Origin of the sequence: Micromonospora sp. NPDC049102 (assembly GCF_043197485.1) — a bacterium.
Classification (GTDB): domain Bacteria; phylum Actinomycetota; class Actinomycetes; order Mycobacteriales; family Micromonosporaceae; genus Micromonospora.
This window is the reverse complement of sequence record NZ_JBICTE010000014.1, coordinates 1-115,343: the sequence shown is the minus strand read 5'-3', so window position 1 is coordinate 115,343 and position 115,343 is coordinate 1. Positions and strand designations below refer to the sequence as shown.

Annotated in this window: 103 protein-coding genes, 3 tRNA genes and 4 pseudogenes (1 of these 110 running past the window's edge); 71 read left to right on the top strand and 39 right to left on the bottom strand. The window is 71.9% G+C overall.

Annotated elements, in window-relative coordinates; all coding sequences use genetic code 11:
- The 3 genes from gatA to ACGFH9_RS16450 form a co-directional block, all read left to right on the top strand.
- Positions 1-293, top strand: partial view of an Asp-tRNA(Asn)/Glu-tRNA(Gln) amidotransferase subunit GatA gene (gatA, locus tag ACGFH9_RS16460; RefSeq protein ID WP_393219653.1) — the 3' end only. It extends 1,183 nt beyond the left edge of the window; only the last 293 of its 1,476 coding nucleotides appear in the window; the start codon falls outside the window, past its left edge; it ends in the stop codon at positions 291-293.
- Positions 294-306: 13 nt separating this feature from the next.
- On the top strand, positions 307-1,806 hold the full coding sequence (gene gatB, locus ACGFH9_RS16455; RefSeq protein WP_393219650.1) for an Asp-tRNA(Asn)/Glu-tRNA(Gln) amidotransferase subunit GatB: 1,500 nt from the start codon (positions 307-309) through the stop codon (positions 1,804-1,806).
- 134 nt (positions 1,807-1,940) lie between these two features.
- A complete protein-coding gene (locus tag ACGFH9_RS16450; protein ID WP_393219647.1) occupies positions 1,941-2,906 on the top strand; it encodes a hypothetical protein in 966 nt (321 codons plus the stop codon).
- 40 nt (positions 2,907-2,946) lie between these two features.
- Here the strand turns inward: ACGFH9_RS16450 and ACGFH9_RS16445 are convergent, their stop codons facing one another.
- The 3 genes from ACGFH9_RS16445 to ACGFH9_RS16435 all read right to left on the bottom strand — a co-directional run bounded on the left by ACGFH9_RS16445 (position 2,947) and on the right by ACGFH9_RS16435 (position 7,617).
- Positions 2,947-4,518, bottom strand: coding sequence for a metallophosphoesterase (locus ACGFH9_RS16445; protein WP_393219644.1), 1,572 nt, complete (start codon positions 4,516-4,518; stop codon positions 2,947-2,949).
- A 61-nt stretch (positions 4,519-4,579) separates the two neighbouring features.
- The gene (locus ACGFH9_RS16440) at positions 4,580-5,752 is read right to left on the bottom strand and encodes a PQQ-dependent sugar dehydrogenase (protein ID WP_393219642.1); all 1,173 of its coding nucleotides are present in this window, start codon (positions 5,750-5,752) and stop codon (positions 4,580-4,582) included.
- A gap of 47 nt (positions 5,753-5,799) precedes the next feature.
- A complete protein-coding gene (locus tag ACGFH9_RS16435) occupies positions 5,800-7,617 on the bottom strand; it encodes a SpoIIE family protein phosphatase (protein WP_393219639.1) in 1,818 nt (605 codons plus the stop codon).
- Positions 7,618-7,801: 184 nt separating this feature from the next.
- On the opposite strand from ACGFH9_RS16435, the pseudogene ACGFH9_RS16430 reads away from it, so the two are divergent.
- A pseudogene (locus ACGFH9_RS16430) lies at positions 7,802-8,727 on the top strand (2-hydroxyacid dehydrogenase).
- A gap of 39 nt (positions 8,728-8,766) precedes the next feature.
- Here ACGFH9_RS16430 and ACGFH9_RS16425 read toward each other — a convergent pair.
- Positions 8,767-9,159, bottom strand: coding sequence for a PH domain-containing protein (locus ACGFH9_RS16425; protein ID WP_393219637.1), 393 nt, complete (start codon positions 9,157-9,159; stop codon positions 8,767-8,769).
- Between the two features lie 232 nt (positions 9,160-9,391).
- Here ACGFH9_RS16425 and ACGFH9_RS16420 point away from each other — a divergent pair, with 232 nt between their 5' ends.
- Positions 9,392-11,785 (top strand): EAL domain-containing protein, encoded by a 2,394-nt coding sequence (locus ACGFH9_RS16420; protein WP_393219635.1) that lies wholly within the window; start codon positions 9,392-9,394, stop codon positions 11,783-11,785.
- A gap of 9 nt (positions 11,786-11,794) precedes the next feature.
- On the opposite strand, the gene ACGFH9_RS16415 is transcribed toward ACGFH9_RS16420, so the two are convergent.
- Positions 11,795-12,814 (bottom strand): LacI family DNA-binding transcriptional regulator, encoded by a 1,020-nt coding sequence (locus ACGFH9_RS16415; protein ID WP_393219632.1) that lies wholly within the window; start codon positions 12,812-12,814, stop codon positions 11,795-11,797.
- A 123-nt stretch (positions 12,815-12,937) separates the two neighbouring features.
- On the opposite strand from ACGFH9_RS16415, the gene ACGFH9_RS16410 reads away from it, so the two are divergent.
- Together ACGFH9_RS16410 and ACGFH9_RS16405 are read left to right on the top strand one after the other, a co-directional pair.
- Positions 12,938-15,382, top strand: coding sequence for a glycoside hydrolase family 2 protein (locus tag ACGFH9_RS16410; RefSeq protein ID WP_393219630.1), 2,445 nt, complete (start codon positions 12,938-12,940; stop codon positions 15,380-15,382).
- Positions 15,383-15,718: 336 nt separating this feature from the next.
- Complete coding sequence (locus tag ACGFH9_RS16405) at positions 15,719-16,528, top strand: DUF4352 domain-containing protein (RefSeq protein WP_393219628.1); 810 nt, start codon at positions 15,719-15,721, stop codon at positions 16,526-16,528.
- Positions 16,529-16,759: 231 nt separating this feature from the next.
- Here the strand turns inward: ACGFH9_RS16405 and ACGFH9_RS16400 are convergent, their stop codons facing one another.
- From ACGFH9_RS16400 to ACGFH9_RS16390, 3 genes are all read right to left on the bottom strand, one after another.
- A complete protein-coding gene (locus tag ACGFH9_RS16400) occupies positions 16,760-16,945 on the bottom strand; it encodes a hypothetical protein (protein WP_393219625.1) in 186 nt (61 codons plus the stop codon).
- 86 nt (positions 16,946-17,031) lie between these two features.
- Positions 17,032-17,226 carry a DUF397 domain-containing protein gene (locus ACGFH9_RS16395; RefSeq protein ID WP_393219622.1) on the bottom strand — a complete coding sequence of 65 codons (195 nt, stop codon included), beginning with the start codon at positions 17,224-17,226 and terminating at the stop codon, positions 17,032-17,034.
- On the bottom strand, positions 17,219-18,103 hold the full coding sequence (locus tag ACGFH9_RS16390) for a helix-turn-helix domain-containing protein (protein WP_393219619.1): 885 nt from the start codon (positions 18,101-18,103) through the stop codon (positions 17,219-17,221). Before ACGFH9_RS16390 ends, ACGFH9_RS16395 begins: the two co-directional genes overlap by 8 nt.
- 238 nt (positions 18,104-18,341) lie before the next feature.
- On the opposite strand from ACGFH9_RS16390, the gene ACGFH9_RS16385 reads away from it, so the two are divergent.
- The gene (locus ACGFH9_RS16385) at positions 18,342-18,593 is read left to right on the top strand and encodes a hypothetical protein (RefSeq protein ID WP_393219617.1); all 252 of its coding nucleotides are present in this window, start codon (positions 18,342-18,344) and stop codon (positions 18,591-18,593) included.
- Positions 18,590-20,617 carry a hypothetical protein gene (locus ACGFH9_RS16380; protein ID WP_393219614.1) on the top strand — a complete coding sequence of 676 codons (2,028 nt, stop codon included), beginning with the start codon at positions 18,590-18,592 and terminating at the stop codon, positions 20,615-20,617. The genes ACGFH9_RS16385 and ACGFH9_RS16380 overlap by 4 nt, the downstream gene beginning before the upstream one ends.
- 104 nt (positions 20,618-20,721) lie before the next feature.
- On the opposite strand, the gene ilvD is transcribed toward ACGFH9_RS16380, so the two are convergent.
- Entirely contained in the window at positions 20,722-22,569 is a 1,848-nt protein-coding gene (gene ilvD, locus ACGFH9_RS16375; RefSeq protein WP_393219612.1) for a dihydroxy-acid dehydratase, read from the bottom strand.
- Between the two features lie 129 nt (positions 22,570-22,698).
- Here ilvD and ACGFH9_RS16370 point away from each other — a divergent pair, with 129 nt between their 5' ends.
- From ACGFH9_RS16370 to serA, 5 genes are all read left to right on the top strand, one after another.
- A complete protein-coding gene (locus ACGFH9_RS16370) occupies positions 22,699-25,053 on the top strand; it encodes a putative bifunctional diguanylate cyclase/phosphodiesterase (protein ID WP_393219720.1) in 2,355 nt (784 codons plus the stop codon).
- Between the two features lie 188 nt (positions 25,054-25,241).
- A complete protein-coding gene (locus ACGFH9_RS16365) occupies positions 25,242-27,116 on the top strand; it encodes an acetolactate synthase large subunit (RefSeq protein ID WP_393219609.1) in 1,875 nt (624 codons plus the stop codon).
- Positions 27,117-27,118: 2 nt separating this feature from the next.
- Entirely contained in the window at positions 27,119-27,634 is a 516-nt protein-coding gene (gene ilvN / locus ACGFH9_RS16360; RefSeq protein ID WP_393219608.1) for an acetolactate synthase small subunit, read from the top strand.
- Between the two features lie 56 nt (positions 27,635-27,690).
- Positions 27,691-28,704 carry a ketol-acid reductoisomerase gene (gene ilvC / locus ACGFH9_RS16355; protein WP_355232956.1) on the top strand — a complete coding sequence of 338 codons (1,014 nt, stop codon included), beginning with the start codon at positions 27,691-27,693 and terminating at the stop codon, positions 28,702-28,704.
- A gap of 439 nt (positions 28,705-29,143) precedes the next feature.
- Positions 29,144-30,742, top strand: coding sequence for a phosphoglycerate dehydrogenase (serA, locus tag ACGFH9_RS16350; RefSeq protein ID WP_355232957.1), 1,599 nt, complete (start codon positions 29,144-29,146; stop codon positions 30,740-30,742).
- Between the two features lie 108 nt (positions 30,743-30,850).
- On the opposite strand, the gene ACGFH9_RS16345 is transcribed toward serA, so the two are convergent.
- On the bottom strand, positions 30,851-31,207 hold the full coding sequence (locus tag ACGFH9_RS16345) for a hypothetical protein (protein WP_393219605.1): 357 nt from the start codon (positions 31,205-31,207) through the stop codon (positions 30,851-30,853).
- 370 nt (positions 31,208-31,577) lie between these two features.
- On the opposite strand from ACGFH9_RS16345, the gene ACGFH9_RS16340 reads away from it, so the two are divergent.
- The gene (locus ACGFH9_RS16340; RefSeq protein WP_393219602.1) at positions 31,578-32,603 is read left to right on the top strand and encodes a hypothetical protein; all 1,026 of its coding nucleotides are present in this window, start codon (positions 31,578-31,580) and stop codon (positions 32,601-32,603) included.
- Positions 32,604-32,610: 7 nt separating this feature from the next.
- On the opposite strand, the gene ACGFH9_RS16335 is transcribed toward ACGFH9_RS16340, so the two are convergent.
- The gene (locus ACGFH9_RS16335; protein WP_393219600.1) at positions 32,611-33,453 is read right to left on the bottom strand and encodes an FAD:protein FMN transferase; all 843 of its coding nucleotides are present in this window, start codon (positions 33,451-33,453) and stop codon (positions 32,611-32,613) included.
- A 224-nt stretch (positions 33,454-33,677) separates the two neighbouring features.
- Between ACGFH9_RS16335 and ACGFH9_RS16330 the strand changes: the two genes are divergently transcribed.
- Together ACGFH9_RS16330 and ACGFH9_RS16325 are read left to right on the top strand one after the other, a co-directional pair.
- Positions 33,678-34,709 carry a 3-isopropylmalate dehydrogenase gene (locus ACGFH9_RS16330; protein WP_393219597.1) on the top strand — a complete coding sequence of 344 codons (1,032 nt, stop codon included), beginning with the start codon at positions 33,678-33,680 and terminating at the stop codon, positions 34,707-34,709.
- Between the two features lie 163 nt (positions 34,710-34,872).
- Positions 34,873-35,970, top strand: a complete 1,098-nt coding sequence (locus ACGFH9_RS16325) for a branched-chain amino acid aminotransferase (RefSeq protein WP_393219594.1) — start codon at positions 34,873-34,875, stop codon at positions 35,968-35,970.
- 46 nt (positions 35,971-36,016) lie between these two features.
- Here the strand turns inward: ACGFH9_RS16325 and ACGFH9_RS16320 are convergent.
- The 3 genes and pseudogenes from ACGFH9_RS16320 to ACGFH9_RS16310 form a co-directional block, all read right to left on the bottom strand.
- Positions 36,017-36,762, bottom strand: a pseudogene (locus tag ACGFH9_RS16320) (tyrosine-protein phosphatase).
- 56 nt (positions 36,763-36,818) lie between these two features.
- Complete coding sequence (locus ACGFH9_RS16315; RefSeq protein ID WP_393219591.1) at positions 36,819-37,277, bottom strand: PRC-barrel domain containing protein; 459 nt, start codon at positions 37,275-37,277, stop codon at positions 36,819-36,821.
- 120 nt (positions 37,278-37,397) lie between these two features.
- Complete coding sequence (locus ACGFH9_RS16310) at positions 37,398-37,928, bottom strand: carboxymuconolactone decarboxylase family protein (protein WP_393219589.1); 531 nt, start codon at positions 37,926-37,928, stop codon at positions 37,398-37,400.
- A gap of 291 nt (positions 37,929-38,219) precedes the next feature.
- Between ACGFH9_RS16310 and cimA the strand changes: the two genes are divergently transcribed.
- On the top strand, positions 38,220-39,803 hold the full coding sequence (cimA, locus tag ACGFH9_RS16305; protein WP_393219586.1) for a citramalate synthase: 1,584 nt from the start codon (positions 38,220-38,222) through the stop codon (positions 39,801-39,803).
- Between the two features lie 91 nt (positions 39,804-39,894).
- Here the strand turns inward: cimA and ACGFH9_RS16300 are convergent, their stop codons facing one another.
- On the bottom strand, positions 39,895-40,890 hold the full coding sequence (locus tag ACGFH9_RS16300) for an endonuclease/exonuclease/phosphatase family protein (RefSeq protein WP_393219583.1): 996 nt from the start codon (positions 40,888-40,890) through the stop codon (positions 39,895-39,897).
- Between the two features lie 294 nt (positions 40,891-41,184).
- On the opposite strand from ACGFH9_RS16300, the gene ACGFH9_RS16295 reads away from it, so the two are divergent.
- The 9 genes and pseudogenes from ACGFH9_RS16295 (at position 41,185) to ACGFH9_RS16255 (ending at position 47,129) form a co-directional block, all read left to right on the top strand.
- The gene (locus tag ACGFH9_RS16295; RefSeq protein ID WP_393219580.1) at positions 41,185-41,697 is read left to right on the top strand and encodes a hypothetical protein; all 513 of its coding nucleotides are present in this window, start codon (positions 41,185-41,187) and stop codon (positions 41,695-41,697) included.
- A gap of 279 nt (positions 41,698-41,976) precedes the next feature.
- Complete coding sequence (locus ACGFH9_RS16290; protein ID WP_393219578.1) at positions 41,977-43,026, top strand: AAA family ATPase; 1,050 nt, start codon at positions 41,977-41,979, stop codon at positions 43,024-43,026.
- The gene (locus ACGFH9_RS16285; protein WP_393219576.1) at positions 43,023-44,054 is read left to right on the top strand and encodes a DUF58 domain-containing protein; all 1,032 of its coding nucleotides are present in this window, start codon (positions 43,023-43,025) and stop codon (positions 44,052-44,054) included. The genes ACGFH9_RS16290 and ACGFH9_RS16285 overlap by 4 nt, the downstream gene beginning before the upstream one ends.
- On the top strand, positions 44,051-45,010 hold the full coding sequence (locus ACGFH9_RS16280) for a VWA domain-containing protein (RefSeq protein ID WP_393219573.1): 960 nt from the start codon (positions 44,051-44,053) through the stop codon (positions 45,008-45,010). The genes ACGFH9_RS16285 and ACGFH9_RS16280 overlap by 4 nt, the downstream gene beginning before the upstream one ends.
- A gap of 32 nt (positions 45,011-45,042) precedes the next feature.
- Complete coding sequence (locus tag ACGFH9_RS16275) at positions 45,043-45,903, top strand: S1C family serine protease (protein ID WP_393219570.1); 861 nt, start codon at positions 45,043-45,045, stop codon at positions 45,901-45,903.
- 98 nt (positions 45,904-46,001) lie between these two features.
- A complete protein-coding gene (locus ACGFH9_RS16270) occupies positions 46,002-46,298 on the top strand; it encodes a hypothetical protein (RefSeq protein ID WP_393219567.1) in 297 nt (98 codons plus the stop codon).
- Between the two features lie 34 nt (positions 46,299-46,332).
- Positions 46,333-46,758 carry an alternative ribosome rescue aminoacyl-tRNA hydrolase ArfB gene (gene arfB, locus ACGFH9_RS16265; RefSeq protein WP_354858732.1) on the top strand — a complete coding sequence of 142 codons (426 nt, stop codon included), beginning with the start codon at positions 46,333-46,335 and terminating at the stop codon, positions 46,756-46,758.
- A 66-nt stretch (positions 46,759-46,824) separates the two neighbouring features.
- A pseudogene (locus ACGFH9_RS16260) lies at positions 46,825-46,941 on the top strand (XRE family transcriptional regulator); the annotation flags it as partial.
- Entirely contained in the window at positions 46,932-47,129 is a 198-nt protein-coding gene (locus ACGFH9_RS16255; protein WP_393219564.1) for a DUF397 domain-containing protein, read from the top strand. The pseudogene ACGFH9_RS16260 and the gene ACGFH9_RS16255, both read left to right, overlap by 10 nt.
- A 130-nt stretch (positions 47,130-47,259) precedes the next feature.
- Here the strand turns inward: ACGFH9_RS16255 and ACGFH9_RS16250 are convergent, their stop codons facing one another.
- Positions 47,260-48,123, bottom strand: coding sequence for a 3-methyladenine DNA glycosylase (locus tag ACGFH9_RS16250; RefSeq protein WP_393219561.1), 864 nt, complete (start codon positions 48,121-48,123; stop codon positions 47,260-47,262).
- 34 nt (positions 48,124-48,157) lie between these two features.
- Positions 48,158-49,648 carry a hypothetical protein gene (locus ACGFH9_RS16245; RefSeq protein ID WP_393219559.1) on the bottom strand — a complete coding sequence of 497 codons (1,491 nt, stop codon included), beginning with the start codon at positions 49,646-49,648 and terminating at the stop codon, positions 48,158-48,160.
- A 175-nt stretch (positions 49,649-49,823) separates the two neighbouring features.
- On the opposite strand from ACGFH9_RS16245, the gene ACGFH9_RS16240 reads away from it, so the two are divergent.
- The 4 genes from ACGFH9_RS16240 (at position 49,824) to ACGFH9_RS16225 (ending at position 51,365) form a co-directional block, all read left to right on the top strand.
- On the top strand, positions 49,824-50,627 hold the full coding sequence (locus ACGFH9_RS16240) for a fumarylacetoacetate hydrolase family protein (RefSeq protein WP_234591312.1): 804 nt from the start codon (positions 49,824-49,826) through the stop codon (positions 50,625-50,627).
- Positions 50,628-50,735: 108 nt separating this feature from the next.
- A tRNA-Gln gene (locus ACGFH9_RS16235) sits at positions 50,736-50,807 on the top strand.
- A gap of 136 nt (positions 50,808-50,943) precedes the next feature.
- Positions 50,944-51,016: transfer RNA gene (locus tag ACGFH9_RS16230), tRNA-Glu, on the top strand.
- A gap of 276 nt (positions 51,017-51,292) precedes the next feature.
- Positions 51,293-51,365: transfer RNA gene (locus ACGFH9_RS16225), tRNA-Glu, on the top strand.
- 205 nt (positions 51,366-51,570) lie between these two features.
- Here the strand turns inward: ACGFH9_RS16225 and ACGFH9_RS16220 are convergent.
- Positions 51,571-52,257: an IclR family transcriptional regulator gene (locus ACGFH9_RS16220; protein ID WP_091671614.1), complete on the bottom strand. Its 687-nt coding sequence runs from the start codon at positions 52,255-52,257 to the stop codon at positions 51,571-51,573.
- A 49-nt stretch (positions 52,258-52,306) separates the two neighbouring features.
- Between ACGFH9_RS16220 and leuC the strand changes: the two genes are divergently transcribed.
- The 4 genes from leuC (at position 52,307) to ACGFH9_RS16200 (ending at position 56,792) form a co-directional block, all read left to right on the top strand.
- Positions 52,307-53,752, top strand: a complete 1,446-nt coding sequence (gene leuC, locus ACGFH9_RS16215; RefSeq protein ID WP_355232980.1) for a 3-isopropylmalate dehydratase large subunit — start codon at positions 52,307-52,309, stop codon at positions 53,750-53,752.
- A 14-nt stretch (positions 53,753-53,766) separates the two neighbouring features.
- Positions 53,767-54,354 carry a 3-isopropylmalate dehydratase small subunit gene (leuD, locus tag ACGFH9_RS16210; protein ID WP_393219555.1) on the top strand — a complete coding sequence of 196 codons (588 nt, stop codon included), beginning with the start codon at positions 53,767-53,769 and terminating at the stop codon, positions 54,352-54,354.
- Positions 54,355-54,526: 172 nt separating this feature from the next.
- Complete coding sequence (locus ACGFH9_RS16205) at positions 54,527-55,201, top strand: HU family DNA-binding protein (RefSeq protein WP_393219553.1); 675 nt, start codon at positions 54,527-54,529, stop codon at positions 55,199-55,201.
- A 112-nt stretch (positions 55,202-55,313) separates the two neighbouring features.
- The gene (locus ACGFH9_RS16200) at positions 55,314-56,792 is read left to right on the top strand and encodes an endonuclease/exonuclease/phosphatase family protein (RefSeq protein WP_393219550.1); all 1,479 of its coding nucleotides are present in this window, start codon (positions 55,314-55,316) and stop codon (positions 56,790-56,792) included.
- Positions 56,793-56,883: 91 nt separating this feature from the next.
- On the opposite strand, the gene ACGFH9_RS16195 is transcribed toward ACGFH9_RS16200, so the two are convergent.
- The 5 genes from ACGFH9_RS16195 to cofC all read right to left on the bottom strand — a co-directional run bounded on the left by ACGFH9_RS16195 (position 56,884) and on the right by cofC (position 62,612).
- On the bottom strand, positions 56,884-57,762 hold the full coding sequence (locus ACGFH9_RS16195) for an NUDIX domain-containing protein (RefSeq protein WP_393219548.1): 879 nt from the start codon (positions 57,760-57,762) through the stop codon (positions 56,884-56,886).
- Positions 57,750-59,270, bottom strand: coding sequence for a CHAD domain-containing protein (locus tag ACGFH9_RS16190; RefSeq protein ID WP_393219545.1), 1,521 nt, complete (start codon positions 59,268-59,270; stop codon positions 57,750-57,752). The genes ACGFH9_RS16195 and ACGFH9_RS16190 overlap by 13 nt, the downstream gene beginning before the upstream one ends.
- A gap of 24 nt (positions 59,271-59,294) precedes the next feature.
- Positions 59,295-61,640, bottom strand: a complete 2,346-nt coding sequence (locus ACGFH9_RS16185) for an RNA degradosome polyphosphate kinase (RefSeq protein ID WP_393219542.1) — start codon at positions 61,638-61,640, stop codon at positions 59,295-59,297.
- A gap of 54 nt (positions 61,641-61,694) precedes the next feature.
- Positions 61,695-61,892: a cold-shock protein gene (locus tag ACGFH9_RS16180; protein WP_355232987.1), complete on the bottom strand. Its 198-nt coding sequence runs from the start codon at positions 61,890-61,892 to the stop codon at positions 61,695-61,697.
- A gap of 72 nt (positions 61,893-61,964) precedes the next feature.
- Complete coding sequence (cofC, locus tag ACGFH9_RS16175; protein ID WP_393219540.1) at positions 61,965-62,612, bottom strand: 2-phospho-L-lactate guanylyltransferase; 648 nt, start codon at positions 62,610-62,612, stop codon at positions 61,965-61,967.
- A gap of 128 nt (positions 62,613-62,740) precedes the next feature.
- Here cofC and ACGFH9_RS16170 point away from each other — a divergent pair, with 128 nt between their 5' ends.
- The 5 genes from ACGFH9_RS16170 to ACGFH9_RS16150 all read left to right on the top strand — a co-directional run bounded on the left by ACGFH9_RS16170 (position 62,741) and on the right by ACGFH9_RS16150 (position 67,747).
- Complete coding sequence (locus ACGFH9_RS16170) at positions 62,741-63,475, top strand: lysophospholipid acyltransferase family protein (protein WP_393219538.1); 735 nt, start codon at positions 62,741-62,743, stop codon at positions 63,473-63,475.
- The gene (locus tag ACGFH9_RS16165; protein ID WP_393219535.1) at positions 63,472-64,479 is read left to right on the top strand and encodes an NAD(P)H-dependent glycerol-3-phosphate dehydrogenase; all 1,008 of its coding nucleotides are present in this window, start codon (positions 63,472-63,474) and stop codon (positions 64,477-64,479) included. The genes ACGFH9_RS16170 and ACGFH9_RS16165 overlap by 4 nt, the downstream gene beginning before the upstream one ends.
- 7 nt (positions 64,480-64,486) lie before the next feature.
- The gene (locus tag ACGFH9_RS16160; RefSeq protein WP_393219532.1) at positions 64,487-65,605 is read left to right on the top strand and encodes a cystathionine gamma-lyase; all 1,119 of its coding nucleotides are present in this window, start codon (positions 64,487-64,489) and stop codon (positions 65,603-65,605) included.
- 15 nt (positions 65,606-65,620) lie between these two features.
- Positions 65,621-66,391, top strand: coding sequence for a putative protein N(5)-glutamine methyltransferase (locus tag ACGFH9_RS16155; RefSeq protein WP_393219529.1), 771 nt, complete (start codon positions 65,621-65,623; stop codon positions 66,389-66,391).
- A 306-nt stretch (positions 66,392-66,697) separates the two neighbouring features.
- Entirely contained in the window at positions 66,698-67,747 is a 1,050-nt protein-coding gene (locus ACGFH9_RS16150) for an ROK family protein (protein ID WP_393219526.1), read from the top strand.
- A gap of 104 nt (positions 67,748-67,851) precedes the next feature.
- On the opposite strand, the gene ACGFH9_RS16145 is transcribed toward ACGFH9_RS16150, so the two are convergent.
- Entirely contained in the window at positions 67,852-68,052 is a 201-nt protein-coding gene (locus tag ACGFH9_RS16145; RefSeq protein ID WP_355232994.1) for a DUF397 domain-containing protein, read from the bottom strand.
- Between the two features lie 5 nt (positions 68,053-68,057).
- On the bottom strand, positions 68,058-68,903 hold the full coding sequence (locus ACGFH9_RS16140; RefSeq protein ID WP_393219523.1) for a helix-turn-helix domain-containing protein: 846 nt from the start codon (positions 68,901-68,903) through the stop codon (positions 68,058-68,060).
- A gap of 274 nt (positions 68,904-69,177) precedes the next feature.
- Here ACGFH9_RS16140 and ACGFH9_RS16135 point away from each other — a divergent pair, with 274 nt between their 5' ends.
- Together ACGFH9_RS16135 and ACGFH9_RS16130 are read left to right on the top strand one after the other, a co-directional pair.
- Complete coding sequence (locus ACGFH9_RS16135; RefSeq protein WP_088946586.1) at positions 69,178-69,396, top strand: hypothetical protein; 219 nt, start codon at positions 69,178-69,180, stop codon at positions 69,394-69,396.
- 173 nt (positions 69,397-69,569) lie between these two features.
- Positions 69,570-70,670: a D-alanine--D-alanine ligase family protein gene (locus ACGFH9_RS16130; protein WP_393219521.1), complete on the top strand. Its 1,101-nt coding sequence runs from the start codon at positions 69,570-69,572 to the stop codon at positions 70,668-70,670.
- A 49-nt stretch (positions 70,671-70,719) separates the two neighbouring features.
- Here ACGFH9_RS16130 and ACGFH9_RS16125 read toward each other — a convergent pair whose 3' ends face one another.
- Positions 70,720-71,415, bottom strand: a complete 696-nt coding sequence (locus ACGFH9_RS16125; RefSeq protein WP_393219518.1) for a DUF3515 family protein — start codon at positions 71,413-71,415, stop codon at positions 70,720-70,722.
- Positions 71,416-71,649, bottom strand: a complete 234-nt coding sequence (locus ACGFH9_RS16120; RefSeq protein ID WP_393219516.1) for an Lrp/AsnC ligand binding domain-containing protein — start codon at positions 71,647-71,649, stop codon at positions 71,416-71,418.
- 153 nt (positions 71,650-71,802) lie between these two features.
- On the opposite strand from ACGFH9_RS16120, the gene ACGFH9_RS16115 reads away from it, so the two are divergent.
- Entirely contained in the window at positions 71,803-72,735 is a 933-nt protein-coding gene (locus ACGFH9_RS16115; RefSeq protein WP_393219717.1) for a thiamine-phosphate kinase, read from the top strand.
- A 29-nt stretch (positions 72,736-72,764) separates the two neighbouring features.
- Positions 72,765-73,226 (top strand): GNAT family N-acetyltransferase, encoded by a 462-nt coding sequence (locus ACGFH9_RS16110; protein ID WP_393219513.1) that lies wholly within the window; start codon positions 72,765-72,767, stop codon positions 73,224-73,226.
- A 58-nt stretch (positions 73,227-73,284) separates the two neighbouring features.
- On the opposite strand, the gene ACGFH9_RS16105 is transcribed toward ACGFH9_RS16110, so the two are convergent.
- Positions 73,285-73,536, bottom strand: coding sequence for a hypothetical protein (locus ACGFH9_RS16105; RefSeq protein ID WP_393219511.1), 252 nt, complete (start codon positions 73,534-73,536; stop codon positions 73,285-73,287).
- Between the two features lie 552 nt (positions 73,537-74,088).
- Positions 74,089-74,280, bottom strand: coding sequence for a 50S ribosomal protein L28 (rpmB, locus tag ACGFH9_RS16100; RefSeq protein WP_091671657.1), 192 nt, complete (start codon positions 74,278-74,280; stop codon positions 74,089-74,091).
- Positions 74,281-74,526: 246 nt separating this feature from the next.
- Here rpmB and ACGFH9_RS16095 point away from each other — a divergent pair, with 246 nt between their 5' ends.
- The 4 genes from ACGFH9_RS16095 to ACGFH9_RS16080 all read left to right on the top strand — a co-directional run bounded on the left by ACGFH9_RS16095 (position 74,527) and on the right by ACGFH9_RS16080 (position 79,937).
- Positions 74,527-76,140 (top strand): DAK2 domain-containing protein, encoded by a 1,614-nt coding sequence (locus ACGFH9_RS16095; RefSeq protein WP_393219508.1) that lies wholly within the window; start codon positions 74,527-74,529, stop codon positions 76,138-76,140.
- The gene (gene recG / locus ACGFH9_RS16090) at positions 76,137-78,335 is read left to right on the top strand and encodes an ATP-dependent DNA helicase RecG (RefSeq protein WP_393219505.1); all 2,199 of its coding nucleotides are present in this window, start codon (positions 76,137-76,139) and stop codon (positions 78,333-78,335) included. Before ACGFH9_RS16095 ends, recG begins: the two co-directional genes overlap by 4 nt.
- A 77-nt stretch (positions 78,336-78,412) precedes the next feature.
- Positions 78,413-79,357, top strand: coding sequence for a TIGR03619 family F420-dependent LLM class oxidoreductase (locus ACGFH9_RS16085; RefSeq protein ID WP_393219503.1), 945 nt, complete (start codon positions 78,413-78,415; stop codon positions 79,355-79,357).
- A gap of 160 nt (positions 79,358-79,517) precedes the next feature.
- Complete coding sequence (locus ACGFH9_RS16080; protein WP_393219500.1) at positions 79,518-79,937, top strand: hypothetical protein; 420 nt, start codon at positions 79,518-79,520, stop codon at positions 79,935-79,937.
- 294 nt (positions 79,938-80,231) lie between these two features.
- Here ACGFH9_RS16080 and ACGFH9_RS16075 read toward each other — a convergent pair whose 3' ends face one another.
- On the bottom strand, positions 80,232-80,507 hold the full coding sequence (locus tag ACGFH9_RS16075) for a BTAD domain-containing putative transcriptional regulator (RefSeq protein WP_393219714.1): 276 nt from the start codon (positions 80,505-80,507) through the stop codon (positions 80,232-80,234).
- On the opposite strand from ACGFH9_RS16075, the gene ACGFH9_RS16070 reads away from it, so the two are divergent.
- A complete protein-coding gene (locus ACGFH9_RS16070) occupies positions 80,436-80,579 on the top strand; it encodes a hypothetical protein (RefSeq protein WP_393219497.1) in 144 nt (47 codons plus the stop codon). The genes ACGFH9_RS16075 and ACGFH9_RS16070 overlap by 72 nt on opposite strands.
- A 369-nt stretch (positions 80,580-80,948) precedes the next feature.
- Here the strand turns inward: ACGFH9_RS16070 and ACGFH9_RS16065 are convergent, their stop codons facing one another.
- Positions 80,949-82,472, bottom strand: coding sequence for a cell wall anchor protein (locus tag ACGFH9_RS16065; protein ID WP_393219495.1), 1,524 nt, complete (start codon positions 82,470-82,472; stop codon positions 80,949-80,951).
- A 305-nt stretch (positions 82,473-82,777) separates the two neighbouring features.
- Here ACGFH9_RS16065 and rsmD point away from each other — a divergent pair, with 305 nt between their 5' ends.
- The 9 genes from rsmD (at position 82,778) to ACGFH9_RS16020 (ending at position 90,708) form a co-directional block, all read left to right on the top strand.
- The gene (rsmD, locus tag ACGFH9_RS16060) at positions 82,778-83,341 is read left to right on the top strand and encodes a 16S rRNA (guanine(966)-N(2))-methyltransferase RsmD (RefSeq protein ID WP_393219492.1); all 564 of its coding nucleotides are present in this window, start codon (positions 82,778-82,780) and stop codon (positions 83,339-83,341) included.
- A complete protein-coding gene (gene coaD, locus ACGFH9_RS16055; RefSeq protein ID WP_393219489.1) occupies positions 83,338-83,820 on the top strand; it encodes a pantetheine-phosphate adenylyltransferase in 483 nt (160 codons plus the stop codon). The genes rsmD and coaD overlap by 4 nt, the downstream gene beginning before the upstream one ends.
- A 266-nt stretch (positions 83,821-84,086) precedes the next feature.
- Entirely contained in the window at positions 84,087-84,584 is a 498-nt protein-coding gene (locus tag ACGFH9_RS16050) for a hypothetical protein (RefSeq protein ID WP_234590503.1), read from the top strand.
- A gap of 110 nt (positions 84,585-84,694) precedes the next feature.
- Complete coding sequence (locus ACGFH9_RS16045; protein WP_393219486.1) at positions 84,695-85,258, top strand: YceD family protein; 564 nt, start codon at positions 84,695-84,697, stop codon at positions 85,256-85,258.
- 5 nt (positions 85,259-85,263) lie between these two features.
- Positions 85,264-85,437, top strand: coding sequence for a 50S ribosomal protein L32 (rpmF, locus tag ACGFH9_RS16040; RefSeq protein ID WP_030335284.1), 174 nt, complete (start codon positions 85,264-85,266; stop codon positions 85,435-85,437).
- 114 nt (positions 85,438-85,551) lie between these two features.
- Positions 85,552-86,538, top strand: coding sequence for a phosphate acyltransferase PlsX (locus tag ACGFH9_RS16035; RefSeq protein WP_393219483.1), 987 nt, complete (start codon positions 85,552-85,554; stop codon positions 86,536-86,538).
- Positions 86,535-87,416, top strand: coding sequence for a ribonuclease III (rnc, locus tag ACGFH9_RS16030; protein WP_393219480.1), 882 nt, complete (start codon positions 86,535-86,537; stop codon positions 87,414-87,416). The genes ACGFH9_RS16035 and rnc overlap by 4 nt, the downstream gene beginning before the upstream one ends.
- Positions 87,409-88,266, top strand: a complete 858-nt coding sequence (gene mutM, locus ACGFH9_RS16025; protein ID WP_393219477.1) for a bifunctional DNA-formamidopyrimidine glycosylase/DNA-(apurinic or apyrimidinic site) lyase — start codon at positions 87,409-87,411, stop codon at positions 88,264-88,266. The genes rnc and mutM overlap by 8 nt, the downstream gene beginning before the upstream one ends.
- Before the next feature lie 222 nt (positions 88,267-88,488).
- The gene (locus ACGFH9_RS16020; protein WP_393219474.1) at positions 88,489-90,708 is read left to right on the top strand and encodes an MMPL family transporter; all 2,220 of its coding nucleotides are present in this window, start codon (positions 88,489-88,491) and stop codon (positions 90,706-90,708) included.
- A gap of 90 nt (positions 90,709-90,798) precedes the next feature.
- Here the strand turns inward: ACGFH9_RS16020 and ACGFH9_RS16015 are convergent, their stop codons facing one another.
- Positions 90,799-91,641 carry an endo alpha-1,4 polygalactosaminidase gene (locus ACGFH9_RS16015; RefSeq protein ID WP_393219471.1) on the bottom strand — a complete coding sequence of 281 codons (843 nt, stop codon included), beginning with the start codon at positions 91,639-91,641 and terminating at the stop codon, positions 90,799-90,801.
- 110 nt (positions 91,642-91,751) lie between these two features.
- Positions 91,752-92,867 (bottom strand): CAP domain-containing protein, encoded by a 1,116-nt coding sequence (locus ACGFH9_RS16010; RefSeq protein WP_393219468.1) that lies wholly within the window; start codon positions 92,865-92,867, stop codon positions 91,752-91,754.
- A 372-nt stretch (positions 92,868-93,239) separates the two neighbouring features.
- Between ACGFH9_RS16010 and ACGFH9_RS16005 the strand changes: the two genes are divergently transcribed.
- The 3 genes from ACGFH9_RS16005 (at position 93,240) to ACGFH9_RS15995 (ending at position 98,042) form a co-directional block, all read left to right on the top strand.
- Entirely contained in the window at positions 93,240-93,434 is a 195-nt protein-coding gene (locus tag ACGFH9_RS16005) for a hypothetical protein (RefSeq protein ID WP_030487463.1), read from the top strand.
- 373 nt (positions 93,435-93,807) lie between these two features.
- Complete coding sequence (gene smc, locus ACGFH9_RS16000; RefSeq protein ID WP_393219465.1) at positions 93,808-97,422, top strand: chromosome segregation protein SMC; 3,615 nt, start codon at positions 93,808-93,810, stop codon at positions 97,420-97,422.
- The gene (locus ACGFH9_RS15995; RefSeq protein ID WP_393219463.1) at positions 97,422-98,042 is read left to right on the top strand and encodes an HAD family hydrolase; all 621 of its coding nucleotides are present in this window, start codon (positions 97,422-97,424) and stop codon (positions 98,040-98,042) included. The genes smc and ACGFH9_RS15995 overlap by 1 nt, the downstream gene beginning before the upstream one ends.
- Positions 98,043-98,049: 7 nt before the next feature.
- Here ACGFH9_RS15995 and ACGFH9_RS15990 read toward each other — a convergent pair.
- The 5 genes and pseudogenes from ACGFH9_RS15990 to ACGFH9_RS15970 form a co-directional block, all read right to left on the bottom strand.
- A pseudogene (locus ACGFH9_RS15990) lies at positions 98,050-98,328 on the bottom strand (DUF664 domain-containing protein); the annotation flags it as partial.
- A gap of 13 nt (positions 98,329-98,341) precedes the next feature.
- Positions 98,342-98,836: a universal stress protein gene (locus ACGFH9_RS15985; RefSeq protein WP_355233016.1), complete on the bottom strand. Its 495-nt coding sequence runs from the start codon at positions 98,834-98,836 to the stop codon at positions 98,342-98,344.
- 9 nt (positions 98,837-98,845) lie between these two features.
- Positions 98,846-100,456, bottom strand: coding sequence for an MDR family MFS transporter (locus ACGFH9_RS15980; protein ID WP_393219460.1), 1,611 nt, complete (start codon positions 100,454-100,456; stop codon positions 98,846-98,848).
- Positions 100,457-100,538: 82 nt separating this feature from the next.
- Positions 100,539-100,979 (bottom strand): MarR family winged helix-turn-helix transcriptional regulator, encoded by a 441-nt coding sequence (locus ACGFH9_RS15975; RefSeq protein ID WP_393219457.1) that lies wholly within the window; start codon positions 100,977-100,979, stop codon positions 100,539-100,541.
- Positions 100,980-101,005: 26 nt separating this feature from the next.
- Positions 101,006-102,718 carry an alkaline phosphatase D family protein gene (locus ACGFH9_RS15970; protein ID WP_393219454.1) on the bottom strand — a complete coding sequence of 571 codons (1,713 nt, stop codon included), beginning with the start codon at positions 102,716-102,718 and terminating at the stop codon, positions 101,006-101,008.
- Positions 102,719-102,801: 83 nt separating this feature from the next.
- Here ACGFH9_RS15970 and ftsY point away from each other — a divergent pair, with 83 nt between their 5' ends.
- The 10 genes from ftsY (at position 102,802) to ACGFH9_RS15920 (ending at position 114,673) form a co-directional block, all read left to right on the top strand.
- Entirely contained in the window at positions 102,802-103,983 is a 1,182-nt protein-coding gene (ftsY, locus tag ACGFH9_RS15965) for a signal recognition particle-docking protein FtsY (RefSeq protein WP_355233020.1), read from the top strand.
- 6 nt (positions 103,984-103,989) lie between these two features.
- Positions 103,990-104,853, top strand: a complete 864-nt coding sequence (locus ACGFH9_RS15960; protein ID WP_393219451.1) for a phosphotransferase — start codon at positions 103,990-103,992, stop codon at positions 104,851-104,853.
- A gap of 275 nt (positions 104,854-105,128) precedes the next feature.
- Positions 105,129-106,535 (top strand): ammonium transporter, encoded by a 1,407-nt coding sequence (locus ACGFH9_RS15955; protein WP_393219448.1) that lies wholly within the window; start codon positions 105,129-105,131, stop codon positions 106,533-106,535.
- Positions 106,536-106,560: 25 nt separating this feature from the next.
- Positions 106,561-106,899 (top strand): P-II family nitrogen regulator, encoded by a 339-nt coding sequence (locus ACGFH9_RS15950; protein WP_007456507.1) that lies wholly within the window; start codon positions 106,561-106,563, stop codon positions 106,897-106,899.
- Between the two features lie 16 nt (positions 106,900-106,915).
- Positions 106,916-109,192 carry a [protein-PII] uridylyltransferase gene (locus ACGFH9_RS15945; protein WP_393219445.1) on the top strand — a complete coding sequence of 759 codons (2,277 nt, stop codon included), beginning with the start codon at positions 106,916-106,918 and terminating at the stop codon, positions 109,190-109,192.
- A gap of 247 nt (positions 109,193-109,439) precedes the next feature.
- Positions 109,440-110,612: a sensor histidine kinase gene (locus ACGFH9_RS15940; protein WP_393219442.1), complete on the top strand. Its 1,173-nt coding sequence runs from the start codon at positions 109,440-109,442 to the stop codon at positions 110,610-110,612.
- Positions 110,609-111,265: a response regulator gene (locus ACGFH9_RS15935; RefSeq protein WP_393219440.1), complete on the top strand. Its 657-nt coding sequence runs from the start codon at positions 110,609-110,611 to the stop codon at positions 111,263-111,265. The genes ACGFH9_RS15940 and ACGFH9_RS15935 overlap by 4 nt, the downstream gene beginning before the upstream one ends.
- Positions 111,266-111,374: 109 nt before the next feature.
- A complete protein-coding gene (gene ffh, locus ACGFH9_RS15930; protein ID WP_393219437.1) occupies positions 111,375-112,928 on the top strand; it encodes a signal recognition particle protein in 1,554 nt (517 codons plus the stop codon).
- A gap of 68 nt (positions 112,929-112,996) precedes the next feature.
- Positions 112,997-113,575, top strand: a complete 579-nt coding sequence (locus ACGFH9_RS15925) for a Uma2 family endonuclease (protein WP_393219435.1) — start codon at positions 112,997-112,999, stop codon at positions 113,573-113,575.
- A gap of 18 nt (positions 113,576-113,593) precedes the next feature.
- A complete protein-coding gene (locus ACGFH9_RS15920) occupies positions 113,594-114,673 on the top strand; it encodes an amidohydrolase family protein (RefSeq protein ID WP_393219432.1) in 1,080 nt (359 codons plus the stop codon).
- 287 nt (positions 114,674-114,960) lie between these two features.
- Here the strand turns inward: ACGFH9_RS15920 and ACGFH9_RS15915 are convergent, their stop codons facing one another.
- Positions 114,961-115,266 (bottom strand): hypothetical protein, encoded by a 306-nt coding sequence (locus ACGFH9_RS15915; protein WP_393219430.1) that lies wholly within the window; start codon positions 115,264-115,266, stop codon positions 114,961-114,963.
- Positions 115,267-115,343 lie beyond the last annotated feature (77 nt).

The window sequence follows — 115,343 nt, the reverse complement described above, 5'->3', positions numbered from 1 at the left end:
ACTTCACGGCCGCGTTCGAGCGGGTCGACGCGCTGATCTCGCCGACCACCCCGTTCACGGCCTTCCCGATCGGCGCCCGCACCGCCGACCCGTACCAGATGTACCTGGCCGACCTGTTCACCATTCCGACCAACCTGTACGGCGGGCCGGGCATCTCGGTGCCCTGCGGTCTCTCCGAGGGGCTGCCCGTGGGCCTGCAGGTGATGGCCCCGACGATGGCCGACGACCGGATGTACCGGGTCGCTGCCGCGTTGGAGTCCGCGGTCGGCACGTTCACCCCACCGGCACTGTGAGGCAGGAGCCCAGATGACGACGACGCTGCCCGCGTACGACGAGGTCGTCGCGCGCTACGAACCGGTGATCGGCCTGGAGACCCACGTCGAGCTGGGCACGAACACCAAGATGTGGTGCGGCTGCCCGACCGACTTCGGTGGCGAGCCGAACACCCGGGTCTGCCCGGTGTGCCTGGGCCTGCCCGGTTCGCTGCCGGTGGCCAACAAGGCCGCCATCGAGGCGATCATCCGGATCGGCCTGGCGTTGAACTGCTCGATCGCCGAGTGGTGCCGGTTCGCCCGGAAGAACTACTTCTACCCGGACATGCCGAAGAACTTCCAGATCAGCCAGTACGACGAGCCGATCTGCGTCGACGGCTACCTGGACGTCGAGGTCAACGGCGAGACGGTGCGGATCGAGATCGAGCGGGTGCACCTGGAGGAGGACACCGGCAAGACTCTGCACGTCGGCGGTGCCACCGGGCGGATCCACGGCGCGACGGAGTCGCTCGTTGACTACAACCGGGCCGGTATCCCGCTGGTCGAGATCGTCACCAAGCCGGTCGTGGGCACCGGGGCGCTCGCCCCGGACGTGGCCCGGGCGTACGTCGCGGAGCTGCGTGACGTGATCCGTACCCTCGGCGTCTCGGACGTGCGGATGGAGGAGGGTTCGCTGCGCTGCGACGTGAACACCTCACTCAACCTGCCGGGGCAGGAGTGGGGCACGCGTACCGAGACCAAGAACGTCAACTCGCTGCGGTCGGTGGAGCGGGCGGTCCGCTCGGAGATGCTGCGGCAGGCGGCGGTGCTCGACGCGGGCGGCCGGATCACCCAGGAGACCCGGCACTTCCACGAGGACAGCGGCGACACCACGTCGGGCCGCTCGAAGGAGACGGCCACCGACTACCGGTACTTCCCGGAGCCGGACCTGGTCCCGGTCGCCCCGGACCCAGCCTGGGTCGCCGAGCTGAAGGCCGCCCTGCCGGAGCTGCCCCGGGTGCACCGGCGTCGGCTCCAGCAGCAGTGGGGCCTGTCCGACCTGGACATGCAGTCGGTGCTCAACGCCGGAGCGGTCGAGTTGATCGAGGCCACCGTGGCAGCCGGCACCACCCCGGCCGCGGCCCGCAAATGGTGGCTGGGCGAGTTGTCCCGCCGGGCCAACGAGACCGGCGTGGAGCTGGCCGACATCGGTGCCACTCCGGCGCAGGTCGCCGAGTTGCAGGGCCTGGTCGACGCCGGCAAGCTCAACGACAAGCTGGCCCGTGCGGTGCTGGAGGGCGTGGTCGACGGTGAGGGCTCACCCACCGAGATCATGACCAGCCGGGGCCTGGAGGTCGTCTCGGACACCGGTGCGCTCACCACCGCGGTGGACGAGGCCATCGCCGCCAACCCGGGCATCGCCGACAAGATCCGCAGCGGCAAGGTCGCGGCGGCCGGCGCGCTGGTCGGCGCGGTGATGAAGTCGACCCGTGGTCAGGCCGACGCCGCAGCCGTCCGTACGCTCATCCTGGAGCGCCTGGGCGTCCAGGGCTGACCAATCGCGGTGTGAACGGGCTGGCGCGGTGTGTGCCAGCCCGTTCGCCGTGTTCACCACACTGGGGTACGCCGAACCCGATCCTCACCAACCCACCCCGGCCACAAGTGGTGCCGCCCGGGCGTGGTGTCGAGGTGGATGCGTCGGGGCGGGTCTACTGGCTCGGCGAGCGAGCATCGGTGGCGATGAGGGCGGAGGTGCTCGCCGCGGTGACCGGCTTCGGTGGAGAGGTAATCTTCCTGGGCGCCCGCCCGGGTCGCGCGCCCAACGACCATGTCCTGGCAGAGGTGCGATGCCTGGCACTACACCTGGCCCTGGGGCAACGGCCCCGCGTCGTAGTCACCCCCGCGAACATCGAGGGCACACTCACCGAACTGTCCGAAGCTTTCAACGTCAGCATCGTTCACCCGGTCATCCCGAAGCGCTCACCCGGCGAGGTCTCGCTCGGCCAGACGTGGACGGCGAGGCTCGGCACCGACCTCGCCCTGGGCGCCACCCTCACCGCGGCAGGCCTCAGCCACGCCGCGCGTCAGACAAGGCCTTACACCACCACCGTGGCCCCGGCCCTGCGCCACCTCCTCCTCGCACCCGACCGCGACACCACCCTCACCATCCTGCACACCCACCGCGAAGAGCTCACCGACTCATCGGCCCGCACAGACCTCGACAAAATCGTGGAGCTCGTCCAGGGGGACTCCTGGTTCACCCGCTTCAAACCCCTCTTGGGCGACCTCGGCACACCCGATGCCGCTCCCATCGTCCTGGACTACCAGAGAGAGCTCGACCCCGCCACCCGCAATTTCCACCTCATCACCGACCACGCCCGCTCCATCGACCCCGCCACCGAACTGCGTGTCGACCTCATCGAACAATCCGGCTATCCCGCCGCCGGCGCCGGCATTGCCCTACACGCGGTCGACCTTCTCCTCGACAAGGGAATAGACACCGCGAAGGCCTACGTCCACGAACACTCCCGCCAGCTACGCAACGATCAAAAAATCGACTGGGTCAACGCCATAGCAAAACTCGCCGTACACACCGAACGTTCCGAAAAACGCACGGAACTGCAGGAACTCGCCATCGTAGTCATGGACTGCTAAAACGCAGCCACCTCAGGGCAGACGCTGCCCCGACCCGCGCTCAGCGGGTCGGGGCCGGGGTGAGCGAGGCGCGCGTACCGGCGTTCGGGTCCTGCACGATGTGGCGTTCGAGGTTGACCTGGGCCTGGCCGGTGCCGCCGACGGTGATGTCGTCGTACGCCTGGAGCATCTTCTGCTGGTCGAAGTAGAGCACTGTCATCGACAGCGGGGTCGGCTTCTCACCCTCCAGACCGCGCAGCCCGGCCCCGCCGGTGGAGCCCTCCACGAACAGGGCGGTGGACTGCTGGCCGGGTGCCTGCGGCAGCTTGGAGACCTGCCGGGCGTGCGTGTGCCCGGCCAGCACCAGCGGGCACGTGCCGGCGAGTGGCCCGGCCGACGCCGGGTCGTGCACGAGGGCGATGTTGACCGGCCGTGGCGAGCTGCGGACCGTCGCGGCGAGCTGGTTGCCGGCCCCGATCACCTGGTCGGCAACCTCCCGGGTCAGCCCGCTGCCGGCCGGTGAGGTGTTCTTGTCCGGAGTGAAGCGCGGGTCGCCGATGCCGGCGATGGTCAGCCCGGCGACCGTGGTCGTCGAGTTGTTGAGCACGATCGCGTTCGGCTGGCGCGCCACCGCGGCGCCGGTCTTACCCGAGTCGTGGTTGCCCCGGATGAACACGTACGGCTTCTTGAGCAGGCTGATCGAGCCGACGAACGACGCCTCGGGCTCACTGCCCCAGTCGGTGATGTCGCCGGTGTCGATGACCACGTCGATGCCGAACTGCTCCACCACCGTGCGGATCAGTTGCCAGCCTGTCGGGTTGAGGTGCATGTCGGAGACGTGCAGGACGCGCGTGGTGCCCGGCGCCGGTTCCAACACCGGCAACGCCGACACCGTCGTGTAGAGCTGGCTGACGTTGCCGACGATGCGTTGCAGCTGTTCGGCGTACTTGGTGTAGTCGTTGGCGATGCGGCGGGCGTCACCGACGATCGCCGGCGCGTTGACGAGCAGACCCTCGTAGCGCGGTTCTTCGATCGCCTGAGGGCGCAGGGTCGCGGCGGCAGTGCCAAGGCTTCCGGCGGTGACCAGCAGCGCCAAACCGCCCGCCCACGCCGTACGCCGCACGTTCCGGAAGATCAACGCGGCCAGGATCAGGGTGACCAGCACCGCCGAGGCGAGGGTACGCAGTCCGAGCCGCATCACCCCGGAGCGGACGTCCTCCACGGCGCTCTGGCTGGCCCGACTGATACTCGCCGGATCGTCGAGCAGCGCTTCGGTGCGGCCCTGGTCCAGCGCGCCAAGTCGTACGGTGAGGTGCGTCGGCCCGCTGTGGCTGTCGATCAGCAGCGCGCCGAGCGGCGGTACGTCGATTGTCGTCCCGCCGTCGCTGGCCGGGGAGAGGGTGAGGTTGGCCCGGAACGGCCCGACGTCGGTGTTCACCCGACCGCCGGCCAGCACTCCGAGCACCGCCCCGGCCAGGGCCACCGCCAGCACGGCGAGGACCACGCCGGTGCGCCGTACCGGCCCGCCCGGGCGGCCGATCCGACGGGCCGCTGGGCGCGACGGTTCGCCGCCGGTCACCGGGTCGTCCCGGTCCTCGGCGTCGTCGTGCCGCTCGTCGCGTTGCCCGTCCATGCTGAGATTCTGACCTGCCCGTGAAGGGATCTTGGCAAACCTGGGCGGAAGGTGACGCAGCTCAGCTGCGACCGCCGTCGCCACCGGCGAAGACCACCCGCAGAAGGCGATCGTCGTCGGCCGCCGGGTCACCCCGCCCGTCGTGGTTGGAGGTGCTCACCCACAGTGAGCCGTCGGGTGCGGCGGCCACGGCGCGCAACCGCCCGTACCGGTTGGTCAGCAGCTCGCTGGGCTGCCCGAGCAGCGTCCCGGTGTCGGTCAGCTCCATCACCCAGAGCCGCTTGCCACGCAGGCAGCCGGTGACCAGCAGCCGGTCCGTCGCGGCCAGGCCGGAGCAGGACGCGTCGGACGTCGCCCACTGTGTGATCGGGTCGGTGTAGCGCTTGTCGCCGGTCCGCCCCTCGACCTCCGGCCAGCCGTAGTTGCCGCCCTTGGTGATCTGGTTGATCTCGTCCCAGGTGTTCTGGCCGAACTCGACGGCGTACATGCGCTTGGCCGCGTCCCAGGCGAAGCCCTGAACGTTGCGGTGGCCGAACGACCACACGGGCGAGCCGGGGAACGGGTTGCCCGGCGCGGGTTTGCCATCGGTGGTGATCCGCAGGATCTTGCCGCCGAGACTTTTCGTGTCCTGCGCGTTGGGCCGCTCGCCCGCGTCACCCGTGCTGACGTAGAGCTGACCGTCCGGCCCGAAGCCCAACCCGCCGCCGTTGTGCACGTTCGCCTTCGGGATGCCGGTGAGGATCGGGGTGGGCTGCCCGCCGAGTTGCAGGCGGGCGACCCGGTTGTCCTGCTCGGCCGTGTAGTAGACGAAGACCGTCCGGTCCTGGGCGTAGCCGGGGGAGACGGCGACGCCGAGCAGGCCGCCCTCGCCCGCCGCCGCCACGTCGCTGATCGTCTGCACCGCCCGGACGCGCAGCCCGTCCGGGCCGGACTCGGGGCCCACCTGGAGAATCCGGCCGCTGTCCCGTTCGGTGACCAGCGCGCCGCCGTCGGGCAGGAACGCGATGGCCCACGGCACCCGCAGCCCCTTGGCCAGCACGGTCGTCACCGCCTGCTGGCCTGCACCGCCGGGGTTCGCCGACGCCGACGGCGTCGGCAGGTTGGGCGGCTCGCCCGCCGGGTCGGGTTCCGGCTCGCCGAAACTGCAACCGGAGGCGAGCAGCAGCACCGCGCAGGACACCGCGAGGACCGCCCGCAGGCGGTGGATGCGAGGGTACGGGGGACGGGCTCTCACCGGGCCCAGCGTAGCCCGACGGATGGCCCTGCCGGGGTGCTCCGCTCTCAGCGGGCCCGGACCGCCAGCAGCGCCGTGTCGTCCTCACGGTGGTGGATCGAGGCGAGCAGCAGGTCGCAGAGCTCGTCCAGGGGCACCGTCTCGGTGCGGGTCAACCGACCCACCAGCTCGGCGAGGCCGTCGTCGATGGACCGGTCCCGGCGTTCGATCAGCCCGTCGGTGTAGAGCAGCAGGGTGTCTCTGGGAGCGAGGCTCGTCGAGTGGCTGGTCCGCGGGGTGGGCCGGGCCAGGCCGAGCAGCGGTTCCGGCGTCGCTTCGAGCACGTCCACCGAGCCGTCGGCGCGGACCACCAGGGCCGGCGGGTGGCCGGCGTTGCACCACGTCACCTCGTGGACTCCGAAGCGCGCCGGGTTGATCCGTACCAGTGTGGCGGTGGCAGCGATGGGCAGCCGCAGGCCGCGGATCGCGCCGTCCAGGTGGCTCATCAACGCCCCGACCTGGTCCGGCCGGCCGAACGCGTTGCCGCGCACCAAGTTGCGGAGCTGACCCATGGTCGCGGCGGCCTCGATGTCGTGCCCGGCCACGTCCCCGATCGCCACGATCACGTCGCCGTCGGGCTGCACGAAGGCGTCGTACCAGTCGCCGCCGACCTCGACCCGGTCGGCCGCCGGCTGGTAGCGGGCCGCCAGTTCCAGCTCCGTCACGATCGGCAGCCGCGGCAGCATGCTGTGTTGCAGGACCTCGGCGACGTGCCGCTGCTCCCCGTACATCGAGCTGTTGCCGATGGCCTGCCCCGCCCGGCGGCCGATGTCCACGGCGGTGAGCAGGTCGCGGTCGTCGAACTGCTGCCGACCGGGACCGTTGACCAGGGTGATCGCGCCCAGCACGGTGCCTCCGACGGCCCGCACCGGCACGCTGAGGTACGAGGCGATGCCCAGCCGATCGGCGATCCCCGGTAGCTCCGGGTCCGTGGTGCCCCGGGCCACGTCGGCCGGTGACGCCACCTCACCGAGCCGGGGCTGGCCCGTGCGCAGCACCGTGCGGATGATCGACTCCTGGCTCAGGCCGGTGCGCAGCAGGTCGGCGAAGCGGTCGATGTCCGGCATCCGGGCCTGGTCGCGGTGCACCGCGACGACCTCGCGGGGTTGGCCCGTCGGCCCGACGAGGGTGAGCAGGCACCAGTCGGCGAGCAGCGGCACCATGGCGGCGGCGAGTCGGCGCAGGGATGTCCCCACGTCCAGCGTGCCGGCGAGCGTCTCGCTCACGCCAGCCAGCAGCTCCAGTCGTTCGTGAGCGCGGACGACCCGACGACGCGCCTCCTGCGCCCCGTCCAGCGCGATCCGTAGGCGCAGCTCCGACGAGCAGGCGGCGGCCAGGTCGGACAGCGTCCGCACCTGCCCGGCGGTCCACGCCCGGGGCTTGTTGTCGATGGCGCACAACGAGCCGAGCACCCGGCCGGAGAGGTCGGTCAACGGCATCCCGGCGTACGCGACGACGCCGAGGTCGTCGATGGCGAGATTGTCCCGTACACGGGGGTAGAGGCGGGCGTCCGGCAGCACCATCGGCACCTCGATGTCCACCACGTGCTGGCAGAACGAGTGGCTAAACGGGGTCTGCCGCCTCTGCGACCACGGCTCGGGCAGCCCCACCGCGCCCGGAAAGAACTGCCGGTCGGCGGAGACCAGCGAGACCAGTGCGACCGGCACCTCCAGCAGGTCGCTGACCAGGCGGGCGAACCGGTCGAACGCCTCGTCAGGTGTGGCGTCCAGACCCGTGTCGGCGAGGGCACGTAGCCGCGCCGCGTCGCCGAGCACTCCGGGTGGGGTGTTCGAGGGTCGCGTGCTGGCGGGGGAGCCGTCCGTCATCGAGCACCTGTCTGCCGGGGTGGAGGACAACCGGCCCTCCAACACTCGGTTATACCTCCTCATGGCCGGAACCGAACACTTGTGCGTCGCGTCGCGCCCACCCCAGCGCCAGTTCGGTCCTCCGTGGCGCCGGTTCCCGCCGTGCCCGCGCCGGCCGTCTCGCCGGCGGCTATCGTCGGCGGACGTGAAGGTATGGATTCCGCACCCGGCCGGCCTGGACCTCGTCGGCGAGCTGCCCCCGGGCGTGACGGTGGAGGTCGCCGAGCACGCCGATCGTCTGCCTTCCCCGTGTCCGACGTTCGTTTCTGGGTGCCGCCGTTCCTGAGCGGTTCGGACGCGACCGCGCTCCTGCGCGAGCTACCCGACCTGGCGGTGGTGCAGCTGCTCTCCGCCGGGGCGGACGCCTGGGTCGGCCGTGTCCCCGAGGGAGTCACGCTCTGCGATGCCCGGGGTGTGCACGACCCGTCCACGGCCGAGTGGGTGGTCACCGCGATCCTGGCGCAGCTACGGGCGTTTCCCGCCTTTGCCCGGGCGCAGGCACAGCGGCAGTGGGCGTACGACGGCAACGCGCCGACCGACGAGCTGACCGGCAAGCGGGTTCTGATCGTCGGGGCCGGGTCCATCGGCGCGGCGGTGCGTGACCGGCTAGCGCCGTTCGGGGTGAGCTTCACCCTGGTCGCCCGCACCGCCCGACCGGAGCAGTCGGTGCACGCCGTCGAGGAGCTGCCGCAGCTGCTGCCCGACGCCGACGTGGTGGTGGTGCTGGTGCCGCTCACCGACCAGACCCGCGGCCTGATCGACAAGGACTTCCTGGCCGCGATGCCCGACGGTGCGCTGTTGGTCAACGCGGCCCGGGGCCCGGTGGCCCGTACCGAGGCGCTCGTCGCCGAACTGGCCACCGGCCGGATCTCGGCCGCGCTGGACGTCACCGATCCGGAGCCGCTACCTGCCGAATCTCCCCTGTGGACGATGCCGAACGTGCTGCTCACCCCGCACGTGGCGGGATCGGTGCGAGGGCTGCTGCCGCGCGCGTACCGGTTGGTCGGCGAGCAGGTGCGACGATTCGCCGCCGGTGAACCACTCGTCAACACGGTGGTCGACGGCTACTGAGCCGTCGGGGCGGCGCCGGGGTCGGCGAGCGTTCCCGGCTTACGCGCCGGGTGTCTCGGCGGCCTCGTCCGGCAGATTCTGGCCGGTGGCCGAGACCAGTCGGGGCAGGTCGGTGCCGCGTACCGCCGGCAGGACGAGCTGCTGGCCGTCGTCGAGTCGGGCGACGGCCCGCCCGCGCGCGTCGGTGGCCAACTCGGCGACCCGGTCCCAGCCGATCCGGCGTTGCCCGAACAGCGCCCGCAGGCGCAGCTCCCGGGAGTCGGCGTCGGTGCCGGCCCGCCAGGCCCACACCCCGACGCCGAGCGGGACGAGCAACACCGGCAGCAGGTACGCCCGGGCGTTCGCCAGTGGCAGGGCGCCGATGAACGCGATGACCGCGGCGGCCAGGATGGCTTGGTTGAAACGGAAGCGGACCGTGTCGGGCGTACTCACCCTGCGATGATCCCACCCCTGGTCGGCAGGGGTCGCGGCGGGCGGTGCCACGGGGCCCGTACGTCGTACAGTGGCACAGGTCACTGCTTCGTGCCGATGACCGACGCGTAACAAATTGGGTCGTCGGTCGTTCTCCAGTTTTGGGCAGTGGACTCGCAACCTCCGCCGTCCCACCGCTCAGCACCGCAGCACCGCCCGCACCGCCCCGTGCCCCCTCACGAAGGCGACCGCCGTGCTCCTCGCGTACCCGTTCCGTTTTCTCGTCCCCCGCCGGGCGGTCCCGGAGGCCGCCGTGGCGACGGCCGTGGCGCTGCTCGTCCTCGCCGGCGCCGCCGCTGTGGTCCCGACCCCGGTGGTGATCGCGTTGGCCGGTGGCGCGGGCGCCACCCTCGCCGGCGTCCGACTCTCCCGGCTGGCCGTGCACCGACCCGCCGCCCCGCCGCCGGCCGACTCCTCGTGGCGGGTGTCGGCGATCCTGCTCGACGCCGCCGTGGTGGCGGCCGGCTGGGTCGCGGCCGTGTGGCCGCTGGTCGACACCCGGCATCGCGCGGTCGCGCTGCTCGGCTCGCTCATCGTCGTGGTCCTGTCCGTGGCCGGGCTGCGTGGGCTCCCGGCACGGACGCCCGCGCCGGCCCGACTACGGGGGTTGGTCGACGCGGCCGGCCCGACTGTCGGTCTGACCCTCGCCGGTTGGTTGCTCCTGCCCACCGCCACCCTCCCCGCGCCGGCCCGGCTGGTCGCGGCGCTGGTGCTGGCGGGCCTGGGCAACGCCGCGCTCAGCGCCTTCACCGGCCGCCGGCGGCGCTCGGGTGACGCGATCTGCCGGGGAGGCGTCCTGCTCACCCTGGTGGGGCTGGTGTTGTTGACGATCCTGCCGTCCGCGTCGACGGGTCGTGCGCCGCTTCTCGCGGTGCCGCCCCTGGTCCTCGGGATGCTGCTGACCGCCCTCGGCGCGACGTCAGCGGTGGCGACGTCCAGCGTCACGCCACCGACCGGTACCCCCGCCACGACCTGGCCGCGGGCGGTTCTCCCGGCGTCGGTGCTGCTGCTCGCGGCGGGCCTGCACCTGGGTTCCGGTCGTACTCCGGACCGGACGAGTCTGCTGGTCGCCCTCGCGGCGGTGCCACCGCTGGTCCTGCGAGAGCTGCTGCGCGGTGGCGCGGGCGCTCCCGAGCGGCACGCCGCACACCGCAGAGCCGCCGACCACCCGATCCGCCACCGGGAGCCGCAACCGCACCGGCCGGCCGCGACGCCGGAGTCCTGGGCTCCCGCGACCACCTCGTCCGGCGCCGACGGCGTCTGGCGCGCCGATGCGAGCGGCGCCGGCGCGACGTGGCCCGACACGGGTGTCGCCTGGTCGCCGGCACACCGTCAATCCGGCGCGACCGGCGACGGGCCGGGAGATCGGGCAGCCCTGCTCGCCGCCCTCGCCGCGATCGGTGACGTGCCCGCGCCAGCCGGTGCGCTGTTGCTGGTGGAGTTGCACGGCACCGAAGGGCTGGGCCCGGTGGCCCGCGAGGACGCTCTCGCCGAGGCGGTTCTGCGGGCCCGGGCGGTCGTCGCGCCGGGCGACCTGGTGACCGGCTGCATGGGTGCCGGCTTCGCGGTGGTCACCGGCGCAGGGCCCGTGGTGGCGTACGCGTTGGGCACCCGACTGCTGGCCACGCTCACCGTGCCGTACCAGCTGGCCGGGTCGGTGCTGCGCGTGCAGGCGAGCATCGGGCTGGCCGAGGTGAGTGGCGCTGGTCCGGCCGACGTGCTCCGGCAGGCCGAGCTGGCGCGGCGGCGGGCGGTGCAGCTGGGCCGGGACCGGGTCGAGTGGTACGACGCGTTCCTGGAGGAGCAGTTGGTCCGCCGGCTCGACCTGGAGCGTGAGCTGCCGGGCGCGGTCGCCCGGGGCGAGTTGGACCTGGTCTACCAGCCGGTGCTCGACCTGACCGACCGGCAGCCGGTGGGTGCCGAGGCGCTGCTGCGCTGGCGCAGCCCGGTGCTCGGCACGGTGCTCCCGGCTGAGCTGCTGCCGGTCGCCGAGGACCTGGATCTGGTCGGCGAGTTGGAGTGGTGGGTGCTGGACCGGGCCTGCCGGCAGCTGGCCGCCTGGGTGGCGGGCTCCCGGGAGCTGTGGATGGCCGTCAACGTGACCACCCGGGAGTTGACCACCCCCGACTTCGTGCAGCGCGCCGCGGCGGTCCTGGCCGCGTACGGGGTGCCACCGGAGCGACTGGTGGTGGAGGTGGCCGAGCCGAGGGTCGCCGCCGACCTGTCGACGGTGGTGGCCCGGCTGGCGGGTCTGCGGTCGCTGGGCGTACGCACCGCGTTGGACGACTTCCGGGCCGAACACGCCTCGTTGGCCCAGTTGCGCCGGCTGCCGATCGACCTGCTCAAGGTGGGTCCGGAGCTGGTGGGGGCGCGGCCGGCCGGGCAGCCGCCGCTGATCGACGTGGTGGTCAACGTCGGCGAGCGGTTGGGTGTGGAGATCGTCGCCGAGGAGTTGGAGTCAGCGACCCAGGTCGAGGGGGCACAGCGGGCCGGCTGCCGTTACGGGCAGGGCTTCGCGCTGTCCCGGCCGGCGACCGCCGAGCGCGTCGAGGCGTACTTCGAGGAGTTCCCCTCCGCATACCACTGATGAACCGGTTCACCTGTGCCGTGGCGGTGCGGTGCTGCCGCGCGGGGTCAACTGCGGGGTCTCGTCCCGCACCCGCGTCGCCGGCTCGCCCGCGATGACGCCCAGCAGGTGGCGGGCCGCGTGCGCGCCGTACGCCGAGATGTCCCGCCCGAGCGCCGTCAGCGGCGGGTGCACCAGCCGGCAGAGAGGCGAGTCGTCCCAGGCCACGATGGACAGGTCAGCCGGCACGGTCAGGCCCATCTCCTGCGCGACCGAGAGCCCGGCGATGGCCATCACGTCGTTGTCGTAGATGACAGCGGTCGGCCGGGGAGTGGCGCTGAGCAGCCGTCGGGTGGCGCGTCCGCCCTCCTCCCCGGTGTAGTCGGAGAAGACGGTGACCGCCTCGGCCAAATCGAGACGCCGGCACACCGCGTCGAACGCGTCGGTACGGATCTCGGTGTGCCGCAGGTCGGGCAGGCCGCCGACCCGGGCGATCCGGCGGTGCCCGAGCGCGACGAGGTACTCCACCGCCTCGGTCAGCGCCGCCGCGTCGTCCGACCAGAGGCTGGCCAGGTCCCCGGTGCCGCCCGGCCCGCCGATGACCACGGCCGGAAGGCGAAGCTGTTCCAGGGCGGGGATGCGCGCATCGTCGGTGCGCAGGTCGCAGACGAGGACCCCGTCCACCCGGCGCTCACCCCACCAGCGCCGGTAGACGGCGATCTCGGCGTCGTGATCGGCCACCACCTGCAACGTCAGCGCGTACGAGCGGGCCGACAGTTCGGCCTCCACACCACTGATCAGCGCCATGAAGAACGGCTCGATGCCCAGCGTCCGCGCGGGCCGGCACAGGGCCAGGCCGACCGCCTCGGCGGTGGCGGCGGACAGTGCCCGCGCCGCGCTGCTCGGACTGAACCCGATCTCGGTGGCGATGGCGAGAATGCGTTGCCGGGTGACCTCGGAGACGCCGGGCTGCCCGTTCAACGCGTACGACACGGCGCCCTTGGACACCCCCGCGCGTCGGGCGACGTCCGCGATGGTCGGCCGCTTCACCGGCGTGCTCCTCTGCCGCTGAGGGGATCGTCAACCGATCGTTGACACCCCGGGGGTCGGATCGTACGGTGGCTGAGCTTATCCGGTTCAGCTAACGTCTCGATCACGAAGGTGCGGTGAATCGTGAGCCGACAGTCCCTGCACGACGGCTGGACGCTGCGGGCGACATCCGGGGCGGACGTGCCCGCGGAGATCGCCGACCGGACCGTGCCGGCGACCGTGCCCGGGTGTGTCCACACCGACCTGCTCGACGCCGGGCTGATCCCCGACCCGTACCTCGACGACAACGAACTGTCCCTGACCTGGATCGGGCGCGCCGACTGGACGTACCGGACGACCTTCCGACCGCCCGCCGGCGATCACGACCGCATCGACCTGGTCTGCGCCGGCCTGGACACCGTCGCCACCGTCAGCGTCAACGGCGTCGAGGTCGGCCGCACCGAGAACATGCACCGTGGGCACCGGTTCGACGTCCGTTCACTGCTGCGCGACGGCGACAACGAGCTGACAGTGGCGTTCGACTCCGTGTACCGCTACGCCGAGGCGCAACGGGACCGACTCGGCGACCGACCCAACGCGTACCCGGAGCCCTTCCAGTTCGTCCGCAAGATGGCCTGCAACTTCGGCTGGGACTGGGGGCCGACGCTGGTCACCGCCGGCATCTGGCAGGACATCGGCCTGCATGCGTGGTCGACCGCCCGACTGGCCACCGTCCGCCCGCTGGTCACTGTCGCCGGCCGGGACGGCCGGGTCGAGCTGCACGTCGAGGTCGAGCGCGCCGTGGACGTCCCGCTGACCGTCCGCGCCGCCGTCGCCGACACCCAGGCCGAGGTGGTCGTTCCGGCCGGGCAGCGCACGGCCGTGCTGACCCTCGCCGTCCGCGAGCCCACGCTCTGGTGGCCCAAGGGGTACGGCGAGCAGGCCCGCCACCTGCTGGAGGTGACCCTGCACGCGCCGGACGGCGACACACTGGACGCCTGGTCCCGACGGATCGGCTTCCGTTCCGTCCGGCTGGACACCACCCCCGACGAGCACGGCACGCCGTTCGCGCTCTCAATCAACGACGTGCCGGTCTTCGTCCGGGGCGTCAACTGGATCCCCGACGACGCGTTCCCCACCCGGATCACCCGCGAGCGGCTCGCCGAGCGGTTCGACCAGGCCGCCGACGCCAACGTCAACCTGCTGCGCGTCTGGGGTGGCGGCCGGTACGAGTCGGAGGACTTCTACGACCTCGCCGACGAACGCGGCCTGCTCGTCCAACAGGACTTCCTCTTCGCCTGCGCGGCGTACCCCGAGGAGGAGCCGTTCGGCACCGAGGTCGCCGCCGAGGCCACCGAGCAGGTCACCCGCCTGACGCCGCACCCGTCGCTGGTGCTCTGGACCGGCAACAACGAGAACATCTGGGGCTGGCACGACTGGGACTGGCGGGAAGCCCTCGACGGCCGCACCTGGGGGCGCGGCTACTACCTCGACGTCCTGCCCCGCATCGTCGGCGAGTTGGACCCGACCCGCCCGTACTGGCCGGGCAGCCCCTGGTCGGGCACCGAGACGATCCACCCCAACGACCCGGCGCACGGCACCACCCACATCTGGGACGTGTGGAACACCGACGACTACACGAAATACCGGGAGTACGTGCCGCGCTTCGTGGCCGAGTTCGGCTACCAGGGTCCGCCCACGTACGCGACGCTGCGGCGGGCGCTCAGCGACGAACCGCTCGCGCCCGACTCGCCGGGCATGGCCCACCACCAGAAGGCCGTCGGCGGTGACGCCAAGCTCCAGCGGGGCCTGGACGCCCATTTGCCCGCCCCCGCCGACTTCGACGACTGGCACTACCTGACACAACTCAACCAGGCGCGGGCCATCCAGCTCGGGGTGGAGCACTTCCGCTCCCACCGCGACGTCTGCGCCGGCACGATCGTCTGGCAGCTCAACGACTGCTGGCCGGTCACCTCCTGGTCGGCCGTTGACGGCGACGGCCGCCGCAAACCCCTGTGGTACGCGCTACGCCACGCGTACGCCGACCGGCTGCTGACCGTGCAGCCCCGCGACGGTGGGCTGGCTCTTGTCGCGGTGAACGAGACCGGCGAGCCGTGGCGCGCGCCGGCCACGGTCACCCGGGTCACGCTCACCGGGGAGCCGAGGGCGAAGACCTCGGTGGACCTCGACGTCCCGGCGTACTCCTCGGTGACGCTGGCGCTGCCGGCGGAGCTGGCACGGCCGGACGAGAGCCGCCGTGAGCTGCTGGTCGCCGAGGCCGGCGGCACGGCGGAGCGTGCGCTGTGGTTCTTCGCCGAGGACCGGGACGTCGACTGGCCGGCGGCGGCGTGGGACGCGACGGTCGAGCCGGTCGACGGCGGTCAGCGGGTCCGGGTGACGGCCCGAACGGTGCTGCGCGACCCGACCCTCTTTCCGGATCGGCTGGATGCGTCGGCCACAGTGGACGCGGCGCTGGTCACATTGCTGCCGGGCGAGTCGACGACGTTCACCGTACGGTCCGCAGCTCCGCTGGATCCGGCGTCCCTGACCGCCCGCCCGGTGTTTCGCGCCGTCAACGACCTTGCCTGACCTGAACCCCAGCCTCACGTTCCCGCCGATCTTGCGGTTTCTGTCGTCGACATGGGTGAAATACCCCTTGTGTCGGCACTGAAAGTGCAAGATCGCGGGGATAGAGGTGTCGGGTGACGCATATCTGACAGGGCGCGCTGGTGTGGGTTTCTTGGATGGGTACGGATTGTCTGAACGTGTGATGTTCGACTCGTCGGACTAGGTGTTTTCCGGGCTGCCTTGTTGACCGGGTCCGCCCGGGCGGAGGACTTCTCGGCGCGGCCTTTTGTGGCAGCGTGCGAAGCACTTCTTCGCCGTGGGTGAACGCGCTCACAACGACTTGGGAGACATTATTCGATGACCACCCCAAACGAACCCACCCAGCACCAGCCGGCGAGCGGACCGCTGCCGGTTGCACCAGGCATGTTTCCGCAGGTGCCTGACGGCCAGTTCACGCCGCCGTCGGCCGGCCAATTTCAGCCGCCGCCTGTGCCAAAGAGGCGGGCCTCGTGGCTGCTGCCAACCTTCATCGGTGTCGGCGCCTTCGTGTTGCTGTGCTGTGGCGGTGCCTTTGCGCTGAGCCTTACCGCCGACGACAAAAAGACGGATACCGCAGCCATCAGCACGGACGCGTCCGCTGGAGCGGGCGGTGCCATCGTCGCGAGTGCGCCGGCTGCGCCCGAAAGTGTGGCGGCACCGTCGACGGCTGCGGTACCCAAGCCGGCTACCACGACTGCGGCTCCGAAGCCCTCGGAGCCGAAAGGGCCGGGTATTGGAGAAAAGGTGCGTGGCGGCGACTTCGAGTTCACCGTCAAGAGTGTGAAATGCGGGATTTCCCAGGTTGGCAACGAGTTCCTCAACACCAAGGCGCAGGGTACGTTCTGTCGGGTCAGCGTAACCGTCAAGAACGTCACCAAGAAGGCGCACCCGTTCCATGCGGATGGCAGTATTTCGGCCAAGGACGGCAGTGGCCGTGAGTACGAGGTCGACGGGGAGGCCGGGATATACGGCAACGATGACGGACAGGGATTCCTTGACGAGATCAATCCGGGGAACTCGGTTACGGCGAACGTCTACTTCGACGTTCCGAAGGGTACGAAGCTGAAGACGATCACGCTTGATGCCGGTCTGCTCACCCTCGCTGAGGATGCCGTCGTCACCCTGTGACCGATACCCGCATTGCTGGCCCTCGGGGCCGAGAATGGTGACCGTCCAGGGACGGATGGCCCGGGGGAGGTGCTGGTTTGACGGACGGCCCACGCTCTGCGGCGCGCCGAGGGCCGGCGGGGCCTGTTCGGGTAGTGGAGGTGCACCGCCCGGCAGTGGCGGGCCGGGAGCCGGTCATCCAACGGGTCATGGCACTGCGCAGTTGAGCGACGACCTCGCCGAGGCTTCCACTCATCCGATGGCGGTCAGGTAGGCAGCAGCGTGTTTCTTGGCGGCCGCGATGCGTTCGTGCAGGGTGGCGAGCGCCAGTGCGGACGCGTCGGCGAGCTTGGCACTGGCCTTCTCGACGCTCATCCGGGCTTTGTCGAGTGCCTGATCACCCTTGCGGATGGTCACCTTTGCGTCGCCGATGGTCACTGTCGCACGTCAGCGAACCCTGGCATGGAGCGCAGCCTCGAAGGTGGGTGGGTGTCCGGGCGACTCCCGCGACACCCACCGAAGCCTCAGCGGAAGGTGCCGGTTGCCTGAACGAAGGTGGCCCAAGCGGCGGGAGCGAAGGTGAGGGCCGGGCCGTGCGGTTCCTTGCTGTCGCGTACGGCGACGACGCCGGGCAGGTTGTCGGCGACTTCGACACACTCGCCGCCGTTGCCGCCGCTGCGGGTGCTCTTGCGCCACTGGGCGCCGGTCAGGTCAACCACGGTGAACCTCCCCGATGATCTTATTGATCAGTTGGAACGATTGTCCCTCATCAAGGCTGCGGTCGAGCAGCCCTGCCCAGACCTTCTCGTAGGCGGCGAATTCGGCGGGCCGGTCGAGGTACAGCGAACCCGTCCACGATTCGCTGTAGACCAAAGGTGGCTCGGGAGTGCTTCGGTTGCCGAGCGGAAAGTCCAGAAGAACGAATTCGCCGCCCACCGCGCCGTAGTGAGGGCCGGCAGCGAGCGGCAAGATCCGCACCGACACGTTCGGCAGCCGGGTTATTGCCAGTAGGTGATGGAGTTGCCTGGCCATGGTGTCCGCATCGCCCACCGGCCGGAGGAGCACCGATTCGCAGAGCACCACCTGCACCTGCGGTGCTCGGGGCAGGCGGCGGGTCAGCAGGGATTGCCGTTGCAGGCGAAGCTCGACCGCGCGCTCCCGGTCGTCTTCGCTCATGTCGGGCTGGTCGATGCGGTAGATGCCTCGGGCGTAGTCGCTGCTCTGCAAAATGCCGGGCACGAGAGTGTTCTTGAAGAACCGGAGTCTCGACGCGGCGGATTCGAGGCCGACGTACAGCTCGAACCATTCGGGGACGGCATCGCCGTACGCGTGCCACCACCCCTTCGCTTTCGTCTCGCCGGCCAATGATGTGAGCGCCCGGGTCAGCTCGCCCGTCGCCCCGTACAGCTCGCACATCGCCCGGACGTCGACGCCGCGCACCGAGCCGAGCCCGCTCTCGATCCGCCACACCTTTTGCCGGCTGCACTCGAGCGCCTCGGCGACTGCGTCGAGGGTCGCCCCCGCCTCGGTGCGCAGGTCACGTAGCGCCCTGCCGAGCTGGCGGCGGGGCACCGTCGAGCCCATGTCATCGGCCACCCGGCTCTCCTTCCTGTTGAGTTTTGCAACATCCCGACAGCCGTGATGCAACAGCGGGAAGTTGCGCACAAATAGCGGAACAGTGTGAGTGAACATTCATTGCGATGGTGCTTCCGACCATACAAGATAGGTCCGACAACGGCGATGGACGCGCAATTCCCACGCCGGTGAACGTCGAATAGTTAAGAGGAAGGTGCTGCTTCGTGCGCGCATTTCACCGTCGTCTGGCGGGCCGCCGGTGAGCCCCCGGTGGGTGGCGCACCTGCCGTTCACCGCCGCCGACCTGCCGGCCGCCCAGCACTTCGCCGGCACCCTGGCCCGCTCGTTGAGCTTCCTGTCCGAGGTGGACCCGGGGGAGACCACCGTGTCGGCCGAGGACGACCAGGGCATACGCCACCGGGTGTTCTGCGACCTGCCGCTGCACGGTGGCCGGCGCTGCGTGCGGCGGGTCGAGCACGATGGTGACTGCGCGGCGCGGCAATGGCGGTGAGCGCCGCGCCCGTCGTCGTGTGCCCGGACTGCGACGGGATGACCTTCACGCTGCGACCGTGCCGGTGCACCGCCTACGGCAACCGGTTCCTCGTCGACGGCGACGGGTTCGGGCCGCGCCAGGAGGCGTACCGGAACTGCGAGCAGTGTCGCGGCGCGGGCAGCGTCGCGTACCCCTGTTACCGCTGCGGGCGGCGCGGCCGGCGGCGGGCGCAGCTCGTGGTCAGCGTCGCCAACCTGGACACCGGCGCGGTCGCGTCCCACCAGGTCGTGCCCGGTGGCCTCGACCTCCGTCGCGACCCGGCGGGCGGGTGGGTGGTCGACCTGGCCGATCGGGTACGCGACCTCGCCGCCGACGTCGGCGCGGTCGTGTCGGGGGCCGACGTGCCGGCGCTGTGGCTGACCCCGGAATGGCAACCTGAGCTGCCGGCCGCGCGTCGATACGAGCTGGAGGCCGAGGCCATCCTGCGGGCGGATCATGCGCCCTGGCGGTTGGTGCTGGGCCGGTCCGTTGCCGCGCCCACGGTCGACCCGGTCGCTCGGCTGGCACGGCTCTGCGCGCTGGCCGACCTGCTGCTGATCGACCTTGTCGTCGAGGCTCGCCGGCAGGGTGGGGGTTTCGGCTGGGACATCCGGTGCGAGGTGCCTGGCAGCCCGGTGCCGGCCGGTACGACCGGCTGGTACCTCAGCCTGGAAGAGGCCTTGAGCCACACCGATGTGGCCGGCGCGCTGACCGGCCTTGCCGCACGTGGCCTGGCCGCGCCCGCCCGGAGGCTGCGACCCGACTCGCCGCGCCCGCCCGGCGTCGCCGCCGTCGACGTCGACCAGCTCGAACGCCGGGTCCTCGCCGACTGCGTTGACCCGAGCAGCGGCGACGACCTGCCTGGCGCGCAGGCCATCTGGCGGGACGGCCGGTGGTGGCACAGCACCCTGCGTCCCGGCGAGCCGGAGGAGATACTCGCGGAGCAGCCCACCGGTCAGGTGGTCCGCCGCGTGCGGGTGCCGCTGACCCGTGGGTACGAGACGCCGGCCCCGTCCTGGCTGGGGGAACCCGTCGACTGGCGGCCCTGCCCCGACTGCCGCCCCGGCGGCCGGCTGCGCGTCTGCGACTGCCGGCTCGGTGGGCGCACTGCCGAGCCCGACTGCCCGCACTGCTGCGGCGCTGGCCTGCGGCCCTCGGCGCTTCCCTGCTTCACCTGCGGCGGCAGCCACCGTCTTCATCGGACGGTGCTGGTCACCGTCACCGACCTGCGGCACCGCGTGGTGCACCTGGCCTGGGACGCCGGCACACCCGAGGTTGCTCCGCTGGTCGCCACCCAGCCCGGGGGGAAGCCGGTGGTGCAGCTTCCCGACCGCTACCGGCTCGGCGCCTGGGCGGCCGTTCTCGGTGGGCGACCCGAGGACCTCGCCGACGCCGACGGTGGGTTCGAGATCGACCGGGACCTGCGCGACGGGTACGTGACCCTTCCCTGGGCCGGTGCCGACCCGGTCGGGGAGTACGTGCGCCGAGCTGGGCGAGGCGCACCTGCCGGTCGGCTGATCGTCGTGGCGGCACGCCCCGAAGCGCCGCCGCTGCCCGAGATGCTGCGACTCACTCTCGGCCTCGACCTGGCCCTCGCGGTGGCCGTGTGGGACCTGCGGCACAACGCTGGCGATCCGCTGCGGGCCGACGGCCTGCGCTGGTCGGTCGAGGTGAAACCGCGGGACGCACCCCTGCATCCCGAGGATCTGCCGCACCAGCCGAGCCTGGCAATTGCCCTCAGTTGGTGCGTCGAGAGCCTGACCGACGCTGTAGCCGGGGTCGCCCCGGCAGACCCTGCGACACCTATACCGGTGCCCTGCGCCGGCGCGGCCGGTTTTGTCACCGACCCCGAGCCGGACCTGTTGCGACTCGCCGCCCGGCACGCGGGGCAGGCGGTCACCGTGCGCTTCACCCGCACTGGCTGCGCTGTGCACCGCCATGACGCAGACGGCGTACGCCTCCTCGCCGAAGTTCCCGACCTGCGCGACATGTGGTGCCTATGAGGACTGTCGGCGGCCTTGATCCACACGAGGTCGCCGATGTCGCGGCATCTCGTCGAGCGGATGCCGCGACATCGGCGAAGTCGCGTTGATCAAAGGGCGCGGGCTTACTCAGGGACGCGGCGGTAGGCGCCGTCGCTGGCCGAGGTGGCCATCGAGGCGTACGCGCGCAGTGCCGCCGACACCGGACGCTGCCGGTCGGTCGGGGTGTACGGCTTGTCGCGCTTCTCCTCGGCGACCCGTCGTGCCTCCAGCTCGTCCTCCGGCACGTTCAGGTTGATCGACCGGCCCGGGATGTCGATGACGATCTCGTCGCCCTCGCGGACCAGCGCGATCAGCCCGCCGGAGGCGGCCTCGGGGGAGGCGTGGCCGATGGAGAGCCCGGACGTGCCGCCGGAGAAGCGGCCGTCGGTGAGCAGCGCACAGGAGCGGCCCAGCCCGCGACCCTTGAGGAACGAGGTGGGGTAGAGCATCTCCTGCATGCCGGGGCCGCCCTTGGGGCCCTCGTAGCGGATCACCACGACGTCCCCGGCGACGACCTCCTTGGCGAGGATCGCGGTGACGGCGTCGTCCTGCGACTCGTAGACCTTCGCCGGGCCGCGGAACGTCAGGCAGTCGTCCGGCACCCCGGCGGTCTTCACGACGCAGCCGTCCGGGGCCAGGTTGCCGTGCAGGATGGCGAGGCCACCGTCGGCGGAGTACGCGTGCTCGCCGTCCCGGATGCAGCCCTCGGCGGCGTCGGTGTCGAGCGTCGACCAGCGGTTGGTGGTGGAGAAGGGCTCGACGGTACGCACCCCGCCCGGTGCGGCGTGGAACAGCTCGACCGCCTCCGGCATCGGCGAGCCGCCGCGCACGTCCCAGTCGGTCAGCCACTGGGCCAGCGAGGGGGAGTGCACGGCGTGGACGTCCCGGTTGAGCTGCCCGGCGCGGTCCAGCTCGCCGAGGATCGCGGGGATGCCACCGGCGCGGTGCACGTCCTCCATGTGGTACTTCGGGGAGTTCGGGGCCACCTTCGCCAGGCAGGGCACCCGCCGGGAGATGGCGTCGATGTCGGCGACGCCGAAGTCCAGCTCCGCCTCGCGGGCGGCGGCGAGCAGGTGCAGCACCGTGTTGGTGGAGCCGCCCATGGCCACGTCGAGGGCGACCGCGTTCTCGAAGGCGGCCTTGGAGGCGACCGTACGCGGCAGGACGGAGTCGTCGTCACCGTCGTACCACCGCTTGGAGATCTCCACGACGGTCCGGCCGGCCTCGACGAAGAGCGACCGGCGCGCGGCGTGGGTGGCCAGCGTCGAACCGTTGCCGGGGAGCGCGAGCCCGATGGCCTCGGTGAGGCAGTTCATCGAGTTGGCGGTGAACATGCCAGAGCAGGAGCCGCAGGTCGGGCAGGCGGAGCGCTCGATCTCGCCGAGCTGGTCGTCGGTGACGGCCTCGTTGGACGAGGCGATCATCGCGTCGATCAGGTCGATCTTGCTGTGGACGATGCCCTCGATCGCCGCCGTCTTGCCGGCCTCCATCGGACCGCCGGAGACGAAGACGGTCGGGATGTTGAGGCGCAGCGCGGCCAGCAGCATCCCTGGGGTGATCTTGTCGCAGTTCGAGATGCAGACCAGGGCGTCCGCGCAGTGCGCGTTGACCATGTACTCCACCGCGTCGGCGATCAGCTCTCGGCTGGGCAGGGAGTAGAGCATGCCGCCGTGGCCCATCGCGATGCCGTCGTCGACCGCGATCGTGTTGAACTCCCGCCCGACGCCGCCGGCCTCGGCCACCGCGTCGGCGACCAGGCCACCCATGTCCTTCAGGTGTACGTGACCCGGCACGAACTGGGTGAAACTGTTGGCGATGGCGACGATCGGCTTGCCGAAGTCGTCGTCGGTCATCCCGGTGGCCCGCCAGAGGGCCCGGGCGCCGGCCATCGTCCGACCGTGTGTGGACGTCCTCGATCGCAGCTCAGGCATGCACACCAGCATGACACCGCCACCGCCCGAACCCCTGGGGAGGTAGGCCGTGTCCCAACAGTTGCACATCCGGCCTCCCACGACGTGCGCTCATCCGGCACTCTTGGTGTCGTGCATCTCCCCCCGGGCATGGTCGCCGTCGCGGCGCTGAGCGGGCTGGTCGCGGTCGCGGCCACCGCGCTGCTGACCGTGGTCGCCCGGCGGCGCACCGGGCCGCGCCGACCGGCGCACATGCTGCTCGTGGCCGCTGCGGGTGTGTCGGTGGTCAGCCTGCTGGCCGGGCTCGCGGCCGTGCTGTCGGCGAGCGACCACTGGGCTCACGAGCAGGGGCAGCGCACCGGCTGGGCGACGGCGGCGGCGATCGGTATGGCGGTGGCCGGCCTGGCCTTCGCGGCCGGGCTGCTCCGACTGCCGGGGGTCGCCGCGACCGCCGCGGGGACCGCCCGGCTGGCGCTGGACGGCGTCACCGTGGCGGCGGCGCTGTGGTTCGTCGGCTGGGTGCTCTTCTCCGAGCCGACCCGGCTGCTCGGCGCCGCCACCCCGATGGCCTGCCCGGCGATCCTGGTGACGACGGTGAGCGCCGCGCTCGGTGCCGGCCTCGCCATGATCGTCGTGTTCCGCGCCGCCGCCCCGCGTCACCGGCTGGGTGTGCTCGCGGCCGGCATCACCGCGGTGAGCTGCGGCGGGCTGGGCCTCAGCGCGGGGCTCTGCCAGGCCGGGCCGACGATGGCGCTCACCGGCGCGGCGGTGCTGTCCGCCGGTCTGCTGACCGTCGCGCTCGCGGTGCGCCGGGTCGACCAACCGGGCGAGGTCGCGCTGGACCTCATCGGCCGTGACGGCGAGTACGCACTCGCGCCGATGCTGGCGATGGCGGCCTCCGCGATGTACCACCTGCTCCAGGACGGCCGCTTCACCGCGCCGGGCATCCTCGCCGGCAGCGTGGAGGGCTTCGCCCTGGTCGCCCGGCAGTACCTCACCCTCAAGGACGTCCGGGACTACGCCGGCCGGCTGGCCGAGCGGGAGGCGCACTTTCGTGAGCTGGCACACACCGACCCGTTGACCTCGTTGGCCAACCGGCGCGGGCTGCTGCGGGCGTTGCACGCCGGCGCGGCGGCGGGCACGCCATGTGTCCTGCTCGGTCTGGACCTGGACGGCTTCAAGAACGTCAACGACATGCGTGGCCACGACGTGGGTGACGCCGTGCTGGCCGAGGTGGGTCGCCGGCTGCGCGGCAACCTGCGCCCGGGCGACGTGGCGGCCCGGCTCGGCGGCGACGAGTTCGCCGTGCTCATGCCGGCCCAGCCCGTCGAGGCGGACCGGGTGGCCGAGCGGCTGCTCGGGGTGCTCAACCGGCCGTACGACCAGCCGGAGGGCCCGATCTTCCTGTCCGTGAGCATCGGGGTGGCCGGATGGTCCTCCGATCCGGACGTGGAAGTGCTCCTGCGCCACGCCGACCTGGCGCTGCGCTACGCCAAGCAGCGCGGCAAGAACCGGATCGAGCGCTACGACGCCGCGTACGACCAGTTGCTGCGTCGCCGCACCACCGTGGAGCACGAGCTGCGGGGCGCGATCGAACGCGACGAGCTGCGGCTGGCCTTCCAGCCGGTGGCGTCGCTGCCGTCGGTCCGGCCGGTCGGCGCCGAGGCGCTGCTCCGCTGGCACCATCCCGAGCTGGGCAACGTCCGACCCGACGAGTTCATCCCGCTCGCCGAGGAGTGCGGCATGATTGCCTCACTCGGCGCCTGGGTGTTGCACCAGGCCTGCTACCAGCTCTCCCGGTGGCTCGCCGACGGGCACGACGTCTGGGTCTCGGTGAACGTCTCGCCGCGGGAACTGCACGCCCGGGAGTACGTGGTCCAGGTCGCCGAGGCCCTGCGTGCCCACCACGTGCCGCCGCAGCGGCTGGTGCTGGAGGTCACCGAGCACGCGGTCGCCACCGATCTGGACGAGCTGATCCGACGGCTGACCGCGCTGCGGCTGACCGGCGTACGGATCGCGCTCGACGACTTCGGCGCCGGGTACTCGTCCCTGGGTCAGCTGCGCCGGCTGCCCATCGACATCCTGAAGATCGACCACAGTCTGGTGGCGGAGCACGAGCCGGTGCATCCGGTGGGCCAGGACGGCCCGGCGTTCGCGCCCATGGTCGACATCGTCATGCGGCTGGGGCACCAGCTGGGCATGGAGGTCATCGCCGAGGGGGTCACCACGCCGACCGAGTTGGCCGCGGTGGTCGCTGCGGGGTGCCGGTTCGGGCAGGGCGCGCTGTTCGGCTGGGGGGTGCCCGCGGAGCACCTGGAGGCGATGCTGGAGGCTGCCACGTCGCCCGGTGCGCGTCCCGGCCCGTTGCCCGCCCAGCGCCGGGGTTTCGGGGGGTCCGGGCAGGTCATGCCGCCTGGTGGCGGCGCGGCGTCGACCGACGCGCCGCCCTCGGTTAACCAACATGTGGGATCAGTTGACTCATCGCGTGAGATGCGTCAGGCTTAGCCGCATGTCGTCGTACCGGTCGCTGCGAGTACTTATCTGAGCGCACTCTCCTCCGTCGAGAGTGCGCTGGCCCCGTGCATCTGCACGAGGGCCGTTTTTGTTGCCGTCGGAACCTGTCGCGACGGGCTCACGCCCACGTCGCATCGCTGAACAAGCCCCAGCCACTCCAGCCGAAGGCCAGAACCACCATGACGAGACCCACGCCCGAGACCCTCGCCCACACAGCCCGACGGGCCCGCGCGTCCGCCGACCCGGCCACCGCCGACCCCGCCGCCGCTGCTGCCACGCCGGCAGTTCCGGCCGTACGGACATCCGCTTCGGCCCAGGTCTCCGGCGCCGGCTCGCTGGTGCGGTCCCTGGAGGCGCTCGACGTCGACGTCGTCTTCGGCATCCCGGGCGGCGCGATCCTGCCGGCGTACGACCCGCTCTACGACTCCACCGTCCGGCACATCCTGGTCCGTCACGAGCAGGGCGCCGGGCACGCGGCGACCGGGTACGCGCAGGCCACCGGCAAGGTCGGCGTCTGCATCGCGACCTCCGGCCCGGGCGCGACCAACCTGGTGACGCCGATCGCCGACGCGTACATGGACTCGGTGGCGATGGTGGCCATCACCGGCCAGGTGCCCCGCCCGTCGATCGGCACCGACGCCTTCCAGGAGGCGGACATCCAGGGCATCACGCTGCCGATCACCAAGCACAACTTCCTCGTGCAGACCCCCGAGGAGATCCCGCAGGTGCTGGCCGAGGCGTTCCACCTGGCCAGCACCGGTCGGCCCGGTCCGGTGCTGGTCGACATCCCCAAGGACGTGCTCCAGGCGTCGACCACCTTCAGCTGGCCCCCCACGCTGGACCTGCCCGGCTACCGGCCGACCCTGCACCCGCACGGCAAGCAGATCCGCGAGGCGGCCCGCCTGCTGGCCGGTGCCCGCCGGCCGGTCCTCTACGTGGGCGGCGGCGTGCTCAAGGCCGGTGCCACCGACGGGCTGCGTCGACTCGCCGACCTGACCGGCATCCCGGTCATCACCACGCTGATGGCACTCGGGGCGTTCCCCGACTCGCACCCGCAGCACCTGGGGATGCCGGGCATGCACGGCACCGTCGCGGCCGTGTACGGCCTCCAGAAGGCCGACCTGATCGTCGCCCTGGGCGCGCGTTTCGACGACCGGGTCACCGGCAAGCTCGACTCGTTCGCCCCGGACGCGACGGTGGTGCACGCCGACATCGACCCCGCCGAGATCGGCAAGAACCGGCACGCGGACGTCCCGATCGTCGGTGACGCCAAGCACGTCATCGACGAGCTGATCGCCGCGGTGACCGTCGAGCGCGCGGGCGGCCGTGTGGCCGACCTGGGCGACTGGTGGACCCAGCTCGACGACCTGCGCAACCGCTATCCGCTGGGCTACGACGAGCCGTCCGACGGCACGCTCTCCCCGCAGTACGTCATCAAGCGGTTGGGAGAGATCGTCGGCCCCGACACGATCTTCGTGGCCGGGGTGGGGCAGCACCAGATGTGGGCGTCCCAGTTCATCTCCTACGAGAAGCCGTACACCTGGTTGAACTCCGGCGGTCTCGGCACGATGGGTTACGCGGTGCCGGCGGCCATGGGGGCGAAGGTCGGCAAGCCGGACACTGTGGTGTGGGCGGTCGACGGCGACGGCTGCTTCCAGATGACCAACCAGGAGTTGGCGACCTGCGCGCTGGAGGGCATCCCGGTCAAGATCGCTCTGATCAACAACGGTAATCTCGGCATGGTCCGGCAGTGGCAGACGCTGTTCTACAACGAGCGCTACTCCAACACCGAGCTGGGCACCCACAAGCACCGCATTCCCGACTTCGTCAAGCTCGCCGAGGCGCTGGGCTGCGTGGGACTGCGCTGCGAGACCGCCGACGACGTGGACAAGACCATCGCCGCCGCCATGGAGATCAACGACGTTCCTGTCGTGATCGACTTCGTGGTCGGCAAGGACGCCATGGTCTGGCCGATGGTCGCCGCCGGCACCAGCAACGACGAGATCATGTTCGCCCGCGGCGTCCGCCCGGTCTTCGACGAGGATGACATCTGACCATGACCATGCACACTCTGTCCGTGCTCGTGGAGAACAAGCCCGGCGTGCTCGCCCGGGTGTCCGGCCTGTTCTCCCGGCGCGGGTTCAACATCGACAGCCTCGCCGTCGGCGAGACCGAGAACCCGGACGTCTCCCGGATCACCATCCTGGTCAACGCGGAGTCGTCCCCGCTGGAGCAGGTCACGAAGCAGCTCAACAAGCTGGTCAACGTGCTCAAGATCGTTGAGCTTGACCCGCAGGTCTCGGTTGCCCGGGAGCTGCTGCTGGTGAAGGTCCGCGCCGACCGTGCCGCACGGTCCCAGGTGCTGGAGACCGTCAACCTGTTCCGCGCCCGGGTGGTGGACGTCGCACCGGACACGCTCACCATCGAGGCCACCGGCACGCCGGACAAGCTCGACGCGCTGCTGCGCGATCTCGAGCCCTTCGGCATCAAGGAAATGGTCCAGTCCGGACTGGTTGCCATCGGGCGCGGCTCGCGTTCGATCACCGCCGGTCCCGCGCTGCGGGCCGCCTGACCCATCCGCACAGACCACGACGGGCACTCAGGCCGTCGTACGAAAGGGAAGTTCTCATGAGCGTTGAGGTTTACTACGACGACGATGCCGACCTCGGCCTGATCCAGGCCAAAAAGGTCGCGGTGATCGGTTACGGCAGCCAGGGCCACGCCCACGCGCTGTCGCTGCGCGACTCCGGCGTCGACGTGGTGGTCGGTCTGCCGGAGGGCTCGAAGAGCCGTCCCAAGGCCGAGGAGCAGGGCCTGCGGGTGCTCACGCCGGCAGAGGCCTCGGCCGAGGCGGACGTGATCATGGTGCTTGCGCCGGACACCGCCCAGCGCAAGATCTACACCGAGTCGATCGCCCCGAACCTGGCCCCGGGCAAGGCGATCTTCTTCGGCCACGGTTTCAACATCCGCTTCGGGCTCATCAAGCCCCCCGCGGAGGTGGACGTGGCGATGGTGGCGCCGAAGGGCCCCGGCCACCTGGTTCGTCGCCAGTACGTCGACGGCAAGGGCGTGCCCGTCCTGGTCGCCGTCGAGCAGGACGCCAGCGGCAACGCGTTCGCGCTCGCCCTGGCGTACGCCAAGGGGATCGGCGGCACCCGGGCCGGCGCGATCAAGACCACCTTCACCGAGGAGACCGAGACCGACCTCTTCGGTGAGCAGGCAGTGCTCGCCGGCGGCGCGACCGCCCTGGTGCAGGCCGGTTTCGAGGTGCTCACCGAGGCGGGCTACGCCCCGGAGGTGGCCTACTTCGAGTGCCTGCACGAGCTGAAGCTGATCGTCGACCTCATGTACGAGGGCGGCATCGCCAAGATGCGGTACAGCATCTCCGACACCGCCGAGTACGGCGACCTGTCCCGTGGTCCGCGCATCGTGGACGCCCGGGTCAAGGAGGAGATGCGCAAGATCCTCGGTGAGATCCAGTCCGGCGAGTTCGCCCGCGAGTGGGTCGCCGAGGACGAAGCGGGCCGCCCCAACTTCGCCAAGTGGCAGGCCGAGGGCGCGGCACACCCGATCGAGGAGACCGGTAAGAAGCTGCGCGGCATGATGAGCTGGGTCGACCGCCCGATCACCGAAACCGCCTGACCGCACCGCAACACCCACGGATCCCCGGCCCCGGGTCGCGCTCTCCCCAGCGCCCCCGGGGCCAACCCGTCGCCCCCCCGCCCCGCCCTCGCCCCCCGCGCCCGCGCCCCCCGCCCTCGTCGATCTTGCACTTTCGGATGGCGATTTGTGGGGCGGTGCCCTTTACGTCGCGACAGTATGTGCAAGATCGACGAGGGCGGGGCGAGGGCGGGTGGGGGTGGGGTGCGTTTCGGGGTGGTGAACGGCTCATGTCGGTCACTTGACCGGGCATGTGAGGGCACTCACCCCGAAGACCGGAACACGCCGGCCAGCGCGGCCCCTACGATCGCGGGTAGGTGCGCTGAGCCGGCACCTGACGGCCACGGCACGGATCAGCACGGGGTGCAGTGCGGCGCCCCGCCACCCGCGCCGATCGCAAACACGACGTCTACGAGGACCGATGAATCCTGTCGTACTGATCGCCGAAGAACTCGCCCCCGCCGCCATCGAGGTGCTCGCTCACGACTTCGACGTCCGTCACGTCGACGGCACCGACCGTCCGGCCCTGCTCTCGGCGCTCTCCGAGGCCGACGCCGTCATCGTGCGCAGCGCGACACAGATCGATGCCGAGGCGGTTGCCGCCGCGCCGCGACTCAAGGTGGTCGCCCGTGCGGGCGTCGGACTCGACAACGTCGAGGTGCCGGCAGCCACCGCGCGGGGCGTGATGGTCGTCAACGCACCCACCTCGAACATCGTCTCCGCCGCTGAGCAGGCAGTCGCACTGCTGCTCGCCGTGGCCCGCAACACCGCCAGCGCCAGCGCGGCGCTCAAGGCGGGCGAGTGGAAGCGGTCCAAGTACACGGGTGTCGAGGTGCAGGGCAAGACCGTCGGTGTGGTCGGGCTGGGTCGCATCGGGGTGCTCTTCGCGCAGCGCATCGCGGCGTTCGGCACCCGGCTGATCGCGTACGACCCGTACATCCAGCCGGCCCGTGCCGCACAGCTCGGCGTACGATTGGTCGGGCTCGAGGAGTTGCTGCGCGAGAGCGACTTCATCTCGATCCACCTGCCGAAGACCCCGGAGACGGTCGGCCTGATCGGCGAGAAGGAGTTGGCGCTCGTCAAGCCCGGCGTCCGCATCGTGAACGCCGCGCGCGGCGGCCTGGTCGACGAGCAGGCCCTCGCCGACGCCATCGCCGAGGGGCGGGTCGCCGGCGCCGGCGTCGACGTGTACTCCAAGGAGCCCTGCACCTCCTCGCCGCTGTTCGCCTTCGACAACGTGGTGGCCACCCCGCACCTGGGCGCCTCGACGCACGAGGCGCAGGACAAGGCCGGTCTGGCGGTGGCCAAGAGCGTGAAGCTGGCGCTGCAGGGCGAGTTCGTTCCGGACGCGGTGAACGTCCAGGCCGGCGGCGTGGTCGCCGAGGACGTCCGCCCGCTGCTGCCGCTCGTCGAGAAGCTGGGTCGCGCCTTCACCGCCGTCGCCGGCGGGGTCGCGGCCAGCGTCACCGTCGAGGTTCGCGGCGAGGTCGTCAGCCACGACGTGTCGGTGCTCAAGCTGGCCGCGACGAAGGGCCTGTTCAGCTCGGTCGTCGAGGATCAGGTCACCTACGTCAACGCACCGCACCTGGCCGCCGAGCGTGGCGTCGAGGTCACCCTGGACAGCCAGGCCGAGACCGCCGAGCAGCCCACCCTGGTCACGGTGCGCGGCGCTCTGCCGGACGGTCGGGCGGTCAGCGTCTCCGGGACGGTCAACCACACCGGCACCCGTGACGTCCCGCGGCTGACCGAAGTGGACGGTTTCGACGTGGAGATCGCCGCCGAGGGCATCCTGCTGTTCCTGCGCTACGCCGACCGGCCGGGTGTCGTCGGTACCGTCGGCACCCTGCTGGGCGAGTCGGGTATCAACATCGCCGCGATGCAGGTGGCCCGGCGCGAGGCGGGCGGCGAGACGCTGATGACCCTCACCGTCGACCAGGCGCTCGGCGCCGACCTGCTGACCTCGGCGGCCGACTCGATCGGCGCGACCGCTGCCAGCGCGGCGGACCTGCGCGACGAGTAGTCCGTCGGCCGGCGGCGCGACAGGCACGCACGGCAGCACCACGGGGGGTCCGGCGACAGCGCCGGACCCCTTCGTCGTACGCCGGGAGGTGTTCCGCCCGGGGAGTGGTCAGTGCGGCAGTCGGGCCGGGGGCGGGTAGACCGAGCCGTCCTGGGGGTCGAAGAGCATCAACCCGTGCTCCCCGGCCAGCCGCTCGATGTCCAGCAGCACCTGGTCCGCGCAGGTCGGGTGCAGGTTCAGCTCGACGTGATCGTGGGCGGCGTGCAGCGGCGCGACAGCCCAGGGGCTGCCCGGGCCGGGGTGACGGTCCGGATAGGACGCGGTGATCGCCCGGTAGAAGCCGACGACGCGCGGGTCCGGGTATCGGTCCACGTGCCGCCCCTGCCGGCAACCCTCGACCGCTGCCCGCACGTCCTCGGGCGTCGCCCCGTCCTCCAGGGCCCACACACTCAGATCGAAACTCACGGCGGACAGCGTGCCATCCGTCGTTCACCATGTCGAAACTGCCTCGCCGCAGGCCAATCGGCGAGCCGTCGCTTTCCATCCGAAGGGGTCCGCTGTGGAGACTCTTGCGTCGAGTTGCGTCGATTCGCTAGCGTACGACTGCGGTTACTGGCCGCCAGGCCGTGGCGCCGGCCCGTCTTCGGGTGGCGTGGCCGACGTCCGGCCCGACCGGTCCGCACCCCTCGATTGTGCGAGCCACGCGCACTCGTCGCTGACCGGCCCCCACAGCCGTTGCCGAGGCCGTGGGGGCCGATCGCAATTCGGGTCGCGAGGCAATCGGCGGGCCTCAGGTGCGACGACGCGTCCGGCCGTCCCGCTATGATCGGCTGCCGTGACAAGCGCTCGGTTCTCGGACGACGAGACCCGTCAGGTCGCTCGGCGGGCTGCTGATCTGCGGCGACCCGCGACGCCTCGACGAACGGTGTGGCCGACGAGGCTCCTCGCGGCCCTGGTGGCGGTACTCGTGCTGGCTGGCTGTTCGACTGAGCCGAGCGGCCCGCCGGGCTCGTCGGTCTCCACGGGGACCACCGGGCCGCGGTCGACGAGTGGGTTGGGGCCGGCCGGTGGCCGGCAAACCGGCACGTCGGGTGCCGACGAGGCGCAACGCCGACGCTTCGCGGCGGCGGCAACCCTTCTCAAGAGCCGACCGGGGGTTCTCGGAATCCTCGTACGGGACCGGCGTACCGGCGAGCTCTGGCGGGCGGGAACCACCGACCACCCGATCTGGACGGCCTCCACCATCAAGCTCGCGATGACTGTCGGGCTGTTGGAGCGGGCCCGCGCGGGCGAGATCACGCTCGACGCCACCGCGCGTCGACAGATCGCCGACATGTTGAACTTCTCCTCCGACGACGCCGCCACCGCGCTGTGGAATCGCTACGGCCGCGACCAACAGCTCAAACGCTTCCAGCAGCGCTATGGGATGACCGGGCTGAGCACCGTCTCCGGGTTCTCGCGCTTCTGGGGCCACCTCAAGTGCACCGCAGATGATCTACAGCGGTTGATGTCGTACGTGCTGGACAAACTCGATCCGACCGACCGCGCCTATCTCGTCAATGCGATGCGCTCGGTCGGCTCGATCCAACGTTGGGGTGTCTGGGCGGCCGGCAGCGACATGCACCCCGGCACGAAGGACGGCTGGTCGATCGAACCGGATCCGGGCGGCGAGCACTGGGTGACCAACACGGTGGGCTTCGCCGGTGACGACCAGCGTTACGTGGTCGCCGTGATGTACCAACTGCCACCCGGCAAGGGGATCGACGTGGGGGTGCACACGGTGAGCGACCTGATCGCCACCGTCTTCGGGGCCCGGACCCCGGCGCGGGTCACCGTGCCGGACCCCAGCACGGGACGCTAGGGCGCGCTCAGCGGCGGTGGGCGAAGATCGCGCGATACTCGGAGCCACCCCGGAACCAGGCCAGGCCGGTGGGGCCGGCGGCATAGAGAGCGGTGGCGTACGCGTCGGCGACAGTGAGGTCCGGGCCGACGACGGTCGCGGCGACGAGGTGGTCGGCAGGCTCACCGGTGTGCGGGTCGACCACGTGTCCCTGCCGTCCGGACACCCCGGAGGTGCTGACGGCTCCCGCGGTCATCTCCAGCACCAGTGGCGCGCGGTCCGGTGCCGTCGGGTGGTGTATCGCGACCCGCCACGGCCCTCCGTGCGGCGCACGCCCGCGGACCACCAGGTCGGCGCCGGCGAGCACGGCGTAGTCGTGGATGCCCGCGGCGCGCAGCCGGGCGGCGGCACGCTCCACGGCCCAGCCGCCCAGCAGGCCGCCCGGGTCGAAGCCGCCGGGCACCGCCCAGGCGTCGAACCAACCGTCGGTGGCGGCGCGCATCGCCACACAGCGGTCCACCAGGTCGGCCAGCGGGGGGTACGACTCGGGGCTGATCTCGCCCCGACGCAGCTTGGAGACGAGGCTCTCCGGGCGGTTCGGGCCGTAGGTCAGGTCGACGGCGCGCAGTTCGGCGACGCTGTCCCGCAGCGCCTCGCCGACGCCCCGACGGCCGAGCTGCTCGGGGGCGTTGAGCAGCAGCGTGTACTCGGCGGTGGCGGTGCGTACGGTGTGCTGCACGGCGATGCGTCCCTGGGTGGCGCCGGCCGGGTCGATCCGGTTTCGGCGGCTGCCGAGGCGGAGGTCCGGCCTGCGGTGCCGGAACGTCGACAGCTCCGGCCAGCGGGTCCGCGGCTGCTCGTCGATGCGCATGGCGCCTGCCCCCTCGCGGTTCACGTCGCGGCGTCGCGACCACCGTTCGCGGGCCTCCTGCCCGCTGACCCCCACCGTAGGCAGCGGACATGATCGCTACATGAGTCCCAGCTGAGAGGGTGCTGCGCATCCGCCCGTCCCGCATTTTGGAAGCATCGTACCGGGGGGCGGGACGGCGACGTACCGTTGCCGGACAGGGCAGTCCGAGCGTGGGGAGAGTGGGCGTGACGCGGATCGCGGTGGTGGCCGGGGACGGCATCGGGCCCGAGGTGGTCGCGCAGGCTCGCAAGGTTCTCGACGCGGTGCTCCCCGGTGTGCAGGCCACCGAGTACGACCTCGGCGCCGCCCGCTGGCACCGTACCGGAGAGGTCCTGCCCGACTCGGTGCTGACCGAGCTGGCCGGGCACGACGCGATCCTGCTCGGCGCGGTGGGTGACCCCACGGTGCCGCCCGGTGTCCTGGAGCGGGGTCTGCTGCTCAAGCTCCGGTTCGCCTTCGACCAGTACGTCAACCTGCGTCCGTCGCGGCTGTGGCCCGGCGTCGCCGGTCCGCTGAGCAGCGTGAAGCCCGGCGAGGTCGACCTGGTGGTGGTCCGCGAGGGCACCGAGGGGCTGTACGCGGGCGCTGGCGGGACGTTGCACCGCGACACGCCCGCCGAGGTCGCCACCGAGGAGAGCCTGAACACGCGGCACGGCGTGGAGCGGGTGATCCGCGACGCGTTCGCGCGGGCCGGTCGTCGGGAGCGGCGCAAGGTCACCCTGGTGCACAAGACCAACGTGCTGACCCACGCCGGGTCGCTGTGGTCGCGCGCATTCGCGGCGGTCGCCGCCGAGCACCCGGACGTCGCGACGGAGTACCAGCACGTCGACGCGGCCGCGATGTTCCTGGTGACCCAGCCGCAGCGCTACGACGTGGTGGTCACCGACAACCTCTTCGGCGACATCCTCACCGACATCGCCGCCGCCGTCACCGGCGGTATCGGTCTGGCCGCCAGTGGCTGCATCAACCCCGAGGGCGCGTACCCCTCGATGTTCGAGCCGGTGCACGGCTCCGCGCCGGACATCGCCGGGCAGGGTGTCGCGGACCCGGTGGCCGCGGTGCTCTCCGTGGCGCTGCTGCTGGAGCAGCTCGGGCACGCCGAGGCGGCCGCCCGGGTCGACGCGGCGGTCGCCGCCGAGCTTGCCGGCCGTACCCCGGGTGCGACGTTGCGTACGGCCGAGGTCGGCGACCGGCTCGCCGCCCACGTCGTAGCCTGAGCGCCCCGGGCCGGCTCCCGGCCGGGGCGGAATCCGCCTGTCCGGGCAGTCCACCCGGTCCCGAGCGGCGCTACCTTCTGAACGACCGTTCGGGGTAAGTTTCTGGCACAGCCAATTCGGTGTGCGGTCCCGCATGCCGTTGTCCCGCAGGGAGGTCAGCGCGATGAGCGGTGGTGACAAGCTCGACTTCGAGATCCGTCCGAATCCCACGCCGGTATCCGCCGCCGACCGGGCCGCCCTGCTGGCCAACCCCGGGTTCGGCCGCGTCTTCACCGACCACATGGTCACGATTCGCTACGCGGAGGGCAAGGGCTGGTACGACGCGCGGGTGGAGGCGCGGGGGCCGATCCCGATGGACCCCGCCAGCGCGGTGCTGCACTACGCGCAGGAGATCTTCGAGGGGTTGAAGGCGTACCGGACGGCCGACGGTGGCGTGACGATGTTCCGGCCGGACGCGAACGCCGCGCGGTTCGTCGACTCGGCGCGGCGGATGGCGATGCCGGAGTTGCCGCCCGAGGTGTTCGTCGACTCGCTGCACAAGCTCATCGAGATCGACCGGGAGTGGATTCCCACCGACGAGGACGGCAGCCTCTACCTGCGGCCGTTCATGTTCGCCAGCGAGGTGTTCCTCGGCGTCCGCCCGGCCAACGAATACCTGTACATGGTGATCGCCTCACCGGCCGGGTCGTACTTCACCGGCGGGGTCAAGCCGGTCACGGTGTGGGTCTCGCCGGACTACACGCGGGCCGCTCCCGGCGGCACCGGCGCGGCCAAGTGCGGCGGCAACTACGCCACGTCGCTGGCGGCCCAGGCGGAGGCCATCGAGGCGGGCTGTGACCAGGTCGTCTTCCTCGACGCCGTGGAGCGCCGCTTCGTCGACGAGCTGGGCGGCATGAACGTCTTCTTCGTCTACGACGACGACACGGTGGTCACCCCGCCGCTGACCGGCACGATCCTGCCCGGCATCACCCGGAACGCGATCATGACGCTGGCCGACAAGGCCGGGCACCGGGTCGAGGAGCGACCGGTCTCGTTCGCCGACTGGCAGGCCGACTCGGCCAGCGGGCGGCTCCGCGAGGTCTTCGCCTGCGGCACCGCCGCGGTGATCACCCCGATCGGCGGGGTGCGCTTCCCCGACGGGGAGTTCCTGATCGGTGGCGGCGAGCCCGGCCGGGTCACCATGTCGCTGCGCCAGCAGTTGGTGGACATCCAGCGCGGCAAGGCCGCCGACCCGCACGGTTGGGTGCGTCAGGTCCTCTGACGTCCGTCGGCTGACCGGCCCGTACGACGGGCCGGTCAGCCATTGCCTAGCCCTCGTCCAGTAGGTGGTCGCGCAGGGCCGCCAGCTGCTCGTCGGTCACTCCGGCATGACGCAGGTACGCCTCGATCGAGCCGTGCCCCTCGCGTAGCTCGTCCAGGAACATCTGCATGGCCTCGGCGGGCGACGCCAGGAACGGCGCCGGCACCTCCGCGGCGTCCGGCATGGTGGCGGCCAGCCAGGCGCTGAACCGGGCCGACGCCTCGGTGCTCAGCGCGTAGTCGGCGGTGACGTCGCGTCGTCCACACCCAGGACGGCGAGTGTCAGGGCGCAGACGATGCCGGTGCGGTCCTTGCCGGCCACGCAGTGCACCACCACCGGGGCGTTCGCCGCGTCGGCGATCAGCCCGACAGCCTCGCCCAGGCCCACGGTGCCGGTCTGGGCCAGGGCGGCGTAGCGGTCGGCGAGGTAGCGCGCCAGGTCGGTGCCCTTCTCGTGCGGGGTCAGCGACCAGTCCTCGTGCTCCGGGTGGATGTGCCGGTAGGTCAGCCCCTGGTAGGCCGGCACCCGACCGTCGCGCTCCACCTCGGTGGGGCGGCGCAGGTCGATGACGGTGCGGATGCCGATCGCGGCGAACGCGTCGCGGTCCTGCTCGTCGAGCCGGTGCAGGGAGTCGGAGCGGTAGAGGCGACCACGGCGTACGGTGCGGCCGTCGTGGCCGAGGTAGCCGCCGACGTCGCGGAAGTTGAAGGTCGCCGGCAGTGTGCGGTGTCGTGCGTCATCGATGGCGTCCACCCGCACACGGTAACGGCCGGTGGGCTCGTACCCCACCGGCCGTGCAGTCCGATCGGTCAACGGGCGGTGCCCGGGGGGAGCGCACCGTACGTCTCGTCGTAGTAGCCGCCCAGCTTGTCGCGGTACGCCGGGTCGCTGTGGCTGGTCTCGTCGTACTCCGGGGCGGCCTTGATCTGGTCGCGGTTCCGGTCGACGGAGACGGTGCGCTGGTCGTGGTCGACCTGGTTGACAGTGCCGGCGGGCAGCATCACCTTCTTGCCGAAGATCCACGGCCCGGTGTCCACCACCAGGTAGCTGCCGCCGACCTCGTGGCTGGCGCTGTCGATCTTGCCGACTCCGCCGTCGGTGGCCTCGACCTGGTAACCGACCAGGTCGGCGTCGGCCACGGCGGCGACGTCGCGGTAGCGCCAGGGGTCGAAGGCGCCGGCGGGTGCGCCGCCGGCAATGGCGCCCTGGTCGCCGCCGCGCAGCGGGTCCGGCCCGGCGTGGGCGGAGTGCGGGTCGATCCTGTCCATGCCGTTCACTCCTGACTGTCGCCGATCGTCTCGGCCTGGCGTGCCTGGGTCACCGCAGGAGCTACCCGGCGGCGGGGTGCCGGAAACGGCGACGGGGTGGCGTGCCCCGGCGGCCGGGCGTCAGGCCAGAGCTGCCTCGGCGTCCAGCGTGACCGCCGTCGCGTGCACGACGGCGGAGATCCGCAGCGCCTCCTGTACCTGTTCGCGGGTGACGCCACGGCGACGCAGTGCCTTCTCCTGGGTCTGGAGGCAGACCTCGCAGCCGCTGATCGCCGAGACGCCGAGGCACCACAGCTTGAAGTCGCTCTTGTCCACGCCCGGACGGGCGATGATCTGCATGCGGAGCCGGGCCGGCATCGAGGCGTACGCGGCGTCGCCGACGAGGTGGGTCGCCCGGTAGTAGATGTTGGTCATCGCCATGACGGCCGCCGCGCCCTTGGCCGCCTCGACGCCGTCCGGGCCGAGGTGGTTGAGCGCCTCGGCGGCGATCTCACGCAGTACCAGCGGATTACGGGCGGCCACCGCAGAGGCCAGGGCCGTGCCCCACGTCTGCGCCCGGGTCAGCGTCGAGTCGCCGATGGTGGCGTCGAGGTTGCGGGCGATGTCCTCGGCGTACGCGGGCAGGGCCGCCCGGATGGTGTCCAGTCCCACGGGTCAGCCCTCGACCTCGGCGGGCGGGGCGTCGGCGTCGAGCGACACGGTGAGCACGGGTCCTCCTTGCGGGCGGGTGGTCTTCCGGCGGGTCAGGCGTCGCGACACCGCTCGTACCGTCCCGCGATGTGGATAGTTTCTCCCAAGAGCCGGGGCGAGTGGCAGAGTAACGATTGTGACTAGCACCGCCCTGATTATTGCGACCTAGCGCGCCGGCTCTCCCCTCTGCCGAGCGCGCAGACCTCCCGCATCCCGCGGGAGGTCTTTTTGTTGCTCCGAGAAAGGATCCTGATGACGTTCCAGGTCTTCGACACGACATTGCGCGACGGCGCCCAGCGCGAGGGGCTCACCTACTCGGTGGTCGACAAGCTGGCGGTTGCCCGGCTGCTCGACGAGTTCGGCGTCGGCTTCATCGAGGGGGGCTGGCCGGGCGCGGTGCCCAAGGACACCGAGTTCTTCCGTCGCGCCCGCACCGAACTGACGCTGCGTCACGCCGTGCTCGTGGCGTTCGGTGCCACCCGCAAGGCCGGTGTCGCGGTCACCGACGACCCCCAGGTGCGCGGCCTGTTGGACGCGCAGACCCCGGCCGTCGCGCTGGTCGCCAAGGCCGACATCCGCCACGTCGAACGCGCGTTGCGCACCACCGGCGCGGAGAACCTGGCGATGATCCACGACACCGTCAGCCACCTGGTCTCCGAGGGCCGCCGGGTCTTCGTCGACGGCGAGCACTTCTTCGACGGCTACCGCCACGATCCGGCGTACGGCGCCGCCGTGGTGCAGACCGCGCTCGCCGCGGGCGCCGAGCGGATGGTCCTCTGCGACACCAACGGCGGCATGCTGCCGTCCCAGGTGACCGCCGCGATCCACGACCTGACCGAGCGCCTCGGCGTCGACCCCGCGCTGTTCGGCATGCACGCGCAGAACGACACCGCGTGCGCCGTGGCCAACACGATCGCCGCCGTCGAGGCCGGTGTCCGCCACGTGCAGGGCACCGCCAACGGGTACGGCGAACGGCCCGGCAACGCCGACATCTTCGCCGTCGTCGCCAACCTCCAACTCAAGCTCGGCATGCCGGTCCTACCGGAGGGCTGCCTCGAGCAGATGGTGCGGGTCTCGCACGCCATCGCCGAGATCGCCAACATCGCCCCCGACACCCACCAGGCGTACGCCGGGGCCGCCGCCTTCGCCCACAAGGCCGGGCTGCACGCGAGCGCGATCAAGGTCGACCCGTTGCTCTACAACCACGTGGACCCGTCGGTGGTGGGCAACGACATGCGGATCCTGGTGACCGAGATGGCCGGCCGGGCCAGCGTCGAGCTCAAGAGCCGCGAGCTCGGCCTGGACCTGGCCGACCGTCCGGAGGCGCTGACCCGGGTCACCAAGCGGGTCAAGGAGTTGGAGGCTGGTGGCTGGTCCTTCGAGGCCGCCGACGCCTCGTTCGAGCTGCTCGTCCGCTCCGAACTCCCCGAGGGCGGCCCGGCGCGGCCGTTCACCCTGGAGTCGTACCGGGTGCTGGTCGAGCACCGCGAGGACGGTTCCGTGGTCTCCGAGGCGACCGTGAAGATCCGGGTACGCGGTGAGCGGATCATCGCCACGGCCGAGGGCAACGGCCCGGTGAACGCGCTGGACGAGGCGCTGCGGGTGGGGCTGGCCCGGCACTATCCGCAGCTGCGCGAGTTCGAGCTGGCCGACTACAAGGTGCGCATCCTGGAGGGCAGCCACGGCACCGGCGCGGTGACACGGGTGTTGCTGGAGACCGCCAACGGCGCCGGCCGGGACTGGACCACTGTGGGCGTGCACCCCAACGTGGTCGAGGCGAGCTGGCACGCCCTGGTGGACGCCCTGACCTACGGCCTGGCCCCCGCCACGGTCTGATCCCCACCCACCCCCGCGATCTTGCACTTTGTGTCAACGTCACGCGGCCTTTGTCCGTCATGTGGCGACACAAAGTGCAAGATCGACGGGGTCAGGGGGTGGGGAGCCTCAGGGTGGTCAGGACGGGGCGGTGGTCGGATTTGGGGAGAGGCAGCACCGTGACCTCTTGGACAGCTATGCGGCGGTCGACAAGCACGTGGTCGATCGTGACCGGGGGTATGAGGTCGCCGTCGTACGGGCCCCACGTGCCGGTCAGTCCCTTCCCGGTCGCGTCCGCGGCGTCGACGTAACCGGTGCGCAGCAGCGCCCGCAGCGGCCCGTGGTCCAGGGTGGAGTTGAAATCGCCGGCGAGGATCCGCAGGCCACCGTTCGGGGTGGCCGGCGGTTGGGCGGCCAGGTCGGTGCGCCACGCGTCGACCTGGTCCAACGCGTACGGCGCCGAGGGGTGGGCCGACTCGACGCGGACCGGTGGCCCGCCGGGGACCGCCAGGGTGCCGTACGCCTGGCTGAATCCCCAGCCGCCGCGGTTGTTGCGGACACCGACGTCGCTGATCGGCCAGCGCGAGTAGAGCCCGGAGCCGGGCGTCCCGACCTGTGCGTTGAGCTGCCGGTTGGGTAGCAGTCGATCGAGCCCGAGCCGGTCCAGCGCGGCCTGCGCGTCGGGGGTGAACTCCTGCACGGTGAGCACGTCGACCCGGTGCCGGCGGACCAGGTCCACGAGCGTCGCCGCATCGGCGGAGCCGGCGAGCAGGTTCGCGGTGAGCAGCCGGATCGTCGGCCCCGCCACCGTCGGCTGCGGCGCGGCCAGCGCCCGGGGAGCGACCACGCCGAGCAGCGCCACCGCGGCCAGGGACGCGACCGCCGCCGGCCACCGACGCCGCAGCGCGACGCTGAGCCCGAGGGCCAGCACGCTCCACCCGGCGACGTACGGGGTGAACGCGAGCGCCTGCACCAGTGGTCCCCGGTCCAGCCCGGTGAGGCGTACGGCGGCCCAGACGGCCGTGGGCCCGACGGCCACCCAGCAGAGCAGTGTGCCGATAAGCGTCCGGCGGCGGGTCGGCGTGGACGGGCCGCCGGTGACGATCATGTCGGTCAGCCTAGCGGTCCCGCTTCCGAGCAATTATGTGAATGGTCTCGCGTTCACTTCTCACGATTAACTGACGGTTTGATGACAGGCCGATAATGCGAGATCAACTATTGACCTGCGGCTTTTTACGGTGCTACGTTCCATCTGGTTGAAACGACGCAACTCTGAGTAGTAACAGCAGCTCAGAGCGGGTGTAAATCACCGGAGAATCAACCGTAATTGCCATTGTTGGCAGTTATCCGTCCCGCCCCGCGGGTCGGCCGAATTCGCACGGTCACACAAGGGGGACCTGTCATGAGTACATCCTTCCGACGTAAGGCGGCGGCGATCACGTTCGCCGTCGCGGCGCTCACCCTCGCGGGTGGGGGCATCGCCGTCGCCCAGCCGTCGGCGAAGGCGCCGCAGGCGTCCGTCCAGCCGGCGGCGGCGCGCAGCACGGACAGCCAGCCGCCCGTCACGGCCGAGTCGGCCCGCAAGGCGAAGGCCGCGCTGAAGTCGGGCAACGCCACCACCCTGGCGGCCACCACCGTCTTCACAGTCGTCAACTCCAACGGCACCAAGGCCCGGGGCACGGGCACCGTGCTCAAGTACGGCCCCGGCCAGTACGAGGTGCAGTTCGGCTACACCGTCTCGGCCGGCGCCTTCCTGGCGACGATCTCGCGGTCCGACGCCTGCTGCATCCCGCCGGCCGGCGAGGTCTCGGTCGCCCCGCGGCTGAGCACCCCGAACGCGGTGTTCGTCCAGACCCGCAACTCGGCCGGTACGCCGACCGACCTGGGCTTCACGCTGCTCACCCACACACCCTGACCGAACCGACCGGCCGGCCCCCGCGCATCCTGTGCGGGGGCCGGATCGTGCGTGGACTCCACCCGTCCGGCTCCCCGGGCGATCGGGATGACCCGCACCCGCCTCGCTGACCGACCCGCGTCGTGCCGTCGGGCCGGCCCGGGGCGATTTCGCCCTCCGCGACCGGCTCGCGTCGCTCGTCACCCTTTCGCGCGGCCCGTGCCCGTTGCGGGTGCTCCGGGCCGGTCCGGGCCGCACAATCCGACGTTTGTCGGGGCCTCGGCACGGGAAGCAAGCACCGTGACGGACATCTCGGACACCCTGGCCAGCATGCCCACCTCGGTCGATCCCGAGCCGACCGGCGTCGAGCTGGAACAGACCCTCTTCGAGGTCAAACGCGTGATCGTCGGGCAGGATCGGCTCGTCGAGCGCCTGCTCACCGCACTGATCGCCAACGGGCACTGCCTCCTGGAGGGCGTGCCCGGGGTGGCCAAGACCCTGGCGGCGCAGACCCTCGCCACCGTCGTCGGCGGCACCTTCTCCCGGATCCAGTTCACGCCGGACCTGGTCCCCTCCGACATCGTGGGCACCCGGATCTACCGCGCGTCGAAGGAGACCTTCGACATCGAGCTGGGCCCGATCATGGCCAACCTGGTGCTGGCCGACGAGATCAACCGGGCACCGGCCAAGGTCCAGTCGGCGTTGCTCGAGGCGATGGCGGAACGGCAGGTCTCCATCGGCGGGCGCAGCTGGCCGGTACCCACGCCGTTCCTGGTGCTGGCCACCCAGAACCCGATCGAGTCCGAGGGGGTCTACCAACTCCCCGAGGCGCAGCGCGACCGATTCCTCATGAAGGTGGTCGTCGACTACCCCAGCGACGCCGACGAGCTGGCGATCCTCTACCGCATGAGCAGCGACCGGCCCCGCGCGCGGCAGGTGCTCGACCCGCAACGGCTGCAGGAGTTGCAGGCCTCCGCCGAGCGGATATTCGTCCACCACGCCCTGGCCGAGTACGTGGTCCGGCTGATCCTCGCCACCCGCGACCCGGGCCGGTTCGGCCTGGCGGACATCGCGCCGCTGCTCGCGTACGGCGCCAGTCCCCGGGCCACGCTGGGCCTGGTCGCCGCCGCCCGGGCGCAGGCGCTGCTGCGCGGACGGGAGTACGTGCTGCCCGAAGACGTCCGGGAGTTGGCGGTGGACGTGCTGTCCCACCGGTTGGTGCTGTCGTTCGACGCCGTGGCCGACGGGGTCTCGGCGGAGAGCATCGTCCGGCGGCTCGTGGAGGCGGTGCCCCCGCCCCGGCTGGCCGCCGGGCACCCGCAGCAGACGCCCGACCTGGCGGCGGCATGAGACGCGCCAGCCGTACGACGGCGGGCACGTCGCCCGACCCGGGCCTGGCCGAGCTGACTCCCGATCAGCGGCTGCGCCGACTCGAACTGACCGTCACCCGGCGACTCGACGGTCTGCTGCACGGCCAGTACCGCGGCCTGCTGCCCGGGCCGGGCAGCGAACCCGCCGGCAGCAAGGAGTACCGGCCGGGGGAGGACGAGGTTCGCCGGATGGACTGGGCGGTGACGGCCCGGACCGCTGTGCCGCACGTCCGCCAGGTCGACGCCGATCGGGAACTGACGACCTGGCTGCTCGTGGATTCCAGCGCCAGCATGGAGTTCGGCACCGCGGAGCTGGACAAGCGGGAGTTGGCGGTGACCGCGGTGGCGGCGGTCGGTTTCCTGACCGGCGGCGTCGGCAATCGGTTGGGCGCCCAGGTGCTAGGTGCCGACGGGGTACGACGCTTTCCGGCCCGCAGCGGGCGTACCCATCTGCTCGGTCTGCTGCGGACGTTGCTGACGGCCCCGCGTGCGACCGCGCCCACCGGTCGGCCGGGGCGGCGGTCGACGGCGCCCCCACCGGCGCCGGAGCTGGCGGACGGGCTCGACGCCCTGCACCGGGTGGCCCGCCAGCGCGGCCTCGTCGTGGTGGTCTCCGACTTCCTCGACGGTCTGCCGGACGACCCGAATGAGCCGCCGCCCTGGGAGCGGACGCTGCGCCGGCTGTCCGCACGTCACCAGGTGCTGGCGATCGAGGTGACCGACCCACGCGAGCTGGAACTCCCCGACGTCGGCCTGATCACGCTCGTCGACCCGGAGACCGGCCGTCGCCGCGAGGTGTGCACATCGGACCGCCGACTGCGGGAGCGCTACGCCGCGGCTGCCACCGCCCAGCGTGACCAGGTCCGGCAGTCGTTGCGCCGGAGCGCGGCGGCACACCTGGCCCTGCGTACCGACCGCGATGCCAGCGCGGACATCGTCCGTCACGTGCACGCCCAACGGCGGATGGCCGCCGCGCCAGCCGGGGCCGCCCGGGGAGGTGCCGCGTGAGCTGGGAGTCCCCACTGCGGCTGTGGCTGCTGGTCGCCGTGCTCGCGCTGGTCGTCGCGTACCTGGTGATGCAGCGGGGACGTGCGCGGTACGCCGTCCGCTTCACCAACCTGCGGCTGCTCGACCGGGTGGCGCCCGAACGTCCCGCCTGGCGACGGCACGTACCCGCCGGGCTGTTCCTGGCCATGCTGGCGTTGCTGGTGGTCGGCTTCGCCCGGCCCTCCGCCGAGGTCCGGGTCCCCCGCGAGCGCGCCACCGTGATGGTGGCCGTCGACGTGTCCACGTCGATGCTCGCCACCGATGTCGAGCCGGACCGGCTCGCGGCGGCGAAGCAGGCGGCCCGACGGTTCGTCGACGGCCTGCCGGACGAGTTCAACGTGGGGCTCGTCGCGTTCGCTGGCAGCGCCGCCGTCCTCGTGCCGCCCGGCACCGACCGGGACGCCCTGGACGAGGGCATCGGCCGCCTCGCCGAGGGGGTGACCGGTGTGCAGGGCACCGCCATCGGCGAGGCCATCAACACCTCGCTCGGCGCGGTCAAGAGCCTGGACAGCGAGGCCGCGAAGGAGCCACCGCCGGCCCGGATCATCCTGCTCTCCGACGGGGCCAACACGTCGGGGATGGACCCGATGGAAGCGGCGGCGGAGGCGGTCGCGGCGAAGGTGCCGGTGCACGCGATCTCCTTCGGTACGCCGTCGGGGTTCGTGGACCGGGGCGGACGGCCGATCCAGGTGCCGGTCGACGGGCAGACGCTCCGGGCCGTCGCCGACGAGACCGGCGGGATGTTCCACGAGGCCAGCACCATCGACGAGCTGCGCGCCGTCTACGACGACATCGGCAGCTCGGTCGGCTACCGCACCGAACGCCAGGACGTCTCGGCGCGGTTCATCGGCCTCGGGCTGGTGTTCGCTATGGGCGCCGCCGCCGGCTCGATGCGCTGGTTCTCCCGACTGCCCTGACCCGCAGCAGACGTCGACCGTGAGGAGTACGCATGGCAGTGCAGACCGGACTGGGCGAACCGCGCGGTCCCTGGTTCATCTCACCGGACCTCGATCCGGACGGGCGAGGGTGGTGGGACGCTCCCGGCTCGGGGCGGAACCCCGGCGGGCGGCGCTCCGGCCGGCTGCTCGCCGCCCTGGCGGTCGTGGCGGTCTCGGCTGTCTCGGGCGCACTGGCCGGTGGGGTGGTGGCCAGCCGGGACGGCGGTGCCGGGCCGGCGGCGGCATCCGCCGCGCCGGTGCCGGCGGAGTTGGTCACCGCCGCCGAGCGGACCGTGCCCGGCGTGGTGTCGGTGCTCGCCGGCGGCGCGAACGGCGCGTCCGCGACGGGCTCGGGCTTCGCCATCGACGACCAGCAGCACCTCGTCACCAACGACCACATCCTGGCCAAGGGCGGTGGGGGACCGGTGACCGTGGAACTGCCCGACGGCCGGCGGTACGAAGCCGAGGTGGTCGGTCGGGAGGCGCGCAGTGACCTGGCGGTGCTGAAGGTGCCACCGTCGGCCGGGCTCGCCCCGCTGCCGCTGGCCAAGCCGGGTGCCACCCGGGTCGGTGAGCCGGTGCTGGCGGTGGGTTCACCGCTGGGTCTGTCCGGGACGGTCACCGCGGGCATCGTCAGCGCTCTGGACCGCCAGGTGCGGCTGGGCAACAACCGGCACCGCGCGGTGCAGACCGACGCGTCCATCAACCCCGGCAACTCGGGCGGGCCGTTGGTCAACGCCCGGGGCGAGGTGGTTGGAGTGAACACGGCCATCGCCACCATCGACGGGAACGGCTCGATCGGAATCGGCTTCGCCATCCCGATCGAGCAGGTGCAGCGGACCGCCGACACGATCATCGGCAAGGGCGGCTGACCTGCCCGAACGGCCCTGCGGCCGCCGCCAGTGTCGGATATCCGGCCCGATGTCATCGGACCATGGAAATATGACGCTCGGTATGGATACTGACTCGGGTGGAGCGTCCTCTTCTCACGGTCCTCCTGCTGGTGGGCCTGGTCATCGGATGGGCGGTGGGGTCGGCGTACGCCCGGGCACGACGCGGGTGGACCGACTACCGGACCGCGAAGAACTCGGTGCCCGGCGCTCGCCGCGGCGCGTGGTTGCTGATCCGCGGGGTCGCCGTGAAGGCCGCGGTGGTCGGGTTGCTGCTGTTCGGCGCCGTGGCGTACGCCGCGGTCGGTTCGGACGACGAGGCCGCCGGCCCGGCCCCCACCTCGTCCACGACGCAGAGTGAGCCTTCGCGCCGGTGACCCGGCACGACCGGCGGCGGGCTAGCCTCGGGGCGTGGACGACGGACTGCGGGTGACCGACCGGTGGGTCGTCCCCGCCGGGGAACTGCGGGAGCGTTTCTCCCGCTCGTCCGGCCCCGGTGGGCAGGGAGTGAACACGGCGGACTCCCGGGTCGAGCTGAGCTACGACCTGGCCAACTCCCCGGCCGTACCCGAGTCGCTGCGGGCGCGGGCGTTGGCGCGTCTCGCCAACCGCCTGGTCGACGGTGTGCTGACGATCGCGGCCAGCGAGCACCGGGCGCAGCTCGCCAACCGGGAGGCGGCACGCGAGCGGATGCTCGCGCTGCTGCGCGAGGCTGCCGCCCCGCCCCCGCCGCCGCGTCGCGCGACCAGGCCGTCCCGGGGTGCGAAGGAGCGCCGATTGGCCGAGAAGAAGCGCCAGTCGCAGCGCAAGCGCGACCGCCGCGTCGACGGCGAGTAGCGCACCGAATGTCACGTCGACGGATCAGCACGAGCCGGTCGGCGGTTCGCCAGGTGCTCAGGGCGAAGTGGCGCGGGCGAGATTGCTACGCTTCAAAAGACGTGGGAAGCCATCCTCCGCGACGCGCTCCCCCGCAGACCTTCTTTAGACCTGCTCAAGGCGACGGCCAAGACATGGACATGACCCACGCCCGTTGGCGTGAGTCGACGAAGTCCGGCACGAACGGCGGCAACTGCGTGGAGGTCGCCGACACTCTGCCCGGCGTCGTTGGCGTCCGGGATTCGAAGGACCAGGCAGGCCCGACGTTGTCCTTCAGCCCGGCAGCGTGGCGGGCGTTCGTCGACATGGCGAAGACCCACGACGCGGCCTGACCGGCACTACACACAGGCCCCCGGTTCGCGCCGGGGGCCGTCGCATTTACCAGGTCAGGGATGCTCGCGGGGAACCCGCGCTGACAACACCCCCGCGCGTACGTCCGGTGCGGCGCCGACATCGGCCAGCCTAGGGGACCGCCGCGAGCAGACGGTCGCGGAGCACTGCCGCGCGGTCGGCGAACCCGCGTTGCGCCGTGACGTACTCGGCCCGACCCTCCGGCGTCTCCACCCGCACCGGCGGACAACCGAGCGCCGCCAGGTCGTACGGGCTGGCCCGCATGTCCAGCGTGCGGATGTCGCGGGCCAGCTCGAAACAGTCCGCCACCAGCTCGGACGGCACCAGCGGCGACAGCTTGTACGCCCACTTGTAGAGGTCCATGTTGGCGTGTAGGCAGCCCGGCTGCTCGTTCACGTGCTGCGTCTCGCGGGTCGGGTTGAGCAGGTTCAGCGGCCGGGCGGAGGGGGTGAAGAAGCGGTACGCGTCGAAGTGGCTGCACCGCACACCGCGCTCCTCGACGACCTCGGCGGTCCGCTCCGGGGCCAGCCGCAGCGGCCAGGCGTTGTGGCGTAACTCCTCGCGGGTTTGCCGGTACACCATCGCCCACTCGTGCATCCCGAAGCAGCCGAAGTGCGGCGCTCGGCCCGCCGTGGCCCCCAGCAGCGAACGGATCCACGCGATCGACTCGCCGCGTCTGACGCGTACTCCCTCGGTGTCGAGGGTGGCCCCGACGGACGTGGCGCGGTAGTCCCGACCGAATTCGGTCGGATCCGCGTCGCGCAGCTCGACCCCCGCGCCGGGGTGCCAGCGGCGGAGCTGCGCCGGCCGGTGCGAGTAGTAGGTGAACAGGAAGTCTTCCACCGGATGCCGCTCACCACGACGTCGGCGGGCCAGGTGCGGCGTCAGCCAGACGTCCAACCGCTCCTCGTGGGCCCGGCGGCGGGCCTGCCAGGTCGCCACGTCGAGCACGGCGGGGGCGAGGGCGGCGGTCACGGACCCCAGGGTACGACCGCCGCCCGCTCGCCGGTCAGGGCATCTGCACCCGGACGCCGGCGGAGAACACCCCGCTGCGCAGCTCCAGCTGCCGGGGCGGGTCCTGCCCGTCCACGGTGAAGACCAGCGGGAGCACCACCCGACTGCCCGCGGCCACCGGGTTGGCGAAGACGTCCCGGCCCAGGTTGGCCGCCCGGGTGGCCGGCTCGTCCGTGCTCACCCACCGGTTGCCGGGCAGGTAGGCCCGTTGCAACTGGCCGTGCCAGGGCTGCTGGGCGCCGGTGAGGTTGCGCACACCCACGGTGGCCTGACAGCTGCGCGCACCCGGCGGCGGCGCGCTGGCCCCCTGGGCGGTGGCCGCGCTCCCCGCCGCGCCGCACGTCATCCGGTAGACGGTGAACTCGAACGCGGACTCCCGCAGCGGCATGCCCATCGGGCCGGAAACCCCGGTGCCCCGCCACGCGCCGCTGGTCGGCTGTTTCTGGGTGTCGATCGACGAGACCTGTCGGGTCGCCGTCCAACCGGCCGTGCCGACCACACCCGCCAGGACCACCACCGCCGCGCCGACCAGCAGCCAGCCCGGCGGCGTACGCCGACGTCGGCTCGGGCTCGGCGTCGCCGGGCGCGGGTAGATCGTTCCGCGGCCACCGTCCGTTGCCCCGTCGGCGAGGGCGGCGGCGGTCACCCGTCGTCCTCGTCCGCGTCGTCGACGCCACACCCAGGCCACGACGGCGCTGATCAGCAGCAGAATCCCCAGGCCGGCCAGCAGCACCGGGTACCGCCGCCACGGCGGCGCCTCGGTGACCTCGGCCGCCGGAGCGGCGCCCGCCGCCTGCCAGGTGGCGGTGGCGCAGTCGTACGGCCGGGTGCCGTCACTGGTGAACGCGCAGGCCGGCGCGGTCAGCGGCTGGCCCGGCGCGGTCGCGGTCAGGGCCGTGCCCAGCGTCGTGCTGCTGTGTGCGGGCAACCGCAACCGCCACGTCACCTCGGCCCTGGACCCGCCGGAGCGACTGGACTGGCCGCCCGCGCTGATCGCGGTCGCCGACGAGCCGGACGGCAGCTCCTGACGCACGGTGGTGTCGACGGGCGAGTTGCCCACGTTGCGGACGTGGATCCGGTAGCGCGGTGCCGGACTGCTCTCCGGCGCGACCGCCACCGTGACCGGAGGCGGGGGCGCCGGAGCGGGTGCCCGTGAGGGTGGTGCCACCGCCGGTGGCGCCGAGGGCGGGGTCGGTTCCGCGCTGGTCGCCCGTGCGGCCACCGCCACCGCCATCGCCGGTCCGACCGCCGTCGGCCCGGTCGTGGGTAGCGGCGCGGCTCTGGGCGGTGGCGCGGCTCTGGCCGGTGGCGCGGCCGGTGGCGCGGCTCTGGCCGGTGGCGCGGCCGGTGGCGTCGTGACGGCCGCTGGTCGTGGCGCGGCCGCCGCCTCCGGGGCCGCCGCGGGCAGGGCCGGCACGGCGGCGAGGATGCCGAGACAGTGTACGAACACTGCGAGGGCTCTGTGGTGTCGTGTCGATGCAGGCATACGAACGAACCTCCGGAGCCGACGCTAGGGCCGTCCGGCCTCCGTGCGGGTACGAAGCGCGGAATCCCGCCCCGGCCACCCGGAAGAGGGGTAGGGTGCCGCCGCCGCTGACGGGTTGCGCACACCGGCCCGCCGTTGGGGCCGGTGGACGCCTCGGCGGGGCTAGATTGGCCGGGTGCGTATCGCTCGTTTCGCTCATGCCAAGGGAATGTCGTTCGGTGCCGTCGAGGGCGAACCGGAGGCCGGGCCGCAGGGCCTGACCATCGCCGAGATCGAGGGTCACCCGTTCGGCCAGCTCTCCTTCAGTGGGGCCCGCTGGGCCCTCTCCGACGTACGACTGCTCTCGCCGATCCTGCCGAGCAAGGTGGTGTGTGTGGGCCGCAACTACGCGGACCACGCCGCCGAACTCGGCAACGAGGTGCCCAAGGAGCCGTTGCTCTTCCTCAAGCCGTCCACCTCGGTGATCGGCCCCCGCGACGCCATCCGGCTGCCGATCTTCTCCAAGCAGGTCGAGCACGAGGCCGAGCTGGCCGTCGTGATCGGCGCGCCGGGCGCCCGCCGGGCCGACCGGGCCGCCGCCGAACGCGCCATCTTCGGCTACACCTGCGCCAACGACGTGACCGCCCGGGACCTGCAACGCTCGGACGGGCAGTGGACCAGGGCCAAGGGCTTCGACTCGTTCTGCCCGATCGGCCCCTGGATCACCACCGGCCTCGACGTCTCCGACCTGGAGATCCGGTGTGAGGTGGGTCGCAACCCCGACGAGATGGAGGTACGTCAGCTCGGCCGGACGAAGGACATGGTCTTCGACGTTGCCGGCCTCGTGTCGTACATCTCGCACGTGATGACGCTGCTGCCCGGAGACGTGGTGCTCACCGGCACCCCGGCGGGGGTTAGCCCGCTCGTCGAGGGGGATACGGTCACCGTGCGGATCGAGGGCATCGGCGAGCTCAGCAACCCGGTGGTCCCCGTCGCCTGATCGGTTCGATGCCCCTGTTTCCGCAGCTCAAGGGCGGTTCGGGGGGATCGGATTTGGCCTGCTGGCACCGGGAGGGTAATGTTCACTCCCGGCGCCGCAAGGGGCCAATGGGGTATGGGGTAATTGGCAGCCCGACTGATTCTGGTTCAGTTAGTCTAGGTTCGAGTCCTGGTACCCCAGCGCAGCTGGGATTCGCGAGAATCCCGGACGCTGGATTCTGACGGAGATCGGCTCCGTCCCTGCGGGGGCGGAGAGTGGTCTCCGGTGGAGTGCAGCTCCTCCGCCCGACGAGGGTGGGGGAGCGAAAAGTTGTTCTGGCCCCGTCGTCTAGCGGCCCAGGACGCCGCCCTCTCAAGGCGGTAGCGCCGGTTCGAATCCGGTCGGGGCTACATCGTGCACAGCCCGTCTCACTGCGGTGAGGCGGGCTGTTTCGTGTCCGCCGCCTGGCTTGCTGCGGCCTGGCTTGCTGCGGCCTGGCTTGATCGACTCGGCTTGCATGGGACCGTGGTGTCCTGAGCCGGCTGATGGGCCGAGTTCACGGAACCCGAGTCGATCTTGGCCACTCTCACCCACGGCTGTTGCCCGTACCCGGTTCTCGCCTTCGCGCACGGTGCCGCTAGACTACAAGCCGCACCGCTCGCAAGGGTGGTGAACAGGAAAGTTCTGGCCCCGTCGTCTAGCGGCCCAGGACGCCGCCCTCTCAAGGCGGTAGCGCCGGTTCGAATCCGGTCGGGGCTACAACCAAAGGCTCACCTCGCCCCGCGAGGTGAGCCTTCTCCATATCCCCACCCAGCCCTCGGGTCCGGCCCTCGCCCGGCCCGCCCCGTTGATCATGAAGCTATTGCCACCCGCGTCGGCGTGTCGGGACAACAACTTCATGATCAACGGGGGGTGGGGGGGGTAGGGGGGTAGGGGGGGTAGGGGGGGTAGGGGGTAGGGGGGGTTAGAGGCCGGAGAGGCGTTGGCCGGCTCTCACGACGGCCATGGCGTGGCGTTCGCCGGGGCGGCGGCCGAGGCGTTCGATGGGGCCGGAGATGCTGATCGAGGCGATCACGCGGCCGGTGCGGTCGCGGATCGGGGCGGAGACGCTCGCCACACCCGCCTCCCGCTCGGCGACGCTCTGTGCCCAGCCTCGGCGGCGCACCTCGGCCAGGGTGCGGCCGGTGAACTTGCTGCGGGGCAGCAGCGGCATCACCGCCTCCGGCGGCTCCCACGCGAGCAGGATCTGGGCCGCCGAACCGGCGGTCATCGGCAGCACCGAGCCCACCGGGACGGTGTCCCGCAGGCCGCTGGCCCGCTCGGCGGCGGCCACGCAGATCCGCTCGTCGGCGCGGCGCAGATAGAGCTGGGCGCTCTCACCGGTGGCGTCGCGTAGCGCGGCGAGCAGGGGCTCGGCGGCGGTCAGCAGGACGTCCGGTGCGGCGTTGGCCAGCTCACCGAGCCGAGGCCCGGGGCGCCAACGGCCCTGTGTGTCCCGGACCAGCATCCGGTGGATCTCCAGGGCCTGCGCCAGCCGGTGCGCGGTGGCCCGGGGCAGCTTGGTGCGTTCAACGAGTTCGGCCAGGCTGGCGCCGTCGACACAGGCGGCCAGGATGACCACCGCCTTGTCGAGAACGCCGACACCGCTCATACTGTGTCCCACAAGCCGAAACTTACCTCCCAGAATTTAGGATGTCCAGATGGTGGGAGTCACTCCTGAGCCGAGGACCCTGGCCGAGAAGGTCTGGGACGCGCACGTCGTACGGTCCGCCGCTGGTGAGCCGGATCTGCTCTTCATCGACCTGCACCTGCTGCACGAGGTGACCAGCCCGCAGGCGTTCGACGGGCTCCGGCTCGCCGGGCGCCGGGTGCGTCGCACCGACCTGACCCTCGCGACCGAGGACCACAACACCCCGACCGGGTACGACGATCCGGCGTTCCGCCTCCGCCGCGGTGACCTGCTCACCATCGCGGACCCGACGTCGCGTACGCAGATCGAGACGCTGCGCCGCAACTGCGCCGAGTTCGGGGTACGGCTGCACCCGCTCGGCGACGACAACCAGGGCATCGTGCACGTCATCGGCCCGCAGCTCGGCGTCACCCAGCCGGGCATGACGATCGTCTGCGGCGACTCGCACACCGCCACCCACGGCGCGTTCGGCGCGCTCGCCTTCGGCATCGGCACCAGCGAGGTGGAGCACGTGCTGGCCACCCAGACGCTGCCGCAGAGCCGACCGAAGACGATGGCCGTGAACGTCACCGGCCAGCTCGCGCCGGGTGTCACCGCGAAGGACCTGGTGCTCGCGCTGATCGCCCAGGTGGGCACCGGCGGCGGCCGCGGGCACATCGTGGAGTACCGCGGCGAGGCGATCCGCAACCTCTCCATGGAGGGGCGGATGACGATCGCCAACATGTCCATCGAGTGGGGCGCCAAGGCCGGCATGATCGCGCCGGACGAGACGACCTTCGCGTACCTCAAGGGTCGGCCGAACGCGCCGCAGGGCGCCGACTGGGACGCGGCGCTGAACTGGTGGCGGACGCTGCCCACCGACGAGGGCGCCCGCTTCGACGCCGAGGTGACGCTGGACGCCAGCCGGATCACGCCGTTCGTCACCTGGGGCACCAACCCGGGGCAGGGCGCGCCACTGAGCGCGCCGGTGCCCGACCCGGAGGAGTTCGTCACCGACGCGGAGCGCGCCGCCGCCCGCCGGGCCCTGGAGTACATGGATCTGCGCCCCGGCACGCCGCTGCGGGAGTTGCCCATCGACGTGGTCTTCGTGGGTTCCTGCACCAACGGCCGCCTGGAGGATCTGCGGGCCGCCGCCGACGTGCTGCGCGGTCACCGGGTCGCCGACGGGGTGCGGATGCTCGTGGTGCCCGGCTCCGCCGCGGTGCGGGAGGCCGCCGAAGCCGAGGGGCTGGACAAGGTCTTCGCCGACGCGGGCGCGGAATGGCGGTTCGCCGGCTGCTCGATGTGCCTGGGCATGAACCCCGACACGCTCAAGCCGGGCGAGCGCTCCGCCTCCACCTCCAACCGCAACTTCGAGGGCCGGCAGGGCCGGGGCGGACGTACCCATCTGGTGTCCCCGCCGGTCGCCGCCGCCACCGCCGTGGTCGGCCGGCTGGCCGCCCCCGCCGACCTGTAGAAGGGACCGACGAGATGGACAAGTTCACCACCCACACCGGTACGGCCGTGCCACTGCGTCGGTCCAACGTGGACACCGATCAGATCATCCCGGCCGTGTACCTCAAGAGGGTGACCCGCACCGGTTTCGCCGACGGACTGTTCAACGCGTGGCGGGAAGATCCGTCATTCGTGCTCAACGATGAATCCTATTCCGGGGCGTCGATCCTCATCGCCGGACCGGAGTTCGGCACCGGATCATCGCGGGAGCACGCCGTCTGGGCGCTGCGGGACTGGGGCTTCCGTGCGGTGGTGGCCCCGCGCTTCGGTGACATCTTCCGCGGCAACGCGCTCAAGGAGGGCCTGCTGCCGGTCGAGTTGGAATTGAAAGCCGTCGAGGAGTTGTGGGATCTCGTCGAGGCCGAACCGACGACACCGGTGACCGTCGACCTGACCGCCCGACAGCTCCGGGCAGGGGATGCGACCTGGTCGTTCCCGCTGGACGACTTCAGCCGCTGGCGGCTGTTGGAGGGCCTGGACGACATTGGACTCACCCTCCGACACGCCGCTGACATCGACTCCTACGAGGCGACCCGACAGCCGTTCCTGCCCTCGGTGGCATAGCCGTACGCCCACCCCCACATCGGATTTCGCCCCCACCGGTCCAACCGGTGGGGGCGAATCCGTTACGACACAAGGGCTTTTTTCCGCCGAATGTTTGTGTCCAGGCACTACAGGGCATACGGTGCGCGCAGAATGGCTCGCGTCGAGTCAGTTGCACAATCGGGAGGAAGTCGTGAACAAGGCCGAGCTCATCGAGGCGCTCGCCGTTCGCCTGGGGGACCGGAAGACGGCGACGGCCGCGCTCGACGCGGTCCTCACTGAGGTCCAGGCGGCGGTCACCAAGGGCGAGAAGGTGGCGATCACCGGATTCGGAGCATTCGAAAAGCGTGTGCGTGGCGCACGAACAGCGCGCAACCCGCGTACCGGCGAGGCGGTGAAGGTCAAGAAGACATCCGTCCCGACCTTCCGTCCCGGCGCCGGGTTCAAGGAGATGGTGGCCAGCGGCAAGGTGCCGAAGGCCACGGTGGCGGCGAAGAAGACCGCGACCACCACGGCCAAGGCGACCGGCACCAAGGCCGCCGCCACCAAGGCAACGGCCAAGACGGCCGGCACCAAGGCCACCGCCACCAAGGCGGCGAGCAAGAAGACCGCCCCGGCCAAGGCGAGCAAGACCACCACCGCCACCAAGACGGCGGCCAGCAAGAAGACCGCCCCGGCCAAGGCGAGCAAGACCACCACGGCGACCAAGACGGTCGCCAGCAAGAAGACCGCCCCGGCGAAGAAGAGCGTCGCGGCCAAGTCCGCCACGGCGAAGAAGACCACCGCGGCGGCGACGAGCAAGAGCACGGCGGCGAAGAAGGCGCCTGCGAAGAAGGCTCCGGCCAAGAAGGCGGCCAGCAAGCGCTGACCGACGGCCAGCCAAGGGGCGTCCACCCGCGTGGTGGGCGCCCCTTGCGCGTGCCGGGACCGTTGACCGGGTCGGGTCGTACGCGCAGAATCGCCGTGCCGGTTCCCCCTTCGTGCCGGCCCTGGTCCGCCGGGTCGGTGCCCGCCCGGTGACCGTCGTCTCGGCCGTCGCGCTGGCCGTGGCCCGTCTCGCACTCACCGCGACTCCCGGCGGTCGTCCCCAGCTCTGGTTGGCCACCGCGGGTCTGCTGGCCGGGCTGGTGTGGCTGGTCGGCGTCGCCGCCGGCACCGACCGCCCGGTGCCCGGGTTGGCGCTCGGGCTGGCGGTCAACGCCGTCGGTCACGCGCTACTGGACACCTACGACCTCGTCTGGCGTGGCGGCTGGGTGGCGTGGCTGCTGAGCAGCGTCGCGGTGGCGCTGTTCCTGCTCGACGCGGCCCTGCCCGCCGCGCCGCCCGGCCGCGCCGGCGCCCGATCGTGGCTGCTGTTCGGGCCGACGCTGTTGCTGTCCGGCATGGTGGCCCTCGCTCCGGCGCTGGCGCAGGCCGGGATGTCGTACCTGGAAGCGGGTGGGTCTGTCGCCCGTTCACCGCTCTTCGGTCTGGCGCCGGTGCCGGTGGCGGTCGGCGGATTCCTGCTGGCCGCGCTGACGGGTCCGAACCGTCGGTGGGCCCGACCGCTCGGGCCGGCGGCCCTGCTGGCGGGCGCGGTGCTCTTCGCCCTCGACAGTGGCGACCTGCTGGTCGTGGCCATGCTGCTCAGCGCCGTCGGCCTCGGCGCGTGCCTCGCCGTCACCGACGACGTCGCCGGGCCCGAGACCGCCGCCACGGACGGACCCGACCGGAACCCTGCCCAGGAGGCCGACGACGGCCGGCGGGCGGTGGCCCGCCGGGGCTACGCCGTGGCCGGCGGCATGCTCGTCTTCGTGCTCGGCTCGGTCGGTTACTACTCCGCCTACGACCTCGGCTACCCCAACGCCGCCGTACCGGTGGTGGTGGCCGGGGTGGTCGCCGCCGTGGCCCTGGCGGCCCGTCCCACCCACCTCCGGCTCCCCGGACCGTTGGCGCCACTGCCGGCCACGGCTGTGGTGACCGTGCTGGCCCTGCTCGTGTGGGGTGACGCGGTGCTCAGCCGTTGGCCGGTCACCGAGCCGAAGTCCCTGCCGTTGCCGGCAGTCGGGGCGCCCACCGGCGCGCAGGCCCTCGCCGTGACACTCGACCTCGGCGACGGCGTACGTGCCGCAGTGGTGAGCACCCACCTGCAACCACCGCCCGGGCGCGGGCCGGTGGTCCAGGCCCGCGCGGTCGCCGACTTCGCCACGGGGTACGCGGCGGGACGGCCACTCGTCGTGGCCGGTGACCTGAACACCGAGCCGGGTGACGAGGCGTTCGGGCAGTTCACGGCGGCGGGCCTGGTGGACGCGTTGGCGGGTTCCCGACCGCTGGCGACGAGCCCCGCCGACGACCCCCGGGAGCAGATCGACCACGTCTTCGTCTCACCCGGACTGACGGCGACGGACCCGGTCGCGCCGCGCGGCGAGGCCAGCGATCACCTGCCGGTGGCGGTGACCGTCGCGCTGCCGCCGCGCTGACGCACCCGGCGTCAGCGGAACCTGACCCCGGTGATCCTGCGCCGCCCAACGCCCCGGTGTGGCGGTCGGGGCGTCACAGGCGGTCGGCGCGTCACAGGCGGTCGGTGGCGAGCAGTCTGTCGCCGCCGAAGGCGAGCAGCCAGCCGCCGCCCTTCGGGGTGGTGAAGTCCTCGTCGGCGCGGCCGGTCAGCCGCTCCAACGCGCCGGGCAGCACCTTGCCCTGGCTGCACACCGCCACCTGCCCGCCGGCGCAGCCCAGCTCCAGCAGCTGGGCGGCGGTGGCCAGCACCCGCTCGTCGCGCTGCTGGCCGGGCTGCGGCTCGTCCAGGTCGCCGCAGACCTCGATGGGCAGGTCGAGCAGTGCGGCGGCAGGGTCCAGCGTCTGCACGCACCGGCGCGCCGAGGCCGACAGCAGCCGGGCCGGCCGGACCACGGCGATCAGCGGGGCCAGCGCGTACGCCTGGGCCCACCCCTCGTCGTCGAGCGGACGGGCGGTGTCCGGCCCGGTCCAGGTGGCCCGTTTGCCGGCGTGCCCGTGCCGCACCAGCGCGACAGTCGCGGTCACCGGTGGCACGGTGGCGAACGCGGCCAGCACCTCGACGTCGTGCGGGTAGCTGACGAGTCGGATCGCGTCGTCGACGGTCAGCCACCGGATGTCGTCGACCTCGGTGCCCGGCTGGAAGCCGCCCTCGGCGACGGCGAGCATCGACCAGTAGTCGACCAGCTTGGCCTGGCCCTCGCTGCGGTAGCGCACCGACGGCAGCCGCACCTGCGGTACGCCCCGCACGTCGGCCTCCTCGGCCACCTCGCGGACCGCCGCGACGAGCGGGTGCTCGCCCGGTTCCAACTTGCCCTTGGGTAGCGTCCAGTCCCCGTAGCGCGGGCGGTGCACGACGCAGACCCGTACGCCGTCGTCGGTCGGCCGCCAGCAGACCCCGCCGGCGGCCCGGATGCCCGTCACGGCAGCCATCTGGTCTGCCGTCGCCGGGTTGCCCGGTGCCACGCGTCCGGGAACCGGGCCCGCATCCGGTGGACCGTGTCGCGTTCCCGCTCGGCCAGCCGTCCGGCGGTGACCGCCACTTCGTGGTCGTCCGGCCGCTCGGCGGCGAGTAAGAGCCAGGTCTCGGCGGCCACCGCGGCGTCCTGGTGCTCACCGAGCACGTCCTGCACCCGGGCCAGCGTGCGGGCCAGCCGGCGGGCGTCCCTGCCGACCGCGGGGAGTACGGCGGTGACCGCGTACCGGGCCTGCTTGCCCTCCTTGCGGACGGCGTGCCAGCGGTCGTCGGGCGCGAGGGGGTCGAGACCGTCGACGCCGTCCGGGCCGGTGAGCTGCCGCCACGGGCGGGCCACCAGCTTCGGTAGCGTCCGGGCCGCCGGGGTGGCCGCCCGCCGGGTGAGCCGGGGCGCGCGGGCGGCCAGCACCAGCGCGTCCACCAGGGCCAGGTAGCGCGGCGAGCGCAGCGCCTCGTCGATGGCGGCGAGCGCCCGTCGCTGCCGCTGCGCGAGCGCGTCGTCGAGCCGGCCGACCGCGTCCATGTCGAGCGGGCTGAGCGGGTCGGCGGTCGCGGTGCGTCGCAGCCGGTCGCGCAGCACCTCGGCGTCGCGCGCCTCGCCGAGCACCCTGGCCAGCCAGCGCAGCTCGTCGCGCAGGGGACGGGCCCAATTCCGTCGTACCAGCGGCCGGAAGGTCCGCAGGTCGCTCCGCAGCCGTCGGCAGGCCACCCGCATCTGGTGTACGGGGCTGTCGCCGCCCTCGGTCGAGCCGCGCAGCCGGACGAGCGGGTCGTGCGTCAGCAGGCGGCGTACCTCCTTGCGAACCGCCTCGGTGACCACCGCGCCGGCGCTCGGGTCGTCGGCCAGCCCGCCCGGTGGGACCAGGTCGGGTTCGGCCCGCGCGGCCGCCCCCAACGCCCGTACGTGCTTCGGGGTGAACGCGCCGGCCCGCGCCCCGGCGTCGCGCAGCACCTCGCCGACACGGCCCAGCAGGTCGCGGTCGCCGGCCTTCAGCTCGGCCTCGACCTCGCGGAACGCGCCCGTGGTGGCACCGGCGTCGTCCAGGACGCGCACCCGGTCGTCCACCACCTCGGCGAGCACCGTGCCGTCCTCGGCGCACACCTCGTGGGCGTGCCGGACGGTACGCACCACCGCGACCGGTGCCAGCGGCGCACCCCGGTGCAGCGCGGTGACCAGCTCGACCAGCTCCGGCGGTGGCTGCCCGGCCGGTCCGGGGCGGGAGATCTCGTGCCGGACGCCGGGTGTGCCGGTGGGCAGCTTCACCGTCCACGGCAGCTCGTCACCGTCGCGGTGGCGCAGGGCCGCCCCGGCCCGGGCCAGCCGCAGGTCGACAGTGTCGAGATGGCGGGCGACGAGCGTCAGGGGCGGCAGCGCCCGGACCCGTCCACCGGTCGGTGCGCTGGCGGACAGGTCGGGCAGCACGAAGGTGTCGTCCACCTCGTACTTCTGCTCCTCCTCCAGCATCAGCTCAGCCTATGCGGTGATCGCTCAGCCGGCCGTGCCACCGACGCGGCGCAGCAGCAGTTCCTGCAGATGTACGCGGGCCGCCTCGTCGCCGCCGGTACGCCGGGTCCAGGTGCCGTCGCCGGCCAGCTCGAACGCGTCGACGTCCGGGCTCATCGCGGCGGTCAGCACGTGGTCCAGCTCGGCCCGGGCGATCGGATCGCTCACCTGCACCAACGCCTCCACCCGCCGGTCCAGGTTGCGGTGCATCAGGTCCGCCGAGCCCATCCAGAACTCCGCCTCGCCGTTGTTGCCGAACCGGAAGATGCGGGAGTGCTCCAGGAAGCGGCCCAGGATCGAGCGGACCCGGATGTTCTCCGACAGGCCCGGCACCCCCGGACGCAGTGTGCACATCCCCCGGATCAGCAGGTCGACGTGGACGCCGGCCTGGGAGGCACGGTAGAGCGCGTCGGTCACGCCCTCGTCGACCAGTGAATTGACCTTGAACTGGACCAGGCCGGGCATGCCGAGCCGGACGTGCGCGATCTCCCGCTCGATCCGTTCGATAAGCCCGCTGCGGATGCCCTGCGGGGCCACCAGCAGCCGTCGGTAGGCCGTCTGCCGGCTGTAGCCGGTCAGCACGTTGAACAGGTCGGTGAGGTCCGCTCCGATCTCCGGGTCGGCGGTGAGCATGCCGAAGTCCTCGTACAGCCGGGCGGTCTTCGGGTGGTAGTTGCCGGTGCCGATGTGGCAGTACCGGCGGATCTGGTTGCCCTCCTGCCGGACCACCAACGCGGTCTTGCAGTGCGTCTTGAGCCCCACCAGCCCGTACACGACGTGACAGCCGGCGCGTTCCAGGGTGCGGGCCCAGCCGATGTTCGCCACCTCGTCGAAGCGGGCCTTCACCTCGACCAGCACCACCACCTGCTTGCCGGCGGCGGCCGCGTCGACAAGCGCGTCGACGATCGGGGAGTCGCCGCTGGTCCGGTAGAGGGTCTGCTTGATGGCGAGGACGTTCGGGTCGGCGGCGGCCTGCTCGATGAAGCGCTGCACACTCGTCGCGAACGAGTGGTAGGGGTGGTGCACCAGGATGTCCCCGTCGCGCAGCGTGGCGAAGACACTGCGCGGCACCTCACCCTCGGCGAGCCGGGGGTGCGTGGCCGGCACGAACGGCGGGTCCTTCAGGTCCGGGCGGTCGGCCTCGCCGTACACCTGCCAGAGCGCGGAGAGGTCGAGCAGACCGGGTACGCGCAGCACGTCCTGGTCGTCCATGTCCAGCTCGCGGACGAGCAGTTCCAGCATGTGGTCGGAGATCGACGCGGCGACCTCCAACCGGACCGGTGGGCCGAATCGGCGCCGGGCCAGCTCCCGCTCCAGGGCCTGGAGCAGGTCCTCGTCGCGGTCCTCGTCGACCTCCACCTCGGCGTTGCGGGTCACCCGGAACAGGTGGCACTCGACCACCTGCATGCCGCTGAACAGCTGACCGAGATGTACCGAGATCAGGTCCTCGACGGGCAGCATCCGTACGCCCGGTTGGTCCCGGTCGACGCGTACGAAGCGGGGGACGTTGTTGGGCACCTTCACCCGTGCGAACAGTTCGGAACCGCCGTCCGGGTCCCGGACGGCCACCGCCAGGTTCAGCGAACGTCCCGAGATGTACGGGAACGGGTGTGCCGGGTCCACCGCGAGCGGGGTGAGCACCGGGAAGATGTGCTCCCGGAAGTAGGTGCGCAGCCGCTCCCGCTCACCGTCGCCCAGCTCACCCCAGCGCAGGATTCGGATGCCCTCGTCGGCCAGCTTGGGCAGCACGTCGTCGACGAAACAGGCGGCGTGTCGGGCGCCCAGCGCGGCGGTCCGCTCGGCGATCAGCTCGAGCTGCGCCCGCAGGGGGAGGCGGTCGCCTCCGCGTACCGGCAGGCCGGCGGAGAGCCGCCGCTTCAGGCCGGCGATCCGCACCATGTAGAACTCGTCCAGGTTGCTGGCGAAGATCGCCAGGAACTTGGCCCGCTCCAGCAGGGGAGTGCGCTGGTCCTCGGCGAGGGCGAGCACCCGGGCGTTGAAGTCGAGCCAGGACAGCTCCCGGTTGAGGAAGCGGTCCTCCGGCAGCGGAGGCGGGGCCGGCGACTCGTCGTCGTCGGTCGCTGATGGCGCGGTCGGCTGCATGCCGCCGGCCGCCGGGCCGTCCGTCTCGGGGGTCGCCACGGCAGGGTCGAGGACCTCGTCCAACCCGGAGGAGGCTCCGCCGGGGTCGTCGGCCAGCGTGTCGGCGCGGGCGGCGCCGGCCCGTTCGGCCCGGGAGGGACGGAAACGGCCGTCGGTGCCGCGAATGCGGGTGCCGTTGCGTGGGTCGGTGGCGGGTGGGGTGACCGGATGCTCGCGAGGGGTGCTCACCCGCTCATAATCACCCGATTCGGGTTAACGCAAAATGAACTTGGCCCTGCCAGCTCAGTTCATCGTCGGCAATGTCACCCGGACGACCTCGCCGTCGGGATCGGTGTCGATGCGCACCCGCTGACCGAGCCGGAGCAGTCGCAGGCCGGAGGCGTCGAACGCCCGCCGGGGAAAACGCAGCTCGGTGCCGTCGTCGAGCAGCAGCACACCGCTGCGTGTCGCCGCGTCGTAGCTGGCCACCGTGCCCTGCATGATGGCACCGTACACCGGTGGGGTCCGGCCCCGCGGCGCCGTTCCGGCGGCTGGCTCCTCGGGCGGTGGCCGTCAGCCCGTGACGGGCGCCGGTCGGGCGGCGGCGAGCAGCGCGGCGGTGCGTGGTCCCACCCCCAGTCGGGCGGCGGCGACCAGGTCCTCGGCGGTGTCCACGTCGCGTCGCAGGCTCGGCCAGTCGCCGGTCAGCGGCAGCGCCCCGCTCGCCTCGTGCGCCACCGCCGAGCCGACCCCGAACCGTGGGTCGAGGTCGACGCCCGGCGGCGCGGCGAGCAGCACCGTTCCCGTGCCGGGCGCGTCCGCGACGAACCGACGTACCCCCTCGGGGCCGCGCTGCGCCGCGAGCAGCGCGGCGGCCAGCTCGTCCGGGCGCAGCGCCGGCAGGTCGGCGGTGAGCCCGGCCACCCACCGCGCCGGGGTTTGTGCCGCGCCGCGCCGGAACGCGCCGTTCAGGCCAGCCTCCGGCAGGTCGGCGAGCGTCCGCGCCCCGGCGGCCCGCGTCGCCCGCGCCACCCGAGGGTCGTCCGTCACCACCAGAACCTCGGCGACCGCCGGGCAGGCCAGCACCGCACGAAGGGTGTCGGCCGCCAGCGCCAGGGCCAGCTCCTCATGCGGTACGCCGGGCAGCCCGCCCCGCAGCCGACTCTTGGCCTCGGTCAGACGCTTCACCGGCACGACGACGGTCCACCTCGGCTGACTCACGTCCGCAATCCTGCCAGCCGGGCGGCGGGACCCTCGCTGGCCGTACCGGGGGCGAGCAGGCATGATTTCCGCTGCGGGTGTTGCGGGTGGGGCCCCGCGGCGGGGTCGGGGCGCGACGAGGAGGCACAGTGGCACGGCGAAGGCTGGGGTTCTGGCAACGGTTCGCCGTGGGGCTGGTCAAGCCGGTGATGACCATCTGGACCCGGCGGACGTGGCGCGGCCAGGAGCACCTCGGCGGGGACGGCGGCATCATCATCGTCCCGAACCACATCTCACACGCCGACCCGCTCGTCTCCGCCCACTTCGTCTACGACTCCGGCCGGTGGCCGCAGTTCCTGGGCAAGGCCAGCGTGTTCCGGGTGCCGGTGGTCGGCTGGATCCTGCACCGGTGCCTCCAGATCCCGGTCGAGCGGGGCAGCGTGGAGGCGGTCCGGTCGCTGGACGCACTGGTCGCCGCCCTCGACGCGGGCGGCGCGGTCGTGATCTACCCGGAGGGCACCACCACCCGGCAGCCGGAGCTGTGGCCGATGAAGGCGAAGACCGGTGCCGCCCGGCTGGCGTTGGCCACCGGCGCGCCCGTGGTGCCGGTGGTGATGTGGGGCCCCGAGCGGATCTTCGACCCGCGTACCAGTCGGCTCAACCCGCGCCCCCGGATTCCGGTCACCGTGGTGGCCGGCGAGCCGGTCGACCTGAGTCGCTGGGCGGACGCGCCTCCGACGCGGGAGACCCTCGAAGAGATGACGGACGCCATCATGCTGCGGTTGCGGGACATGCTCGCGGAGATCCGTGGCGGCACCCCGCCGCCGCTCTGGGAACGACCGGTCCGCCCGTCCGTCGAGCGGCCTCAGGGCGAACCGGCATGAGCGGCCACGTCGCCGTCCTGGGCGCCGGCTCCTGGGGCACCGCCTTCGCCAAGATCCTCGCCGACGCCGGGCGGGACGTGACCGTCTGGGCCCGCCGAGCGCCGGTAGCCGAGAGCATCCGCGTCGAGCGGCGCAACCCGGAGTACCTGCCGGACCTGCTCCTGCCGGCCCGGGTCACCGCCACCACCGATGCCGCCGAGGCGATCAGCGGCGCCGAGGTGGTGGTGCTGTCCGTGCCGTCGCAGACCCTGCGCGGCAACCTCGCCGAGTGGGCCGGCCACCTGCACCCGGACTCGACCCTGGTGTCGCTGATGAAGGGCATCGAACTCGGCACCACCAAGCGGATGAGCGAGGTCATCGTGGAGACCGCCGGGGTCGCCGCGGACCGGGTCGTGGTGGTCTCCGGCCCGAATCTGGCCCCGGAGATCGCCGCCGAGCAGCCGGCCGCCACGGTCGTGGCCGGGACGAACGCCGACCGGACCGTGCTCGTGCAGTCGTCGATCCGGACGCCGTACCTGCGCCCGTACACCAACGACGACGTGATCGGCTGCGAGCTGGGCGGCGCGGTCAAGAACGTGATCGCGCTGTCGTACGGCATCGCGACGGCGATGGGCTTCGGCGACAACACCCGGGCCATGTTGATGACCCGGGGGCTGGCCGAGACGGCACGCCTGGGGGTGGCCCTCGGCGCGGACCCGATCACCTTCGCCGGCCTGGCGGGCATGGGCGACCTCGTCGCCTCCTGCTCGTCCCCGCTGGCCCGCAACCGCACCTTCGGCGAGCACCTGGGCCGGGGCGAGACGCTGGAACAGGCCCAGGCCGCCACGCGACAGACCGCCGAGGGCGTCAAGAGTTGCCTCGCGATCCGCGATCTGGCCCGGGCGCACGGGGTGGAGATGCCGATCACCGAGCACGTCGAACGGATCTGCCACGAGGGGATGGACCCGCGCCTCGCCGTCCGGGCGTTGATGAGCCGTACCGCCAAGCCCGAGTCGTACGAGTGAGGATTCGATGAGCGAACTGGGAGACGGCACCCGTTGCGTCCGCGCCGGTCTGCCCGAGCCGGCGCCGGGTGATCCGTTCCTGCCGGGGCCGGTCTTCGCCGCGCCGTACCACCTCGACCCGTGGCAGGGCCAGGGCACGTCGCCGAACGGCTACGGTCGCCCCGACAACCCGACCCGGCGGCTGTTGGAGGCCGCGGTGGGCGAGTTGGAGGGCGGGGACTGCCGCGTCTTCGCCAGTGGCCAGGCGGCCATCACCGGGGCGCTGTTCACCCTGCTGCGGCCGGGGGACACCGTGGTCCTGCCCTCCGACGGGTACTTCCCCGTGCGGGCGTTCGCCACGGCCGTGTTGGAGACGATCGGCGTACGGGTGCTCTTCGTGCCGACCGTGGGGCCGTACCCGTCCTTCGAGGGCGTCCGGCTGGTTCTGGTGGAGACTCCGGCCAACCCCGGTCTGGACGTGGTCGACGTGGCCGCCCTGGCGGAGCGGGCGCACGCCGCCGGTGCCCTGCTCGCGGTCGACAACACCACGGCCACCCCGCTCGGGCAGCGTCCGCTGGACCTCGGCGCCGATGTGGTGGTGGCCTCCGGCACCAAGGCACTCACCGGCCACTCCGACCTGCTGCTCGGCTACCTGGCCAGCCGGTCGGCCGAGGTGCTCGAGGCGGCGACGCTGTGGCGTACGAGCACCGGATCGGTTCCCGGCGCGTTCGACGCGTGGCTGGCCCACCGGTCGCTGGCGACCCTCGACCTGCGGCTGGCCCGGCAGACCGCGAACGCGGCCGCCGTCGCCGGCCTGTTGGCAGCCCGTTCGGACGTCACGGGACTGCGCTGGCCGGGGCTGCCGGACGACCCCGCGTACGCGGTGGCCTCGACGCAGATGCGCCGGATGCCCGGGGTGCTGTCGTTCGACCTGGGTGACGCCGATCGGGTGGCGCGCTTCATCGACGCCGCCCGGCTGGTTGCGGCCGCCACCTCCTTCGGTGGTCTGCACACCACGGCGGACCGGCGGGCGCAGTGGGGGGACGACACCGCTCCCGGCTTCGTCCGGCTGTCCTGCGGCGCGGAGGACCCGGCTGACCTGGTCGCCGACATCGCCGCCGCGCTGGACGCCAGCGGAGGGGCCTGAGTGGGGTCACCGTCGGTGGACCGTTCCGCCCTGGTGGGCCGGCTGCGCGCCGCGGGCTGCGTGTACGCCGAGGACGAGGCCGAGCTCCTGATCGCCGCCACCGACGATCCACTGCGGCTGGCCGAGCTGACCGACCGACGGGTGGCCGGTGAGCCGCTGGAGTACCTGCTCGGCTGGGCGGAGTTCTGTGGCCTGCGGATCGCCGTCGACGCGGGCGTCTTCGTACCACGCGGCCGGACGGCGCTGCTGGTCGAGCTGGCGGCCGAGCTGACCGGCCCCGCCCCGGCCGTGGTCGACCTCTGCTGCGGCTCCGGTGCCACGACCGTCGCGTTGGCACGCCGGCTCGCGCCCCGCTGGCTGGCCGCCGCCGACATCGACCCGGCGGCGGTGGTGTGCGCCCGCCGCAACCTCGCCGGGGTGGCCGCCGAGGTGTACGAGGGTGACCTGTTCGCCCCGCTGCCGGAACACTGGCGGGGGCGACTCGATCTGGTGGTCGCCAACGCCCCGTACGTGCCGACCGACGCGGTGGCCCTGATGCCGCCGGAGGCGCGGCTGCACGAGGCCACGGTGGCGCTCGACGGCGGGCCGGACGGGCTCGCCGTGCTACGCCGGGTGGGCGTCGAGGCGGCAGCCTGGCTGGCCCCGGGCGGGCACCTGATCGTCGAGGCCGGCGAGTCGCAGGTGGTCGACCTCTGCCGGTCGTTCGAGGCCGCAGGACTGATCCCGACGGTGCGGGTGGACGAGAACCTCGACGCCACCGCGGTGACAGCTCGCCGCCCGGGTTGAGTTGCCACCTCTCCGTCGGTGCCGTGGTGGTGCGCGGGATCAGGTCGTTCATGCGCGCGGTCATGGCGGCGGCGCTGGGTACGCACCTGCTGTTCGCGCCCTTTGCTCTGCTTCAACGGAGGAAACACCGCGCTGTCCGATTACCGGACGCCAGGTGTTTCCCGGGTTGAAGCAGAGCAAAGGGCGACCCGAGCACCCGTGCTCCTCCCCGCCTGGTGGCGAGGCGGGCGGTGCGGGGCGGCGTGGCGGGGGAGCGGGGTTGGCACTAGCCTCGGCTCACACTCATGAGGGCGGGAGGCGGTTGCGGTGGGCAGCGCAGGGGTGCCGGTGGTCGTCGGCCTGGACAACGGTGGCACCAGCAACAACGCCACCGTGCTGACCGTGGACGGCCGCTTCCTGGTGGACGGCCTGCTGGAGATCCCCAGCGAGGTGCAGGCCGGCCCGGAGGCGGCGATCGAGGCCCTGGCGCGGGCGTTGGAGGGGGCGCTGGCGCAGACCGGTGTCCCGCGTGGGTTGGTCCGTGCGGTCGGGCTGGACACCCCCGGTCCCGCCAGCGCCACCGGCGTCATCTCGTCACGTGGCTCGACCAACTTCTCCCAGCCGGCCTGGCGTGGCTTCGACGTGCGGGGCGCGTTGGAGCGGCGGCTCGGCCTGCCGGTGATCTACCACAACGACGGCAACGCGGCCGCGCTCTACGCCCACCACGTGTACTTCGGCGACGAGGCGATGACCCGTTCGTCGGTCTCGGCGATCGTCGGCACGGGCCTCGGCGGCGGGGTGGTCGAGGGCGGCAAGGTGATCGCCGGGGCCTCCGGCATGGCCGGGGAACTGGGTCACGTACACATCCCGCTGGGCGGCCTGATCGGCTCGGGGCAGCCGGAGCCGACCTGCGCCTGTGGCTTCAGCGGCGACGTCGAGAGCGTCGCGTCGCTGACCGGCATCGAGCGCAACCTGCTGCCGTACTGGCTGACCCGTTATCCCGACCATCCCCTCGCGGCCGAGCCGCTGGCACGGGCGGCGAAGCTCGTGCGGGGCTACGGCGAGCGGGGTGACGCGCTGGCCCGGGACCTCTTCACCCAGCAGGCGATGGCGCTGGGTCGCCTGTTCACCCTGGCGGCCAACTTCACCGACCCGCACGCGTACTTCGTCGGTGGTGGGGTGGTGGAAGCCGCGCCGGCGTTCCGGGACTGGTTCCTGGCGACGGTCCGCGAGCACACCGTGCTCCGCGCCGAGCAGGCCGCCGTCGCCACCTTCGCCCTCGTGCCGGACCGCGACATGGCCGGCGCCCGTGGGGTGGCGATCGCCGCCCTGGAGGCGGTACGCGCCGCGCCGGAGCCCCGCCCGCTGATCGCCTGACCGTCGCGCGAACACCGAGGACCGCTCTGACCCGCCCGCGCCCCGCGTCCCGGGCTGTGTCAGCCCGGTCGGCGGGGCGCGGGTGTCGTGCGGGAGCGCTGCGGTCAGCGGTGCGGTGGAGCCTGGGCGAAGGCGGCCCAGGCCGCCGGGGGGAACAGCAGGGCCGGGCCGGCCGGGTCCTTGGAGTCGCGGACGGCGACCAGTCGGGGGATCGTGGCCACCTCCACGCAGGCACCCTCGTCGCCGCTGCGGCTGCTCTTGCGCCACGCTGCCGCGGCCAACGCCGCTGTGATAGTCGGTGTCATCGGTCCTACCGTCCCTTCAGGACTGACAGGAGCATCGCCCGGCTGTCCGCCGGACTGAGCGCCACGCTGCGCAGATGCTCCATGATCTTGGTGCAGGTACGCGTCTCACCCGCCCGGTCGAGGATCATCTGACCGGCGACGGTCTCCACCGACGCGATGATCGGGTCCTCCGGATCGGCGAACTCCAGGATGTGCAGCGAGCCACGGGTGCCCCGGTGGTAGCCGGCGGAGAGCGGAATCACCTGGACGGTGATGTTCGGCAGCTCGGCCATCTTGACGAGGTGCCGCAGTTGGCCCTCCATCACCGACTCGTCGCCGACCGGGCGTAGCAGCGCGCCCTCGTCGATGATCGCGTCGAGGATGGGTGGGGTGTCGGCGGTGAGCCGCTGTTGGCGGTCGAGCCGGACCTTCACCCGCTGCTCCACCAACTCGTCGCCGAGGGTGTGCGGGCCGCCGCGCATCACTCCGCGGATGTAGTCGGCCGTCTGCAACAGACCGGGCACCACCGACGGCTCGAAGTTGGAGATGGCGGTGGCCTCGGCCTCCAGCGCGATGAAGTCGATGGTGCGCGGGTCGAGCAGGTACGAGTACGACACCCACCAGCCCGGCTTGCGCGCGTCCTTGGCGAGTTGCACCGCGGCGGCCACCTCCTCGGCGTTCACCCCGTACGAGGTGAGCAGGGCGCGCACGGTGGCCGGGCTGACCAGCGTCTGGGCGTTCTCGTAGCGGGAGAGGGTGCTGCGGGTGCTGTTGATCTCGTCCGCGGCGGTCTCCAGCGTCAGCCCGGCGGCTTCCCGGAACTGGCGTAGGGCGATGCCGAGTCGACGGGCGCGGGCGGTCTTCGGGGCCATGCATCGATGGTCGCACACATTTACGGGAACGGGTACATGAGAGATGGCCGATGAGAGTTGCATTCATGGCTGTAGACGTGTCAATCTGTTATCGCGTCCTCACCGCCGGTTGTCGTGGCGACGGTGGTGGTGAGCGACCGGAGGGGATAGGGCGCGCGGCGATCGGGTTTCTCCCCCGTACCCGATCGCCGCGTGCCGCCCGCGCCAGCCCGCCGGAAGGAGACGACGTGCGTACCGCTTCGAAGTCTCCGCCCCCGCGCCCGGGGGGTCGGCGATGACCCGCTTCCTGGTCGTCCTGACCGACGTGCGTCCCGTCGAGGGCATCGACCGCAACGAGCGGGTCGCCCCCGAGCGCCGCCGCCAGGTCGTCGGCGCGAGCAGCAGGGAGGCCGCCGACCGGATCGCCGGGGCCTTCATGGCGCTGGGCATGGTCCGGGCCGGCCGGCAGCGGGTCAAGGTGATCGCGGTCGGTCGCCGGCACTCACGGGACTGATTCCGGCCCTCATCAATCGTCACGCACCGTATATACTCTGTTGACCGAATGCCGTGTCGGTTCATGGCTCGCCGGGTATCGCCGCGCCTGATCGCCACGCACAGTAAGGTCAACCGGGTGAGCGCCACCGGCGAGCACGACCAGCCGCAGTCGCGTACGAAGAGGTGACCGGAGTGACCACCCCAGGCAAGACCCGCGTGGCGATCGTCTTCGGCGGCCGCAGCCCGGAACACGGCATCTCCTGCGTCAGCGCCGGCAGCGTGTTCGGCGCCCTCGACCCCGACGAGTACGAGGTGGTGCCGGTGGGCATCACCCGCGCCGGCCAGTGGGTGCTGACCAGCGGTGATCCTGCCCAGCTCGCCATCAACGCCCGCCAACTCCCGGAGATCACCGCCGACTCCGGCGCGGACATCGTGCTACGCGCCGACCCCACCGGGAACGGGCTCATGGTGCTCGACCCGACCGAGGGCCCGCGGGCGCTGGCCGACGTGGACGTGGTCTTCCCGGTGCTGCACGGCACGTACGGCGAGGACGGCACCATCCAGGGCATGCTGGAGATGGCCGGCATCCCCTACGTGGGCGCGAACGTGTTCGCCTCCGCCGCGGCGATGGACAAGGAGTTCACCAAGAAGCTCTGCGCGATCGAGGGCATCCCGGTCGGCTCGTACGCGGTGCTGCGCAACGGCATGACGCTCAGCGAGCAGGACAAGAAGCGGCTCGGCCTGCCGGTCTTCGTGAAGCCGTCCCGCGCCGGCTCCTCGTTCGGCATCACCCGGGTGACCGACTGGGCCCAACTGGACGAGGCGGTCGCCACCGCCCGGCAGTTCGACCCCAAGGTCATCATCGAGGCCGCGATCATCGGTCGCGAGGTCGAGTGCGGTGTGCTGGAGGGTGAAGCCGGTGGCACCCCCGAGGCGTCCGTGCTGGCCGAGGTGCGCGTCGTCGCCGACCACGACTTCTACGACTTCGAGGCCAAGTACCTCGACGACTCCTGCGAGTACGACATCCCGGCCGGCCTGCCGGACAAGGTGACCCGCCAGGTGCAGGAGTACGCCGTCCGCGCGTTCACCGCGCTGGACTGCGCCGGTCTGGCCCGGGCCGACTTCTTCGTCACTCCCGAGCTGGACATCTACCTCAACGAGGTCAACACGATGCCCGGGTTCACCCCGACGTCGATGTTCCCCCGGATGTGGGCGGCCTCCGGCCTGGAGTATCCCAAGCTGGTCAACCGGTTGATCCGTACCGCCCAGCGGCGCGGCATCGGCCTGCACTGAGCCGCCGCCCTCGACGCGTGACCCGTGTGGCGGGTCGCGCGTCGTCGCGTCAGCCCTTGCAGCCGGCGGGGACGGCGCCGCCCGAGGGCACCGAGGCCACGATGGCGCTGGAGATCGGGGCGGCCCACTGCAGCGGCTGCGGGTAGGAGCGCGGGATGCGGACGGTCACCGGAGTCTCCCGGTCGACGGTGGTGAGCACTGTCACGTCCGTCTCCTCGACGGGGTGCCAGCAGACCCGGTTGACCATCCAGACCTCGTCGGTGGCCGGGACGGTCGGCTCGGTGCCTCCGCAGGCCAGGGTGAGCGCGGGGTCGCCGTAGGCGGCGTTCTGCTCCGGGCCCGCCGTGACCGGACGTTGGGTCAGGTCACGGATGGTCTGCGGCAGCTGGGAGAGCAGCGCGCGGCAGACCGTGGCCGGACGTCCGGCCAGTGCCGGCGCGGCCATCTCGACCGGAGCGCTGGACTGCGCCCGGGTGGTGCTCGCCGAAGGGCTCGGGGCGGCGGCCGGCGTCTCCGGTGCGAGCTTGGTGAAGGCCAGCACAGCCACCAGCACGGTGATCGGCAACGCGATCACCGTGGCCAGCAGTGCCGCTCCCCGGACGGTCCGGTCCCGGCCGGCCGGCGCGTCGACGGTCGGATCGGTGTCGGCGTGGGTACCGTCAGCCGGCTCGTGCGACTCGTCCGCCGGTTCCCGCTTCTTGCCGTCGTCGTCCAGAGCAGCCGAGGGGGTCGTCATCTCGTCCACTTACAGCCGCACCACCGAACACGTGAGGGTGCGGGTGATGCCGGGCACCATCTGCACCTTGCTGACGATGAGTTTGCCGAGCTCGTCGACGGTGTTCGCCTCGGTGAGGACGACCACGTCGTACGGTCCGGTGACGGCGTCGACGCGTACCACGCCGACGATGTCCGCGATGACACCCGCCACGTCGCGTGCGCGGCCGACCTCGGTCTGGATGAGGATGTACGCCTGTACCACGACTCGACCTCCGTCCGTCGCCGCCCGGAGGCGGCCCGAAGGGTGAAACTACCTTACGGACCAGGTCCGATCCCTATCGGTGGTCAAGGAGCAGCGGTGAGCGAGCGCGGCGGTGCCGGGCAGAACGGGTCGAACGTCGGCGGTGGTGCCAGCGTGGCCGGGATCGGCGAGTTCGGGCTGATCGGGCGGGTGACCGCCCGCCTGTCAATGGGCCCGACGACAGTGCTCGGGCCGGGTGACGACGCGGCGGTGGTGGCCGCGCCGGACGGCCGGGTGGTCGCCTGCACGGACGTGCTCGTCGACGGACGGCACTTCCGGCGGGACTGGGGATCGGCGCGCGACGTGGGTCACCGGGCCGCCGCGGCCAACCTGGCCGACGTCGCGGCGATGGGCGCCGTCCCGACCGCTCTGCTGGTCGCCCTCTGCATGCCCGCCGACCTGGAGACGAACTGGGCCGAAGACCTGGCCGACGGGCTGGCCGCGGAGGCCGCCACGGTTGGCGCGAGCGTGGTCGGCGGGGACATGTCGTCGAGTCCCACCCTGACCATCGCGGTCACCGCGCTGGGCGACCTCGGCGGCCGCGCGCCCGTGGTGCGTTCCGGCGCCCGTCCCGGCGACGTGCTTGCCCTGGCGGGTCGCATCGGTCACGCGGCGGCCGGCCTGACCGTGCTCAGCCGGGGCTTCCGCACTCCGCGGCTGCTGGTCGAGGCGTACCGCCGGCCGCAGGTCCCGTACCCGGCCGGGCCGCAGGCCGCCCAGCTCGGCGCGACCTCGATGATCGACGTCTCGGACGGGCTCCTCGCCGACCTCGGGCACGTGGCGCGGGCCAGCGGTGTGGCGATCGACGTGCGCCGTGACGCGTTCGAGGTGCCCCGGCAGATGGCCGACGCCGCGCAGGCGCTGGGCGTCGACCCGTACACCTGGCTCCTGGCGGGTGGTGAGGACCACGCGCTGGCCGCGACCTTCCCCCCGACGGTGGCGTTGCCACCGCCGTGGCGTCTCGTCGGCGTGGTGACCGAGGGGGTCGGGGTGACCGTCGACGGCGGTGCCTACGACGGGCCCCGGGGCTGGGACCACTTCCGATAGGGCCGCTCGACGGCCGTACCCTGGACACCGTGAGTGAGATCGAGATCCGGCTGGTGCGCTTCGACGCGCCGGTGGCACAGCAGTTGATCAAGGCCACGTTGGCCGACCTGGCGGTCCGCTACGGCGGCACCGGCGACGACACCCCGGTCGCCGCGAGCGAGTTCGAGCCACCGGACGGCGCGTTCCTCGTCGCCTACCTGGCCGGTGAGCCGGTCGGCTGCGGTGGCTGGCGCAGTCACGGTGACGACACCGCCGAGCTGAAGCGGATGTACACCGCCCCGGCGGCCCGTGGGCGCGGCGTGGCACGCACGGTGCTCGCGGCCGTCGAGCGTTCCGCCCGGGAGCACGGCCGCAAGCGGATCGTCCTGGAGTGCGGGGACAGGCAGCCCGAGGCGATCGCCATGTACGCTTCCGCCGGTTATGACCGAATTCCGAACTTCGGTTTCTACAAGGACGCCGAGGGCTGCGTCTCCTTCGGCCGCATGCTGTGATCGGGCAGGTGTCGGTGCACGCTTTGAGGGTCACCCGGCGCAGGGGCGTGTGCTGCTTCTACTGCGGGCCCGGAACCTTCTCACATTCATAGACCGCTACGATCAGCGTATTCAGCTGCTGATCGTAGCGAGGCAGCTCGACGACCAGGTCCCAGAGGGCCTCAACCCATTGCTGTCTCTGCTCGACGGTCAGTGTGCCGCGGTTCTTCTCGATGAAAGACCGCGCGTCGGTGAATGTGCCGGCTTTGATGCTGCCGAGAACGCCGAGCACGGCAGGGGCGATGTCGGCGGCGCCGACGGCGGTGGTCATGTTCGCCAGTTGGGTCGTGGTGAGGCTCAGGTCGCTGGGAACGTTGAGCTGTCCGCTGCTGTCCAGGCGGGCTACCGTGCGGAGTAGTCCCCCGGGTCGGTCCTGCTCCGGTGCTGCGGCGTAGTCGAAGACGATCCGAGGTCACCTCACGAACGGCGGCTGCCGTACTAGATGCAGCAGGAGCAAACCCGGCACCCGCTTGGCCATGACGACATCGCTCGGTACCTGCGCGCCCGGCTCGCCACTCAGGTACAGGCCAGAAGGCACCCAGGTCTGGTGATACTCGGGACAGATCCGCCAATCCATGCGGTTTACGCCCGAGCCTCCTCTATTCACCTGTGCATGATGCTCTGCTGATCCAGGGCGGTGAAAGTCCTAGTAAGGAGACAGCAACACTGCGGTGTGGTCAACCCCGACCTGGTGGACAGCCTGGGTGACCGCACTGCGGGTCGTCCTGCGCTAAACAAGACGTTGTACGCAGAAACGCCCCAGCCGACGACCGAGGTGGTCCGCCGCCTGAGGCGTCCGTACGACAGAGGTTGGTGCCCCGCGTCAGGCGCGGGTGACCTTGCCAGCCTTGATGCACGAGGTGCAGACCTGCAGCTTCTTGGTGTTGCCACCACCGGCCGGGGTGCGCACCGACTGGATGTTCGGGTTCCAGCGGCGGTTGGTCTTCTTCTTGGACCAGGGCACGTTGTGGCCGAAGCCCGGTCCCTTGCCACAGACGTCGCACACGCTAGCCACGGGATACTCCTGGGATTGATACGTTCATGAGGTCGCCGGCAGGTGCTGCCCGGGCAACCGCGTCAGCCTACCCGATGCCCCGCCGGGGTGACCAACCGCCCTGACCGGGGGCTGGTTCCGGCGGCCACTGTACCTGGCGGGCGAAGACCGCCTGGTCGGGCCGGGGGTGGCCCGTGGGGCGCCGGGGCAACCGGACACGCCGGACGAGTCCGACGCGTGTCGGCGCGCGCCAGTAGGCTTCTGCCCGTGCTGGACACCCTCGACGCCGTCGCGGTCCGCCGCTGGTGCGCGAGCGGCCTGGTCGCGCTCAAGCGCCACCAGGGTGAGATCGACCAGCTCAACGTCTACCCGGTGCCCGACGGTGACACCGGCACCAATCTAGTGCTCACCCTCACCTCGGCCCAGCAGGCCCTCTCGATGGACCTGGACACCCTCCCCGACAGCGGCTCCACCGCCCACGGGCACGCGCTGCGGTTGATGGCGCAGGGCGCCTTGCTGGGGGCGCGGGGCAACTCGGGGGTCATCCTCTCGCAGATCCTGCGCGGGTTCGCCGACGCGGTCGTCGCCGTGCCGGCGGTGCGGGGGCAGGCCCTGGCCGTCGCGCTGCGGGCGGCGGCCGCCGCCGCGTACACGGCGGTCGGGCGTCCCGTCGAGGGCACCCTGCTCACCGTCGTCGCCGCAGCGGCCACGGGAGCCGAGCAGGCGGCCAGCGACGACCTGCCGGTGGTGGCCCAGGGCGCGGCGCGGGCGGCGGCCGACGCGCTTGCCCGTACCCCCGAGCAACTGCCGGCCCTGGCCCACGCGGGCGTCGTCGACGCCGGCGGGCGCGGGCTCTGTGTCCTGCTCGACGCCCTGGTCGAGGTGCTCACCGGGGAGAGCGCAATCCCGCCCGCGCCGGCGCCGCGCACCGCCCGTCCGGCGGTCGCCGTCGCGCGCGAGACCGGTTCCGAGGAGTACGCCTACGAGGTGCAGTACCTGCTCGACGCTCCCGCCGACGCGGTGGCCGTGCTGCGCGGCACGCTGGCCGCGCTCGGCGACTCGCTGGTCGTCGTCGGCGACGGGCGTGAGCCGGACGGCACCTGGACCGTGCACGTGCACGTCAACGACGTGGGCGCGGCGGTCGAGGCGGGTATCGCCGCCGGCCGCCCGTACCGGATCTCGGTGACCCGCTTCGCCGACCAGCCGGAGCCGCCCGGCGGCCCGACCGAGGACGGCCGCGCGGCCGTGGTGGTGGCCACCGGCGCGGGGATCGCCGAGCTGTTCGCCGCCGAGGGCGCGACGGTGGTGCCCGGCAACCCGTCCACGGGTGAGCTGCTGGCCGCAGTGCGCGGCACGGGTGCATCGCGGGTGGTGGTGCTGCCGAACGACGCCAACACGGTGGGGGTCGCCAGCGCCGCGGCCCGCGAGGCGCACCGGCACGGCGTCAAGGTGAGCGTGGTGCCGACGCGATCGCCGGTGCAGGCCCTCGCGGCCCTCGCGGTCCGCGACGGCACCCGTCGCTTCGAGGACGACGTGATCGCGATGGCCGAGGCGGCCGGCGCGTGCCGCTACGCCGAGGTCTGCCACGCCAGCCGGGAGGCGCTCACGGTCGCCGGCCCCTGCCGCCCCGGGGACGTGCTGGCGCTTGTCGAGGGGGAGGTGCACCTGATCGGCGACGACCTCACCGACACCTGCGCCGCCGTGGTCGACCGGATGCTCGGCGGCGGCGGGGAGCTGGTCACCCTGCTCGCCGGCGTCGACGCCCCCGCCGGGCTCACCGACGCCGTCCGCGCGCACGTCGCGCGGCGCTGGCCGTTCGTCGAGGTGCACGCGTACCCGGGCGGTCAGCCGTTCTATCCGCTCCTGGTGGGGGTCGAATGAGTGAGCCGGCCACGGTGGACACGCCGCTGAAGAAGCTCGTCGGTGACAAGACGGCAAAGGCGTTGGCCACCCAGCTCGACCTGCACACGGCGGGAGACCTGATCTACCACTTCCCGCGCCGCTACGACGAGCGTGGTGAGCACACCGACATCCGTTCGCTGGACGTCGGCGAGCAGGTCACCGTCCTGGCCCAGGTGCAGCGCACCGCCGTACGGCCGATGCGCCAGCGCCGGGGCAATCTGCTCGAGGTGACCGTCGGCGACGGCTCCGGCGGCGTGCTGACGTTGACGTTCTTCGGCAACCAGGCGTGGCGCGAACGGGAGCTGCGTCCGGGTCGGTGGGGGCTGTTCGCCGGCAAGGTCACCGAGTTCCGGGGCAAACGGCAGCTCAACGGCCCGGAGTACGTCCTGCTCGGCGAGGGCGGTGAGGGCGAGGCGGCGGTCAGCGACGAAATCGAGGAGTTCGCCGGCGCGCTGATCCCCGTGTACCCGGCGGCGGCTGCCGTCCCGACCTGGGTGATCGCCCGCTGCGTACGCGTCGTGCTGGACACGTTCACGCCGCCGGAGGATCCACTGCCGGCCACCGTGCGGGCCGACCGCAAACTCGTCGGCCTGGGCACCGCGCTGCGGGAGATCCACCGGCCGTCCAGCAAGGAGGAGCTCTACCGGGCCCGACACCGGCTCAAGTGGGACGAGGCGTTCGCCGTCCAGCTGACCCTGGTGCAGCGCAAGCACCGGGCCGCCGACTGGCCGGCCCGGCCCCGCCCGCCGCGCGTCGGCGGGCTGCTGGACGCGTTCGACGCCCGTCTGCCGTACGAGCTGACCGCCGGTCAGCGTGACGTGGGCGAGGAGATCGCCGCAGACCTGGCGGCCGCGCACCCGATGCACCGGTTGTTGCAGGGTGAGGTGGGCTCGGGCAAGACCGTGGTGGCGCTGCGGGCCATGCTCCAGGTGGTCGACGCCGGCGGACAGGCCGCGCTGCTGGCGCCCACCGAGGTGCTGGCCGCCCAGCACCACCGGGGCATGCTCGACCTGCTGGGGCCCCTCGGGCGGGCCGGTGAGCTGGATTCCGCCGAGCACGCCACCCGGGTCGAGCTGGTCACCGGCTCGCTGGGGGCGGCGGCCCGCCGACGGGCGCTCGGCGAGGTGGCCAGCGGCAACGCCGGGATCGTGCTCGGCACCCACGCGCTGCTCTACGAGGGCGTCGACTTCGCCGACCTGGGTCTCGTGGTGGTCGACGAGCAGCACCGTTTCGGGGTGGAGCAGCGCGACGCGTTGCGGGCCAAGGCCGACCAGCCGCCACACACGCTTGTGATGACGGCCACCCCGATCCCGCGCACGGTGGCGATGACCGTCTACGGCGACCTGGAGGTGTCCACCCTCTCCCAGCTGCCCCGGGGCCGGTCGCCGATCGCCTCGCACGTGGTGCCGGCCGCCGAGAAGCCCGCCTTCCTGGACCGGGCCTGGCGCCGGCTGCGGGAGGAGGTGGCCGCCGGCCACCAGGCGTACGTGGTGTGCCCGCGGATCGGTGACGGTCCGACGACGGACGAGGAGCCGCCGCCGGAGGACGACAACGGACGCCGGCCACCCCTGGCGGTGACCGAGGTGGCCCCGCTGCTGGCCGAGGGGCCGCTGCACGGTCTGCGGATCGGGGTGCTGCACGGCCGCCTGCCGGCCGACGAGAAGGACGCGGTCATGCGCTCCTTCGCGGCCGGCGACCTGGACGTCCTGGTGGCGACCACGGTGATCGAGGTCGGCGTCGACGTGCCCAACGCCACCGTGATGATCGTGCTGGACGCCGACCGCTTCGGTGTCTCCCAACTGCACCAGCTCCGGGGCCGCGTCGGCCGGGGTGCCGCCGCCGGGCTCTGCCTGCTGGTGAGTGAGGCCGCCGAGGGGTCGTCGGCGCGGGAACGGCTGGACGCGGTCGCCTCCACCAGCGACGGGTTCAAGCTCGCCGAGTTGGATCTGGAGCAGCGCCGCGAGGGTGACGTGCTGGGGGCCACCCAGTCCGGGCACCGCTCACACCTGCGGCTGCTGTCGCTGCGCCGCGACGCCGACCTGATCCGCGACGCCCGCGCCGAGGCCATCACCCTCATCGGGGACGATCCGGAGCTGACGGGCAACCCGGCGCTGGCCGCGTCGGTGGCCGCGCTCGTCGACGAGGATCGCGCGGAGTACCTGGAAAAGGGCTGACGGACGCCCCTGGTGCACGTCCAGTGAGTGTCCAGACGCCGTCACGGCGGTGGTGCTTGACTTCCGAACGTTGACGTGTGCTGGCGGTCCTCGTCAGCCGCCAGGAACGGTGCCAGGAGAAGTTCATGCGGATCGGGATCAGCCTGCCCCACTACGGCACGTTCACGACGAAGGAAGCCGTCGTCGAGGTCAGCCGTACGGCGGAGGCGATGGGCTACGACAGTCTCTGGACGGGTGATCGCATCCTCGCGCCGCTCGATCCCAGCGACGGCTACGGCGGCGTGCCCGGGGCGCCCATGCCGGCACCCTTCAAGACGTACTTCGATCCGCTGACCGCGTTGACCTTCGCCGCCGCGCACACCGAGCGGATGCGGCTCGGCATGAGCACGCTCAACGCGTTGTGGTACCCGCCCGTCCTGTTGGCTCGTACCCTGACGACCCTGGACATCCTCAGCGGCGGCCGGGTCGACGCGGGTTTCGGCATCAGCTGGTTGCACGACGAGTACAGCGCGGTGAACGTGCCGTGGAAGGACCGTGGCGGTCGCCTCGACGAAACCGTGGACGTATTGAAGACGATCTGGACGCAGGAGGTCGTCGAGCATCACGGGACGTACTTCGACATCGTGCCCACGACGATCGAGCCCAAGCCGGCGCAACGGCCGCACCCGCCGATCCTGCTGGCGGGATTCGCCCCGCCGGCTCTGAAGCGTATCGCCCGCAGCGCGGACGGCTGGCTGCCCGTCCAGATGCCGATGGAGAACCTGACCTACCTGTGGGGCGCTCTGCGGGCCGAGTGGGAGGGGGTTGGCCGGGACCCGGCGACCCTCCGTGCGCCGCTGCGCATCAACGTCGAGCCGACCGGCGTGTCGGACGACGCGTTGAAGCAGACCGCCTCGTACGTGCGGGAGGCGTCCGCCCTCGGCCTCGACGAGGCGTTCATCGACCTTGGTCAGGCATGCGCGTCGGTCCCGGAACTGCTGGATGTCGCTGGTCGGTTCATCGGGATCGTCCGAGCTGGCTGACTCGGTGCTCAGATACGAGATATCCCCTAATTTGCTGGCTTAGCAAGTTAGGGGAAAAATTTCCACATTAGGGGGTTTGCGGGTGTTGCTCAGCGGTTAGAAATCTTGTCGATCGGACGATGTCCGTCCGATGTGGTCCGTCGACAAGAGGTGGTGTTCCATGCAGGCAACTCAGGTGCAACAGAGCGTTCCCGGCGCGGTGCGCAACGCGTTCCGTCTCACCCTGCTGGTGATCGGGCTCGCGCTACTCAGCAACGTGGTCTCCCTCTTCGACGGCGGGCGGGAAGAGGCGGAGGCGGCCGGCACGGGCGCCGTCTGGGGTGCCGTAGCCTTCGCCGTAGTCCTCGTGATCCTCCAGTTCCTCGTCGCCTTCAAGATGCGTGCGGGCGCGCGCTGGGCCCGAACCGTGCTCACGATTCTTGCCGTCCTGCAGCTCATCGGGACCGTCGTCGGTCTGGCAGACGTCGAGGGTGGTTTCGGGACGGTGCACCTGGTGCTCAACGTGCTCGTCGCGATCATCGACATCGCCGTGCTGGTGCTGCTCTACCGCCCCGAGTCCAACCGCTACTTCGCCCGCTGACTCTCCGACCCCGTCGAGGGGTGAGCGCCTGATGTGCCGATCAAGGCCGTCGGTGGCATCGCATCTGAGATGCCACCGACGGCCTCCGGTCGTACTGCACTGGATCGACGCGCGGGGTGGACTCCCTTGGCGCTGAGCTGCCGCCGTCATGCCAGTTGGGTGATTGGCGTTCCCTCGGGCTTCAGGACCGATCAGGGATGGAGTCTCCCGACACTGCTGGGCGATGACGAGAGCACCACGTCGCGATGGGCGGGGCGGCTGCACCGAGCAACTGGCGAAGGGCTGACGTGATCCTTATGCCAGGGCGAGTCGGGCGATGGCGCTGTCGTCGCGTTGCAGGATCGAGCCCTGTAGCTGTTGGAGACGCCGGGAAGGCTCGATGCCGAGCGCCTCGCTGAATGACGCGCGCGCCTTCTGGTAGGTCACGAGGGCTCCCGCCGGGTCGCCGGTGAGATACAGCGCTCGCATGAGCTGTTCCCACGGACGGTCGCGCAGGGGTTGGTCGAGCACGAGGGCGCGGATATCGCGCAGGAGACTGCTGCTGGCGCCGAGCGCGAGCCGGGCGTCGATGAAGTCTTCGGTGGCGATGATGCGCCGTTCGTCCAGGTCGGCGAGTTGCTGCGTGAGGGGGCCTACGCGTAGCCGAAGGTGACCCTCGACCAGCCTGGCTGCATTTTACTTAGGCGTATCTGCCACGCCTTCGAATCTCGCGAACCTCTACGCCGTGCGGGTCGGAGGTCGGAGGTCAGCCTGTGCGCCATGCATGTGTACAACTCGGCGTTCCGCTACAAATGCCACCGTCCGACTATGCCCTGGTCATACCCAGCGCGGTGCGACACCTTCAATAACTCGGGTAGCGCCGATACGTCGGTGCAGTGGTGGGCTCGCTCCTGCTTTCGGCAGGGCGAACGCACTTGGTCGCTGGCCACAGTCGGCTGCTGTCACCGCACAACGACCGAGGGCGCGCCGACCGGGTGGTCGACGCGCCCTCGGGCTTCAGCGCAGGTCAGGTCAGGCGGTGAAGGTCACCCGACGCCGACGGGCGATGACGAAGAGCACCGCGCCCGCGATCAGCAGGGCGATCGCGCCGGCGGCGATGCCGCCCGCAGCCGCACCGGTGACCGGAAGGCCCGGCTCGTCCTCGCCGCCGCCACCGCTACCGCCGCAGTTGCCCTCCGGCGTGTAGATGGCTTCGAGCTCCAGGTCCATGTCCGGCAGGGCGACGATCGCCGTCTTGTCCTTGCCGGCCTTGAAGGTCACCGTCTCCGAGGCGCCGGCCGCGACCGTACGGGTCTCGGTCTTGTCGCCGTAGGTGAACGTGGTCTTCACCGGCAGGCCACCCTCGGGGTTGGTGACGGTGAGGGCGAACTCCTTGCAGTCGGCCTTCGTGGTGACGGCCGGCAGCGGGCAGTCCTCGGGACGCGCCCAGGAGTACGTGCCGTTCTCGATGACCTTGCCGTCGACCAGGACCTCGATCTTGCCGGCGTCGGCGGCGGGCACCACGATGCTGGTGTCGGCCTTGCCGGGGGCGACGGAGACCTTCTTGGTGAAGCCGTTCTCGCCCTTGACCTCGAACTCGACGGCGTACTTGCTGATCTTGCCGTCGTTGCTCAGCGACACGGCGACCGAACCGTCGCACTTGGACGCGAACGTCGAGGCCGGGGTGACGCAGCTCTTGCTGCCGCCGTTGTACCAACCCTGCGGGCCCTTGGACCGGTTGCCCGGAGCGCCTGGCGAGCCGAGCTTCTTGTTGTCGTAACGCTTGCCGCCGTCGACGATCTCGTCGATGACCTGGTCCTTGTCGCCCCAGATGAGGTCGACCTGGGTGTGGCAGTCCGGGATCTCGACGTTCAGCGTGATCTCGGTCTGCGTACCACCGATCCAGTCGCTGTCCGGCGTGCCGTAGACGTACTGCGGGGTGGCGAACTGCGGCCGGGGCGCGAAGTACGACACCAGCGTGAAGTACTGCTTGCCCTCGCCGCAGAGCGGCAGGTCACCGTCGAGCTTGACGGTGGCGGTGCCCTTCGGACCGTCGAACGTGTGGGTGTACTTGGCCTTGCTGGCGTCGATGCACTTCGGGGCCGGGGTGCAGGACCTGTCCGCGGCGAGGTTGATGTCACCGTTGGCGGTGTGATTCGCCGTGACCTTCCCCGCCTTGATCCACTCAGCGTAGACCTGGAGGTGGGCCTTGGTGGTGTTGCCGGGCACGCGCTGGGTGGCCAGCTTGTAGGAGGCCATCGGGATGATCAGCCCCTGCAGCGGCTTCGCCTCCTTCACCCCCTCGACCAGCGAGGTCACCGGGGTTGCCGGGTCGGTGGTCACCCTCTGGATGGTCGCGTCCTTGTTGGCTTCGCTGTTCAACACCTTCCACGTGATCACGCGCTCACCGGTGAGCCGGTCACACTCGGCGGTGGCGCTGATCTCGGTGTGGTGTGCGCTGGCTGGGGCGGCTACCGCGACGACCCCGGTGAGGCCGACGATGGCGGCTCCCAGGATGGCCAGCGGTCGCCGGAGCGACAGCTTGGGACGGATCACGGGTACTCCTGGAGTGCTGAAGCGTCAGGGGTGTGGCACGGGAGAGACAGTGGACGGTCGTGGCACGTCCGATCGGAGAGGCGCCCTCCCGAGCCGTGGGCCGACGGTTTGCCGCCGGCACCCGGCAGACCCTAGCGATATCGCCGCGCGTGATACAGCGCTCAGGATTAGCTAAGACTGATGTTATGAACTTGAGATCATAGATATACGAGAAGTGATCACATGCTCTGCGTGGCGGTACTGACCGTGTCGGCCGGTGGGTGCGACCTGTCGCGTAGCGTCGTGGTCATGAGCAGGAGGAGACGGTGACCCGGATCGTGGCCGGGACGCTCGGTGGCCGGCGGATCGCCGCGCCGCCCGGCGCCGGCACCCGACCTACCTCCGACCGGGTCCGCGAGGCGCTGTTCAGTGCGATCGAGGCCGAGGTCGACCTTGACGGCGCGCGCTTCGCCGACCTGTACGCCGGTTCCGGCGCGGTCGGGCTGGAGGCGCTGTCCCGGGGCGCCGCGCATGTCCTGCTTGTCGAGTCCGACGCGAGAGCGGCCCGCGTGATCCGGGAGAACGTGGCGACCCTGCGGGCCGGTCCCGCCGTCCGCCTGGTCACCGCCAGGGTGGCGACAGTGCTGGCCTCCGGGCCCGACGGTGGGCCGTACGACGTGGTCTTCGCCGATCCGCCCTACGCCGTGCCCGACGAGGAGATCACCGCGCTGCTGACGACGCTCGTCGATGGCGGCTGGTTGGCGCCCGACGCGCTGGTGGTGGTGGAGCGGTCCCGCCGGACCAGGGACTTCGAGTGGGTGCAGGGGATCACCCCCGAGCGCAGTCGCCGGTACGGCGAGACCACCCTTTGGTACGGTCGCCGATCATGAGACGTGCGGTCTGTCCCGGCTCGTTCGACCCGGTCACCAACGGGCACCTCGACATCATCGGCCGCGCCAGTCGGCTGTTCGACGAGGTGATCGTCGGCGTGCTGGTGAACCAGTCGAAGAGCGGCCTGTTCACCGTCGACGAGCGGATCGACATGCTCCGCGAGGTGACCGCCTCGTACGACAACGTGCGGGTCGAGTCGTTCCGGGGGTTGCTCGTCGACTTCTGCCGGGCCCAGCAGGCGAGCGTCCTGATCAAGGGTCTGCGGGCGGTCAGTGACTTCGACTACGAGTTGCAGATGGCCCAGATGAACATCGGGCTGGCCGGCGTCGAGACGCTCTTCATGCCGACGAACCCGCTCTACTCGTTCCTCTCCTCCAGCCTCGTCAAGGACGTGGCCAAGTGGGGCGGCGACATCTCGGCCCACGTCCCCGACCCGGTCCGCGAGGCCCTGCAAGCTCGCCTGGGTCCGCGCCGCTGACCCGCACCACTTCCGCGATCTTGCACTTTCGGTCGCCGCATTGCCCACTCTGCACCGTTTTGTCGCGACAGCAACTGCAAGATCGACGAGGCGGGGGTGAGGGCGGGGGCGGGGGTGGGGGGAGCCGGGAGTGACGGGTTCGCGACGCGCCGGGTTGGGGTGGTGGGGGATCGTGTGGGACGGGCACGACATGATGGGCGCAGCGGGGAACCGGCCGTAGCCCGCATCATGGAGGTCGGCCGACGAACGACAGGAGTGAGGTACCGGTGGACCCGCTCGATCGCATCGACGAACTGATCGCCATGGTGGAGCAGGCGCGCTCCGTCCCGATGTCGCGTAACAACTGCATGGTCGACCGGGGCGAGATGATCGCCGCTCTGGACGAGATGCGCGCGGACCTTCCCGCCGACCTGCGCCGCGCCGCCGCGCTCCTGGAGGAGCGCGACAAGATCATGGACGCCGGCAAGCGCGAGGCGGACCGGATCATCAGCGAGGGTGAGGCAGAACACGCCCGCCTCGTCTCGGTGAACGAGATCACCGTCTCGGCCGAGCACGAGGGTGCCCGGATCATCGCCGAGGCCCGTGCCGAGGCGCAGCGCCTGCGTGAGGAGGTCGACGACTACGTCGACACGGCGCTGGCCAACTTCGAGCAGTTCCTCACCCGGGCCCTCGCCTCGATCGAACGCGGCCGCGACAAGATGCACGCGCTGCGGGAGATCGGCACCTTCGGTGGGGATGAGGCGGAACGCCCGCTACCCTTCTGAGCGGCACCTCACCAGCCGACATTCGAGGTCGGGCGTCGCCCCCGGTTCGACGGTCCGGGGGTCGCCCAGGTAACCTTTTTTGTCGGCCTCTCACCGGCCGGAGTCTTACTATGCCCAAGCACTCGCCATCGACACTCGACCCCAGGTCGCCGCTGGTCCTCGACACGAGAGACCTGCCGCGCCGCCCTGGTGCGTTGCGTGAGGTCCAGCGGGTCGTGCCGGCACCGGTGGACCTCGGTGTGGAGTTGATCGGCGTGCCGGAGGGCGCGGACCTCGACCTCGATCTGAGGTTGCAGTCGGTGTCCGAGGGTGTGCTCGTCTCGGGGACCATCACCGGTCCCATCCGGGGCGAGTGCGGGCGTTGCCTGCGCGAGATCAACGAATCGATGGCCGTGACGATCCAGGAGCTGTACGCGTACGAGAACAGCACCACGGACATCACGACCGACGAGGACGAGGTGGGCCGGATGCAGGGCGATCTGATCGACCTGGAGCCGGCGCTGCGGGACGCGTTGGTGCTCACGCTGCCGACCAACCCGCTCTGCCGGGAGGACTGCCCAGGGTTGTGCCCCGAATGTGGGGCGCACTGGGACGATCTGCCGGCCGACCACAGTCACCAGCAGATCGACCCGCGTTGGGCGGGCCTGTCGCAACTGACCGTTACAGAGGAGTAAGAACCGTGGCCGTCCCGAAGCGCAAGATGTCGCGCAGCAACACCCGGTCCCGCCGGGCGAACTGGAAGGCGACCGTGGTCGCGACCGTCGCGTGCCCGCAGTGCAAGTCCCCGAAGCTGCCGCACGCCGCCTGCTCCGTCTGCGGCACCTACAACGGCCGCCAGGTTCTCGAGGTCTGACCTGGACGCCGAGTGACGCCCCCGACCCCAGGTCGGGCGGCGCGCGCACCCTGGCATTCGCCCGGTGCCCCGGCTCCCTCCGACACCGGCCGGCCCAACCCGGCCGGTGTTCCGGTGGAGCCGGGCGCCGCGCGGATCGCCGTTGACCTCCTCGGCGGGGACGACGCTCCCGCCGTCGTGGTTGACGGCGCTCTGCGGGCCATGCGCGCCGACCCCGATCTGCACCTGCTGCTCGTCGGTCCTGCCGAGGTCGCCGACGAGTTGATCGCTGCCCTCGTCCCGGCCGAACGCGCCCGGATCACGGTCCGCCCGGTCCGCGTCGTCGTCGGCATGGCCGACCATCCCAACGCGGCCCGGTCGGAGAGCACCGTCCGGGCCGCTGTCACCGCCGTCCGCGACGGCACCGCCGACGCCCTGGTCTCGGCCGGCGCCACCGGCGCCACGGTGACCGCCGCCGTGCTCGGCCTCGGGCGCTGGCCGGAGATCCGCCAGCCCGCACTGGTCGCCACCCTGCCCGCGGTCGCCGGTCCGGTGATCCTGCTCGACGTGGGCGGCTCGCTCGAACCCCGCCCCGCCACCCTCGCCCGGCACGCCGTGCTCGGCGCCGCGTACGCCGCGGTGGCCCACTCGATCGCCGCCCCCCGGGTCGGGCTGCTCTCGGTGGGCACCGAGGCCGGCAAGGGCGATCGGGTACGCCGGGCCACCGACCCTCTGCTCGCCGTCGAACCGCTGCCCGCCGGAGCGCGCTACGTCGGCCTTGTCGAGGGGTACGACGTGGCTGTCGGCGCGCGCGCCGACGTGGTGGTCACCGACGGCTTCACCGGTAACGTGCTGCTCAAGGCCATCGAGGGCGCGTACGCCATGGCCGGCGGCCCACCGGCCGAGGGCGGCGCGCCCCGCGCGGCGGCCCTGTTGGGCGTCGCGGGGACCGTCGTCGTCTGTCACGGCTCCGCCCGCGCCGGCGACGTCGCCTCCGGCATCGCTCTCGCCGCTCACCTGTGGCGGCGGCGCGCCACCGATCTGGTCTCCGCGTTGCTCGACGGCGACGCTGCGACGGACCGCACCGACCGCTCCACCGACACCGAGGTACGCACATCATGAGCAACGACAAGCGGCGGCGGGCGTCCGTCGCTCACCTGGAAGCCGCGTTCGGCGTCAGCCTGGAGCCGGACCTGCTGCAACGCGCGCTGACCCACCGCTCGTACGCGTACGAGAACGGCGGCCTGCCGACCAACGAGCGACTGGAGTTCCTGGGCGACTCGGTGCTCGGCGTCGTGATCACCACCGCCCTGTTCCACAACCACCCGGACCTGCCCGAGGGGCAGTTGGCGAAGCTCCGGGCGAGCGTGGTCAACATGCGGGCGCTCGCGGACGTGGCTCGTGGCCTCGGCCCGGAGGGTCTCGGCGCGTACCTGCTGCTGGGCAAGGGCGAGGAGAGCACCGGTGGCCGGGACAAGGCGAGCATCCTCGCCGACACCCTGGAGGCACTGCTCGGCGCGATCTACCTACAGTACGGGCTGGACACCGCCGGGGTCGTGATCCACCGGCTCTTCGACCCGCTGATGGCCGAGTCGGCCGGTCGGGGCGCTGCCCTGGACTGGAAGACCAGCCTCCAGGAGTTGACCGCCGCGCTCGGCCTCGGTGTGCCCGAGTACCGGATCGAGGGCACCGGCCCGGACCACCTCAAGACGTTCACGGCCTGGGTCGTGGTGGCCGGCAACAGGTACGGCGGCGCGGAGGGGCGTAGCAAGAAGGAGGCCGAGCAGCGCGCTGCCGAGGCTGCCTGGCGGATGCTCTCGGACGAGCACGAGCCCGCCGACCAGCAGGCGTCCGACGATCGGCGCGACGAGGGCGACCAGGGTGGGGCGGCCGGGCCGCTGGAGCGCGCCGAGCAGGCGGCCCGCAGCGAGGAAGCCGATCACCTGGCGCAGGTGATGCCGGCCGACGTGGCGCAGGAGCAGGGGTCCCGTCGTGCCTGAGTTGCCCGAGGTGGAGACCGTCCGGCAGGGGTTGGCCCAGTGGGTCACCGGCCGGCGGATCGCCTCGGTCGAGGTCCGTCACCCGCGTGCCGTCCGGCGGCACGTACCCGGTGGCGCGCACTTCTCCGACGTGCTCGCGGATCGGACGATCCTTGACGTGCGCAGGCGCGGCAAGTACCTGTGGCTCCCGCTGGACAGCGGCGACGCGGTGGTCGGACACCTCGGCATGTCTGGTCAGCTGCTGCTCCAGCCGCCCGGTACCCCCGACGAGACCCATCTGCGGGTCCGGTTCCGCTTCGCCGACGACGGGCCCGAGCTGCGCTTCGTCGACCAGCGCACGTTCGGCGGGCTCGCGGTCAGCGAGGGTGGCGCCGACCTGCCCGCCGAGATCGCACACATCGCGCGTGACCCGATGGACCCGGAGTTCTCGGACGAGGCCTTCGTCGCCGCGCTGCGACGCCGGCGGACCGAGGTGAAACGGGCACTGCTCGACCAGACGCTGATCTCCGGGGTGGGCAACATCTACGCCGACGAGGCGCTGTGGCGCGCACGGTTGCACGGCGCCCGCCCCACCGACGCCCTCACCGGCCCGGCCGCGCAGCGCCTGCTCGGCCACGCCCGCGACGTGCTCGCCGAGGCCATCAAGGAGGGCGGCACCAGCTTCGACGCCCTCTACGTCAACGTCAACGGCGAGAGCGGCTACTTCGACCGGGCGCTGAACGCGTACGGCCGCGAGGGCGAGCCGTGCCGGCGGTGCGGTACGCCGATCCGGCGCGAGTCCTTCATGAACCGTTCCTCGTACAGCTGCCCGCGTTGCCAGCCCCGGCCTCCGGGTGCCCTTCGGGGATGACCCGGAGCCGGCTCCGGGTCGGCGTCGGCGGGTCGCGGCCGGACGCTCCGGGCAGCACCCCGGCGTACGTCCGAATCGCGGGTTGATGCCCGGCCGACGGACCCGCCGCCCTCGGCGGACCGACTCCGGGGTGAACGGGGGCCGTTCCCCGATGTCACCACCTCGTCACGCTCCTAACGTCAGCACCGTCGACCGGGCGGTCGACGTGACAGGGGGGCACTGATGGGCAGCAGACCGGTGACGGTGCGGATGGCGCGGTGGAGTGCCGAGCATCCGTGGCGGGCGATCGCGTTGTGGGTCGTGTTCGTGGCGGTGTGCTTCGTCGGGGGCAGCGCCGCCGGCCTCAACGAGGCGACCAGCGGCGACCAGGCGATCGGCGAGGCCGGGCGGGCGAGCCTCATCGTGGACGGCGGGGCCTTCGACGACCCGGCCGTGGAGAACGTCCTCATCACCTCCCGGGGCGGCACCCTGGACCCGGCGGCGGCGAAGGCGGCCGCCGACGACGCGTCCGCCCGGCTGCGTACGGTCGCCGGGGTTGCCGAGATCGGCCCACCGGTCACCGCGCGGGACGGCTCGGCGCTGCTGCTGCCGATCACCATGTCCGGCGATCCGGATACCGCGTCGGACCGGGTGCAGCCGTTGCGCGACGCCACCGCGACCGTCCAGAGCGCGCACCCGCAGCTCCGCATCGAGCAGGTCGGTGGACCCTCGATCGGACAGGCGCTCGACGACACCCTCGGCAAGGACTTCGAGCGGGCCGAGTTGCTGAGCCTGCCGGTGACCCTGGCCATCCTGATCATCGCGTTCGGCGCGTTGATCGCGGCGAGCGTGCCGGTGCTGCTGGCGCTCTCGTCGGTCGCCGCCGTGATGGGCCTGTCCACACTGGCCTCGCATCTGGTGCCCGCCACCGACACCACGTCACCGGTGATCCTGCTGATCGGCATGGCGGTGGGTGTCGACTACTCGCTGTTCTACATCCGGCGCGAACGTGAGGAACGTGCCAAGGGCCGTTCCGGTCTGGACGCGGTGGAGATCGCGGCGGAGACCTCCGGGCACGCCGTGGTGGTCTCCGGGGTCGCCGTGATCATCGCGATGGCCGGGCTGTTCCTCGCCGGTGACGTCGTCTTCTCGTCCCTGGCCGTGGGCTCGATCCTGGTGGTCGCCGTCGCGGTGACCGGCTCGCTGACCGTGCTGCCCGCCCTGCTGGCCAGGCTGGGCCGCTGGGTCGACCGGCCCCGGGTGCCGCTGCTCTGGCGCCTCACCGCGCCGCGCACGGGACGGCACGGCGAGGCGCGCGCCCCCCGGCTCTGGCCGGCGGTGCTGCGGCCCGCGCTGCGTGCGCCGGTGGCGACGCTCGTCATTTCGGTCGGCCTGCTGCTCGCGTTGGCCGCGCCGGCGCTCGGCATGAAGCTGAAGTTCCCCGGCATGGAGGACCTGCCGCGCACCACCCCTGCCATGCAGGCGTACGACCGGCTCACCGCCGCCTTCCCGAGCACCGGCACCAACCACGTGGTGGCCGTCCGCGCGCCGGCCGAGCAGGCCGACCGGGTCGGCGCGGCCCTCACCGACCTGGCCGCCCGCGCCTCCGGCGATCCGCTGTTCGCCCCCACCGAGGAGGACGGCCCGAAGATCAAGGTGTCGGCCGACCGGCGGGTGTCGGTGCTGGACGTGCCCACCCCGTACGCCAGCCGCGACGACCGGTCGGTCCAGTCGCTGGAAAAGCTGCGCTCCGACCTGGTCCCGGCCGAACTGCGGGGCATTCCCGGGATCGGGTACGCGGTCGGCGGGAGCGTGGCCGACAGCGAGGACTACGCGGCGCACGTCCGCGACAAGCTGCCGCTGGTGATGGGCTTCGTGCTGGTGCTCACGTTCCTCGTCATGACGCTGACCTTCCGCTCGGTCGTGGTGGCGGCCAGCTCGATCGTGCTCAACCTGCTCTCCGCCGGTGCCGCGTACGGCCTGCTGGTGCTGGTCTTCCAGGGCGAGTGGGCGGAGGGGTTGCTGGGCTTCACGTCGATGGGAGCGATCGTCTCCTGGTTGCCGCTGTTCCTGTTCGTGGTGCTCTTCGGCCTCTCGATGGACTACCACGTGTTCGTGGTGAGTCGGATCCGCGAGGGGGTCCGGGCCGGCATGTCCAACCGTGACGCGGTGTCGTACGGCATCACCTCGTCGGCGGGGGTGGTGACCAGCGCGGCGATCGTGATGGTCGGAGTGTTCTCGATCTTCGCCACGTTGAGCACGATCGACATGAAACAGCTCGGCATCGGCCTGGCGGCGGCGATCCTGCTGGACGCCACGATCATCCGGGGAGTGGTGCTGCCGGCTCTCATGACCCTGCTCGGTGACGCGAACTGGTGGGCTCCGCGGTTCCTCCGCAAGCGCCCGGAGCCTGCTCCCACCGACCCGCCGACGCCCGCCCCGGAGCTGGTGCCCGTCTCCTGAACTACCGATCGTCCCCCGTGCCGGGCCGCGACTCGCGGCCCGGCACGGGCCGTCCGGTCGCGCAGCCTGTGCCGTAGCGGCACCGGGCGGTCACGGCAGGGGACAGGGCTCCCGCCAGGCGTCCAACGCCCGCTCCTTGCGGATCGACGCGAAGCCGTAGCCGACGGTCGTGACGCAGAAGTCGTCGGTCGTGCCGACGTACTCGACGTGGAAGACGGGCTTGCCGGCGTCCGCGAACGGCAACAGCTTGGCGCACTGGTCCAGCCGGACGCACTCCTCGTTGACGACGAAGTCGAAGTCCGGTGCCAGGGCCGCGAGTTGTGGCACGTCGTTGACCAGCCCGGGGGACAGGTCGAGCGAGCGGGCCAGGCGGGCCAGGCGACGGTTGAACAGCAGTTGGTCGTCGAAGCCGAGGGGGAAGCCGCTGCGGTGCGCGTACCCGTCGGCGTCGGCCAGCGCCACCGCGCCGAAGCCCTTGCCCCGGCACAGCCGGAACCGGTCGGTCAGCACCGGCTCCAGCGCGTCCCACCCCCGGACGTCCAGCCATCGGCTGCCGGGCTGTCGGCCCGGTGCGCCCTGCACGGCGGCCGGCAGTCGACTGGCGTCCGGGTCGGTCGGGCGCACCGAACCGACCGGCACCTGACAGACCAACCGTCGGTCACGGGCGCGCAGCTCGGCCGTCTGTGCAGCCGTGGTCGCCACGGGGTCGAGCAGGAACACGTCGGCGTCCACGGTCTCGTCGAGGGGACCGTCGACCTGCCACTGCCACTGCCAGTGGCGGGCCTGGGCAGCCGGCCACGCGGTGGGCGCGCCGGGCGGGATCAGCTCCCGGCGGCAGCCGTACACCGGTGCCACCAGGACGAGCGCGACGCCGGCCGACACGATCCGGCGCAGCGCGCGTGCGGCGCGACGTCGCCGCGGCCGGATCCGCATCGGCAGCTCCCGGGTCCCGGGCGGCCGGTCGCCGCCCCCACCGGTACGCCACCCTTACGCTCGGCGTACCCAATCGGTCCAACGAGCGCGGGGGCGCGGACGACGCGCGGTCAGCGCGGCGCCGCGAAGACCTGCGTCCAGTACGGCCCGTTGCTGCTGGCGATGCCGACGCCGATCTCGGTGAACGCGCAGTTCAGGATGTTGGCGCGGTGCCCCGAGCTGTTCATCCAGGCGTCCATCACGGCGGCCGGCGTCTTCTGGTTCCAGGCCACGTTCTCGCCGTAGGTACGCCAGGCGTAGCCGACCCGGTCCAGCCGGACGCCCGTGTCGCTGCCGTCGCTGCCGGTGTGCGACATCTTGCTGTGGTCGGCCTGGTCCTGGCTGTGCCGCTGCGCGGCGGTCATCAGCTTGTCGTCGATGCTCAGCGCCTTGCAGCCGGCCTTGGCCCGCTCGGCGTTGACCAGGTCCACCACCTCGCGCGCCTGGTCGCTGACGGTGCCGCTGGTGCCTCCGGCGCCGCTGGTGGTGCTCGGGGCGGTGCTGCGATCGGCGCCGCGGCGCGAGGTGGCGGTGGTCCGCGACGACGCCGGGGTGGGCTTGACGACCCTGCTCGGCGACGGGCTCGGCCGTGTCGGGCTGGGCGAGCTGGTCGGGGAGGGTGCGACCAGGGTGTCGCCCGTCGCGGGGTCGGAGGGGACCGCGGGCGCGGCGGCGACGGTCTCGTCGACGGCGCTCGGTGCGTCCTCCGTGCCGTTGCCGGGCATCGCGAGCGCGCCGACGCCGATGCTCACCACGAGGGTGGCTGCCGCGGCCGCGCCGCCGATCATGAGTGGGCGACGCCAGTTCCGGGGCGAGCGGTGCCGTCCGCTGCCGGTCCGCCCGTCGCCGGCCGTCGTGTTCCAGCCGTCGGTGGTGAGCGCGTCGGCCTCGGTACGCCAACCGTCGGCGACCTCCGCCAGCCCGTGGTCGTGGTGCCAGTCACCGGCCGGCTCGTCGGCCCGTTCGTGGCCGGGCCGGCCCATGGTCGGCGCATCCACGGGGGAGGTCTGCCAGTGGGCGGTGGGTTCGGCGCGGTGCCACTCGTCGCCGGGTTGGTCGGGGTCGTCACCGAACAGGTACGCCGAGCGGGGCTCCGGGCGGTCCCTCAACCAGTCCGGCTCGTCGGTCGGCCGCCCGGCGCGCCGGGGGGCGCCGTTCGGGTCCATCGGGTCGGTTGAGCCGTACACGCCTGTGCCTCCACGGGGTCGGTTGCGGGCCCGGGTGACGCTACGACTCGCCCGCGACCTGCGGCAACGTGGCTAAGGAAGAGTTAAGAGGAAGTCGGACGTCTAGGCGCTGACTTCCGGGGATACGGGCGTACAGTAAAGGGGTCCGGACAGAGAGTGTCCGTGCCTTGCGGCAGCCCCCCGACAAGTGGACAGGTCGACGTAGAGATGATCTACGGCCTGCGAGAACTTGACGAAGGAGGGGTTTGCGGCTCAATATATAGGTGTCGCCAGTCGCGCCCGGTCATGCCCAGATACACCTGGAATGACAGCCGCGTACTTAATGGGCGCGCGTTGGCCGGCCTTTCCGGCAGCGCATATCAAGGAGTCAGCATGGCGAAGGCCCTCTACGGCCACGTAGGTGCAGCGCCCGATCGGCGTCTGCTCGACGAGGTCACCCGACTGCGTTCCAGGGTTCAGGCACTGGAGTTCGAGATCACGCGTCTGCGTGCCGACAATGATCGGCTCGCGGCGGCTGCGGCGGAAGCGGACGACCTGCTTCGTCTCGCCGAGCCGGCGCTGACCTGATCTTCGGTTCGCAAAACTGAATCTCAGCACCACCGCAAAAATGCGCGCCGACACCTCCGTGCCGGCGCGCAACGCTGTCCGGCCCCTTTGGCGGCCGACCATTTGTGATCTTGTAAGCGGCCGCACGTTTTCCGCGCTCCGCAATTTCAACGGAACGTGCCTAAGCGCACTCCCATCGTGAGCGGTATTTGTCTTTCGGTGACCACCGCGACGACAGCACGGTCCGCTCCCGGGTCACGGGTGGCGCGAGTCGTCGAGACGGCTCGGGGCGGGTCGCGTGCCGGGTCGGTCCCGCCACCGGGTTAGTCTGCGGGTTCACCCAGGTCCCCGCAGCCGGCGACGGTACGGCGGCCACCGGACGAGGATCGAGAAGGTGTATCTCAAGAGCCTGACGGTGAAGGGCTTCAAGTCCTTCGCCTCCGCCACGACGTTGAAGCTGGAGCCCGGGATCACCTGTGTGGTGGGCCCGAACGGCTCCGGCAAGTCCAACGTCGTCGACGCCATCGCCTGGGTGCTCGGTGAGCAGGGCGCGAAGGCGCTGCGCGGCGGCAAGATGGAGGACGTCATCTTCGCCGGCACCGCCGGCCGCGCCCCGCTGGGCCGGGCCGAGGTCACCCTCACCATCGACAACACCGACGGCGCGCTGCCCATCGAGTACACCGAGGTCTCCATCACCCGCCGGATGTTCCGCTCCGGCGAGAGCGAGTACGAGATCAACGGCAACTCCTGTCGACTGCTCGACATCCAGGAACTGCTGTCCGACTCCGGCATCGGCCGGGAGATGCACATCATCGTCGGTCAGGGCCGTCTCGACGGCATGCTGCATGCCAAGCCGGAGGACCGCCGCTCGTTCATCGAGGAGGCGGCCGGCGTCCTCAAGCACCGCAAGCGCAAGGAAAAGGCGCTGCGCAAGCTCGACGCGATGCAGGTGAATCTCAACCGCCTGACCGACCTCACCGCAGAGCTGCGCCGCCAGCTCAAGCCGCTGGGCCGGCAGGCCGAGGTGGCCCGGCGCGCGGCCGCCATCCAGGCCAACCTGCGCGACGCGCGTCTGCGACTGCTCGCCGACGATCTGGCCACCCTGCGGACCACCCTGGATCGGGAGATCGCCGACGAGACCGCGCTGCGCGAGCGGCGCGAGCAGATCGAGGGCGAGCACGCCGAGGTGCAGGGCCGGCTCGGCGAGTTGGAGGCCGCCCTCGCCGAGGACGCGCCGCTGCTCGCCGCCGCGCAGGACACCTGGTACAAGCTGTCCGCCCTGCAGGAGCGCTTCCGCTCGATCGAGCAGTTGGCCCGGGAACGGCTGCGGCACCTCAGCGCCACCGGCGACGACGAGCGACCCGGCCGCGACCCCGACCAGTTGGAGGCCGAGGCCGAACGGGTCCGCGAGCAGGAGGAGGAACTGCGCGCGGCGCTCACCGACGACCAGATCCGGCTGGCCGAGGCCGTCGAGCACCGCCAGGAGCTGGAACGTCAGCTCGCCGCCGCCGAGCGGGAGCTGGTCGCCGCCGCCAAGGCCATCGCCGACCGGCGCGAGGGCATGGCCCGGCTCACCGGTCAGGTCAACTCGGCCCGGGCCCGGACGACAAGCGCCGGCGAGGAGATCGAACGGCTCGCGGTCGCGCACGCCGACGCGCTGGGCCGCGCCGAGCAGGCGCAGGCCGACCTCGACGCGGTGGCCGCCCAGTCCACCGAGGCGGACCGCGACAACGCCGACCTCGACGCCCGGCACGCCGAGGCGCTCGCCGTCCAGGAGCGGGCGCAGGCGGCCGTACGGTCGCTGGCCGACGCCGAGCGGGCCGCCGAGAAGGACGCCGCCACCTGGAAGGCCCGCGAGGAGGCCCTGGCACTCGGCCTGCGGCGCAAGGACGGCGCCGGTGCGCTGCTGGCCCGCGCCGGGGACGTACCCGGCCTGCTCGGCAGTCTCGCCGGGCTGCTCACCGTGGCGCCCGGAAACGAGGCCGCGCTGGCCGCCGCGCTCGGCGGCCTCGCCGACGCGGTCGCCGTCACCGGCATCGACGAGGCCGTCGAGGCGATGCGGCTGCTGAAGATCTCCGACGCCGGTCGGGCCGGTCTGCTGGTCGGCAGTCCCGCCGGGCCCGGGATGACCGGGTCGGCCGACGCGTTGCGCCCGAAGCTGCCGGACGGCGCCCGCTGGGCCCCCGACCTGGTGGAGTGCACGCCCGACATCCGTCCGGCGGTGCACCGCGCGCTGCGCGACGTGGCGCTCGTCGACGATCTCGCCGCAGCGGCCGAGCTGGTCGCCGGCAACCCCGAGCTGCGGGCCGTCACCCCCGACGGTGACGTGGTCGGGGCGTACGCGGCGGCCGGCGGATCGGCCAAGGCACCCAGCTACATCGAGGTGCAGGCGGCCGTCGAGGAGGCCCGTACCAACCGGCTCGCCGCCGAGCGGACCGGCGCGGAGCTGCGCGACCAACTCGTCGAGGGGCGCGCCGAGGTGACGGCCGCGAAGGAAGCCGTGCAGCACGCCGCCGCCGAGAAGCGCGAGGCGGAGAGCCACCGCAACGCCGCCGCCCGCCGGCTCGCCGAGCTGGGCGCGGCCGCCCGTTCCGCCAAGGCGGAGACCGACCGGCTCGGCGAGTCCCACGCCCGCGCCGAGGCCGCCCGGCAACGGGACCTCGCCACGCTCGACGAGCTCCAGGAGCGGCTGCGGCTGGCCGAGGAGACCCCGGTCGACGCCGAGCCCTCCACCGAGGAGCGGGACCAGCTCGCCGCGATGGTGCCGCAGGCTCGACAGAACGAGATGGAGGTCCGGCTCGCCGTGCGTACCGCCGAGGAGCGTGTCTCCTCGATCGCCGGCCGGGCCGACTCCCTCGCCCGCCAGGCCACCGCGGAGCGGGCCGCCCGGGAGCGTGCCGCGGCCCGGCGGGCCGCGCGCACCCGGGGTGCGGGCATCGCCCGGGCCGTCGCGGGCGGGGCCCGCGCGGCCCTCACCCGCCTCACCACGTCGATCGCGGCGGCCGAGCAGCACCGCGACGCCGTCGCGCGCGAACGCGCCGCCCGCGAGGCGGAGCTTCAGGAGGTACGCGGAGCGGCCAAGCGCCTCGGCGCGGAGCTGGAGCGGCTGACCAGCCAGGTGCACCGCGACGAGGTGGCCCGCGCCGAGCAGCGGCTGCGCATCGAGCAGTTGGAGGCGAAGGCCGCCGAGGACTTCGGGCTGGACGTGGAGACCCTGGTCGCCGAGTACGGCCCCACCCAGCCCGTCCCGCCGACGCAGGCGGACGTGGCGGCGGCGGAGCGCGATGGCCTGCCGGTGCCCGAGCCGGTCCGCTACGAGCGGCCGGTGCAGGAGAAGCGCGCCGCCAAGGCGGAACGGGAGCTGGCGCTGCTCGGCAAGGTCAACCCGCTCGCGTTGGAGGAGTTCGCCGCGCTGGAGGAGCGCTTCAAGTTCCTCTCCGAGCAGTTGGAGGACCTCAAGGCCACCCGTCGGGACCTGCTCACCGTCGTGAAGGACGTGGACGAGCGGATCCTGGAGGTCTTCGCCAGCGCCTTCGAGGACACCGCGCGCGAGTTCCAGCAGGTGTTCACGGTGCTCTTCCCCGGCGGCGAGGGCCGGCTCATCCTCACCGACCCCGAGGATCTGCTCACCACCGGCGTCGAGGTCGAGGCCCGCCCGCCGGGCAAGAAGATCAAGCGACTGTCGCTGCTCTCCGGTGGTGAGCGGTCGCTGACCGCGGTGGCCATGCTGGTGGCGATCTTCCGCGCCCGACCCAGCCCGTTCTACATCATGGACGAGGTGGAGGCGGCCCTGGACGACGTGAACCTGGGCCGCTTGATCACGCTGCTGGCACAGTTGCGGGAAAAGAGTCAGCTGATCGTCATCACGCACCAGAAGCGGACGATGGAGATCGCCGACGCCCTCTACGGGGTGACCATGCGCAGCGGGGTCACCCAAGTGATCAGTCAACGGCTCAACCGGGCCGACGAGGATGACCAGCGGCCCGGCCGCGGCGAGGAGAACGGGTAGTGGCTCGGGAACGCGCGAAGGCGCTCCTGCTGGACTTCGACGGCGTCCTGCGCCGCTGGGATCCGGCGGTGGCCGCCGGTGTCGAGCGGGAGTACGGCCTCTCCGAGGGGGTGCTCGGCGAGATCGCGATGCAGTGGAGCCGGCTCCAGCCGGTGCTCACCGGCCAGGTCAACCACGCCGAGTGGGTGTCGAGCGTGGCGGACGCCCTGACCGAGTCGGTCGGCAGCCCGCAGCGCGCCCGCGACGCCGTCGAGCAGTGGCAGCGCTACCGCGGTGAGGTGGACACCGAGGTGCTCGGTTTCGTCCGCGAGGTGCGTGCGGCCGGGATCAGGGTCGGCCTGGGCACCAACGCCACCGACCTGCTCGACGCCGACCTGACCGCGCTCGGCCTGGTCGGCGAGCTGGACGTGGTGGTCAACTCCTCGGTGGTCGGTGTGCACAAGCCGGCCCCGGAGTACTTCCAAGCCGCCTGCCAGGCGCTTGCCACCCCACCCGCCCGAGTGCTCTTCGTCGACGACGAGGACTGGGCGGTACGGGGCGCCCGCGCCGCCGGGCTGTCGGCGCATCGCTGGGGCGGTCACGCCGACCTGCGCTACCTGCGGGCGGCCCTGGACTACTGAACGGCGCTCACTCGCCGGTGACGCCGTCGATGCGTTCCCGGATCAGGTCGGCGTGGCCGTTGTGCCGGGCGTACTCCTCGATCATGTGAACGTCGTGGTCGGCGTCCGGGGTCTCGGGCGTGAAGTACGGGTAGTCGACCCGCTCGCCGGCGCAGCTCTCCCGGAACCACCAGGCCTCCACCTCGGCGAGGTGCCGGACCAGGCCGAGCAGGGTCAGCCCGGAAGGCTCCACGCTGGGCGTGCGCAACTGTTCCTCGGTGAGGCCGGCGCACTTGAGCAGCAACGTCGCGACGGGTTATTCAGGGCACCACGACGACGGGCCAGTGCCCCTTGCGGACGAGCCGGGTGGCGACCGAGCCGACCAGCCGGTGACCGGCCTGCTCGGACGCACCCACCACGACCATGTCGGCCCGGAACTCGTCGGCGGCCGCGGACAGCTCGGCGTACGCGTCACCGCGCCGGCACAGCAGCGTCACCGGGATGCCCAACTGCTCGGCCCCGCGCCGGCACTCCCGGCGCAGCTCGTCGGCCAACTCGTCGTGGGTGCGCTGGATCGCGCCGGCGTCCATGCCGGGCACCAGGGCGGTGAGACCGCTCGTCGAGCTGACGAAGACCACCACCAGGGCGGCGCCCTGCCGTCGGGCCAGCCCGGCGGCGTAGGCGCCGGCCCGCCCGGAGGTACGTGTGCCGTCGACGCCGACCATGATCACCCGAGGGCCGTCGGTGCCGCGCTCGAAGGGCAGCGAGCTGACCTGTGGCCCGTACTCCTCGCGATCCGGTGCTCCCACACTCATGGCTCTACCTCACCTCTGCCCGCCGGCGGGGATGACGCCGACGCCCTCGACAGGGTTCGATTCCCGCTCGCCCCCGCCGGAAACCGGAGTGCCGTTCTGCTCCCGCAGCGGCACCTCCTTGATGAAGAGCACCGCGACGAACGCGATAAGCGCGAACGGGGCGGCGGCGAGGAAGATGTCACCGGCACCGTGGCCGTACGCGGCCTCCACCACCGCCCGCAGCGGGCCGGGCAGGGTGTGCACGTCGGGCAGGGTGCCACCGCTGCCGGAGCTGGAGGCCGGGATGCCGAGCTGGGACAGTCCGTCGGCGGTGTAGTCCTTGACCTTGTGGGCGAGGACCGCGCCGAGGGCGGAGACGCCGATCGCGCCGCCGAGACTGCGGAAGAACGCCACCACCGAGCTGGCCGCGCCGAGTTCGTGAGTGCCGACGGTGTTCTGCACGGCGAGCACGAGGTTCTGCATGGTCAGGCCCAGGCCGACGCCGATCAGCAGCATGTAGACGCTGAGCAGGGTGTAGCTGGTGTCCGCGCGCAGCGTGCCCATGAGCGCGAAGCCGATGGTGAGCAGCGCCGAACCGAGCACCAGGAAGCGCTTCCAGCGGCCGGTCCTCGTGATGATCCGTCCGCCCACGGTCGAGGCGACCAGCAGGCCGAGGATCATCGGCAGGGTCATCAGTCCGGACATCGTGGGCGACTCGCCGCGGCTGATCTGGAAGTACTGGCCGAGGAAGATCGACGCGCCGAACAGGCCCACGCCCACCGCGACGCTGGCGACGACGGCGAGGGTGATCGTCCGGTTGCGGAACAGCCGTGGCGGGATCATCGGCTCGGCGGCCCGGGTCTCCACCCGGATGGCGAGCGCGCCCAGGAGCAGTGCGCCGAGGACCATGGCGACGGTCTGCCAGGACGTCCAGGCGAACTGGTCACCGGCGAGGGAGACCCAGATCAGCAGCACCGAGACCGCCGCGGTGATCAGGGTGGCACCCCACCAGTCGATCTGCGCCTTGCGCCTGACCACGGGCAGGTGCAGGGTCTTCTGGAGCACGACCAGCGCGGCGATGGCGAACGGCACGCCGACGTAGAAGCACCAGCGCCAGCCGAGCCACGAGGTGTCCACGATCACGCCGCCGATCAGCGGCCCGCCGATGGTGCCGACGGCCATCACGGCGCCGAGATAGCCGCTGTAGCGTCCCCGCTCGCGGGGCGCGATCATCGTCGCCATGATCACCTGCGCCAGGGCGGTGAGACCGCCGGCGCCGACGCCCTGGAGCACCCGGCAGGCGATCAGCTCGCTGGTGCCCTGCGCCAGGCCGGCCAGCACCGAGCCGAGGACGTAGATCCCCAGGGCGAGCTGGACGAGTGTCTTCTTGCTGGTCAGGTCGGCCAGCTTGCCCCAGATGGGGGTGGTCGCGGTGGTCGCGAGCAGTGCCGAGGTAACCACCCAGGTGTAGGCGGACTGACCGCCGTGCAGCTCGGTGATGATGCGCGGCAGCGCGTTCGAGACGACCGTGGAGGAGAGGATCGCGACGAACATGCCCAGCAGCAGCCCGGAGAGGGCCTCCAGGATCTGCCGGTGGGTCATGTCGACGGCTGGCGCTCGGGACGCTGTCGCCTGGCTCATCGTGTGGTGCCTCCAGCCCGTACGTATTGGTTGCCTCAAGCAACAACTGGGGAGGCGGCGACAACATTCCCCGCGTCGCGGGTCATCTCCAGGAATCGTTGAACCGGCCGAGGAGCCGGGCGAACTCCTCGACATCCTGGGACGGCCAGTCGTCCAGCGCACGGAGGAATTCGCCCAATCGGGCCGACCGGGCGACATCGAACCGGTGCTGCCCCTCCTCGGTGAGGCTGATCTGTGCCGCCCGCCGGTCACTCGGGTCGGGCTCGCGGTGCACCAGGCCCAGCGCCTCCAGCCCGTTGATCTGCCGGCTGAGCGTGCCCTTGCCCACGCCGAGGCGCGCCGCCAGCTCGGTCAGCCGGATCGAACCGCTGCGCCGCAGCCAGAGCAGCAGCCCGTAGGTGTTCGGTTCGAGGGTCGGGTGCACCTCGCGGGCGATCTCCCAGGAGACCGCCCGGCCCCGGCGCAGCAGCGCGGTCAGCTCGTGCTCGACGGACCGGATCGGCTCCGGCTGATGCTCGCTCACGGCCTAGAGAGTACGGCGGGGCCCGGTCACTCGTCGCCGGAGAGGCGGCGGCTCATCACCGGGCGTAGGTGCCCGTCGCTGGTGGTGCCCTCGATGGTCACCTCAGCCTGCCGGCCCCGATGGGACAGGGTGGCGACGGCGTTGCCGAAGTAGGGCCCGGCCAGCTTGCGCCAGCGCACCCCCGGCCGCCGGACACCCGCCGAGCGAGCCAGGGCCCGGGTGGCGCCCGCCGGACCCGACGACCAGCCCATCTTCATCAGCGGGCGGATGCCGGCCGGTACCTGGTTGTGGATCGGCGAGCAGGTGAGCTGGTGTACGGGCGTGACCACCGCGGGGTCGGCGAACCGGGCGCGGGCCACGTACGAGTGGTGCACGTCCCCGGAGAGCACGCTGATCGACGCCGGTGGGGCGTACGCCGGGCCGGCCCCGACCCGTGCGCCGGACTCCCTCGGCGTGCCGGTGCCGATCCGGGCAAACGTCTCACCGAGCGCCTCGAAGGACCGCCGGAACGCCGCCCAGTGCTCCAGGTCGAGAGCGCGGCGCAGCTTCTCCGCCATCCGGGCGACCCGCGGCCGGCGCGAGTCGGCCAGCTTCTCGTTCCACGCCTCGATGTGGTGGATGCCCTGCGGCAGCAGCCAGGGCAGCGAGGCACCGACCACCAGGTGGTCGTAGACGCCGTGCGCCTGGTCGAGGAACCACGACCACTCACCCGGCGGCAGCATCGCCCGGCTGCCCGGTTCGAGCACCCGGCTGCACCGGTTGTCGAGCATGACCAGCCGGGTACGCCCCAGGTCGAGCGCGTAGCTCCACTGGTATTGCACGGCCCGCCAGCGTTCGGTGTCGTGCGCCAGGTCGGCCTCCTGGTCGACCCGGTGCCCGAACTCGCGCAGCACGCCGGTGGCGTCCTCGGCGGCGACCACCTTGGCGAACACCGGGTCGGCGGCGATCTCGTCCGGCGCGAGGTTGCCCAGGTGCTGGTAGACCCAGTACGAGGCCAGTCCGCTGCCGATCCGCTCGGCCCACCACGGCTGCTCGCGCATCTCGGCGCGCCACGACGCCGAGGTGTTCCAGTCGTCGATGATCTCGTGATCGTCGAAGATCATCACGCTCGGCACGGTGGAGAGCAGCCAACGGATCTCCGGATCGCGCCACGACTCCAGATAGAGCTTGGTGTACTCGTCGAAGCTGACCACCTGGTCGGCGGGAGCGCCCTTGGGGCGACGACGCCGCCGACGCAGCAGCCGCCGCACGGTCGGTGAGGTCACGTCGGCGTACACCTGGTCACCGAGGAGCACCAGCAGGTCGGGCAGCGGGTTCGACTCGGGATCGGCCATCAACCGCCGGGCGTACGCGTCCAGGGCGTCCGGCGGGAGCTTGCGCGTGGTGGCGTGCTGGGTGGTCTCCCGGCACGAACCGAAGATCATGTTGACCGGCTGGTCCAGGTCGTCAGCCGCCCGGGTACGGATCACGCTGGGCGGGAAGCTGCTGCTCTCCACGGGCCAGACCAGCTCGCCGTCGACAAGTACCTCGTACGTCGTGGCGCTGTCCGGGGTGAGGCCCTCCACGACGACGAGGGCGTAGTGGTGGTCGTACGCCGAGAAGGTGGGCGCGGTGCCGGTGGCGCCGTCGGCCGTGCGGACGGTGACCACGGCGGGCGCTGCGGTCTCCACCCAGATCGTCGCCCGGGTGTCGACCACTCGCCGCAGCAGTGGGCCGATCAGGAGGTGTGCGGCGGGCATGACGCGAGCCTACCGCCGGTTTCCGGACACCCGCCGGGTGCGGTGGCTGGGACGCCGTCGCCGGCATCTGACAGGATTCCGGCATGGCCGAATATCTCGTCCTCGCTCTGGTCCTGCTCGGTGTGCTGATCGCGGGCACAGTCGGGCTGGTCGTGCCCCGTCTGCGGCGGCGGCCCGAGCCTCCGCTCCCGCGCACCGAGGTCGACACCCGTGCCGAGGAGGATCTCGCCGGTCCGCCCGTCGAGGCACCGGAGTCCGATCTGTCCACCGGTGTCCTGGTCGAGCCGCCGCCGGTGCTCGAACCGCAGGTCGAGGTCCCCGAGCCGACCGCCGGGCGGCTGGTCCGGCTCCGCTCCCGCCTGTCGCGCTCGCAGAACGTCTTCGGCAAGGGCCTGCTCGGCCTGCTCGCCCGCGACCACCTCGACGAGGACGCCTGGGAGGAGATCGAGGACAGCCTGATCACCGCCGACGTCGGGGTCGACGCGACCCGCGACATCGTCGACCGGCTGCGGGAGCGCACCCGGGTACTGGGCACCCGCTCTGCCGGTGAACTGCGCGCGCTGCTCGCGGCCGAGCTGGTCAACGCCCTCGACCCCGCCATGGACCGCGCGCTGCGGACCGCGCCGAAGGAGGGCGTTCCGGCGGTGGTGCTGGTGGTCGGCGTCAACGGCGCCGGCAAGACCACCACCTGCGGCAAGATCGCCCGAGTGCTGGTCGCCGACGGCCGGAGCGTGCTGCTCGGCGCAGCCGACACCTTCCGGGCCGCCGCCGCCGACCAGTTGCAGACCTGGGGCGAGCGGGTCGGCGCGGAGACCGTCCGGGGCCCGGAGGCGGCCGACCCGGCCAGCGTCGCGTTCGACGCCGTCAAGCGGGGCATCGACACCGGCGTGGACACGGTGCTCATCGACACCGCCGGCCGCCTCCAGAACAAGATCGGCCTGATGGACGAGCTGGGCAAGGTCAAGCGCGTCGTGGAGAAGCAGGGGCCGATCGACGAGACGCTGCTCATCCTCGATGCCACGACCGGCCAGAACGGTCTGGAGCAGGCCCGGGTCTTCACCGAGGTCGTCAACGTGACAGGCGTGGTGCTGACCAAGCTCGACGGCACCGCCAAGGGCGGCATCGTGATCGCCGTACAGCGCAAGCTCGGCATCCCGGTGAAGCTCGTCGGCCTCGGCGAGGGCAAGGACGACCTCGCCCCGTTCGACCCGGCGCAGTTCGTCGACGCGCTGCTGGGGACCGAACCCGCCGGACGGGACGCGTAGTCTCGGGTGACCACTGACGATCGCGCGTACGCGGGCTGGCGCGACCCCGGCCACGCCTCGCAGCGCCTCGGGAGACCGTACGTGACCTCGCAGGAGATCCCGCTGCACGGCGGCAACGTGAGCACCGTGGTCCGGGTCGGCGACACGGTCCGTCGTAACGCCGGGCCGTGGACCCCGTCCGTGCACGCCCTGCTGCGGCACCTGGAGTACGTCGGCTTCACCGGCGCTCCCCGGGCGCTGGGCATGGACGAGCGCAACCGTGAGGTGCTGTCGTACCTGGAGGGGGAGTGCGGGGAGTACCCGCTCGCCCCGCACTGGGTGACCGACGAGGCGCTGGTCACCGTCGCCACCATGCTGCGGATGTTCCACGACGCGCAGTACGGCTTCGCCCCGCCGGCCGGGGCCGTCTGGCGCTCGTTCGGACCCCCGCCACCGGACACCGAGGTGATCTGTCACCACGACGCCGCCCCGCACAACGTGATCTGGCGGCCGGACGGCACCCTCGGTCTGATCGACTTCGACCTCGCCTCGCCCGGCGCCCGGATCTACGACGTGGCGTACGCGGCGTGGACGTGGGTGCCGATCTTCGCCGACCGGGACTCGATCACGCTGGGCTGGAAGCACCCGGACCGGCCGCGCCGACTGCGGCTCTTCGCCGACGCGTACGGGCTGATCCCCCGGGACCGGCACCGGTTGATCCGGACCATCCGCAAGCGGATCGTCGACCACGTCGAGGGGATCCGTCGGATGGCCGCCGCCGGCGAGCCGGCGTTCGTCCGGATCGTGCACAAGGGTCACCTGCGGCGACCGATGCGCGACCTGCGACTGCTCGACTACGAGCGGCACGCTCTGGAGAACGCCCTCCGCTGAGCGCCGATCGGTCGATGCTCGGCCGGACTCCTCACGCGCACCGGTCGATGCTGCTGGCCGGTCAGTTATCGACGTCCGCCGTCCGGTTGACCCACAGTCGTCCATGCTGCTGACTGTGCGGAATTCTTGACACGTACGAAACGACCCGTCACGAATTGGAAACGCGCACGGGACCCTCGGTGAAACAGCCGGCAACAAAACTTCCGCGCAACCGGCCTACGGGCGACGCTGCCCCGGAAAGCCGCGAAGAAAGACTTCACCTTTAGGAGGCCAGCGTGCCTGAAGCACCGACGATCGACGGCGCCAATACCACGTGGCTGCTGGTTTCGACCGCGCTCGTACTGCTCATGACCCCTGGACTGGCGCTGTTCTACGGCGGCCTCAACCGGGCCAAGGGCGTACTCAACATGATGATGATGAGCTTCACGGCGATCGGGCTCATCTCTGTTCTGTGGTGGTTCTACGGTTTCAGCGTCGCCTTCGGGACCGACGTGAACGGCTTCTGGGGCGACCCGGGCGCGTACCTCGGTACCAAGACGTTCCTCGCCGAGACCGACCTGTGGGGCGCCACGGCGGAGAACCCCAGCGGTATCGGTATTCCGCTCTACGTGTTCATGGCGTTCCAGATGGTCTTCGCGGTGATCACCGTCGCGCTGATCAGCGGCGCCATCGCCGACCGGGCCAAGATCGCCGGCTGGCTGCTGTTCGCGTTCGGGTGGGCCACCCTGGTCTACTTCCCGGTCGCACACTGGGTGTGGGGCGGTGGCATCATCGGCGCCGACATCCACGCGTTGGACTTCGCCGGTGGCACCGCGGTGCACATCAACGCCGGTGCGGCGGCCCTTGCCGTGGCGCTGGTGCTCGGTAAGCGTCTCGGCTGGCCCCGCGAGGGCATGAAGCCGCACAACATCCCGCTCGTCGCGCTCGGCGCCGGTCTGCTGTGGTTCGGGTGGTTCGGCTTCAACGCCGGTTCGGAGCTGACCGTCGACGGGGTCGCCGGCCTCGCCTTCATCAACACCCAGCTCGCCACCGCGGCCGCGGTGCTCGGCTGGATCGCGGTCGAGTGGATCAAGGACCGCAAGCCGACCATGGTCGGCGCCTCGTCCGGCGCCATCGCCGGCCTGGTCGCCATCACCCCGGCCTGTGGCTTCATCACCCCGTGGGCGTCCGTACTGCTCGGCATCGTCGCCGGCATCGTGTGCGCGCTCGCCGTCAGCCTCAAGTACAAGTTGGGCTACGACGACTCCCTCGACGTCGTCGGCGTGCACTTCGTCGGCGGCTGGATCGGCTCGCTCTGGCTCGGCCTGTTCGCCACCAACTCGGTCAACGCCGCGATCAGCGACGTGGTCGGAGCCTCCGACGGCCTGTTCTACGGTGGCGGCGTGACCCAGCTCGGTCGGCAGGCCCTGGCTGGCCTGATCGTCACCGCCTGGTCGTTCGTCGTGGCCCTGGTGCTCGCTTTCGTCATCGAGAAGACGGTGGGCTTCCGCGTCAAGACCGATGCCGAGGTGCAGGGCATCGACATCGCCGAGCACGCCGAGAGCAGCTACGACCTGTCTCCGGCCGGCGGTGGTACGGGCGGCGCGTTCGCGATGGCCGGCATCGGTTCGACCGGTGGCGCGCCGAGTGCCGCTCCCGGGACCGGGTCCACCGAGCCGGTCAGCGCCAAGGTCGCCGGTTAACGTTCCTTAGATGGAGGGGTTGGACATGAAGCTGGTGACCGCGGTCATCAAGCCGTACCAACTGGACGCGGTGAAGGAAGCTCTGCACGCCCTGGGCGTGGCCGGGCTGACCGTCAGCGAGGTCCAGGGGTACGGACGGCAGAAGGGGCACACCGAGGTCTACCGGGGTGCCGAGTACACGGTCGAGTTCCTGCCCAAGATCCGGGTCGAGGTGCTCACCGACGAGATCGACGTGGAAAAGATCGTGGACGCCATCGTCGGCGCCGCCCGTACGGGCAAGATCGGTGACGGCAAGGTCTGGGTCACCGGTGTCGAAGAGGTCGTCCGGGTGCGTACCGGCGAGCGCGGCCTCGACGCCCTCTGATCCGGATCACGACGACATGACCTCGTTGATCAAGAAGAACGCGTCAGGAAACGCCGAGAACGGTGACGCGAACCTCTTGATCAACGAGGTCGTCGGCGTACCCGGGGGGATCGGGGAGGCCGCCCGAGTGGGGCGGGCGGCCGCGTACGACGAGTTCCTGCGCGGTTTGTTGCCCGCGCGTGACGGTGTCGCGCTGATGGCCGTCGGGGGCCTGGGACGGCGGCAGTGCGCTCCGTACGGCGACCTCGACCTGGTGCTGCTGCACGCCGGGGTGCCGGGCACGGACGAGTTGGCCGCCTCGGTCTGGTACCCGATCTGGGACGCCGGCCTGCGCCTGGACCACTCGGTGCGTACCGTCTCCGAGGCACTCTCGGTGGCCCAGGACGACGTCAAGGTCGCCCTCGGGCTGCTCGACGCCCGCCTGGTGGTCGGCGACCAGGCACTGGCCGACGCACTGACCCGCACCGCGGCCGATCATTGGCGACGTACCGCCGTACGCCAGCTTCCGCGTCTGCGGGAGGTCACCGCGGCCCGCTGGCAGGCCCACGGCGAGCTGGCCTTCCTCCTGGAGGGTGACCTCAAGGAGGCCGCTGGCGGGCTGCGCGACGTGGGGTTGCTGCGCGCGATCTCCGCCGCCGGCATCACCGACGCGCTGCGTCCCGCCGTCCGCGCCGCCCACCTGCGGCTGTTGGACACGCGCGACGCTCTGCACCAGCAGGTCGGCCGCCGGGTCGACCGATTGGTGGCCCAGGAACGCGACGGCGTCGCCGAGCTGCTCGGGCTAGAGGACGGCGACGCCCTCCTGCGCCGGGTGGCCGGGGACGCGCGCACGGTCAGCCACGCCCTCGATGACGCCTTCCGCGCCGCCGACCGGCTGCGCTCCGGGCGCTCCCGGGGCGGAAACGGCAGTCCGGTGCGCAGGCCCGTGGCCCGGGACGTGGTCGAGCACGACGGGGAGTTGGTGCTGGCCCGGACGGCGATCGGCGCGCGTCCCGACCCGAGCCTGTCCCTGCGGGTGGCCGCCGCGGCAGCCACGACCCGGCTGCCGATCGCGCGCGCCACCTGCGAGTGGCTGGCGGCGTACTGCCCGCCGCTGCCCGCGCCCTGGCCGGCCGAGGCCCGGGCCGCGTTGACCACGCTGCTGGGCGCCGGTCCCGGCCTGGTGCCGGCGTGGGAGACCTGCGACAGGTACGGGCTGGTGGACGGCTGGCTGCCCGAGTGGACCCGGGTGCGTAGCCTGCCGCAGCACAACCCGGTGCACCGCTACACCCTCGATCGGCACCTCGTGCAGGCTGCCCACGAGGCCAGCCGGCACGCCCGCGAGGTGGACCGCCCCGACCTGCTGCTGCTCGGCGCCCTGCTGCACGACATCGGCAAGGGTCTGCCCGGTGACCACAGCGCCGTCGGCGTGCCGCTCGCCGAGACGGTGGCGACCCGGGTCGGGCTGCCCGCCCCGGAGGTGGCGCTGATCGGCACGCTGGTCCGGCTGCACCTGCTCCTGCCCGACGTGGCCACCCGTCGGGACCTCGCCGACCCGGTGACCATCGCGTCGGTCGCCGAGGCGGTGGGCGACTCCGGCACGCTCGACCTGTTGCACGCCCTCGTACGCGCCGACGCCGCCGCGACCGGCCCGGCCGCCTGGTCGGACTGGAAGGGTCGACTGGTCGCCGAACTCGTCGCCCGCGTCCGTACCGCCCTGGACACCGGCGTACTGCCCGAACCCCCGGCCCCGGACCCGGCGCTGCTGGCCGGGCCGCTGCCGGTCGTCCACCTGACCGGAGACCGGGTGGCGGTGGCAGCCGCCGACCGACGGGGACTGCTCGCCACGGTGGCCGGCTGCCTCGCCCTGCACCGGCTGGAGGTGCTCTCCGCGGACGCTTCCGTGGTCGACGGTCGAGCGCTCGTCGAGTGCCGGGTACAACCCCGCTACGGACTCCCGGCCGACCCGGTCCCGCTGCGCGCCGACCTGCGCCGCGCGGTCGCCGGCGACGTGTCCGTCACCCAACGGCTACGCGGCCGTGCGTTGGCTGCCCGGGGCAGCGGCGCCGCTCCACGGGTCGTCTGGCACCGCGAGGCCGCCACCGACGCCGTCCTGCTCGAACTGCGCGCGGCCGACGCCGCAGGATTGCTCTACCGGGTGGCCGGCGCGCTGGACGAGGCGGGAGCCCTGGTCCGGGCCGCACGGATCTCCACCCTCGGCGCGGACGTCGTGGACGCCTTCTACCTCGTGGGCGGCTGGCCCGACGACGCCACCCGGGCCCGCCTGGAGGCCGCCGTCCTCGCTGCCGTCTGACCGCGCCCGACCCGATCGCGCCAGGGCCGCGTGCCGGGTTCGGGTGCCTCAGGTCGGGGATGCGTCGAGCCCGGCGTCAGGTCAGGGTGCGTCAGGGCCATGTCGCTCTCAGAGGTGATATGCCGCGACGCGTCGGCGTCGGCGTCGGCCGCGCCCAGTCGGGAGCGGTGGGTACGTCCGGGGGCGTAGCTGAGGTGCCGCTCGTGGACGCACGCCTGGTGGCGTCGCCGAGGGCAGAATGACGGCCATGCGATGGACCAGGTGGCAGGGGGTGGCGGGTGACACCGTCCTCGCCCTGGCGCTGCTCGTGTTCGGGGTGCTCGCGACCGGCCTGGCCGGGGACAACCAGCCGGGGTCCACGCCGGTGGATGCCATCTGTCTTGCACTGATCGCGCTCGCCGCCCTCGCCCTACTGCTTCGGCGGCGAGCCCCGGTGGCGACCCTCGCAGTGGTCACCGTGGCCACCTCGACGTACCTGGTGCTCGGCTACCCGTACGGACCGATTCTGCTCGCGTTCCTGTTCGCGGTGTACACCGTGGCGGTGCGACTGCCGGTGCGTCCGGCGGCGCTCGCCGCCAGCGGTGCGTTCGTCCTGTTGGTGGCGCACGTCTTCGTCAGCCGTGGGCCGGCGCCGGGTTGGTTCGGAGTGCTGCCGGCGTCGGCCTGGGTGGTCGTACCGTTCGCCGTAGGTGTGGTGGTACGCGTCAACCGCGAGACGGCCGCGCGTAGCCGCGCCGAGCAGGCCCGGGAGCGTGCCGAGCAGGCCCGGCGGCAGGCCGACGAGGAGCGGCTGCGCATCGCTCAGGAGGTACACGACGTGGTGGGGCACGGGCTGGCCGCGATCAGCATGCAGGCGGAGATCGCCCTGCACCTGCTGCCGAAACGGCCCGAACAGGCGGAGGTGGCTCTGACCGCGATCAGCCGCACCAGCCGGGAGGCGCTGGATGAACTCCGGGTCACGCTGGGCGCGGTACGGCGGGGCGCGGAGCGTGAACCGGTGCCCGGTCTGGCCCGGCTCCCCGCCCTCTGTGACCGCCTGGCGGGTGCCGGTCTCGCGGTCGACCTGCGCCAGGACGGTGACCCACGGGAGTTGCCGGCGGCGGTGGACCTGGCCGCGTACCGGGTGGTGCAGGAGGCGTTGACCAACGTGCTGCGGCACGCCGGGGTGGCGAGCGCGGAGGTGACCGTGGGCTACCGGGAAAACGAGCTGACCGTCGAGGTCACGGACCGGGGTGTCGGGGCCGCCGGCCGGTTCGACGCGGCCGGAGAGCTCGACGTGGCCGCCGGCCAGGCCGGGGGGCACGGGCTGGCCGGCATGCGGGAGCGGGTGGCAGCGCTGGGCGGGCGGCTGACGATCGGACCGCGTCCGGGCGGCGGCTTCCGCGTCTGGGCCCGGCTGCCGCTGGGGCCCTCCACGTGATCCGGGTGCTGATCGCCGACGACCAGGACCTGGTCCGCCTCGGGCTGCGCGCGCTGGTGGAGAGCGAGGACGACCTGGCGCTCGCCGGCGAGGCCGCCGACGGGCTGCGGGCGGTGGAACTGGCCCGGCAGGAACGGCCGGACGTCGTGCTGATGGACATCCGGATGCCGGGCATCGACGGGATCGAGGCGACCCGCCGGATCGTCGCCGATCCCGACCTGACCGGCACCCGGGTGGTGGTGCTCACGACCTTCGAGCTGGACGAGTACGTCTTCGACGCGCTGCGTCACGGCGCGAGCGGTTTCCTCACCAAGGACACCCGGCCGCCGGAGCTGTTGCGCGCGATCCGGCTGGTCGCCGAGGGGGAGGCGCTGCTGTCGCCGTCGGTGACGCGCCGGGTGGTGCGTGAGTTCGCCACCCGTCCGTCGCGGGCGCCCCGTCCGCACCCGCGGCTGGACGCCCTCACCGACCGGGAGCGCCAGGTGGTGGGCCTGGTCGGGGAGGGCCTCAACAACGAGGAGATCGCCGCCCGGTTGGTGGTCAGCCCGGCGACCGCTCGGACGCACGTCAGCCGGGCGATGGGCAAGCTGGGAGCCCGGGACCGGGCCCAGCTCGTCGTCTTCGCGTACCAGTCGGGCCTGGTTTCGGGGTGAGGCCGGGCCGCCAGCGGCCTTGCGGCCGGGCGGCTACCCTAGCGGTGGCCGGACTCCGCAGTGCCGGCCGTGTTGTGCCCGCCGGAACACTGACAAACGGGATGTTCGCGTGTTTGACACCTTGAGTGACCGCCTGTCCGGGATCTTCACCAAGCTCCGCGGCAAGGGACGGCTCACCGACGCCGACATCGACGCCACCGCGCGCGAGATCCGCCTCGCGCTGCTGGAGGCGGACGTCGCGCTGCCGGTGGTCAAGGGCTTCATCGCGGCCGTCAAGGAGCGCGCCCGCAGCGCCGAGGTCTCCCAGGCGCTCAACCCGGCCCAGCAGATCATCAAGATCGTCAACGAAGAGCTGATCAAGGTGCTCGGCGGCGAGGGGCGGCGGCTCCAGTTCGCCAAGCAGCCGCCGACGGTGATCATGCTGGCCGGCCTCCAGGGCTCTGGTAAGACGACCCTCGCCGGCAAGCTGGCCCGCTGGCTCAAGGGCCAGGGGCACCAACCGCTGCTGGTCGCCGCAGACCTCCAGCGTCCCAACGCCGTCGGGCAGCTCCAGGTGCTCGGTGGTCGGGCCGGGGTCGAGGTGTACGCCCCGGAGCCCGGCAACGGCACCGGGGACCCGGTCCAGGTGGCGCGCGCCTCGATCGAGCACGCCAAGCGTGCCGCCCGCGACATCGTCATCGTCGACACCGCCGGCCGCCTGGGCATCGACGCCGAGATGATGCAGCAGGCCGCCGACATCCGGGACGCCGTGTCGCCGGACGAGGTCATCTTCGTCATCGACGCCATGGTCGGTCAGGACGCCGTCCGCACCGCCGAGGCGTTCCGCGACGGCGTCGGCATCACCGGCGTGGTGCTCTCCAAGCTCGACGGCGACGCCCGTGGTGGTGCCGCGCTGTCGGTCCGCGAGGTCACCGGGCAGCCGATCCTGTTCGCCTCCACCGGTGAGAAGTTGGAGGACTTCGACGTCTTCCACCCCGACCGGATGGCCAGCCGGATCCTCGGCATGGGCGACGTCCTCACTCTGATCGAGCAGGCCGAACAGGCCTTCGACTCCGATCAGAAGGAGAAGATGACCGCCAAGCTGATGGGCGGGGAGCAGTTCACGCTTGACGACTTCCTCGATCAGCTCATCGCGGTACGGCGGATGGGTCCGATCGCCAACGTGCTGGCCATGATGCCGGGCATGGGGCAGATGAAGGACCAGCTCGCCGACCTGGACGACAGCCACTTCGACCGGGTCACCGCGATCATCCGGTCGATGACCCCGGGCGAGCGCAACAACCCGAAGATCATCAACGGCTCCCGCCGGGCGCGTATCGCCAACGGTTCCGGTGTCACCGTGATGGACGTCAACCAGCTGCTCAACCGCTTCGCCGACGCGCAGAAGATGATGAAGCAGATGGGCGGCATGATGGGTCTGCCCGGCGGCGGTCGGCGCAAGGCCACCAAGTCGCCGAAGAACAAGCGCAAGGGCACCAAGGGTGGCGGTCGGCCGCGTACCGGCGCCGGGATGCCGGGCGGCTTCCCCGGTGGCATGCCGCAGCTCCCGCCGGGGATGAACCCGAACGACCTCGCCGGTGGCCAGGGGCTTCCGCCCGGCTTCAAGCTCCCGAAGATCGACTTCAACAAGCTCGGCAAGGGCGGCGACAAGGGCCCGCGCTGACGCGTGTCGGTGACGGCGGGCGACTGATTCGGCGCTTAGGGTGATGTCGCCCCCTGGGAGGAGATGTCATGACCGCGGCCCCGATCCTGCCCGAACGGCACGAGTGGACGGTCGACGACCTCGGTGACCTGCCAAAGGACCTTCCGTACGAACTGATCAACGGAAGGTTGATCGTGCCGTCGCCGACTGCCGTGCACCAAGATCTCTGCGTTCGACTGCTGCTGGCCGTCGAAGTCAACTGCCCACCGGAATACCTGGTCAGCATCGACCTGTCGATGCGGGTCGACCGGCGCAACGAGCCGCGCCCCGACGTGGTGGTCATCCGCCGCAAGCACGCCGGCCGGTCGCCGGTCCCGGTCGAGGATGCCCTGCTCGCCGTGGAGGTCGTCTCCCCGACCTCGAGCTTCCGCGACATGTACGACAAGGCGAAGGTCTACGCGCACGCCGGAATCCGGTCCTACTGGGTGGTGGACCCGTCGCAGGAGCGCGTCACGCTGACCGAGTACGCGCTCGGCGCGAACCGGGAGTACGAGCAGGTCGCGCACACCGAGGATCTGTTCGTCACCGAGCGGCCGTGGAAGGTCTCCGTCGACCTGCCGGCGCTGACCAGCCGGACGAACGACCTGCTCGCCCCCGACGGGGAGTGATCGGGTAGGACTGTGCGCATGGCCCTTCATGTGCGCGGCGTACTGCTCCCCGACGACGAGGTCCGGGACCTCTGGCTGGTCGGCGACCGGGTGACCTTCACCCCGGTGCCCGGCGCGGAGACCGTCGTGGACGGCGGGTTCGTGCTGCCGGGGCTGGTCGACGCGCACTGCCACATCGGCATCGCCCGGGGTGGCGCCCCGATCACCTCGGTCGATCAGGCCCGCGAGCTGGCCCACGTCGACCGGGACGCCGGGGTGCTGGCGATCCGGGACGCCGGCTCGCCGTACCCGTACCCCGAGTTGGACGACGAACCGGACCTGCCGCGACTGGCCCGTGCGGGCCGGCACGTCGCGCCCCCGAAGCGCTACCTGCGCGACATCGGCGTCGAGGTCGACGCCACCGAGGTCGCCGCGACGGTGGCCGCCCAGGCGAAGGCCGGCAACGGCTGGGTCAAGCTGGTCGGCGACTGGATCGACCGGGGCGTGGGCGACCTCGCGCCGGCCTGGGACGCCGACACCCTGACCGCCGCCGTGCGGGCCGCGCACGACGCCGGGGTACGCGCCGCGGTGCACACCTTCTCCGAGTCCGCCGTCGAGATCATGGTGCGCGCCGGTGTGGACTCGGTCGAGCACGGCACCGGCCTGAGCCTCGACCTGATCGACGAGATGGCCCGGCAGGGGACCGCCCTGGTCCCAACGATGATCAACATCGCGACCTTCGGCGGAATCGCCGAGCAGGCGCAAACCAAGTTCCCCGGGTACGCCGAACACATGCTCGCGCTGCGCGACCGCTTCCCCGAGGTGGTGCGGGCCGCCCACGAGGCGGGCGTGCCGATCTACGTGGGCACCGACGCCGGCGGTGGCATCGACCACGGGCTGGCCGCCGAAGAAATGCTGCTGCTGCACGAGCGGGCCGGCATGCCGGCCGAGGACGTCCTCGCCGCCGCCTCCTGGGGCGCCCGGGAGTGGCTCGGCTTTCCGGGGCTGGTCGTAGGCGGCCTCGCCGACCTGACGGTCTACCCCGAGGACCCCCGCCGCGACCTACGGGTCGTCCGTGCCCCGTCTCGCACGATCCTGCGCGGCCGAGTGGTGCGCTGACCCGTCTACGCCGGGCCGGGCCGAGTCCGCGCTGGGCCTTGCGCGCTGGCCGCGCTGGCCGCGCTGGGCCTTGTGCGCTGGGCTGCGCCGGTTCGAGTGCTGGGCCGTGCGGGTCACTCCCTCACGCAGATCTGGACCGGCCGGGCGGGGATCATGGGGCGGATCCACACACGCTGGGCCGAGCAAGATCCGCGCAACAACCCCGATGTTGCTGCCTCCGGCGTGGCTGAGGCAGCAACATCGGTGATGTTGTGGGGATCCGGGGCGCGGGGCGCGGGGCGAGCGGGTCAGTGGGACGGGCGGGCGGTGGTGAAGAGGTGTACGGCCAGGTTGGCGAGGGCCGTTGCGGTCTGTTCGATCGGCGCGCCGGGGAGCACGATGTGGCTCACCACGAGGCGGACGATCGTGTCGGCGGCGAAGGCGAGCGCGGTCGGGTCCGCGCCCGGTAGGTGGTCGCCGGTCCAGCCGAGCAGCGCGTCCGACGCTTCGGTGAGCACCATCTCGGCCCGGGTGGTGAGGTATGGCAGCAACTCGTCCGAGCCGCGCTGCGTCGGCCCGGCCGACCCGGCCGATGCGGCTAGGCCGTGTGTCAAAGCCCCTGGCCGGCCTGCGGAGGCCGAGAGGACCGGCCGTTTCGGCCGCTGGTGAACCGTCGCTCGCGGGCCCGTGG

Coding starts and splice junctions, on each gene's coding strand:
- gatB (WP_393219650.1), top strand. CDS start 307: ATGACGACGACGCTGCCCGCGTACGACGAGGTCGTCGCGCGCTACGAA.
- ACGFH9_RS16445 (WP_393219644.1), bottom strand. CDS start 4,518: ATGGACGGGCAACGCGACGAGCGGCACGACGACGCCGAGGACCGGGAC.
- ACGFH9_RS16435 (WP_393219639.1), bottom strand. CDS start 7,617: ATGACGGACGGCTCCCCCGCCAGCACGCGACCCTCGAACACCCCACCC.
- ACGFH9_RS16405 (WP_393219628.1), top strand. CDS start 15,719: ATGACCACCCCAAACGAACCCACCCAGCACCAGCCGGCGAGCGGACCG.
- ilvD (WP_393219612.1), bottom strand. CDS start 22,569: ATGCCTGAGCTGCGATCGAGGACGTCCACACACGGTCGGACGATGGCC.
- ACGFH9_RS16370 (WP_393219720.1), top strand. CDS start 22,699: ATGGTCGCCGTCGCGGCGCTGAGCGGGCTGGTCGCGGTCGCGGCCACC.
- ACGFH9_RS16365 (WP_393219609.1), top strand. CDS start 25,242: ATGACGAGACCCACGCCCGAGACCCTCGCCCACACAGCCCGACGGGCC.
- ilvN (WP_393219608.1), top strand. CDS start 27,119: ATGACCATGCACACTCTGTCCGTGCTCGTGGAGAACAAGCCCGGCGTG.
- ilvC (WP_355232956.1), top strand. CDS start 27,691: ATGAGCGTTGAGGTTTACTACGACGACGATGCCGACCTCGGCCTGATC.
- serA (WP_355232957.1), top strand. CDS start 29,144: ATGAATCCTGTCGTACTGATCGCCGAAGAACTCGCCCCCGCCGCCATC.
- ACGFH9_RS16335 (WP_393219600.1), bottom strand. CDS start 33,453: ATGCGCATCGACGAGCAGCCGCGGACCCGCTGGCCGGAGCTGTCGACG.
- ACGFH9_RS16325 (WP_393219594.1), top strand. CDS start 34,873: ATGAGCGGTGGTGACAAGCTCGACTTCGAGATCCGTCCGAATCCCACG.
- ACGFH9_RS16315 (WP_393219591.1), bottom strand. CDS start 37,277: ATGGACAGGATCGACCCGCACTCCGCCCACGCCGGGCCGGACCCGCTG.
- cimA (WP_393219586.1), top strand. CDS start 38,220: ATGACGTTCCAGGTCTTCGACACGACATTGCGCGACGGCGCCCAGCGC.
- ACGFH9_RS16300 (WP_393219583.1), bottom strand. CDS start 40,890: ATGATCGTCACCGGCGGCCCGTCCACGCCGACCCGCCGCCGGACGCTT.
- ACGFH9_RS16295 (WP_393219580.1), top strand. CDS start 41,185: ATGAGTACATCCTTCCGACGTAAGGCGGCGGCGATCACGTTCGCCGTC.
- ACGFH9_RS16285 (WP_393219576.1), top strand. CDS start 43,023: ATGAGACGCGCCAGCCGTACGACGGCGGGCACGTCGCCCGACCCGGGC.
- ACGFH9_RS16275 (WP_393219570.1), top strand. CDS start 45,043: ATGGCAGTGCAGACCGGACTGGGCGAACCGCGCGGTCCCTGGTTCATC.
- ACGFH9_RS16255 (WP_393219564.1), top strand. CDS start 46,932: ATGGACATGACCCACGCCCGTTGGCGTGAGTCGACGAAGTCCGGCACG.
- ACGFH9_RS16245 (WP_393219559.1), bottom strand. CDS start 49,648: ATGCCTGCATCGACACGACACCACAGAGCCCTCGCAGTGTTCGTACAC.
- ACGFH9_RS16220 (WP_091671614.1), bottom strand. CDS start 52,257: ATGAGCGGTGTCGGCGTTCTCGACAAGGCGGTGGTCATCCTGGCCGCC.
- leuC (WP_355232980.1), top strand. CDS start 52,307: ATGGTGGGAGTCACTCCTGAGCCGAGGACCCTGGCCGAGAAGGTCTGG.
- leuD (WP_393219555.1), top strand. CDS start 53,767: ATGGACAAGTTCACCACCCACACCGGTACGGCCGTGCCACTGCGTCGG.
- ACGFH9_RS16195 (WP_393219548.1), bottom strand. CDS start 57,762: ATGGCTGCCGTGACGGGCATCCGGGCCGCCGGCGGGGTCTGCTGGCGG.
- ACGFH9_RS16190 (WP_393219545.1), bottom strand. CDS start 59,270: ATGCTGGAGGAGGAGCAGAAGTACGAGGTGGACGACACCTTCGTGCTG.
- ACGFH9_RS16180 (WP_355232987.1), bottom strand. CDS start 61,892: ATGCAGGGCACGGTGGCCAGCTACGACGCGGCGACACGCAGCGGTGTG.
- ACGFH9_RS16165 (WP_393219535.1), top strand. CDS start 63,472: ATGAGCGGCCACGTCGCCGTCCTGGGCGCCGGCTCCTGGGGCACCGCC.
- ACGFH9_RS16160 (WP_393219532.1), top strand. CDS start 64,487: ATGAGCGAACTGGGAGACGGCACCCGTTGCGTCCGCGCCGGTCTGCCC.
- ACGFH9_RS16145 (WP_355232994.1), bottom strand. CDS start 68,052: ATGACACCGACTATCACAGCGGCGTTGGCCGCGGCAGCGTGGCGCAAG.
- ACGFH9_RS16140 (WP_393219523.1), bottom strand. CDS start 68,903: ATGGCCCCGAAGACCGCCCGCGCCCGTCGACTCGGCATCGCCCTACGC.
- ACGFH9_RS16135 (WP_088946586.1), top strand. CDS start 69,178: ATGACCCGCTTCCTGGTCGTCCTGACCGACGTGCGTCCCGTCGAGGGC.
- ACGFH9_RS16105 (WP_393219511.1), bottom strand. CDS start 73,536: ATGACCACCGCCGTCGGCGCCGCCGACATCGCCCCTGCCGTGCTCGGC.
- recG (WP_393219505.1), top strand. CDS start 76,137: ATGAGTGAGCCGGCCACGGTGGACACGCCGCTGAAGAAGCTCGTCGGT.
- ACGFH9_RS16080 (WP_393219500.1), top strand. CDS start 79,518: ATGCAGGCAACTCAGGTGCAACAGAGCGTTCCCGGCGCGGTGCGCAAC.
- coaD (WP_393219489.1), top strand. CDS start 83,338: ATGAGACGTGCGGTCTGTCCCGGCTCGTTCGACCCGGTCACCAACGGG.
- ACGFH9_RS16045 (WP_393219486.1), top strand. CDS start 84,695: ATGCCCAAGCACTCGCCATCGACACTCGACCCCAGGTCGCCGCTGGTC.
- rnc (WP_393219480.1), top strand. CDS start 86,535: ATGAGCAACGACAAGCGGCGGCGGGCGTCCGTCGCTCACCTGGAAGCC.
- ACGFH9_RS16020 (WP_393219474.1), top strand. CDS start 88,489: ATGGGCAGCAGACCGGTGACGGTGCGGATGGCGCGGTGGAGTGCCGAG.
- ACGFH9_RS16015 (WP_393219471.1), bottom strand. CDS start 91,641: ATGCGGATCCGGCCGCGGCGACGTCGCGCCGCACGCGCGCTGCGCCGG.
- ACGFH9_RS16005 (WP_030487463.1), top strand. CDS start 93,240: ATGGCGAAGGCCCTCTACGGCCACGTAGGTGCAGCGCCCGATCGGCGT.
- ACGFH9_RS15985 (WP_355233016.1), bottom strand. CDS start 98,836: ATGAGTGTGGGAGCACCGGATCGCGAGGAGTACGGGCCACAGGTCAGC.
- ACGFH9_RS15980 (WP_393219460.1), bottom strand. CDS start 100,456: ATGAGCCAGGCGACAGCGTCCCGAGCGCCAGCCGTCGACATGACCCAC.
- ACGFH9_RS15970 (WP_393219454.1), bottom strand. CDS start 102,718: ATGCCCGCCGCACACCTCCTGATCGGCCCACTGCTGCGGCGAGTGGTC.
- ftsY (WP_355233020.1), top strand. CDS start 102,802: ATGGCCGAATATCTCGTCCTCGCTCTGGTCCTGCTCGGTGTGCTGATC.
- ACGFH9_RS15950 (WP_007456507.1), top strand. CDS start 106,561: ATGAAGCTGGTGACCGCGGTCATCAAGCCGTACCAACTGGACGCGGTG.
- ACGFH9_RS15945 (WP_393219445.1), top strand. CDS start 106,916: ATGACCTCGTTGATCAAGAAGAACGCGTCAGGAAACGCCGAGAACGGT.
- ACGFH9_RS15940 (WP_393219442.1), top strand. CDS start 109,440: ATGCGATGGACCAGGTGGCAGGGGGTGGCGGGTGACACCGTCCTCGCC.
- ACGFH9_RS15925 (WP_393219435.1), top strand. CDS start 112,997: ATGACCGCGGCCCCGATCCTGCCCGAACGGCACGAGTGGACGGTCGAC.
- ACGFH9_RS15920 (WP_393219432.1), top strand. CDS start 113,594: ATGGCCCTTCATGTGCGCGGCGTACTGCTCCCCGACGACGAGGTCCGG.